Genomic DNA, 115,343 nt, shown 5'->3' with positions numbered 1-115,343 from the left:
TCGCAAATCACCGGTTTCCACTTGCCAGGCGAAGTGGTTGGCCTCGACGGCCTGGGAGAGATGCAGCACGCCTCGGATGCCACCGCCCTCGAAGACACGGAGGTATGCGTCGTTCGCCTGGCCGATCTCCAGTCGCTGTCCATCGACCTGCCATCGTTGCAGCAGCAGTTCCTGCGCCTGATGGGCAAGGAAATCTCGCATGACCAGCTCATGCTCGTCACGCTTGGCTCCATGCGCGCCGAGGAGCGGCTTGCCGCGTTCCTCATCAACCTGTCCGAGCGCTTGTCCGCCCGCGGGTATTCGTCGACCGAGTTCGTCATGCGCATGAGCCGGGAAGAAATCGGCAGCTACCTGGGTCTGAAGCTCGAAACGGTCAGCCGTCTGTTCTCACGATTTGCCGAGGCCGGCTTGATCCAGATCCGTCAACGTCACGTCAAGCTAGTCGACATGGCGGGCATCAAGCAAGTCTACAGCCGCTCCTGCTGAGGCCATCTGACCGCCTCGCGTGGCAAGGCGGTCAATTCCTGCCGCTTCTTACTCCAGCTCGTCCGTTTCGCTGAGCTTTGTCGGCATGGTGTACAGCGTCAGTCCGCTGGACAATGCGCAGAATATCCAGGCCAGCAGGAAACCGATCGTATAGACCGCCTCGCGCGAGGCCTCGATCGGCTGACCGAAGAAATTCAGGTCGCCAGGGTCCACCACGGAAAACACAGTTGCCGTGGCAACCCCGGCCATCAGGAACGCCGGCCACAGTACCCACATCAGCCAGCGCAGCCTCATGGCTGCCTCGCTTGCGGTGCCTTGGCACTGCCCGAGGCACCTGCCACCTTCTCGACAACCAGGCCATGCCGGGCCACACCATCGACCACTGGCCGGTCAGGATGAGTGGAAGCCAGCCAGATAGTCACGCCGCAAGCCACCATGGCCAGCAACGGACCACTCATCAGCAGCCACGGCCACGGCTCTTTCCACCACGGATTGCTTTCTTGCATCGCCTTGCCCCCTTCGTCAACGCCTCATCGAGGCGCTCGCGGTTTGGTACGGCACAGCGCCGACGCGCCGTGCCGCCCTTAGCATCACAAATTGCGTGGCACGATGAAACTGGTAGATTGCCTGATTTGCGCACTACCTTGCCCCGCACCTTCGCTGGTCACTGTCACGCTGATCTTGTGCGTACCTTGCGCGGCATCGTCGATCGGCACGCGAATCCGGATCGGCACCAGCCTGTTCGATGTCGGCGCCAGAGCCTGCGCGTCCGGATCGTACTCGACGGTCATGTTCTTCAGTTCGTCGCTCTCGGCCTTCACGCTGATGCGCATGGGCGCCTCGGTGGTATTGATGAGTTGCAGTCGATAGACGTTTTCGATCCAGCGCCCGTCCACCTCACGCCCAAGCGCCCCGCGGTCACGGATGATGTCCACTTTCAATGGCGTGCGCAGCGCAAGCGAAGCCACGAAACCTGCAACCATCACCAGCCAGATAATCGAGTAGATGATGGTCCGCGGCCGCACCAGCCGCTTGCGCGCCGCAGCGGCCGACAGCGCCTTGCGCATGGCATTCTCGGACGTATAGCGGATCAGCCCGCGCGGGTAGTCCATCTTGTCCATGACCTGGTTGCATGCATCGATGCAGGCACCGCAACCGATGCACTCGTATTGCAACCCGTCACGGATATCGATGCCGGTCGGGCACACCTGCACGCAGATGCTGCAGTTGACGCAGTCACCTAGCCCGGCCTGGTGATGATCCACCTTGCGCGACCGGCTGCCGCGCGGCTCGCCGCGCCCGACGTCGTAGGTGACCACATAGGTGTCGGGGTCGACCATCACGCTCTGGAACCGCGCATACGGACACATGTACTTGCAGACCTGCTCGCGCATGAAGCCTGCATTCCCCCACGTGGCGAAGGCGTAAAAAAGCATCCAGAACGCCTGCCACGGACCCAGCGAGAAGCTCAGTACCTGGCCGCCAAGCTCACGGATCGGCGCAAAGTAGCCAATGAACGTGAAGCCCGTCCACAGCGCGACCAGTATCCACAGGGAGTGCTTGGTAGCCTTCAGGCGGAACTTGCGCGCGCTCCAGGGATCACCGTCCAGGCGGATCCGCGCGAAGCGGTCGCCTTCGACATGTCGCTCGATCCACATGAATATTTCGGTGTAGACCGTTTGTGGACACGCGTAGCCGCAGAAAAGCCGGCCGGCAATCGCCGTGAACAGGAACAGCGCCAGCGCGGAAATCACCAGCAGGACGGCAAGATAGATGACATCCTGTGGCCAGAGCACCAGTCCGAAGATATAGAACTTGCGCGCGCCAAGGTCGAACAGCACGGCCTGTCTGCCATTCCATTGCAGCCAGGGCGTGCCGTAGTAGATAAGCTGGGTCAGGAGTACCATCCAGACCCGCCAGTTGGAGAACGCGCCCGTCACCGAGCGCGGGTATATCTTGCGTCGAACCTCGTAGAGCGTTTCGTCGGAGGTTTCGACAGGCGACGACGCCGGCCCTTGCGGGCCGGCCGCGCGGGCCAGTGGTTCTGTCCCGGGTGCATTCATGGATGCGCTCCTTCAGCCGCGATCGCGCATCCCGGACCTGAGTCGGTGGTCATTGTCCTGAGCCTCCGGTATTGGAAAGACCCCAGACGTAGGCCGTCAGCATGCGGATGCGCTCGGGAGTCAGGATCTCCTCGTGCGCCGGCATGCGGTTGTTGTGGCCCTTCAGGATGGCTTCGACAATGCTGCCTTCCGAACTGCCGTACAGCCAAACATTGTCGGACAGGTTCGGCGCGCCGAGTGCCTGGTTGCCCTTGCCGGTTGCGCCATGGCATGCCGCGCACGTGGACTTGAACGTGCTCTCGCCGCGCGATGCACGGATCGGGTCAAACGACAGGCCAGACAACGACCTCACATACTGCGCCACATCCGCTGCAAGCTTGCCATCAACAGTCGAGGCAAACGGCGGCATCACACCATTGCGGCCCTTGGTGATGGTCTGCTGGATCGTCTCGGGTTCTCCGCCATAGAGCCAGTCATGGTCCGTCAGGTTGGGAAAGCCGCGGCTGCCGCGCGCGTCCGAGCCGTGGCATTGCGCGCAGTAGTTCAGGAACAGGCGCTGGCCGATCTCGCGCGCCTGCGGGTCTGCCGCGACCTGTTTGATGTCCATGTTCAGGTACTTGGCGTAGACATCGTGCTGCAGCTTCTCCTGCGCCTGCTGATGCGCGGCCAGTTCCCCTTGCGTGGAGAACTTCAGCACACCGGCATAGGAGCCCAGTCCCGGATAGAGGACCAGGTAGGCCAGGCCAAAGATGCAAGCCAGCAGGAACATCCACATCCACCAGCGTGGCAGCGGATTGTTCAGCTCGCGCAGATCGCCGTCCCAGACATGGCCGGTGTCATCGCTGGGGTTGACAACCTTCGTGACCTTGCGTTGCGAAAAAAGCAGCCACACGCACCAGACGATGCCGACGAGCGCGATGGCGGCGATGTAGTAGCTCCAGAAATCGGAAAAGAAATCGCTCATGACTAGGTATTCCGGCTCGATGTTGTGTGGGTCTCGTCAGGCAGTGCGAACGGCAGCATGGCGGACTCCTGGTTGGCGGCTTGCCGGCCATTCGACCAGGCCCACCAGCAGATGCCCAGGAATACGACCATCGACACGACCGTGGCAAAAGCAGTCAGCATTGCCATGACTTACTCCTTCGCGGGCGCGGCTGCGGCCGCGTCCACACGCACATTGCGACGGTTGGTGCCGAGTCCCTGCAAATAGGCGACCAGCGCATCCTCTTCGCTCTTGTTCTTCAGTTCTTCGGGCGCCTTGGCGATTTCCGCCTCGGTGTACGGCACCCCCAGTCGCACCAGCGCGCGCATGCGGGCCTGGATGTCGTTGGTCGGCAGTTGCGCCTTTTCAAGCCATGGATAAGACGGCATCACCGACTCCGGCACGACATCGCGCGGATTGCGCAGGTGAATGCGTTGCCAGTCATCGGAGTAGCGTCCGCCGACGCGCGCGAGGTCGGGCCCGGTACGCTTGGACCCCCACAGGAACGGATGGTCGTAGACCGACTCGCCCGCCGTAGAGAAATGGCCATAGCGCTCCGTCTCGGCCTGCAGCGTGCGAACCTGCTGCGAATGGCAGCCGACACAGCCTTCACGGATGTAGATATCGCGGCCCATCAGCCGAAGCGGCGAATACGGCGTGATGCCCACATCGGGCTTGGTCGTGGAATGCTGGAAGAACAGCGGCACAATCTGCACGAGGCCGGCAATGCTGACCACCAGGATCGTGCAGATGATCAGCCAGCCGATGTTCTTCTCCAGCGTTTCGTGGGAAAAGAAGCTTTGTTTTTCGGACATCGTTTCTATCCTGATGGATCAGTGGGCAGAGGCAGGAATGCTGGCCGGAATCGGCGCATCCACCGCGCGCTTGCCGATGATGGTTTTCGCGACGTTGTAGGCCATCAGCAGCATGCCGGACAGGAAGCAGATTCCGCCAAGCAGACGGATCAGGTAGAACGGATATTTCGCCTTGACCGCCTCAACGAATGCGTAGGTCAGCGTGCCGTCCGGCTGCGTGGCGCGCCACATCAGGCCTTCCATCACACCGGCGATCCACATCGAGGCGATATAGAGCACCACGCCGATGGTGGCGATCCAGAAGTGCCACTCGATCAGTCGCACGCTGTACATTTGTTTCTCGCCGAACAGGCGCGGAATCAGGTAATAGAGCGAGCCGATGGAAATCATCGCCACCCAGCCCAGCGCGCCCGAGTGCACGTGTCCGATGGTCCAGTCCGTGTAGTGCGAGAGCGCGTTGACGGTCTTGATCGACATCATCGAGCCTTCAAACGTCGCCATGCCGTAGAACGACAGCGCCACGACCAGGAACTTCAGGATCGGATCGGTGCGCAGCTTGTGCCAGGCACCCGACAGCGTCATGATGCCGTTGATCATGCCACCCCAGGACGGCGCCAGCAGGATCAGCGAGAACACCATGCCCAGCGATTGCGCCCAGTCAGGCAGTGCGGTGTACTGCAGGTGGTGCGGGCCGGCCCACATGTAGGTGAAGTTCAGCGCCCAGAAGTGGACGATGGACAGGCGATACGAGTAGATGGGCCGTTCCGCCTGCTTCGGGATGAAGTAGTACATCATGCCCAGGAAGCTGGTTGTCAGGAAGAAGCCGACGGCGTTATGGCCGTACCACCACTGAATCATGGCATCCTGCACGCCAGCGTAGGCGGAATAGGACTTCCACATCGACACCGGCATCTCGATGTTGTTGACGATATGCAGGATGGCGATGGTCAGGATGTACGCGCCGAAGAACCAGTTGGCGACGTAGATATGCCGGGTCTTGCGCTTGACGATGGTGCCGAAGAAGACGATGGCATAGGCCACCCATACGGCGGTGATCAGCAAGTCGATCGGCCATTCCAGTTCGGCATATTCCTTCGAGCTGGTGATGCCAAGCGGCAGCGTGATGGCAGCCGCGACGATCACCAACTGCCAGCCCCAGAACGTGAAGGCCGCAAGCGGACCGCAGAACAGGCGGGCCTGGCAGGTACGCTGCACCACATAGTACGAGGTCGCAAACAGCGCGCTGCCGCCGAAGGCAAAGATCACCGCATTGGTATGCAGCGGTCGCAGCCGGCCGAATGACAGCCATGGCGTATTGAAGTTGAGATCCGGCCAGATCAGCTGTGCTGCCAGTAGCACACCGACGGCCATGCCGACGATCCCCCAGACTACCGTCATGACAGCGAACTGCCTTACGACGCCGTAATTGAAGGTGTCGACGCGTGAAGACGCGGCTGAGACATCCATTCAGACCCCCACATAAGAAAGATAAACCGATTGACGTTGTGACTGTATGTAACCAGCGCTCTTGCCGCGTTGATCTTTATCAAGTTGCACAGGTGCCCCCTTGAACCTATCTCGGCACGGCAAGTCGGCGGCGCCCTTTCAGGGCTTGTCGTTGTCCAGCAGAATGGCTTCCCCGGGCCTGTCGAGATCGTCGTACTGGCCGGCGTGCAGGGCCCACCAGAGGGCACCGGCGATGACAACGACAAGAACCAGGCTCATGGGCACCAGCAGGTACAGTGTTTCCATTCCTAGACTCCTTTTCTGCCCGCGCGCAGCAGGCGCCAGGCATTGGCCACCACCAGCAGCGACGATACCGACATGCCAATTCCGGCCATCCATGCCGTGACAAAACCCGAGGCCGCCAGCGGGATGGCAAGCACGTTGTAGAAGAAGGCCCAGCCAAGGTTCTGCCGCACTACGCGGCGGGTCTGCCGTGCCAGCTCGATCGCCCGGGCGATTTCGGCCACATTTCCGTGCGTCAGGACGGCGTCAGCCCCTGCCTGCGCGAGCGGCGCGCCACTGCCGATGGCGATGGACACTTGCGCTTGTGCCAGCACGGGCGCGTCGTTAATGCCGTCGCCCACAGCCAGCACCACGGCGCCCTCGCGCTGGAGCCGCGCGACATACTCACGCTTGCCTTCGGGGGATACCGCGCCGCGGGCGCACTCCATGCCGAAGTGCGAAGCCCACCACTGCACCGTCGCGACGCTGTCGCCGCTGACCAGATGGCAACGCGCGCCATATCGGCGCAGCGCTTCAAGCAGTTGCGGAGTCGATTCTCGTGCCCGGTCGGACAGATCGAACATGGCCAGCATGCCGTCTTCCGCGCCAAGCCATACTTGCGTCGCGCCAGGAATCCGTGCGGCGTCCGCTTCCCGCATCGCCGCCGTGACGTTTGACCTGCCGATCTCAGCCACAAAGGCGGCACGCCCCAGGCGGTAACGCTTGCCGTCAATTTCCGCCTGAACGCCCTGTCCCGGCACATTGGCCACGGCGGCCACGGACAGCAGACCGCCATCGATGCCTGCCTCTGCAGCCGCGCCGACAAAGGCCCGTCCAATCGGATGCTCGCTGTCCGCTTCCAGGGCCGCCGCCAGTGCCAGGCAATAGTCGGCAGGCGCCACCCCGAGCATTTGCTGCCCTGTTAGGACAAAACACCCCTCTGTGAGGGTGCCGGTCTTGTCCAGTACGACATCTGTCACGCGCGCGAGCGTCTCCAACGCGTGCGACCGGGTTAGCAGCAGGCCGCGCCGGGACAACGCCGCGCCAGCCGCTGCCAACGCCGCCGGCGTGGCCAGCGAAAGCGCGCACGGACAGCTGACGACAAGCACCGCGACAGTGACCAGCAAGGCTCGCGAAGGATCGATCCAGAGCGCCCATACGATGCCGGTCAATGCCGCCAGCGCCAGCAGCGTCGCGACGAACCAGCCGGCAACACGATCGGCCAGGGCCGCAAGCCGCGGCTTTTCCGCCAGTGCGCGGTCCAGCACGGCCACGATTTCGGCCAGGCGAGTGCCCGCGCCGACGCGGTCAACCGAGATTTCCAGCGGGCTGGCCGTGTTGTAGCAGCCGGCCAGCGCAGCGTCGCCCACGGTGCGGTGCACGGGCCGGCTCTCGCCGGTCAGCATGGATTCGTCAAGTTCACTGGCACCCGAAACGATGGTGCCATCGGCCGGGATAATCTCGCCTGCCCTGACACGGATACGGTCGCCCTGCCGCAAGCGCGCAACCGGTACGCGCTCCGCGGCCGAGCCGTCCGCGCCAAGCCGCTCACACGTGGCCGGCAACTGTCGCGCCAGCATTTCTGCGCCGCTGCGCGACGCCTGCCGCACACGCAACTCGAGATAGCGGGCTGCCAGCAGGAAGGCGACAAACATCGTCACCGAATCGAAGTAAACCTCCCCCACTCCCCGTACCGTCGCCACCGCACTGGCGGCAAACCCGGCAGCAACACCAAGCGCGACGGGCACATCCATGCCCATGTGCCGCTGGCGCAGGCTACGCCAGGCACCGGAGAAAATTGGCGAAGCGGAATAGAAAACGACTGGCAGCGTCAGCGCCAGGCTGGCCCAGCGCATCAACTGAAGCTGGCCGGGGTCGATGGTGGCCTCATGGGAGTAGATGGGCCATGCGTACATCATCACCTGCATCATGCCGAGCATGGCCACGGCCATGCGCATCAGCAAGCTTCGCCGGGCGCGGCGGTCGGCCTGGTCGCTGCGGGAAACTTCGAATGGCCAGGCTACGTAACCGATATCGGCAAGCGCGGCGAGCAAGCCGGAAACTGCCTGATCCGCCTCGCGCCAGCGCACGACAACGCGGCGTGTCGCCACATTCGCAATCGTGGATTCGACACCGGGCAGGCGTCCCAGATGCTGCTCGATCAGCCACGCACACGCCGCACAGCGGATATTCTCAGGGGCCAGCGTGATCTCGGCGCGACCGCCATCGAGCGGCCGCACGAACTGGCTGCGCAACTCCGGCGTGTCGTAGGCGGCCCATACGGGCTCCGATTCCCGCCTTGCGGCATCGTCGATGGGCCGGGCAAAGCGCGCTTCGTCGCCATAGAGATGGGCAAAGCCGGCGGAGTGCAGCGTGCGTGCCAACGACTGACAACCGCCACAGCAGAACACGCGCCGCTGGCCGTCCAAGTCCTCGGACATTTCCTGGCCTGCAATCACGGGTTGGCCGCAATGGAAACATGCCGGCTGCGCGGCATGCTGCGCCATCACAGGCGCAGAGCGACTGGCGGGGGCTTGCTGGAATGCGGACGACGGGGCGTCGGCAAGAAGACTGGCGTTCGGGGCGGACATGGAGATCTTTTTTTACCCGTTGGAGGGTATATGCCGATCTCCATATCGGCCTTGATTTAAGTCAAGAGCGGCCGGGCTGGCTGACCAGACCCGGCGCGCAACGCTCAGGTCAGCGAGGTGTCCATGGTCCGGCGCTCGGCTTCCAGATACTCCCGTGACTGCATCTCGATAATGCGCGACACCGTTCGATGAAATTCATTGGCCATCTGGCCCTCGACGTAAAGCTCATCCGCCGGGACTTCGGCCGACATCAGCAGCTTGACCTTGTGGTCGTAGAACACATCGATCAGCCACGTGAAACGACGTGCTTCCGAAGACATCCTCGGCGTCATACGTGGAACATCCGACAAAATCACCGTATGGAACTGGGAGGCCAGCTCCAGGTAGTCATTCTGCGAGCGCGGGCCGCCGCACAGCGTGGCAAAGTCGAACCAGACCACGCCATTGGCCTTGCGCAGCGCGCGCAACTCGCGATGCTCGATATGCAGCAGCGGCGACTCGTCCGCCACGCCAGCGATGGCGGTAAAGGCATCGCGGAGCGCCGAATTCGCCTTGGCATCGAGCGGCGTGTGATAGGCCTCCACCTGTTCCAAAGCGCGCTTGCGATAGTCGATCCCGGCATCGACATTGAGCACGTCGAGCTTCTGCTGGAGCAACGCGATGGCCGGCAGCACACGGTCGCGGTGCAACCCGTCCGGGTAAAGCAGGTCGGGCCGGTAATTGGACGTCATGACGAACTGCACGCCGTTCTCGAACAACTGTTGCAGCAGCCGGTGCAGCATCATCGCATCGGCGACGTCATTGACATGGAATTCATCGAAGCAGATCAGGCGGTAGCGCCTCGCAATCCGCTTGGCCAGTTCGTCCAGCGGGTCGGGCCGGCCGCGCAGCTCTTCCAGTTGGCGATGCACTTCGCGCATGAATTCGTGGAAATGCAGGCGCGTCTTTCGCACTACCGGGACGCAGGTATAGAAGCTGTCCATCAGGAAGGACTTCCCGCGCCCCACCCCGCCCCACATATACACGCCCTTGGGCACTTCCGGGCGCACCAGCAGCTTGCGGATGGCACTGCTGCGGCGGCTCTTGTAGGCCACCCATTCGTCATAGCACTGCTGCAGGCGGGCCACGGCGCGCAGTTGCGCCTCGTCGGAATGGTAGCCGCGTTCCTTCAGTTCCTTCTCGTAGTACTCGCTGACGTTCATGCTGGCTGTTTCGTTCTGGACTGCGCGCGGAAAGTGCGGCCGCACCCTCCTCGGCCATGCCCGGTCGTCTCGATCCGGCATGGTTCGCAAGTGAAAACGGCGCGCCGCTGTTGCGGCGCGCCGGTGCTCAGGCAAATGCGGGCAGTTGCCTTACATATTGAGCTGTCGCTTGTCGACGGCCAGCGCGGCTTCGCGCATGACTTCCGACATCGACGGGTGCGGATGGCAGACGCGGCCGATGTCTTCGCTCGCGGCCTTGAATTCCATCGCCACAACGGCTTCGGCAATCAGGTCCGACGCGTTGGCTGCAACGATGTGCACGCCCAGGATCTCGTCGGTCTTGGCGTCGGCCAGCATCTTGACGAAGCCGTCCGAGTGGCCCATGCCCAGTGCACGGCCGTTGGCAATGAACGGGAACTGGCCCGCCTTGTACTCGCGGCCTTCGGCCTTGAGCTGGGCTTCGGTCTTGCCGACCCATGCGATTTCCGGGAAGGTGTAGATTACCCACGGCACGCAGTTGTAGTCGATGTGCGGCTTCTGGCCGACGATGCGCTCGGCCACGGCCACGCCTTCGTCCTCAGCCTTGTGCGCCAGCATCGGGCCGCGCACCACGTCGCCGATGGCCCACAGCCCCGGCACCTTGGTGGCACAGTGCTCGTCCACTTCGATGAAACCGCGCTGATCGACCGCCAGGCCGACAGCGTCCAGGCCCAGGTTGTCGGTGTTGGGCACGCGGCCGACCGACACGATCAGGCGATCGACTTCCAGCGTCTGCGCGGCGCCATCCTTGTCGGTGTACTTGACGGTGACGCCATTCTTGCCGGTCGTCACTTCGTTCACGTTCACGCCGAGGCTGAACTTCAGGCCCTGCTTGGTCAGTTGCTTCTGGGCTTCCTTGGCCACGCCTTCGTCGGCGGCGCCCAGGAAGGCGGGCAGCGCTTCCAGCACGGTCACGTCCGAACCCAGGCGGCGCCACACCGAACCCAGCTCCAGGCCGATCACGCCGGCGCCGATCACACCCAGCTTCTTCGGCACTGCGGGGAACTTGAGCGCGCCCTCGTTATCGCTGACCAGGTCGTTGTCGACCTTGATGCCCGGCAGGTGGCGAGCCTTGGAACCGGTGGCGATGATGACCTGCTTGGCAGTCACGACTTCACCGGCGATCTCGACCTGGAAGCCCTCAGCGGTCTTGCCGACGAACTTGCCGTAGCCCTTGAGCAGCGTCACCTTGTTCTTGCGGAACAGGAACTCGATGCCCTTGGTCATCTTGCCGACGATGTCGTCCTTGCGCTTGAGCATCTTGGACACGTCGACCTTGACGTCGCCCACGGTGATGCCGTGGTCGGCCAGGTGATGCTGGGCGTTCTCGAATTCTTCCGAGGAAGCCAGCAGCGCCTTCGAGGGAATGCAACCCACGTTCAGGCAGGTGCCGCCCAGGCGCGGTTCGTTCTTGGGATCGTCGTAGGCGTTGCCTTCGCAGCAGGCCACGTTCAGGCCAAGCTGACCGGCTCGGATCGCGGCGATATAGCCGCCGGGGCCGGCACCGATCACCAGCACGTCGAATTGTTTGCTCATGGAAATTCCTTTGTGGGCGCCATCGGCAGCATGTGCCGTGCGCACCGTCAACACTGGGGAGCGCACCCCGCGCGGCAGGCGCGCGGGGGGACCGTTTCTTACAGGTCCAGCAGCAGGCGCGACGGGTCTTCCAGCGCGTCCTTCATCGCGACCAGGCCCAGCACGGCTTCGCGGCCGTCGATGATGCGGTGGTCGTAGGACATGGCCAGGTAGTTCATCGGGCGGATCACGATCTGGCCGTCTTCCACCACCGGGCGGTCCTTGGTCGCGTGCACGCCCAGGATGGCCGATTGCGGCGGGTTGATGATCGGGGTCGACAGCATCGAGCCGAACACGCCGCCGTTGGAGATCGAGAAGGTACCGCCGGTCAGCTCTTCCAGCGACAGCTTGCCGTCACGTGCCTTGACGCCGAACTCGGCGATCTTCTTCTCGATGTCGGCCAGGCTCATCTGGTCGGCATTGCGCAGGATCGGCACGACCAGGCCACGCGGCGAACCGACGGCGATACCGATGTCGAAGTAGCCGTGGTAGACGATGTCGTTACCGTCGATCGAGGCGTTGATCAGCGGGAACTTCTTCAGCGCATGGACTGCTGCCTTGACGAAGAACGACATGAAGCCCAGCTTCACGCCGTGTTCCTTCTCGAAGCGGTCCTTGTACTTGTTGCGCAGGTCCATCACCGGCTTCATGTTCACTTCATTGAAGGTGGTGAGGATGGCGTTGGTGGCTTGCGACTGCAGCAGGCGCTCGGCGATACGGGCGCGCAGGCGGCTCATCGGCACGCGCTCTTCCGGGCGGTCGCCAAGGGCGGCAAAGTCCACGTTGGCAGCGACTTGCTGCAGGGCCGGCTTGGCAGCGGCAGGAGCCGGAGCAGCCTTGGCGGCGGGAGCCGAGGCGCCGAGCACGTCGCCCTTGGTGATACGGCCATCCTTGCCGGTGCCGGCAACCTGGCCAGCCGACAGGCCGGCTTCAGCCATCAGCTTGGCAGCCGAAGGCATGGCAACGGCGCCGGCGGCAGGAGCAGCGGCCGCGGCGGCAGGTGCCGGGGCAGCAGCGGCCGGTGCCGGTGCGGCGGCTGCGGGGGCAGCGGCGCCAGCGGTGGCTTCGGTATCGATCTTGGCGATGATCTCATCGGCCACGACGGTGTCGCCATCGTTCTTGACGATCTGCGACAGCACGCCGGCGGACGGGGCCGGCACTTCCAGCACGACCTTGTCGGTCTCGATCTCGATCAGGATCTCGTCCTGGGCGACAGCTTCGCCAGGCTTCTTCTTCCAGTTCAGCATGGTCGCTTCGGCGACCGATTCGGACAGTTGCGGAACCTTGACGTCAACAATAGCCATGGTTGTGAATTCCTCGATGTATGCGTTTTGTTCTTCAGGCAGAAAAGAACACGGCGGTCACCTGCGAGCGCCGCCGTGCTGCCACAATTACTTGGTTAGGACAAAGCCCTTGAGCTTGGCGAAAGCTGCGTCCAGCAGCGCCTTCTGTTGCTCGTTGTGCTTTGCGTAGTAGCCCACCGCCGGCGAAGCGGATGCGGGGCGACCGGCATAACCGAGCTTCTGGCCTTCCGTCATGTTTTCCATGATGTAGTGCTGCACGAAGAACCAGGCACCCTGGTTCTGCGGCTCGTCCTGGCACCACACGATTTCGGTGGCGTTCGGGTACTTCTTGAGCTCTGCAGCCACTGCCTTGTGCGGGAACGGATACAGCTGTTCCAGACGGATGATGGCAGCGTCATTCGCCTCACGTTCCTTGCGCGTGTTGACCAGGTCGTAGTAGACCTTGCCCGAGCACATGATCACGCGCTTGACCTTGCTGGCGTTCAGTTCTTCCTGGTCCGCGATCACGGTCTCGAAGTGGCCCTTGGCCAGATCCGACAGCGGCGAGACGGCGTCCTTGTTACGCAGCAGCGACTTCGGCGTCATGATCACCAGCGGCTTGCGGAACAGACGGATCATCTGGCGGCGCAGCAAGTGGAAGATCTGGGCCGGCGTGGTCGGCTGGCAGACCTGCATGTTGTGGTCCGCGCAAAGCTGCAGGAAACGCTCGATACGCGCCGAGCTGTGCTCCGGACCCTGGCCTTCGTAGCCGTGCGGCAGCATCAGGGTCAGACCCGAGGCGCGGCCCCACTTCACTTCACCCGACGAGATGAACTGGTCGATCACCACCTGGGCGCCGTTGACGAAGTCGCCGAACTGGGCTTCCCAGATCACCATCGCGTTCGGCTCGGCGGCCGAGTAGCCATATTCGAAGCCGAGCACGGCTTCTTCCGACAGCACCGAGTCGATCACCGTGAACGGTGCCTGGTTTTCCGACACGTTCTGCAGCGGCACATACGAGCCGGCATCCCAGCGCTCACGGGCCTGGTCATGCAGCACGGCGTGACGATGGGTGAAGGTGCCGCGGCCGGCATCCTGGCCGGTGATACGCACCGGATAGCCCGACGACACCAGCGAAGCGAAGGCCAGGTGCTCACCCATGCCCCAGTCCAGCGGCTGCTCGCCGCGACCCATGTTGGCGCGGTCCTTGACGACCTTCTCCACCAGCGGGTGCAGCTTCAGCGTCTCGGGCGTGGTGGTGATGCGTTCGGCCAGGCGCTTCAGTTCGGTCACCGGCACGGCGGTGTCGGCGGCGTCGGTCCACTTGCGGTTCAGGAACGGCATCCAGTCCACGGCGAACTTGTTCTTGAAGTTCGACAGGACCGGGTCGGCAGTGTGCTTGCCGGCGTCCATTGCGGCGCGGTATTCCTTGACCTTCTCGTCACCGAACTCGGCCGGGACCAGGTTCTGCGCAACCAGCTTGTCGGCGTACAGCTTGCGCGTGCCCGGGTGCTGGCTGATCTTCTTGTACATCAGCGGCTGCGTGACGGCCGGGGTGTCCTGCTCGTTGTGACCCAGCTTGCGGAAGCAGATGATGTCGACCACGACATCCTTGTTGAACTCCATGCGGAAGTCCACGGCCAGCTGCATGGCGTACACCACGGCCTCGGGATCGTCGCCGTTTACGTGCAGCACCGGAGCCTCGATCATCTTGACCACGTCCGTGCAGTACAGCGTCGAACGGGCGTCGCGCGGATCGGAAGTGGTGAAGCCGATCTGGTTGTTGATGACGATGTGCATCGTGCCGCCCGTGCCGTAGCCGCGGGTCTGCGCGAGGTTCAGCGTCTCCATCACCACGCCCTGGCCGGCAAAGGCGGCGTCGCCGTGCACCTGCACCGGCAGCACTTCCTTGTGGCCGACGTCGCCACGGCGTTCCTGGCGGGCCTTGGCCGAGCCTTCGACCACCGGGTTGACGATTTCCAGGTGCGACGGGTTGAACGCGAGCGACAGGTGAACCGGGCCGCCCGGGGTCGAGACATCGCTCGAGAAGCCCTTGTGGTACTTGACGTCGCCGGCCGGCAGGTCATCGACGTGCTTGCCTTCGAATTCGGCGAACAGGTCGGCCGGCATCTTGCCCAGCGTATTGACCAGCACGTTCAGGCGGCCGCGGTGGGCCATGCCGATCACGATTTCCTGCACACCCTTGCTGCCCGATTCCTGGATCAGCTCGTCCATCGCGGCGATGAAGCTCTCGCCACCTTCCAGCGAGAAGCGCTTCTGGCCAACGTACTTGGTGTGGAGGAAGCGCTCCAGGCCTTCGGCCGCCGTCAGGCGGTCCAGGATGTGCTTCTTCTTTTCGAGCGTGAAGACCGGCTTGGAACGCGTGGATTCCAGGCGTTCCTGCCACCAGCGCTTCTGCGCCTGGTCGCTCACGTACATGAATTCGGCGCCGATGGTGCCGCAGTAGGTTTCGCGCAGGTTGTTCAGCAACTCGCGCAGGCTCATCGACTCCTTGCCAAAGTAGGTGTTGCTGGCATTGAAGACGATATCGAGGTCAGCTTCGGAGAAGCCATAGAAAGCCGGGTCCAGATCCGGCAGGGGCGGACGCTCCTGGCGCTTGAGCGGGTCCAGGTCGGCCCAGTGCGAACCGATGTTGCGGTAGGCGGCGATCAGCTGGGTGGCAGCGACGCGCTTGCGGCCCATATCGGAATCGGCCGAGGCAACGATGGTCCTGATGGGGCCAGCTTTGGCGCGCTCGGCGAACGAGGCGACGATGGGAGCGTGCGGGACGTCACGCGAATTGGAACCGTCGACAGCGGGGACGTTCTGCATCGCGTCGAAATACGCGCGCCAGTTGTCGGGAACCGAAGTCGGGTTCTGGAGATAGGCTTCGTACAGCTCTTCAACGTACGGGGCGTTGCCGCCGAAGAGATACGAATTGCTCTGATACTGCTGCATCATGGGACGCTCACTTTTCTCCGGGAATGCCGGAGTTCAGCGGGTTATTCAACCTTCCGCGACACGGCTTGACCGGTTAGCGGATTGCAAACAACTCTTGGGAGCCCAACGGACGGCCCTTGGACAAACGGCACCACGAGGGCGCCGAAGTGAAAGTGCCGTCACAAGGCCCGAAAGGGCAAGTTGTGCGGGGAAGGACCTAAGTCTTCACGGCGGTAAGAATAGCACGTTTGCTTATGCGCAATGTGGACTTTTCGCGATGCGAAATTGATTTCCACATCAATTCGCTTTACTCATGACATTTCCACAACAGTCAGACAGCTGGCGGGATGAGATCGACCGCGTCGGTGATCAGGCCATCCAGGCCCCAGGCAAGCAGCTGGGCTGCCCGGTCGGGATCGTTGACGGTGTAGCTCAGCACCCCGAAGCCGGCAGCATGGGCATCGGCGATGATGCTTTCGCTGAGCACGCGATGGTTGGCGTCCAGCGCGGCACAGCCGAGGTCGTGCAAGCGGCCGAGCCAGTCCGCGGGCAGCTTGTCGAACAGCAGCGCCCTCGGCAGTTCCGGGGCAACGCGGCGCGCGGCAGCGAGGGCCTCCTCGGAGAATGAGGACAGCAACGGCGGCACCGCTGCACCACGCCACAATGTCAGCGCATCGAGGGCAATCGCTGCACCCGTCAGCACTTCCCGGCCAGGCATGGGCTTGATCTCGATATTGATGTGATAGCCATTGGCCCGGGTATAGCGCGCAATGGCGGCCAGCGTGGGCACCGGCTCCCCAGCGTAAGCCGGGCTGTGCCAGCCGCCGGCATCAAGCTGCGCAACCTCGCCCAGGGTAAGGCTGTCGAGGCGGCCACTGCTGGAGGTGGTGCGGTCCAGGGTAGCGTCATGCATCAGCACCGGCTTGCCATCGGCGGTCAGCTTGACGTCGAACTCGAACATTCGATAGCCGAAAGAGGCGCCGAGCCGAAATGCCGCCAGGGTGTTTTCCGGTGCCAGCTTGCCCGCGCCCCGATGCGCAATATGACGCGGATACGGCCAATTATCGGCACTGACTGGACTGACCGGCCCGTTCGTTTGCTTTTCCATGCTCAGGCCTCGATGCGCTTGCCCGTCTGGGCATCGAAAAAGTGCAGATGGTCCCCCGACGACGTCACCGGCAGCTTGTCGCCGGCGCGCACCCGGGCATGGCTGTCCAGCCGCACGACGATAGGCTGCCCGCCCAGCGATCCATAGGCAAAGGAGTCAGCGCCCAGGGCCTCGACCACGCGCACGTCCACCTCGGCAATTGCGTCATGCGCGGCACAAGGCTCGATGTGCTCCGGCCGCAGGCCCAGCAGCGCCTCCGCTGGCAGATGCAGCCCCATGGGCAGGTGACCCAGCGTTGCGCCGCCATTGGCATCCCCCTCCTTGCCGACGACTCGCATCTGCGCCCCGCCCGCCTCGCCGTTGCGCACAACCGGCACAAGGTTCATCGGCGGCGACCCGATGAAGCCGGCCACGAAGGTGCTCGCCGGGCGGGTATAGACTTCCAGCGGCGTGCCGATCTGCTCGACGCGCCCGCCATTGAGCACCATCATGCGGTCGGCCAGCGTCATGGCCTCCACCTGGTCATGCGTCACGTACAAGCTGGTGGTTCCCAGGCGCCGGTGCAGCTCCTTGAGTTCCAGTCGCATCTGCACGCGCAGCTTGGCATCGAGGTTCGACAACGGTTCATCGAACAGGAACACCGATGGTTCGCGCACGATGGCACGCCCCATCGCCACGCGCTGGCGCTGCCCGCCGGACAACTGCCGGGGCTTGCGGTCCAGCAGCGACGCCAGTTCCAGGATACCCGCCGCGTGCCTGACGCGCTGCCCGATCTCGACCTTGGCCATGCCGCGTATCTTGAGCCCGTACGCCATGTTGTCGTACACGGTCATATGCGGGTAGAGCGCGTAGTTCTGGAACACCATGGCGATATCCCGCTCCGCCGGTTCCAGCTGGTTGACGATCCTGTCGCCAATATGGACGTCGCCGGCGGTGATGGTCTCCAGCCCTGCCACCATGCGCAGCAGCGTCGACTTGCCACACCCGGACGGCCCCACGATCACGATGAACTCGCCATCGGCGATCTCCATGTCGATACCGTGCACGACCTTGACGTTGCCGGCATAGGTCTTCTGAACATTGCGAAGCGACAGTTTTGCCATTGTCCTGTTCCTGTACAGCCTGCGTGAATCGGATCACGCGCTCACTTCTCGGTTTCGACCAACCCTTTGACGAACCACTTCTGCATCAGCAGGACGACGACCGCCGGCGGGACCATCGCGAGCATGACGGTGGCCATCACGAGGTTCCAGTCCGTGGCCGCATCGCCCGAGCGAGAGATCATCTGCGTGACGCCCACTACCACCGGCGTCATCGATTTCTGCGTGGTGATCAGCAGCGGCCACAGGTACTGGTTCCATCCATAAATGAACTGGATCACGAACAGTGCCGCGATGCTCGTGCGAGACAGCGGCAGCACCACGTCCCAGAAGAAGCGCAAGGGCCCCGCTCCGTCGATGCGTGCCGCTTCGGCCAGCTCATCGGGTATGGTCAGGAAGAACTGCCGGAACAGGAACGTGGCGGTCGCTGACGCGATGATGGGAATCGTCAGCCCAAAGTAGCTGTCCAGCATGCCAAGGTCCGATACCACCTTGTAGGTCGGCAGGATGCGAACCTCCACCGGCAGCATCAGCGTGATGAAGATCAGCCAGAAAAAAGTCTTGCGCAACGGAAAGCGGAAATAGACGATGGCAAAGGCCGAGATGATGGAGATCGCGATCTTGCCCAGCGCGATGCCGAGCGCCATGATGAGGCTGTTCTTCATCATGGTGGCCACGGGCGATGCGGCATTGCCAACACCGGCTACCAGGACCGTCCTGTAGTTCTCCAGCAAGTGGCCACCCGGCAGCAAGGTCATGGGCGCCTGCAACACCTCATCCGCCGTCAGCGTCGAGGCGACAAAGGTCACATAAACCGGAAAGGCCACGATGCCCACGCCGAGCAGCAGCACCAAGTGGGAAAGCACATCGAGCAAAGGTCTTCGTTCCACCATCTTGCAGCCCGCCCTCTCAGTATTGCACCTTGCGTTCCACGTACTGGAACTGCACGACCGTCAACGCGATCACGATCCCCATCAGCACCACCGACTGCGCTGCCGAGCCGCCGATATCGAGCCCGCGGAAGCCGTCGTGGTAGACCTTGTACACCAGCGTATTGGTCGCGTTGACCGGCCCCCCATGCGTCACCGCATCGATAATCGCAAAGGTGTCGAAGAACGCGTACACCACATTCACCACCATCAGGAAGAACGTGGTCGGCGACAGCAGCGGAAACACGATCGACCAGAAGCGCCTCCAGGGTCCGGCGCCATCGATCGCCGCCGCCTCGATCAGCGATCTGGGAATGCTCTGCAAGCCGGCCAGGAAGAACAGGAAGTTGTAGCTGATCTGCTTCCACGCGGCGATGATCACCACCAGCACCATGGCCTGGTCGGCGTTGAGCAGGAAATTCCAGTTCATGCCGACGGCGTGCAAAGCGTAGGACACAACGCCCAACGTGGGATTGAAGAGAAACATCCACAGCACGCCTGCCACAGCCGGTGCCACCGCATAGGGCCAGATCAGCAGCGTCTTGTACCCCGTTGCGCCGCGCACCACGCGGTCGGCAAAGTACGCCAGCAGCAAGGAAACGGAGAGCCCCAGCAGCGTCACGCCCACCGCGAACACGGCCGTGACCTGCATGGAGTGCAGGTATTCACCGTCATTCACCAGCGCGCGGAAATTATCCAGCCCGACAAACTGGAGATCGATGCCGAATGCATCCTGCTGCAGCACCGACTGGTACAGCGCCTGCCCGGCAGGAAGAAAGAAGAAGATCAGCGTGACCGCCATCTGCGGCAACACCAGCAGATAAGGCAGCCACGATGAGCGGAAGACAACCCGTTTTTCCATAAGACATCTCGTGCCGCGGCGGCCACTATGCCGCCTCGCATGAACAACGGGCAAAGGCCGGTCAGTCGCAATGTCGGCTGCCGCAGCCCTCGCCCCGCTACACGAACTGGCGAGTTATTCGCGTACGGTCTTCTGGAAGCGCTCCAGCAGTTCGTTGCCACGCGCCACGGCGGCGTCGAGCGCCTCCTTGGGTTGCTTCTTGCCCGACCAGACCGCCTCGAGTTCTTCGTCGATCACGCTGCGGATCTGCGGGAAGTTGCCCAGGCGGATGCCGCGCGACTTGTCCGTGGTCTTGACGATCATCTGCTTGACCGCGACGTCCGCGCCCGGGTTCTTTTCGTAATAGCCGGACTTCTTGGTGAGCTCATAGGCCGCCACCGTCACCGGCAGGTAGCCCGTCGACTGGTGCCAGTCGGCCTGGACATCGGGGCGCGACAGGTATGAGAAGAACCTGGCCACGCCCTTGTACTCCTCGGGCTTGCGGCCACCCATCACCCACAACGATGCACCGCCGATGATCGTATTCTGCGGTGCGCCCGGCACGCCCTGCTCGTATGGCAACGGCGCTACCGTGAAGTCGAACTTGGCGTTCTTGCGGATATTGGCAAGCGCCGCCGACGAACCCGTCAGCATCGCGCATTGCCCGGCGATGAACTTGGCCTTCGGCTCGTCCTTGCGGCCACCGTAGACAAAGTAGCCCTTCTGCGCCATGTCGAGCAGATTGGCGATGTGCTTCACATGCAACGGCGAGTTGAACACCAGGCGCGCACCCGGCCCCCCGAAGCCATTGTTTTCCGTGGCGAACAGTACGTTGTGCCAGGCCGAGAAACTCTCAAGCTGTACCCACGACTGCCAGTCAGTGGTGTAGCCGCACGAAGCGCCCGCAGCCTTCAGCTTGGCCGAGTCGGTCGCCACTTCCTGCCACGTCGCAGGTGGCTTGTTGGGATCAAGGCCGGCCTTCTTGAAGGCGTCCTTGTTGTAGTACATGACCGTGGTCGAACTGTTGAACGGGAACGACATCATCTCGCCCTTGTTCGACGTGTAGTACCCAGCCACAGCCGGAATATAGGCCTTGGGATCGAACTTCTCGCCCGCCTCCCTCATGACCGTAGCCACCGGCTTGATCGCGCCTTTGGCATTCATCATGGTGGCAGTGCCCACTTCAAACACCTGCAGGATGGCTGGCGCGTTGCCCGAGCGGAACGCCGCAATGCCGGCCGCCAGCGATTCGTCGTACTGGCCCTTGTAGACGGGCACGATCTTGTAGTCGGACTGGCTGGCGTTGAACTGGCTGGCAATGGCATTCACCTTGTCGTTCAAGGCGCCTTCCATGGAATGCCACCACTGGATCTCGACCGCTGCCTGGGCACTGCCAGCCCCGGCCAGGGCGGCCAGTACGGCGATCTTCAGCACACTACGGGAAAAGGACATGGGTGGTCTCTCCTGAGTCGGTTTTGTCCGCTGCGTCGGGAATCGAGCGAATCTATGTGCTTTTTGTGACAGAGGCATGTTACGCCTGTCGCACCTAGAGGATCAATTCAGCAAAACCACGAGTTCGCAACATGCTGCACCGCAACCTCAGCGGACCGGCGCCGCGCCGCCAGTACAATGCGAAGCCATGCAACCGTTGCGAAACCTCCCCGCCTCTGCCCTGCGCCGCGTACGCGGCATCCTGACCGACATCGACGGCACCCTTACCACGGGCGGCAGGCTGCCGGCGTGCGCCGGACTGGCGCTGGAACAGCTGTCGCAGGCCGGCATGCATGTCATCCCGGTCACCGGGCGCTGTATCGCGTGGGCCGAGATCCTGGTCCGGCTCTGGCCGGTGGATGCCATCATCGGCGAGAACGGCGCGTTCTATTCCCACCTGCGCAATGGCCGGCTGCTGACGCGCTTCCTCGACGACGCCCCAATCCGCGCCCGCAACCTGGAGCGCATCCGCGCACTGGGCGAGCACATTTTGCGCGAGGTGCCCGGCAGCGCGCTCGCATCCGACCAGGCCTGGCACGCGGCGGACCTGGCCATCGACCATGCGGAAGACGTCGCGCCGCTGCCCGCGGACGCCGTGACCCATATCGTCCGGCTCATGCACGATGCCGGCATGACCGCCACGGTCAGCTCCATCCACGTCAACGGCTGGTTCGGCCGACATGACAAGCTGAGCATGAGCCGGCTGTGCGCCGCCGAACTGCTTGGCGAAGACCTTGACACCGGGCGTGACGAATGGCTGTTCATCGGTGATTCGGCCAATGATGCAAGCATGTTCGCCCATTTCCCGCTTTCGGTCGGCGTGGCCAATGTGCGCGAGATCCTGGCGCAGTTGCCAGTCGCGCCGGGCTACGTGACGGAGGCCAGCGGCGGCGAGGGCTTCGCCGAGATGGCGGCGCTACTGCTTGCCACGCGCAACCAATCGGCATAGGAGGCAGCCATCCGGGCTGCGCCCCTGCCACACCACCCGGCATGCGGGTCCGCACCGGGCGGTTCGAGAGGTTGAGGTTAAGCAAGGCGAGGCATCCCCAGTAGGTCGAAGAAGGCGATATTCAGCACGCGGTTTAGCTCGCCATCGCTGTTGCGCCACCAGCAGCGGCTGTTGGCCGCCACCCGCTGGGCTGTCGCATGCGCAGCCCCCAGCGCCCGCAATTCCCGGTAGATCGTAGTGCCGTAGCGCCAATGCTTGAGTTGGATCGCGCGCAACCGATGACGCATCCATTCGTCCAGCTTTCGCCAGACATGAGGTGTTTGCGCCAGCCGGAAGTAGGCCTTCCAACCCCGTACATATGGCTGCAGCCGCTCCACGACCGCACGTAGACTCCGGCCGCCTGAGCGACCGGTCAGTTCGCGGATGCGTTGTTTGAACGTCAGCAGCGGCTTAACGGCCACCTTGCGCTTGACCACTCCTGCGGCTACCCAGAAGCTGTAGCCGAGGAATTTGCGGCCAAACGCGCTCGCCACCGCGCTCTTTGCCTCGTTGACCTTCAGGCGCAACTTGCCGTACAGCCGCCGCAACAGCGCCATCACCCGCTCGCCCGCCCTCCGACTGCGAACGTACACGTTCGCATCGTCGGCGTAGCGCACGAAGCAATGGCCTCGGCACTCCAACTCCTTGTCCACCTCATCGAGCAGCACGTTGGCCAGCAACGGCGACAGGGGACCGCCCTGCGGCGTGCCCTCGTACCGTTGCAGCACCACCCCGCCATCCATCAGCCCGCTGTTCAGATACGCCCGGACCAGCCGGATGACTCCGGGGTCCTCGATGCGCTTCTGTAGGCGATCAATCAGGATGTCGTGGTTGACTCGGTCAAAAAATTTTTCCAAGTCCACGTCCACCACTATTCGCCGACCCGATTGCACGTACGACTGTGCGGCTAGCACCGCGTCGTGCGCACGCCTGCCGGGACGGAAGCCATAGCTATGCTCGCTGAAGGTAGGGTCCAGAATCGGCTGCAATACCTGCAACAGCGCCTGCTGGATCAACCGATCCGTCACCGTCGCGATACCAAGCTCACGCTCGCCTCCGTCCGGCTTCGGAATCGTTACCCGCCGTACCGGACTGGGCCGGTACGTCCCCTTGAGCAGTTGCTGGCGAATCTCCGGCCACGCCGACACCAGATGGCGAGCGGTCTGATCAATATCCAGACCGTCTACGCCAGCGGCACCCTTGTTGCGTCGGACCCGCCTGAACGCCTGCTTCAGGTTCTCTCGCGTCAGCGCCGCTGCCAGCAGCGCCGACCCTGTGTCCTCCGGTTCGCGTCGCGGGCCGCCGGCTTCGTCACGAGCGAGTTCCCGGCCGGCTTCACCGTCCGTTTCCCTCGCTCGCCCCGCTCGCGCGGGCTTCTGACGCAATGCCTGTTGCATCGACACGGCTTCGAACACTCCCTCTCGTTCGGTCCTTCGTCGGTGGACTCGAGCCTTCCCGGCGCTACCCCCAACTAATATGACCTCTGCTGAGACCCCGCTCCGGCTCGACGCCGTCGCCCTTTCAGGCGCAAGGCGGGGCGTCCCCAGGTAAGAACGCACTCCTTCGCTGCACAACCGCCGGATTTACGCCGCCTCCCCTTGATCACAAGAACTTCGCGGAATTGCGCCCGCTCGTCCTGGTCGGCACCGCCTTCTATCCGGTTCGTGTCCCTCGGCTCGCAGCTTCGCTCCACGCTTCCTCCCCACGCTCGGTCACCCTCACGCAGTTGCGCTTCGCTTCGTTCGCTGTGATCAACTTACGGTGGGACTTGCACCCACAAGAGTGCGCCCATGCTGGGCGCACGCAATGAAGAAGGCCGGGCGAGCCCGGCCTTCTTCACGACTCACTCGACGCCTTCCGCCTTAATCGAAGCCCAGCTCCTGCAGCTTGCGCGTAATGGTGTTGCGCCCGATGCCCAGGCGCGTGGCGGCTTCCACGCGGCGGCCACGCGTGACCCCCAGCGCGGCTTCGAGCACGGCCTTTTCAAACCGGCGGGTCAGCGCATCCATCACCTCGGGCTGCCCGGATTCCAGCATCGCGCGCGCCTCGCCGGCCAGCAGGTTTTCCCATCCGGCAGTCAAGGAAGCCGGCGCGGAGACTGCGGGTGCCGTGACGGGCCGCACCGCCGTCAGGGTTTCCGATTCGGCAACCGGCGTGGCCAGGCCGCCGTAGTCCGACAGGTCATGGCCAGCAGCGAACTCGGCTGACGGCGAGCGCGCCTCGGCGGCACGATGCACGGCCGGCGCGCCTTCGGCACTGCCCGTCCCGATCATTTCGCGCGGCAGGTCCTTGACCTCGATGGTCTGGGCCGGAGCCATCACGGTCAGCCAGTTGCAGAGGTTCTCGAGCTGGCGCACATTGCCCGGGAACGGCAACGTGCTGACATAGGCCAGCGCCTCGTCGGACATGCGCTTGGGCTCCACGCCCAGCTCCTTCGCGCTCTTCTGCAGGAAATGCCGGGCCAGCAGCGTGATGTCTTCCGGCCGCTCGCGCAGCGGCGGCAGCCGCAGCCGGATCACGTTCAGGCGATGGAACAAGTCCTCGCGGAACAGGCCTTCCTTGACGCGCAACTCCAGGTTCTGGTGCGTAGCGGCAATGACCCGCACATTGGCACGCAATGGATTGTGTCCGCCCACGCGATAAAAGTTTCCATCCGACAGCACGCGCAGCAACCGGGTCTGCAGATCGAACGGCATGTCGCCGATTTCGTCGAGGAACAGCGTGCCGCCCTCGGCCTGCTCGAAGCGACCACGGCGCATGGTTTGCGCGCCCGTGAACGCGCCGCGTTCGTGCCCGAACAGCTCCGATTCAAGCAGGTCCTTCGGAATAGCGGCCGTGTTCAGCGCAATGAACGGTCCATTCGCGCGCGGGCTGTGCTTGTGCAGGGCGCGCGCGACCAGTTCCTTGCCGGTACCGGATTCGCCGGTGATCATCACCGTCACGTTCGACTGCGACAAGCGCCCGATGGCGCGGAACACATCCTGCATCGCGGGCGCCTGGCCGAGGATTTCAGGCGCATCGACGAGCCGGTCATCCAGCTCCCCCTCGCGCAGGCTCTCCTCCAGCGCGCGGCGGATCAGCTCGACGGCCTTGTCGACATCGAAAGGCTTGGCCAGGTATTCGAAGGCCCCGCCCTGGAACGCCGCGACGGCACTATCTAGGTCCGAATAGGCCGTCATGATGATGACGGGCAGGCCCGGGTGCTTGGCCTTGATGGCCTGCAGCAGGTCCAGGCCGGATCCGCCCGGCATGCGGATATCCGATATCAGGACCTGCGGGACATCGTCTTCCAGCGCCGCAAGCACGTCACGGACATTGGTAAAGCTGCGGGAGAGCAGGCTTTCACGGGCCAGGGCCTTTTCAAGTACCCAGCGGATTGATTGATCGTCGTCGACTATCCAGATCGGCTTCATGTGCGTCGCTTGTCTGCTCGGTGTCATTTGGTCTTCCGCATGCCCGGCCTGGCGGCAAGTGCATCAATCGATCGCGGATGCCGGCGGGACAGCTAGTGCAGCGGCAGCAGGATGCGGAAGTCGGTACAACCCGGCCTGCTCTCGCATTCGATCAAGCCCTCGTGCTGCTGCACGAAGGTTTGAGCGAGTGTGAGACCGAGACCGCTACCGCCATCCCTGCCCGATACCAGCGGATAGAAGATGCGTTCGCGGATGTCATCGGGAATTCCCGGGCCGTTGTCGATCACATGCAAGTCCAATGCCAGCTTGAACAGACGCTTGGCGATCGTGACCTGGCGCGCGACGCGGGTTCGCAGGACGATCTGCGCATCGCCGCGAGCAATGCGCTCGGCCAACGCCTGCGCGGCGTTGTGAACGATGTTCAGCACGGCCTGGATCAGTTGCTCCATGTCGCCGCGCAACTCGGGCAGGCTGGCGTCGTAGTCGCGCACGATGTCCAGGCCGTTGGGAAATTCGGCCAGCACGACCGAGCGCACGCGCTCCAGCACTTCATGGATATTCAGTCTCGACACGATATGCGGGTGGCGATGCGGCTCCAAGAGCCGGTCCACCAGCGTCTGCAGACGGTCCGACTCCTTGATGATGACCTGCGTGTACTCGCGTAGCGCCCGCTCGGGCAGCTCGAATTCCAGCAACTGCGCCGCGCCGCGGATGCCCCCCAGCGGATTCTTGATCTCGTGCGCCAGATTCCGGATCAGTTCCTTGTTGGCGGAAGTCAGGTCGAGGATGCGCTCTTCCCGATCGCTGCGGACCTTCTGCTCGTTGAGCAGGATCTCCACCAGCACGGTATCGCCGAACGCCTCGAGCGCGCCGATCACCACATGCGCATGGATCGGCTCTTGCAGGGGCGGACGCAGCACCAGGTCCTGGCGCCGCACGTCGAACTGGCGCGTGATCACCGTATCGATCATGCCCTGCAATTCTTCGGACTGTCCGAACAGGTCCGGCAGCGCCAGCTCCGCCATGGCCTTGCGCGACACCGCGAAGGTCGATTCGGCGGCCGGATTGGCATAGGCCACGCGCAGGCCCGGCTGCCTGACCAGCAAAACGGGATTGGCCACGACATCGAGGCCTGAATGCAGGGCTACGGTCCCAAGCGGCGACACCTGACCGCTGTCCGGGCCATTGACCGGTTGAGCCTGGCCGGCGATGTCGCTATGGGCGGCGTCAGCGCCGCCGCCCCTGCGCGACACACTGCGAATCAGGCGACGCATAAGACTAGTCCTTCAGGTTGGAAAGCTCACGGCGCAGGGACGCGGCGTTGGCCTCGCTGCGGGCGATGTCATCGCGCAGTCCCGCCGTACGATCCAGGTAGCGCTGATAGTTCCGTTCATTGCCTTGGCGCTCGGGCTGGCCGTTGTTGTACTCGGCGCGCAGCGCCGCCAGCTTGGCGTCCTCAGCCTGCAGTTCTTGCTCCAGCACAGTGCGCCGTTCGCTGTCGCGGCTCTTCTGCGTGGCACTGTCCACGCGCGGAAAGCCGTTGGTCGCCGCTGCGCCGCCGGCGGCTCCACCCGATGTCGCGGCGGCCTTCGCCGGCGCCGAGGTACGTCCGCCCGGCACTGTGACCACATCCGGCAGGTTCAGTCGCTTGCACCCTTTGCCCGCGCTGCCGTTGCGATATTCCGGCACACCATTGGGGCCGACGCAGACGTAGACATCGGAGGACTGCGCCTGCACCAACTGGCTCCACGCAGCGGCTGCCAGCAGCGCGGCAGACACCAGGATGGGGAGTCGTACACTGGATCGGTGCAACGGCTTGATCAGCCTGGCCATGTGTGGGAACACGTTCATGAACATCAGCGATAGGGTTGAACGGAAAGTCCCATTCTAGCCATCAAAAGAAAAAGGGACAGCCAAAGCCGCCCCTTGCTGGTGCAACTGTTGCCCGACCACAACCTGTCGTCATCGCCGGGCAACAACTCGCTTACAGCGAGTAATACATTTCGAATTCGACCGGGTGGGTGGTCATGCGGAAGCGGGTGACTTCCTCCATCTTCAGCTCGATGTAGGCATCGAGCATGGAGTTGGAGAACACGCCGCCTCGGGTCAGGAACTCACGGTCGTTGTCGAGGTATTCCAGCGACTGGTCGAGGCTGTTGCAGACGGTCGGGATCTTTGCATCCTCTTCCGGCGGCAGGTCGTACAGGTTCTTGTCGGCAGCTTCGCCCGGGTGGATCTTGTTCATCACGCCGTCCAGACCAGCCATCAGCAGTGCCGAGAAGCCCAGGTACGGGTTCATCAGCGGATCCGGGAAGCGGGTCTCGATGCGGCGGCCCTTCGGGTTCGCCACGTACGGAATGCGGATCGAAGCCGAACGGTTGCGGGCCGAGTAGGCCAGCTTGACCGGCGCTTCGAAGCCCGGCACCAGGCGCTTGTACGAGTTCGTGCCCGGGTTGGTGATGGCGTTCAGCGCGCGAGCGTGCTTGATGATGCCGCCGATGTAGTACAGCGCGAATTCCGACAGGCCGGCATAGCCGTTGCCCGCAAACAGGTTCTGGCCGTCCTTCCAGACCGACTGGTGCACGTGCATGCCCGAGCCGTTGTCGCCGACGATGGGCTTCGGCATGAACGTGGCGGTCTTGCCGTAGGTGTGGGCGACGTTCTGGATCACGTACTTCTGCAGCTGGGTCCAGTCGGCGCGCTGCACCAGCGTGCTGAACTTGGTGCCGATTTCGTTCTGGCCCTGGCCAGCCACTTCGTGGTGGTGAACTTCAACGGGGATGCCCAGCGACTCCAGGATCAGGCACATTTCCGAGCGCATGTCCTGGAACGTGTCGATCGGGGCAACCGGGAAGTAGCCGCCCTTCTTGCCAGGACGGTGGCCCGAGTTGCCGTGCTCGAATTCCTTGCCCGACGACCACGGGGCTTCTTCGGAATGGACCTTCACGAAGCAGCCTTGCATGTCGACGTTCCAGGTCACGCCGTCGAAGATGAAGAACTCGGGTTCCGGACCGAAGAAGGCGGTGTCGCCCAGGCCGGTGCTCTTCAGGTAGGCTTCAGCGCGCTTGGCGATCGAACGCGGGTCGCGGTCATAGCCCTTGCCGTCCGACGGCTCGACCACGTCGCAGGTCAGGACAAGCGTCGGCTCTTCGTAGAACGGGTCGATGAAGGCGGTGTTCGAGTCCGGCATCAGCAGCATGTCCGAAGCCTCGATACCCTTCCAGCCAGCGATGGACGAGCCGTCGAAGGCGTGGCCGCTTTCGAACTTGTCCTCGTCGAAGTGCGACGTCGGAACCGAAACGTGTTGCTCCTTGCCTTTGGTATCCGTGAAGCGGAAATCGACGAACTTGACGTCGTTTTCCTTCACAAGCTTCATCACATCTGCAACGCTTTGGGCCATGCCAATCTCCTGGATATTCGGCTGAAGTCTAGAAAGCCATTCGTGGGCCGGTCATCGCGCCGGTGCGAAGTGCGGTGGTTCCCAGCCACTGCGCCCGCGCGATTCCTTGCCCTGAAAAGGACGAGGAATGTTAGCAGAAAGCATGCCAAGTAAACCCCGCCCCCCATTCCCACTGCTCCGAAAAAAGTACCCGGCCAAAGCCGGCGCACCATCCCGGGGTCCGTCTGCCCGGCGGCTTGGCAAGACGCCATCAACACGTGATGCCAACATAACAAGGCGGCCGCCAAACGCCCCACCCATAAAACACCATGGCGGTGCATGCATCAAGTCTAAGCACCGTATTGGTGCTTATGCACCAAATATGATCGCACCGCACCGCAATCGGCCAAATCTTTTCATGATTGACCGGAATAATGGTCCTTGCCAGGGCGCACTATAGAATAGCGGTCTGGCATCCGCCATACCATCTATCAATCTTGTCACCCAGATGACTACCCGAGACGAACTCCTCAAGGCTGCGCAACATCGCCAGCAACAGAACCAGCTTCCCTATTTCGGCGCCCTGTCGCCCGTGGAAGCCTTCGCGCTGCTGCAGGGCGATCCGTCCGCCGTGCTGGTGGACGTGCGCACGCAGGCCGAGCTCGACTGGGTGGGCGGCGTCGATCTGCCCGATGCCCAGTTCGCCCATGTCGAATGGATGTCCTATCCCGGCGGCGCGCAGAACGCACGTTTTATCGAGGAACTGAAGGCCCGCGTGCCGGCCGACGTGCCGGTGCTGTTCCTGTGCCGCAGCGCGGCGCGCTCCAAGCATGCCGCCCGCGTTGCCACGGAAGCCGGCTACCAGTTCGCCATGGACGTGCTGGAAGGGTTCGAAGGCAACCGCGACGATAACCACCACCGCAAGACCGTGGAAGGCTGGTGTGTGCGCGGCCTGCCTTGGCACGGCGCCTGATCACGGGAAATAGGAGCCTGATCAGTCCCCGTTTTGTTGGTTCTACGGCGGATTGTGGGAATGGGGAAGGGGTGGTGATTGTCGGGCTTGGCAGGCGCCGATCACAGCCCCCTTCCCCATCCCCACAATCCCGCGAAAAACCACTTTTTTACCCCACCTCAGCCGTCTGTGCCCGCGTCCCCCTGCTCCACCGTTTCGAAACCCATGCCACGCACGCCTTCGAGCAGCATGGCATAGGCTGGCCCGACCTGCTCCGCCGAGCCCTTCACGCCCAGGTCGATATGGCGCCGCGCGAGCTGGTCGCCGCGCTGCGCGTCCCCCACGGATGGCAGGCTGAAGACCCGAATGCCCGGGTAGGCCGCCTCGACACGCTCCATCAACGGCGTCAGCGTCGATTCCGGCGCCTCGAACACGTAGAACGCACGCTCTTGCTGACCGCCCCGGTGGAACAGGTGGGCATAGCCGTGATCCAGCACCCATTCCATCATCGGCCACGCCATGACCGGAAACCCGGGCATGAAATGGTGGTCTGCCACCGAGAACCCGGGAATCCGGTTGTAGCTGTTCGGGATGATGCGCGCGCCTTGCGGAAACTCCCCCATCTTGAAGCGATGCTGGTTCTCGGGCAGGTTGAGGTCGCCCTTGACCGGATCCCCTTGCGCAGTCTCGGCAATCCGCAGCGCGATCAGCTCGCGCGCCTCGGGATGCAGCACCAGCGGCACACCAAGCGCGGCGGCCGCGCACTGGCGCGTATGGTCATCCGGCGTCGCGCCGATGCCGCCCGTGCAGAACACGATGTCCGGCCCCGCCAGCGTGCGGCGCAGCGTTGCCGTGATGCTGTCGCGGTCATCGCCGACGTACTGGGCCCAGTCCAGCTTCAGCCCGCGTGCGCCCAGCAGCTCGATGGCGCGGCGCAGGTGCTTGTCTTCTCGCCGCCCGGATAGTATTTCATCGCCAATGACGATCAGGCCGAAACCCATGATGCCCCCGCTTCAGGAATGTTCAATGCGGCGCACGTCCGACGGCGCCAGATCAATTACGTCGCCGGCTGGCGCCGATGGTGGCGGCGCGGCCGCCGCGGCCCGCTCGGCGCGCAGTTGCGCCAGCGCGCGCAGGCAGAAGTGACCGAACCATAGTGCCGAGAAAATGAAGATCAGCACATAGAGCCACAGCGTGCCCGCCAGCACGAACGGGAACAGGAAAATGACCGCAGCCGACGACACCCACAAGAGCGTCGGCGCCGAACCGAGCAGCCCCACGACGACACCCATCGTCAGCAGCGGGACACGATGACGCCGCATCAGGGTCTTGCGCTCCTCCGCGGACGCATGGTCCGCCAGCGCGTCATAGGTCATCACGCGATAGGTCAGCCAGCCCCACAGGACCGGCGGAATCAGCGCAAAGAACAGCGGCATCAGCCACAGCGGCAGCGTCAACAGCACCAGCACCAGGAACACCACCGTACTGCCAAGCGACTGGAATACGCTGCCCACGATGCTGCCGCCGCGCTCCTTGGCCAGGCCCGGGTAGCTGCGCTCGAGATGGCGCATGACTGCGGGCACCGAAAACAGGCTGATGAACAGCAGCATCGACGCAATGACCAGCGGCACCGCCAGCGCCGCCACGAACAGGGGCGCAACTACGGCGCGCAACGACTGCAGGCCGAACCAGTCCAGCGCACTGTAGATCCAGCTGGTCAGGACCGAAGCCTCGAGGAAAGACCGCATCGCGCCCATGATCGGGTCCCAGCCCCACCAGAACAGGCCGCCCCACAGTGCCGTGGCAAGGACGAAGGGAAGGACCGTCAGCATCAGCATGCGCGGATGCAACTGGCTCACGAGCGCGCGGCCAAACGAGCGAAAAATGTCGTTCATGCGGGATGTCAGATTGGAACAGTGCAATGCGCCGGCAAATGCACGCGCACCGGAACACTAGCATACGCCGCCGGTATCGCGGCGTTTCGCTTCAGCCGAGGCGCAGCAGGCGCTTGATGCCGTACCACTGCTGGGCCAGCAGCCCGGCGCCATAGTCGCGGCCCTTGCCCGCGGGCGGCGGCATCTGGTCGCGGATGCCGGTCGGATGGTAGGCCGGAGTAAAGACCGCCGTGCCGAACAACATGTCCCACCAGGGGAAGATCACGCCATAGTTGCAGCCACCGAGACGAGCCGGCACGCCGGCCGCCTCATGCCCAAGCCCCACGGCGTGGTGGGTGCGGTGGAATCGCGGCGAGATCAGCAGGCGCTCGCCGATCACGCCAAAGTTCAGCCGCAAGTTGGCGTGCTGCAGGCTTTGCAGCAACTGCGACAGCGCCACCAGCAGCACGTACTGGGACGGCTCCACGCCGACGGCAATGGCGACCACGGCAAATACGAGGTCGCGCAGCATGTCGTCGAGCAGGTGATTGCGGTTGTCGCTCCACAGCGTCATCTGGCGCTGGCTGTGGTGCACCGCATGCAGGCTCCACCACCAGCGGTAGGTGTGCGACAGGCGGTGGTACCAGTAGTCAAGCAGGTCGAACAGCAGCAGGTAAAGGAAGAAACTGACCAGCGGGATCGACGTCACGCCCGGCCACCAGTCCTCGACATTCAGGCGTTGCCAGCCGAACAGCCGCAGGTGTCCTTCCAGCAAGTCGGTCAGCGGCGCCAGCACGAAGAACATCGCCAGCCGGAACAGTCCCAGCCGGTGGATCAGGGTATAGAAGATGTCCGTGCGGATGCCAGCGCGATCCGTGACCGGCTCGACCGGGCGCAGCTTTTCCAGCGGCCCCAGGATCAGCACCATGACGGCGATCTGCACCAGGCCCACCAGCAGCCACTCGGTGCCGGTGAACGCGTCTTCCGCATAGCCGCCGAAGCCAAGGTTGTAGACGGCCGGCAGGACGACGTCCTGGAACAGCGTGCCTTCCAGCTGCGCAATCCATCCATTGAGGGTGTCCAGCATCAGCGCTTGCCCTCCTTGCGCTGTCCGGCCGCGGCGATCCAGTCCCGGTACGCGGGATGCTCGCGCAGCGTGGCAAAGCAGAAGCCCTTGCGCTCCAGCCCGGAAATGAGCGGCTCCAGCACGGCGGGTGCCCACGGGTCCTTGCGCGACCAGATGCCGAGATGGGCCATGGTGATGTCGCCATCGCGCAGGTCGCGCAGCGCACGCGCCAGCAGCGCCTGGTTCGGGTAGCGCTCGGACGACAGCTCGTCGCCAAGGAACCCGGCCGGCGCCCAGCCGACATGCCGGAAGCCGCACTGTTCTGCCCACTGCAGCGTCTGCGGCGCGGTGCGACCGCCCGGCGCACGCCACAGCGGCACCATGTCGACGCCGGCCATGCCGCGCAGCGCCTGCGCACTGCGCTGCAGCTCACGGCAAAATCCATCGGCGTCCATGCTCACATCCTTGCCGGCCTGCGCCCCGAACTGCGGGCGCATGGTCACCTTGCCATCACGTACGCTGCGCAGGTAGACATGGTCATAGGTATGCGTGCCAAAGGCATGGCCGTCCGCTGCCAGCGCTTTCCAGTATGGCGCCCAGCCGGGCTCCAGTGAAGCGTCCTGGTTGACGGTCGGCTCGTTGGCCAGGAAGAACGTGGCCTTGATGTGGTGGCGGCGCAGCGTGTCGGCGATCAGATGGGCCTGGCTCATGCTGCCGGTATCGAATGTGAGATACAGCGTTCCCGCCGGGCAGGCCTTTCCGGCCGGCGCGCCTGCATCGGCCGCATGCAGGCCGGTCAGCGGCACGACTGTGGCCGCCAGGGCAGCCAGCAGCCATTTCAAGCGAGGCGCGACGGACATGCGCATGATCCTTCCCTGCCCTGCCGGCGTCAGTAGAGCGGTGCCCGGGTACGGAAATAGATCCCGTGAGGCGAACGGCCCACGCGGATGGTCTTGACCAGCTTGCGATTGGCCACATCGATCAGGCCGACCGCTCGCGCCCAGCGGAACGTCACCCACAGCGTCTTGCCATCGGCGGTCAGCTCCATATCGTCCGGACCCGGCGGCAGGCCGGTAATGTCGCCCACCTTGGTCAGGGTCTGCTGGTCGATGATGCTGATGCTGCCGGTCACGCGGTTGCTCAGGAACAGGTGGCGCTTGTCGCCCACCGCCCGGAAGTTATGCGCGCCCTTGCCGGTCTGGATCTGCTTCACGATGGTACGGGTGCGCCAGTCGATCACGGCCACATAATCCGCGCCCGTCATGCCGACCAGCAGGTAGCGCTGGTCAGGCGTCACCCAGATGCCCGCGGGCGCCGAGCCCGCATCCATGCGCCACATCACGTTCTGCGTGGCCAGGTCGATCGCGACCACCTCATTGGAATCCTGCAGCGTGATGAATGCGATGCGGCTGTCGGCGGTGAAGGCGATATGGCTGGGCGTCTTGGCCAGCGGAAACTGCTTGGCCATCTTCAGCGCCTTGCCGTCCCAGCGGTAGAGGTCTACGCGGTCCAGCCGGTTGCCCGTGGCGATGAACCACTTCTGGTCCGGAGAAAAACCGATCTGGTAGGGATCGTCGATACCGGGCACACGCTGCTGGACCTTGCCGGACACCGGGTCCAGGAAGACCAGGTCATTGCCCACGGCATTTGCGACGATCAGGGACTTTTCGTCCGGCGTGGCGATCAGGTGATGGGGCTCCTTGCCGACCGGGTAGGTCTCGAGCACCTTCTGCGTGTCCTTGTCGATCAGCGTGACGGTTGCGTCACCCGAGTTGAGCACCACCACGACTTCCGCCAAGGCCGGCGACGCCATCAACCCCAAGGCCAGGGAACCGGTCGCCAACATACCAGCAACAACACGACGCAACACGAGCATAAGTCCAGTCAATTCAAGGGCGGAATCGGACATTCTAACGTTTCGGAGGGGCGCCAAGATGACCGCCTGACTGATCACGGACAAGACTTTCACATTTCGTTACACATCTTTGTGCTGCCCCTGTCTCAAGACCCGCCCTGCGCGCGGTGGCTTATCGCTGCATGGCCTCCCAGACCTTCTGCAGGCGCTTGACCGACATCGGCACCGGCGTGCGCAGTTCCTGGGCAAACAGTGCAATACGCAGCTCCTCGAGCATCCATCGGAACTCATCAAGCCTGGCGTCCGCGGCCCCCTTGCCCTGCGTGCGCAGCTGCTTTTCCGCGCGCTGCCACTGCTGCAGCAACGGCGCCATCTCCTGCACGCGCTGTGTGTCGCGGGCGGGATCGCCTTTCAACTTGTCCACGCGCATGGCGATGCCCTTCAGGTAGCGCGGGAAATGCACGAGCTGCGTGTAGGGCGTATCGATGATGAACTGCTTGCCCATCAGGCGCCCAAGCTGCGCCTCCATGTCGGCATAGGCCGTGCCGAACGGCTTGGCCTGCAGCAGCTTGCGCGGCAGCCCCGCATATTCGGCCAGGATGGTGCCCGCCAGCCGCGCGATCTCCTGGGCCAGCAGCGACAGCCTGGCCCGCCCCTCGTCCTTGCGGGCGCTGAACTCCGCTTCATTGCGCGGCAGCGGGGCCTGCAGGCAGGCACGCTCGAGCGCCAGCAACACGATCTGCTCGCGCAGCATCTCCTGCGTGCCGAGGGCCATGTACTGCATGGCCATCTGTTGCAGGCCGGGGATGTTCTTTTCGATGAACTTCACCGGTTCCCGCAACTGCAGCGCGAACAGGCGGCGCAGGCCCGCATGGTGGATGCGCTCGGCCTCTTGCGGATCGTCGAAGACTTCGACGTCGCAATGCGTGCCCTTGTCGACCAGTGCCGGGTAGCCGAACAGCGTCTGGCTGCCCTTGCGGATTTCCAGCAGTTCGGGCAGCTCGCCGAAGGACCAGGACGTCAAACCCTCATACTGGCCCGCCTCGGCTGCCGGCACGTCGCGCGCGGCAATGCTCTGGAACGACTGCTGCGCCTGGCCGCCCAGTTCCGCGCGCAACTGCGCCAGGTTGCGCCCCATGTCGAGCTGCCGGCCGTGCTCGTCCACCACCTTGAAGTTCATGAAGTGGTGCGCGGACAGGGTTTCCGGCTTGAAGTCGGCGCGCCGCACGACCGTGCCGGTCTGCTCGCGGATGTCCGCGATCACCACGTCGGTCAGTTCGCCTTCACCGAACGGATGCCGTGCGACAAAGGCGGCGGCATAGTCCGGCAGCGGCACGCAATGGCGGCGCAGCTTCTGGGGCAGCGACTTCAGCAGCAGGTGGACCTTTTCCTTGATCATGCCCGGCACGAGCCATTCCGTGCGCTCCGGCCGTACCTGGTTGAGCGCATAGAGCGGCACGGCCAGCGTGACGCCGTCACGATGGCTACCGGGTTCGAAGTGATAGGTCAGGCTCATGTCGACGCCGGCCACGGACAGGGTCTTGGGGAACAGGTCCGTGGTGATGCCGGCCGCCTCGTGCCGCATCAGTTCCTCGCGGTTGAGGTAGAGCAGCTTGCGGTCCTTGGCGCTTTCGGCCTGGTACCACCGCTCGAACGTCACCTGCTGGCAGATGTCGGCCGGAATCGCGCGGTCATAGAACGCATAGATCAGCTCGTCATCGACCAGTACATCCTGGCGGCGTGACTTGTGTTCGAGGTTCTCGATCTCGCGCACGAGCCGCTGGTTGTGCGCGTAGAACGGCAGCCGCGTGTCGAACTCGCCCTCGACCAGGCCGCGGCGAATGAAAATCTCGCGCGCTTCGGCCGGGTTCATCGGACCGTAGTGCACGCGGCGGTGCTGGTACACCACCAGCCCGTACAGCGTGGCGCGTTCCAGCGCCAGCACCTGCCCGGCCTTCTTTTCCCAGTGCGGGTCGCTCCAGCTCACCTTGAGCAAGTGGCGCCCGACCTGTTCCAGCCACTCCGGCTCGATGCGGGCGAGCGTGCGCGCGAACAGCCGGCTGGTCTCGACCAGTTCCGCCGCCATGACCCAGCGGCCCACCTTGCGCGCGATCAGCGAGCCCGGCCACAGGTGGAACTTGATGCCGCGCGCGCCAAGGTACTCGCGCCCCTTGCCATCGCTTTCCTCGATCCGGCAGCCGACGTTGCCAAGCAGGCCGGTCAGCAACGCCTTGTGCAGTTGCTCGTAGGTTGGCTCGCTGTCGTTCAGGCGCCAGCCCTGCTCGGTCACGGTGGTCAGCAACTGCGAATGCACGTCGCGCCACTCACGCAGCCGCATATGCGACAGGAAGCTCGCACGGCACTGGTCCTGCAACTGCCGGTTGGATTTCTTGTGTGCGACGGCCTCCTCGAACCACGTCCAGAGCTTGACCCACCCCAGGAACTCGGACTTCTCGTCCATGAACTTGCGGTGCGCCTGGTCGGCGGCCTCCTGCGCTTCCTGGGGACGTTCGCGCGGATCCTGCACCGACAGTGCGCTGGCAATGACCAGCACCTCGCGCAGGCAGTGCTGCTCGCGCGCGGCCAGGATCATGCGCGCCACGCGCGGATCCAGCGGCAGCCTGGCAAGCTGCCGCCCGGTTGCGGTCAGCTGGTTGGCATCGTCCACCGCGCCAAGTTCCTGCAGCAGCTGGTAGCCGTCGGCAACAGCCCGGCCCAGCGGCGGCTCGATGAACGGGAAAGCTTCGATATCCGTCAGCCGCAGTGCCTTCATGCGCAGGATCACCGCGGCCAGCGAGGAACGCAGGATCTCCGGATCCGTGAAGCGCACGCGACCGAGGAAATCCGACTCTTCATAGAGCCGGATGCAAACCCCGTCGGCCACGCGGCCGCAGCGGCCGGCGCGCTGGTTGGCGGCAGCCTGCGAAATCGACTCGATCTGAAGCTGCTCGACCTTGTTGCGATAGGAATAGCGCTTGACACGCGCCAGGCCCGTATCCACCACGTAGCGGATGCCCGGCACCGTCAGAGACGTCTCGGCGACGTTGGTCGCCAGCACGATGCGGCGCGCATTGGACGGCTTGAACACGCGCTCCTGCTCCTGCACCGACAGGCGCGCGAACAACGGCAGGATTTCCGTGTGCGGCGGATGATGCTTGCGCAGCGCCTCGGCGGCCTCGCGGATCTCGCGCTCGCCCGGCAGGAACACCAGCACGTCGCCAGGGCCCAGGCGAGACAGCTCATCCACTGCATCGACGATGCCGTCGTACAGGTCACGCTCGCGGGCCTGCGCGCTTTTCGGCGGGCTGTCGGCGGGCGCGCCCTGCTGAATCGGATGGTAGCGGATTTCCACCGGGTACAGCCGCCCGCTCACCTCGATGACCGGCGCCGGCTTGCCATCGACCGAGAAATGCGTGGCAAAGCGCTGCGCATCGATGGTGGCCGACGTGATGATGACCTTGAGGTCGGGTCGCTTCGGCAGGATCTGCCTCAGGTAGCCGATCAGGAAATCGATGTTCAGGCTACGTTCGTGCGCCTCATCGATGATGATGGTGTCGTACGCGCGCAGCAGCGGATCATTCTGCGTCTCGGCCAGCAAGATGCCGTCGGTCATGAGCTTGACCGAGGCGCCAGGCGACAGGGCGTCATTGAAGCGCACCTGGTATCCCACGTGCTCGCCTACCGGCGAACCCAGTTCCTGCGCAATGCGCTTGGCGGTCGAGGTCGCGGCAATGCGCCGCGGCTGGGTATGGCCGATCAGCCCGCCGCCTTCGCGCCCGGGCCCGCGCCCGATCGACAGGCAGATCTTGGGCAGCTGCGTGGTCTTGCCCGAACCGGTCTCGCCGGACACGATGACCACCTGGTTGGCCTGCAGCGCGGCGGCGATCTCGTCGCGGCGGGCCGAGACCGGCAGCGCCTCGGGAAACGTGATCGGGGGCAGCGGATTGGCCTGGTGCGGCGGACGCGGTGCGCGCCGGCGCCCGGCCTGCGCCTCGGCAGCGGGCGCGGTCTCGGGCCGCGGACCGGGCCGGGATGGCGGGCGCTGCGCGGGGCGGCCGTCGGGTCGGGGGGCTGGCCGTGCGCCAGCGGCTGGCTGGCGTGGCGAAGAAGGCTTGGCGGGACGTTGTTCTGACATTGGCGGGGATTATAATCCGCGGCATGAATGCCAGAACCGACACGCCACCGCAGGCACCGGCTCCCTCCCAGCCGGCCGAGCCCCAGCCTGCCACCGAATCGCAGCCCGCCACGGGCGCGCCCCAGACCGAGGCCGTCGAGCGCGGCGCGCCGGACCACCAGCAGTTCGTCGACTGGCTGCGCACCGTCGCGCCCTACATCCACGCCTTCCGCGGCAAGACCTTCGTGATCGCCTTCGGCGGTGAACTGGTCAAGGCTGGCGTGCTCAACGCCCTGGTCAACGATGTGGCGCTGCTGCATGCCATGGGCATGCAGATCGTGCTGGTGCACGGCTCGCGCCCGCAGGTGGAAGAGCAACTGGCGCTGCGCCATGTCGAGTCGCAGTTCGCCGACGGCGTGCGCATCACCGACAACGCCGCGCTCGAATGCGCCAAGGAGGCCTCCGGGGAGCTGCGCCTCGACATCGAGGCGGCCTTCAGCCAGGGGCTGCCGAACACGCCGATGGCCGGCGCCCAGCTGTCGGTGATTTCGGGCAACTTCGTCACGGCGCGGCCGGTAGGCATCGTCAACGGCGTGGACTACCAGCACACCGGGCTGGTGCGCAAGATTGACGGCGAATCGGTACGCATGTCGCTGTCGCACGGCAAGATCGTACTGTTCTCGCCGCTGGGTTTCTCGCCGACGGGGCAGGCTTTCAACCTGTCCATGGAAGACGTGGCCAGCGCCACGGCCACCGCGCTGAAGGCCGACAAGCTCATCTTTATCACCGAGGTGCCAGGCGTGCTGGACCCGGTCGGCAAGCTGATGAAGGAAATGTCGCTGCGCACCGCGGTGGAGCGCCTGCAGAACAACCACCTGACGCCCGATATCGGCTACTACCTGCAGCACCTGGTCAAGGCGCTCAAGGGCGGCGTGCCGCGCGCGCACCTGATTCCCTATTCGCTGGACGGCTCGGTGCTGCTGGAGCTGTTCCTGCACGACGGCGTCGGCACCATGATCTCCGACACCGACCTGGAGAGCCTGCGCGAAGCCACGCTCGACGACGTCGGCGGCATCCTGCAACTGATCGCACCGCTCGAGCAGGACGGCACGCTGGTCCCGCGCGGCCGGCACCTGATCGAACGCGACATCGCCAACTTCTCGGTGATCGAGCACGACGGCGTGCTGTTCGGTTGCGCCGCGCTGTACGACTACCCGCGCGAGAATATGGGCGAGATGGCGTGCCTGACGGTATCGTCCGAAGCGCAGGGCACCGGCGACGGCGAGCGCCTGCTCAAGCGCATCGAACGACGCGCGCGCTCGCTGGGCCTGGACCGGCTGTTCGTGCTCACCACGCGTACCGAGCACTGGTTCCTCAAGCGCGGCTTCGTCCACGCCACCGTGGACGACCTGCCGGAAGACAAGCGCAAGCTCTACAACTGGCAGCGCAAGTCGATGGTGCTCATGAAAAAGCTGTAGGAGCCGTAAGGGGCAATGCCGCTAGGCGGCGGCGCCCCGCCTGGCTTGGCTACAATAGCGCACCAGTCGTCCACTGAAACACAGAAACGGGAGCGCATGAAGCGTGGCATGAAGCATGATTTTGCTGCCCCGCTCCCGCCAATACACACAAGGAGTCCTCATGGCCCGCATGGTCCACTGCATCAAGTTGAACAAGGAAGCCGAAGGGCTCGATTTCCCGCCGCTGCCCGGCGAACTCGGCAAGAAGATCTGGCAAAGCGTGTCGAAGGAAGCCTGGGCCGGCTGGCTCAAGCACCAGACCATGCTGATCAACGAGAACCGCCTGAACATGGCTGACGCGCGGGCGCGTCAGTACCTGATCAAGCAGACTGAAAAGTACTTCTTTGGCGAAGGGGCGGACCAGGCTCAGGGCTACGTCCCACCGCAGGCCTGAAATTCCTGCGCGGAGAACATAAAAAGGGTGCCTCCGGCACCCTTTTTTTGGCTCTTCGCCGGGTTACGGGGTTGCGGGGGATGGGGATGATGGAGCCAATCCGGACCAGAGAACCCCCGCCGGCCACGCCGGCGAAGAAGCTTTTTTATCGGCACATCACGCGCCGGGCGACTTAGAAATCAGTGCGCCGAACGCCCTCACCAGTGCCAAGCAGCAGCACATTCGCACCGCGCAGCGCAAACAGGCCTACCGTCACGACACCAGGGATCTGGTTGATGACCTGCTCCAGCCCACGTGGATCGGTGATCTTCAGCCCGGCCACGTCCAGGATCACATTGCCGTTGTCGGTCTGATAGATGCCGCCGTCCTTGTTCATGCGCAGACGCGGCTGTCCACCGAGCGCGGCCAGCTGTCGCGCCACTGCGGCGCGTGCCATCGGAATCACTTCGATCGGCAGCGGAAAGGCGCCCATGGTCTCCACCAGCTTGCTGCCATCTGCAATGCACACGAACCGGCCCGCGACCGATGCCACGATCTTCTCGCGCGTCAGCGCGCCGCCGCCTCCCTTGATCATGGCGCCGCTGGCGTCAACCTCATCGGCGCCGTCGACATAAACGGGGATGTCGTCGACTTCGTTCAGGTCCAGCACTTTGAAACCATGCTGCTGCAGTCGGCGAGTGGAGGCCTCTGAGCTGGATACCGCACCCGCGAAGCGTTCCTTGAACGCTGCCACGGCGTCAATGAAAAGATTGGCAGTGGAACCGGTACCGACGCCGAGCACCGCGCCCTCCGGGACTTCCTGCTTCACGTAGTCGGCCGCGGCTTGCGCCACCAGTGCCTTGAGTTCATCCTGAGTCATGACAACAGCCAGATGGCTTGGGGAAGAAAACGCGTAGTGTAGCGGATTGCGGCGGCGCGACTTGTGCACGACGGTACAATGAGCCAAAAGGCGCGCACGGTCCCGCAACACGGCCGCCCTTCCCGTCCCAACATGACGACTGCAACGACATACCGATCATGAACCAGCTCGAACAACTCAAGCAGTTCACCACGGTCGTGGCCGATACCGGCGACTTCCAGCTGATGAAGCAGTACACCCCCCAGGACGCCACCACCAATCCGTCGCTGATCCTCAAGGCAGTGCAGAAGCCCGAATACCGCGGGCTGCTGGAACAGGCGGTGCGCGACTACCACGACGAAGGCGGGGTCGATGCCGTGATGGACGGCGTGCTGATCGCGTTCGGCTGCGAGATCCTCGCCATCGTGCCGGGACGCGTATCGACGGAAGTCGATGCCCGCTTGTCGTTCGACACCGAGGCAACGGTCGAGAAGGCCCGGCACCTGATCCGCCTGTACGAGCAGCGCGGCGTGGCGCGTGAGCGCGTACTTATCAAGATTGCATCGACGTGGGAAGGCATTCGCGCAGCGGAGATCCTGCAGCGCGAAGGTATCCGCTGCAACATGACGCTGCTGTTCTCGCTGGTGCAGGCCGTCGCCTGCGCCGAGGCCGGCGCGCAGCTGATCTCGCCGTTTGTCGGCCGCATTCTCGACTGGTACAAGAAGCAGGCCGGCGACCAGTGGGACGCGGCGGCCAATACCGGCGACAACGATCCAGGCGTGCGTTCGGTGCGCCAGATCTACGATTACTACAAGAAGTTCGGCTATGCCACCGAAGTGATGGGCGCGAGCTTCCGCAGCCCCGCGCAGATCATTGCCCTGGCCGGCAGCGACCTGCTCACCATCAGCCCCGACCTGCTCGAGCAGCTGGCCCGCACCGAAGGCACGGTGGAACGCAAGTTGTCGGTCGACCTGGCCCAGGCCGGCAACATCGCGCGCATCCCGGCCGACGAACGCGCGTTCCGCTGGCAGCTGAACGAAGATGCCATGGCCACCGAAAAGCTGGCCGAAGGCATCCGCCTGTTCGCCGCGGACGCGGTCAAGCTGGAAAAGCTGGTCGCGCAAATCGCCGGCTGAAAGGCGTCGCTTAATCCGGCTCCGCCTCGGCGCCGGATGACGACCACAGCAGCGGCAGGCACGCGCCTGCCGCTGCCGGCAGTACCACGTCCGCGGTCTGGTCCAGCGCAGAAGGCTGGGGATTCACCACCACGACCCGCGCACCGTGATCCCTCGCCAGGCCAGGGAGCCCGGCGGCCGGATACACCAGCCCCGACGTTCCCACGACCAGGCACAGGTCGGCTGTCTCGGCGGCATGCTCGGCGCGGAAGCGCGCCACGCGCGGCAGGTCTTCCCCGAACCAAACCACGCCGGGCCGCATCAGCGCGCCGCACAGGCTGCAACGCGGCGGATCGCCGGGAATGGCGGTGGCCTCGTCGCAGCGCCCGCACCCGTTAAGCCATTTGTTGGCAAACAGGTTTCCGTGCAGTTCGATCACATGCACGCTGCCGGCGCGCTGGTGCAGTCCGTCCACGTTTTGCGTGACCAGTGTCACCGGCTTCTGCGCCGCCAGAGCAACCAGCGCATAGTGCGCCGGATTGGGCCGTGCAGCCGCGACCAGTTCGCGCCGGTGCTGGTACCACTCCCATACGAGCGCCGGCTGGCGGCGGTAGGCATCCTCGCTCGCCAGCTCCTCGGGGTCGAATCGCGCCCAGAGCCCGGTCAATGCATCGCGGAACGTGGGCACCCCGGATTCGGCGGAAATGCCGGCGCCAGTCAGCACAAAAACGCTGCGCGCCTGCGCAATGAGGTCCCTGGCTTTTTCAAGGCCGGGCCAGGGAGACGACGTAGGGGTCAGGGGATCCCTGCTCATGCCGTCAACGCTGCGCGCCGCTTGACCAACGGTTCCGCCCACCACACGGCTGGGCTTGCGGGGCAACTGCAGGGCACTGGCATGGCAATCTCGATCAAGAATTCAAACATGGGGGGCAACACGGCGGCGGCCCCGCGCATGGGAGCGCCTGGCGCGGCGAGAAGCCACGCTGCCGCAATTTTAGCCCGCTACCGCGCGCGCGGATCATCTCTCCTAGACTGGACTGCAAGCCAAGCGACGAGTCCGGCCGCCACAAACGCGTGCCCACCAAAGGAGACCAGGACACAGTCCTGCTGCCGGATGCCGATTACTACATCTGCGGGCCGATTCCGTTCATGCGCATCCAACATGACGCACTGAAGGATCTCGGCGTCCGCGAGGCGCGTATCCACTATGAGGTGTTTGGCCCGGACTTGTTTGCAGAATAGCGGCAGGCGGCCGAATCGACGCCGCCTGACAAATGGCGCGCGCCGCGTTATCGCGGCGCGCTGGTTTTTGCAGAAGCTTACTTCACGCGCCGCTGTCGGACGGCCTCGTACAGACAGACACCGCTGGCCACCGACACATTGAGGCTCTCGACGCCGCCAAGCATCGGGATGCCGACCAGTTCGTCGCAGGTCTCGCGCGTGAGGCGGCGCATGCCCTCGCCTTCGGCACCCATCACGATGGCCATCGGCCCTTTCAGGTCGACGTCGTAGAGCGTCTTGTCGGTGCCGTCGGCGGTGCCGACCACCCAGATGCCGCGCTCCTGCAGCTCGCGCAGGGTGCGGGCAAGGTTGGTCACGGTGATATAGGGCACGGTCTCGGCCGCGCCGCTGGCCACCTTGGCCACCGTGGTGTTCAATCCGACGCTGCGGTCCTTGGGCGCAATGACGGCATGCGCACCGGCGCCGTCCGCCACGCGCAGGCAGGCGCCCAGGTTATGAGGATCGGTGACGCCGTCGAGCACCAGCAGCAACGGTGTGCCTTCAATGCCATCGAGCAGTTCGTCGAGGTTCAGTGCCAGCGCCACGTCTTCGGCGCGCGCCACCACGCCCTGGTGACGATCGGTGCCGGCCATGCCGCGCAGGCGCTCGGCGTCCACGGGGTGCAAGCGCACGCCCAGGCCTTCCGCCAGGCGGATGAAGTCTTGCATGCGGCGGTCGCGGCGCGAAGCCTCGACATAGACATCGGTGACGCCCTTGGCGTCCTGGCGCAAGCGCGCGGTCACGGCGTGAAAGCCGATCAGAAGTTTTTGTTTAGCCATGGCGCGATTGTACTCGCCCTGCCCGGCCCGCCATCACGCTTCACGCGCGCCGTCCGGGGACGCCGATGTCACGGCGCCCCGGAAGACCCGGCCTAGCGCTTGCGCGGAGGGCGCGATGTCTTGCCCGCGGTCTTGGCCGCGCGCGTCTTCGACGCCGTCTTGCGTGGCTTGTCCAGATGGCTCGGCTTGGGCTTGGCAGCGCGCTTGGCCGGCTTGCCGCCAGTCTTGACGTGCGGCCGCAGCGGCGTGATCACCGCCTCGAACACCGGTTGCTCTTCGATCACGCGATCCAGCGTCTCGTCGAACGACTCCTCGGGCTTCGAGGTACCGCCCAGCAGCGCCGCCAGTTGCCGCCCCTTCTTGCGCGCCGGCACCGCATGCGCGGCCGGCACGCGCGGCGGCTCGGCTATACCTGCGCGGGCGCGCAGGGTCTTGGCCGACGGCTCCTGCACCAGGCGGAAGTCGATCTTGCGTGCATCGAGATCCACGCGCGACACCTGCACGCGCACGCGGTCGGTCAGGCGGTAGCGGATGCCGGTACGTTCGCCACGCAGTTCGTTGCGGGCTTCGTCGTACTGGAAGTAATCGCTGCCGAGTTCGGTGACGTGCACCAGGCCTTCCACGTACAGCTCGTCGAGCTGCACGAAGATGCCGAACGACGTCACGGCGCTGACGGTGCCGGCGAAGTCGCTGCCCAGCTTGTCGCGCATGAAGTAGCACTTGAGCCAGGCCTCGACGTCTCGCGAGGCCTCGTCGGCACGGCGCTCGTTGGCTGAGCAGTGCAGGCCCAGCTCGTCCCAGATGGCTTCATTGCGCCGTGCGCGTGCCGCGGTCAGTTCCGCCTTCTGCTCGGCATCCTTGGCCTGCAGGCGCCGCGCCTTGGGCGAAATCGCGGTGTTAAGCTCAGTGCCGTGCGCGAAGGCCGGCTGGTACTTCGTATGCGCCAGCACGGCCTTGATCGCGCGGTGCACGAGCAAGTCCGGATAGCGGCGGATCGGGCTGGTGAAGTGCGCGTAGGCCTCATAGGCCAGGCCGAAGTGGCCGATGTTGTCCGGGCTGTAGACCGCCTGCTGCATCGAGCGCAGCAACATGGTCTGCAGCATCGGCGCGTCGGGCCGCGACTTGATCTTGTCCATCACCTCGGCGTAGTCCGACGCCTGCGGCTTGTCGCCACCGCCCAGCGACAGCCCCGAGGTCTTCAGGAATTCGCGCAGGCTCTTCAGCTTTTCTTCGCTCGGACCCGCATGGATGCGGTACAGCGCCGGGTGCTTGAAGCGTTCGAGGAAATCGGCCGCGCAGACGTTGGCCGTCAGCATGCATTCCTCGATCAGGCGGTGCGCGTCGTTGCGCGTGCGCGGCAGGATCTGCTCGATCTTGCCCTGCGCGTTGCAGACGATATACGTCTCGGTGGTATCGAAGTCGATCGCACCGCGCGCGCGCCGTGCCTTGAGCAGGACCTGGAACAGCTCATACAGGTTCTGCAGGTACGGTACGAGTTCAGCGCGCTTGTGTGCCTCCGGACCCTTGGTGTTCGACAGGACCGACCAGACCTCGTTGTAGGTCAGCCGCGCCGCCGAGTGCATGACGGCCGGATAGAACTGGTAGCCCTTCAGCTCGCCCTTGGCGGTAATCACCGCATCGCACACCATGCACAGGCGGTCCACCTGCGGGTTGAGCGAGCACAGGCCATTGGAGAGCTTCTCCGGCAGCATCGGGATCACCCGGCGCGGGAAATACACGGAGGTGGCACGGTCGAGCGCATCGGCATCCAGCGGCATGCCTGGCCGCACGTAGTGCGATACATCGGCAATGGCCACGACCAGGCGCCAGCCCTTGGTGCGGCCGATCTTCACGGGCTCGCAGTAGACGGCATCGTCAAAGTCGCGCGCGTCTTCGCCATCGATCGTGACGAGCGGCACATCGCGCAGATCGATGCGGTGGTCCAGATCGGCCTGCCGCACTTCATCGGGCAGCGCCGAGGCTTCCTTGGCAGCCGCCTCCGAAAACGCATGGGGCACGCCGTACTTGCGTACGGCGATCTCGATTTCCATGCCGGGATCGTCGATATCGCCCAGCACTTCCACCACGCGCCCGACCGGCTGCACATAGCGGTCCGGATATTCGATCAGCTCGACGCTGACCACCTGCCCCACGCGCGCCTTGCCCTGCGCCTTCGGCGGGATCAGGATGTCCTGGCTGATGCGCTTGTCCTCGGGCGCCACGACCAGCACGCCGCCCTCGCTGAGCAGGCGGCCGATCACGTAGCGGTTGGCCCGCTCGATGATCTCGACGATCTGCCCTTCCGGGCGGCCGCGCCGGTCGTAGCCGACCACGCGCACCTGCGCGCGGTCATTGTGCATGGCCTTCTGCAGCTCGCGTTCCGGCAGGAAGATATCATCCTCGCCGTCGTCGCGAATCAGGAAGCCAAAGCCGTCGCGATGCCCCTGCACCCGGCCGGTAACGAAATTCGGTTGATGGGCCAGTTCATAGCGGCCCTTGCGGTTCAGTTCGATCTGCCCGTCGCGTTCCATCGCGGCCAGGCGTTTCTGGAATCCGTCATGCTCCTTGCGCGTGACGGACAGGGCCTTGGCAATATCGCCGGCCGACTGGGGCGACCCCGATGTTCTCAGTACGCCGAGGATTTCTTCCCGGCTGGGGATCGGATAGTTGTTTTGATTCAATTTTTTCTGAAAACTATTTGACAAAATTTCCGCGCTCTCTATAATGAGCGCTTCGGTTGTTTCGACACCTGCCCAGGTGGCGGAATTGGTAGACGCACTAGGTTCAGGTCCTAGCGGTGGCAACACTGTGGAGGTTCGAGTCCTCTCCTGGGCACCAGATCAGCGAGAAACCCGCAGCGCTTTCAAAGCCTGCGGGTTTTTTGTTTTCCGCCCTCGCCTCGCACATCTGATCCGGCAACTTGCACTCCTCGATTCGCAGTCAGATTCGACTGCATCCCATTTATTGATCTGTGGCAGCCAAACGGGCCGCACTGCCGACGAGTGTATCAGTTTCAGTGGCGATTCCGGCATTCTCCCGCCACCTTTACGACACAAATCGCGACTAGTCACCATGTCGTCGCGTCCTAGCACTGCGATACCCCAGGCGGATTGACAAGCCGCACGATCTGTAACTATCATGGTTTCACATTAGAGTTTCGCCATGAGCACAAGCAGCCGGTTCGCCGTCGCCGTTCATATTCTCACCTTGCTGGCCAGCGCCAGCGAACCGCTGCCGTCCTCGCTGATCGCTGGCAGCGTCGGAACCAACCCGGCGCTGATCCGGCGGCTGATCGGGCAACTGGCCGAAGCCGGCCTGGTCACCAGCACCATGGGCAGCACCGGCGGCTCCGCGCTGGCGCGTCCCGCTGAACGCATCACCTTGCTGGACGTATTCCGCGCCGTCGAAACCACGGCATTGATCGCCCTGCATCAGAGTGCGCCCAACCCGGCCTGCATGGTGGGCAGGGAGATCACCGGCGCCCTGCGGCAGGTGGCCGACCGGGCCCAGTCGGCAATGGACAATGCCCTGGCGGAGATCACCATTGCCGGCATGCTCGCCGATGTCGAACATGCCGCCCAGCGCCGCAAGCGCTGATTTTTTCACCCCGATGTGTAACCGGGTTGGTTTCACATCAAGATCCGCCACGCTGGGCGTGGCATTCACCCTCCACCCTGACAAACAGGAGCAAGCATGAACATTGCCATCCTCGGCGCCACCGGCCGCGTGGGAACCCGCCTGATCGACGAAGCACTGCGCCGCGGCCATCGCGTCACCGCACTGGCCCGCACGGCCAGCAAACTGCCCGCCCGTGAAAGCCTGACCAGGCGCGACGTTGACGCGACCGACAGCCAGGCGCTGGCGACCGCACTGGCAGGCCACGATGTAGTCATCAGCACGGCGCGGTTCGAGCAATTGAACGCATCGCAGGTCGTGGGGCCAGTCAAGACAGCCGGCGTGCCGCGACTGCTAGTGGTCGGCGGCGCAGGCAGCCTGTTCGTGGCACCCGGCACGCAACTCGTGGATACGCCTGAATTTCCGGCGGCCTACAAGGGCGAAGCGCTGGCTGGCCGCGACTTTCTCAATGCCTTGCGCGGGGAGCCCGATTTGGACTGGACCTTCCTGTCGCCGTCGGCACTGTTCGAGCCCGGCGAGCGCACCGGCAAGTACCGTGTGGGCCAGGATGCCTTGCTGGCGGATGCTGCCGGCAAAAGCCGGATCTCGATGGAAGACTACGCGATCGCCATGCTCGACGAGATCGAGAAGCCGGCGCATCCGCGCCAGCGCTTCACCATCGGTTATTGAAGTCGGATATGCGCGCCCCCGGACGGGGCCGCGCATTGCGCGACAGCGCTTCAGCCTTGCGCGCCATCTTCCTGCGCGCGTTTGCCGCGCTTGAGCCAGGCCGACAGGTTGTGCGGGCGCAGCGTGTCGTACTCCTCGAACGGCTGGTGGATCCAGGGGTTCGACGGCAGGAAGGTCACATGATAGTCCGGCTTGACCTTGGAGCATGCCTTGTACCAAAGCACCGCGGAGCGGACTTCCGTCACGGCGGGATAGCGCTCTTTCAGATGCCGTCCCACGCGCTCCAGGGTCACGCCCGAGTCGACCAGATCGTCCACCAGCAGGATCTTGCCGGTGAGCTCGCCGCGCGTCATGGTGATGTACTGCGCGATATCGAGGTCGCCCTGCTGCGTGCCCGCGGCTTCGCGATAGCTGCTGGTAGCCAGGATAGCCAGCGGCACGTCGAAGATGCGCGACATCTGGTCGCCCACGCGCAGGCCACCGCGCGCCAGGCACAGGATCTTGTCGAACTTCCAGCCCGACTCATGCACGTTCAGCGACAGACGCGCGATCAGGCGATGGTACTCATCCCAGGACACCCACAGGTTCTCATCGTCGTTCGTTGGCTGATTCATGATTTACTCGTTTCTTCTTCGGGTCTGTTGACCGATATGGCTCGGCCCGCTTGCGCGGGCCGATTTGTTCTTGCGGGGCCGCCGCGCTTGTGGCGCGCGGCCTTTGCAGTCTGGGTACGCTGGGTCAGGCCAGGTACGGGTGACGGAGCAGGATCGTTTCGTCGCGATCCGGGCCGGTCGAGATCATGTCGATCGGAATGCCGACCACTTCCTCCACGCGCGTGAGGTAGGTGCGCGCGGCTTCCGGCAGCGCATCCCACGACTTCACGCCGAAAGTCGACTCATTCCAGCCGGGGAATTCTTCGTACACCGGTTCGCAGCGCGCTACGGCATCCGAGCCTCGCGGCAGGATATCCACGGTCTTGCCGTCCAGCGTGTAGCCGACACACAGCTTGATGCTTTCCAGGCCGTCGAGCACGTCGAGCTTGGTCAGGCACAGGCCCGACACACCGTTGATCTGCACCGAGCGCTTGAGCGCGGCGGCATCGAGCCAGCCCGTGCGGCGCGGACGGCCGGTCACCGAGCCGAATTCCTTGCCAACATTGGCCAGGCGCACGCCGACGGGATCCTGGCGAGCGGGATTGTCGTTGTCGTACAGTTCGCTCGGGAACGGACCGGCACCAACGCGCGTGCAGTAGGCCTTGGTGATGCCCAGGATGTAGTTCAGGCGGCCCGGACCCACGCCGGCACCCGCAGCGGCCGCACCGGCCACGCAGTTGCTCGAGGTGACGAACGGATACGTGCCGTGGTCCACGTCGAGCAGCGTGCCTTGCGCGCCTTCGAACATCAGGTTGCCACCGGCAGCGTTGACCGCGTAGAGCTCGGCCGACACGTCCGCGACCATCGGTGCCAGGCGCGGCGCAAAGGCCAGCGCCTCATCCAGGGTCTGCTGGTAGTCCACGGCTTCGGCGCCGAGGTACTGCGTCAGCATGAAGTTGTGGAAGTCAAGGTTCTCGCGCAGGCGCTCGGCGAACTGCTTCGGATCGAACAGGTCCTGCACGCGCAGCGCGCGGCGGGCGACCTTGTCTTCGTACGCGGGCCCGATGCCGCGACCGGTCGTGCCAATCTTGGCCGCGCCGCGGCGCGCTTCGCGCGCCTTGTCGATAGCCACGTGGTACGGCAGGATCAGGGTTGCGGCCTCGGAAATGCGCAGGCGCTTCTGCACTTCGAGGCCAGCCGATTCGAGTTCTTCGATTTCACGGAACAGGGCTTCAGGCGACAGCACCACACCGTTGCCGATGTAGCAGACCGTGCCTTCGCGCATGATTCCCGACGGGATCAGCCGCAGGATGGTCTTCTTGCCGCCGATGATCAGGGTGTGGCCAGCGTTGTGGCCGCCCTGGAACCGCACCACGCCCTTTGCATGGTCGGTAAGCCAATCGACGATTTTTCCCTTGCCTTCGTCACCCCACTGGGTTCCGATCACGACGACATTGCGTCCCTGGCCTACTGCGGATGCGGACATATTGCTTTGGTCAATAGGTTAAAAACGTATTCTACTCTCGTTGCCGGTCGATTCCTGCTTTTTGGGCAAATGACCGGCATCATGATTCAGCGCGGCACAACAACCCAGCCGGCTTCCTGGCGCACGAGCTGGCGGTCGCAGCTGAATTCATCGAGTTCATTGGTATGCCCGGGCAGCGACTGGATCACGATTTCGCCCGCTGCCCGCAGCGCCACGATGGCAGCACGAAGGGCAGGATCCGCGTCCCAGGGCGCGAAAACGGCCTGGGCGCGCACTTCTATCGGTGACAGTGCGGCCACTTCGCGCAGATCCAGCGAGAATCCGGTAGCCGGGCGTGCGCGACCAAAGGCCTCGCCAACCTTGTCATACCGGCCCCCGCGCGCCACATAGTTCGGCAGCCCCGCAACATACGCTGCAAACATCACACCGCTGTGATAGTGGTAGCCGCGCAAGTCGGACAGGTCGATGTTGACACTCGCGCCGCGTACCTGCGTCGCCAATGCCGCCAGTTCGTCCAGGGCGCGCCCGATTGCCAAGCTGTCGGGCAGCGTGGCGCGGGCACGATCCAGGACCTCCACCCCGCCATACAGCGTCGGCAGTGCCAGCAGTGCGTCCCGCTCGGTCTGAGGCAGGCCTTGCGTGATCTCGCGCAGTCCCGAGACGTCCTTGGTTTCCAGCGCTGCGAACAGCGCATCTTCGATCCGGCGGATCGATGGCAGGCCGTCCAGCAGCGCCTCGAGGATACCGGCATGGCACAGGTCGATGCGGATATCCGACAGGCCCGCAGCCTGCAACGCGGCAAGCATCAGTTCCTGGATCTCGACATCAGCCTCCAGGCCGGCATGGCCGTAAATCTCGGCACCCACCTGGATCGGCTCGCGCGTGGCATGGAACCCGGCCGGACGCGCGTGCAGGACGTTCCCCGCATAGCACAGGCGGGTCACGCCAGGGCGGTTCAGCAGGTGCGCATCGATGCGCGCCACCTGCGGCGTGATATCGGCGCGCAGACCCATCGTGCGGCCAGACAGCTGATCCACCAGCTTGAGCGTGCGCAGATCCAGGTCGTGCCCGGTTCCCGTCAGCAGCGACTCAAGGTATTCCAGCATCGGCGGCATGACCAGCTCATAGCCGTAGGTACGGAACAGGTCCAGCATGCGGCGGCGCAATTCCTCGATCTTGCGGGCCTCCGACGGCAAGACGTCGGCGATGTTTTCTGGCAGCAGCCAATGGTTGGACATGATGAATCTCTTCTCTGTATGACACGTTTGCACGCAGGTCCCAACCTGCACACCTGGCGAATCCAATGCGGCCCTGCGCGTCCGCGCCGTCACTTCGGGCGCCGAGCCCCAGCCGGACAAAACCCCGGCAAGCCGGGGTTTTGTCACCTCGCCACAAACTCAGCACTTTCGCTAGCGTCGTCCTCCGGACGCACTACTCGCCGCAGGGGTCGCAGCACCACCGCTGGAGCGCATGTAGCGGAAGAAGTCCGAATTCGGCTCCAGCACCATGATGTCGCGCTTGTCGCGGAAGGTATTGCGATAAGCCTCCATGCTGCGCCAGAACTGCGCGAACTGCGGATCCTTGCCAAAGGCGTCAGCATAGGTCTGCGACGACTTGGCATCGCCTTCACCCTTGATCACCTGCGCATCGCGGTAGGCCTCGGCCAGTACCACCTCGCGCTGGCGATCGGCATCCGCGCGGATCTTCTCGCCTTCAGCGGCGCCGGTCGAGCGCAGCTCGTTGGCCACGCGCTTGCGCTCGGCTTCCATGCGGCGGTACACCGACTCACTGATGGCCGGCAGCAGGTCCACACGCTTGAGGCGCACATCGAGGATCTCGACGCCGACCGACTGCGCGTACTCCGACATGCCGGCGCGGATATTCTGCATGACCTTCTCACGCTCGCCGGCAACCACGTCAGCCACGGTGCGCTTGCCGAACTCCTCGCGCGCCACCGCGTCGATACGCTGGGTCATGCGATCCTGGGCACTGCGCACATTGCCGCCGAAGGCAACGTAGAACTTGCGGGGATCCGTGATCCGCCATTTGACGAACCAGTCCACCACCATGCTCTTCTTTTCCGCAGTCAGGAAACGTTCGCTGGCGGCGACGTCAATGGTCTGCAGGCGGCGGTCCATGAACACCACGTTCTGCAGCGGCGGCGGCAGCTTGAAGTGCAGGCCGGGCTCGCGCACGATCTGCTTGATCTCGCCAAAGGCGAACACCACGGCGTACTGGCGCTGGTCTACGACGAACATCATCGAAGACGCCACGGCCAGCAGGATGAAAGCGCCAATCGCAAAGGAAATCAGTCGGTTCATGACGGTCTCCTCAGCGCGAATCGCGGTCACGGTTGCGCAGGGATTCGCGCGACCGGATATCGGCCGATGAATCCGGCGCCGGCGCCGGCGCTTGCGCGCCGGCGCCGCTGGCCGGCTGCGAAGGCGTCTGCGCACCACTACGGCCATCACCCTGGGCCTGTGCCATCAGCTTGTCGAGCGGGAGATACAGAAGGTTGCTGCCCTGGCGCGCATCCACGAGCACCTTGGTCGAATTGGCGTAGATCTGCTGCATGGTCTCGATATAGATGCGGTCGCGCGTCACCTGGGGTGCCTTGGCGTATTCGCCCTGCACCGAACGGAACCGCGAAGCATCGCCTTCAGCCTGGGCCACAACGCGCGCGCGGTAGGCCTCCGCCTCTTCCTTCAGCCGCGCCGCCGTACCCTTGGCGCGCGGAATCACGTCATTGGCATAGGCCTGGCCTTCACTGATCGCGCGCTCGCGATCCTGGCTGGCCTTGTTCACGTCGTCGAACGCGGCCTGCACCTGCTCGGGCGGCTGCACGCTCTGCACGTTGACCGAGATCACGCGGATACCGGTCTTGTATGCGGTCAGGATCGACTGGATCGACTTGGCCAGCCCCTGCGCGATCTGCTCGCGGTTCTCGTACAGCACCGCGTCCATCTTGTTGCGGCCGACGATTTCACGCACCGATGTTTCGGCAGCCTGCGTCACGAGTTCTTCATCGCCACCGCGATCGGTCTTGTTGAAGAACAGGAATTCGCTGGCATCCTGGATGTCGTACTGGACCGTGAAGCGGACGTCGATGATGTTCTCGTCCTGCGTCAGCATCGACGAGTCCTTCAGGTTGCTGTCCTTGATGGAAGTGGAGCGCCCCACTTCCACCGATCGCACGGCCGACAGGTTGACCACCTCGGCCGACTGGATCGGCCAGGGCAGGCGCCAGTTGATGCCGGGGCCCGTCGAGTACTTGAACTTGCCAAATTGCAGGATCACCGCGGTCTGGCCTTCCTGCACCATGAAGAAACCGCTGGCCAGCCAGATGCCGACCACGGCGGCCACCACCACGCCGACCCCTACGCCTGAGCCCTTGCCGGGCATGCGCGGGCCGCCGAAGCCCTGACCGCCGTTACCGTTCTCCTTGCGCCCGAGCAATCCGTTCAGACGCCGGTTGAAGTCGCGCCAGAGTTCGTCGAGATCCGGCGGTCCGTCCTGCGGGCGCTGGTTCTGCTGACGGTTCCCGTCCCGGTCGCTCGCACGGCCGTCCTTGTCATCCTCATCCTGGCCGTCGCGCCCCCAGCGGGGATCGTTCAGCGAGAAGATTGCGCGCAGGCGCTGCCATCCCGCACGCAGCGGAAATCGGCCGCCCGGGGTCAGGCTCGATTCAGGATTCCGGGAGAACTGGGGCATGAAGTGCACGGGTCCGGGAAGTTTGTAACAGGGGGATTCTAGCAGTCATCTGCGCCACTTTTGGCCAAATCGCGCAATCCGGCCGCGAAGCTCGCCGAAAAGGATCAGGACGAGACGCGATCCTCCGGATCGTGCCCCTCATCCCAGTCGAATCCGTCGCCGTCCGCGCGCGGGCCCTGCTCCGACAAGCGCGGATCGAACGGCGCAGCTTCAGGTGGCAGGTTTGCCAACCACTGCGCGACTTCAACGATCGACTGCCGCAGCGCGTCCAGGCCTACGCCCTCGCGGGCGCTGAGGAACACCCGCGTCGGCACGCCGTTTTCATCGCGCTCGACACGAGCGCCCTGCTCCTGCAACTCCGGCGCGGCATCGATCTTGTTCATCACGACGATCTGCGGAATGCCGGAGGCTTCGATTTCGGCCAGCACCCGGTTGACCTGCTCGATCTGCTCGTGACGCACCGGACTCGATGCGTCGACGACATGCAGCAGCAGGTCGGCATGCACGGTTTCGTCGAGCGTCGCACGGAACGCCTCGACCAGCTGGGTAGGCAGGTCGCGGATGAAACCGACCGTATCCGACAACACGACATTGCCGAGCCCGTCCAGGAACATCCGCCGGGACGTGGTATCCAGCGTCGCGAAAAGCTGGTCGGCCGCATAGGCCCCGGCCTTGGTCAACGCATTGAACAGCGTCGACTTGCCCGCGTTGGTGTAGCCGACCAGCGAAATGCTTAAGGTTTCATTGCGCGCGCGGGCACGCCGCTGCGTGCTGTGCTGCCGCTGCAGCCGGGCAAGATCGGACTTCAGCCGCTTGGCCCGGGTATCGAGCATACGACGGTCCAGTTCCAGCTGGCGCTCGCCCGGGCCGCCCCGCATGCCGATCCCGCCCTTCTGCCGCTCCAGGTGGCTCCACGCACGGACCAGCCGCGACGCTTGGTACTGGACCTGCGCCAGCTCCACCTGCACCTTGCCGACATGGCTCTGCGCGCGCTGGGCGAAGATATCCAGGATCAGGCCGGTACGGTCGATCACATGGCGCAGGAGAAAGCGCTCCAGGTTACGTTGCTGTGCCGGGCTCAAGGCATGGTTGAACACCACGATATCGGCATCCAGCGCATCGGCTGCCTCCTTCAACTCCTCGGCCTTGCCCGAACCGATGAACAGCGCCGGATCCGGCCGCGAGCGCTTGCCGGTCAGCGTATGCACCGGCAAGGAGCCTGCCGTGGTAGTCAACAGGGCAAGCTCGCTCAGGCTTTCCTGAAAGTCATGCTTGCCGAAATCCACGCCGACGAGAATGGCACGCGACGGTTCGGTGTTGGAGGTAGCTCTGGGATCCAAGCGGGGGGCGCTACGCGCGAAGTAAAACGGTTTTGGGGAGACGACCGGAACTGGCCGGATTCAGGGACGGGAGCGGGCCAGAGGCACGCGCTCCCTTGCGCGATTGAGGCAGCGGCGTGGCTGGCAGCCAGTCCGGTTCACCGCAATCCGGCCGCAGGCGCGAACCGGAAGCTGGCACCGCGGCAATGCCGGGAGGCGTGTGCCCGAGGCCAGCAAGCAAGGGCCGCAAGCAGTTGCGGCCTCGGGAAGATCAGGCCTCGGTGGAATCATCCACGCGGAAATTGACCGCGCGAGCCGGGACGACGGTGGAAATTGCATGCTTGTAGACCATCTGCGTCACGGTGTTACGCAGCAGCACGACATACTGGTCAAACGATTCGATGTTGCCTTGCAGCTTGATGCCATTGACGAGATAGATGGAAACCGGCACGTGCTCTTTGCGCAGCGCGTTCAGGAACGGGTCTTGTAGCAGTTGCCCTTTGTTACTCATGGCACACTCCAAATTTATAGGTTTAGTGGTGAATAATGGGGACGAAAGTCCCCGGTTCAAGTCAATCGGCGCAAGCTCGCGCCAGAAAAAAGATCAAAACCGGTACCAAAGCGGCGTCAGCGCGCAGAGAACCCCCTGCTAACGCAAATTTAGCCGCAGTTCCAAACGAACGCAAACGAAAACTTGCCTCGCCATGCACCCGCCGGGAACTCAGTCTTTCGAGTCCGCATACGGGTTTTTGTTCGTGCGAAATTCAATGCGAAGAGGGGTGCCCTTCAACTTGAATGCCGCCCGGTAGCGGTTCTCCAGGTAGCGCCGATAGGTCTCGGAAACACTCGACAAGGCGTTGCCGTGGATCACGATGATCGGCGGGTTGGAACCACCCTGGTGCGCGTAGCGCAGCTTCGGCCGCGATACGCCGGCGCGCTTCGGCTGCTGGAACTCCACCGCTTCCTGCAGCACCCGCGTGAGCTGCGGCGTGGGCAGTTTCACCATGGCCGCGGCAAACGCGTCGTCGACCGAACGCATCAGCGCGCCAATGCCTGTGCGTTCCCGCGCAGACACGAAGTGGAAATTGGCGAAGCTCAGGAATTGCAGCTTGCGCTCGAGGTCGTGCTTGATCCGGTCGCGGGTATGGCCGTCCAGGCCATCCCACTTGTTGACGCCGACCACGAGAGCCCGGCCCGACTCGACGATAAAGCCCGCAATATGGGCATCCTGGTCGGAGATATCCTGCTGCGCGTCGAGCAGCAGAATCACGACATTGGCGTCGGCGATCGATTGCAGCGTCTTGACCACCGAGAACTTCTCGATCGCTTCGAACACCTTGCCCCGACGCCGCAGACCCGCCGTGTCGATCAGCGTGTAGGGCTTGCCGCCGCGCTCGAACTCCACGTAGATGGCGTCGCGCGTGGTGCCGGGCATGTCGAACGCGATCACGCGCTCCTCGCCGATCAGCGTATTGACCAGCGTCGACTTGCCCACGTTCGGACGGCCGACAATGGCGATCTTCACGCCCTTGCCGCTGTCGCCTTCTTCCTCGGCCAGCTCCGGACGCTCCTGCACGGCCAGTTCCAGCGCTTCGTCCACGAGCTCGCGAACGCCATCGCCGTGCGCAGCCGAAATCGCGTACGGATCGCCCATGCCGAGCTCGTAGAAATCGGCAGCGACCGAGGTGTACTTCATGCCCTCGGCCTTGTTGACGGCCAGCATCACGCGCCGGCCGGTCTTGCGCAGATAGTCCGCAATGGCGCGGTCCTGCGGCGCCAGGCCCAGCCTGCCGTCGACGATGAAGATGACCACGTCCGCCTCGACCACGGCCTGCTTGGTCTGCTTGGCCATCTCGGCGACGATGCCCTCCTTGACCACCGGCTCGAAGCCGCCGGTATCGATGGCAATGAACGGACGATCACCGATACGCCCTTCGCCGTAGTGGCGGTCGCGCGTGAGGCCTGGCAGGTCGGCGACAAGCGCGTCGCGCGACCGGGTCATGCGGTTGAATAGTGTCGACTTCCCGACGTTCGGGCGGCCGACCAGTGCAATAACTGGTTTCATGCAATAAACGGAAACGGGGGCCGGCACTTGCCGTCCCCTGGAACTCCGGAGTCAGTTGATCCGACGGCGCTTCATGCAAAAAATGCATGGCCAGCCGCTTCTCCTGTCGGGCGGAGCGTGGCATCAGGCCCTGCTCCGCATTTCGCCGCACGACCAAGGATCATGCTACCGGAATTGGCGCCGCCCGTGCCGACAGGTGCACGGACCGCGCTGTCACCACCGGCTCAGCCCGGCACGTAGCCGTAGACGTCGCCGTCGCGGGTCTGGATGACCAGGGTCTGCCCGGCCACCACCGGCGCGGCGCTGATGGCACTGCCATCGGTCTTCATGCGCGCCAGCACGGTGCCATCGTCACGCGAGAGGAAATGTACATAGCCTTCAAAGTCGCCCATCACCACCGAGCGGCCCAGGACCAGCGGGGCGCCAAGGCGGCGATAGCGCAGTTCGTTGTTCTTCCAGCGCTCGTTGCCATTCTGGCGGTCGAACGCGAAGACCACGGACTGTTCGTCGCTGGCATAGATGGCATTGTCATCCTGGGTCAGGCCGGAAGGCGACGAGAAATCCTTGCCCCACTGCGGCTGGCCACTGGCCAGCTCCAGGCAGGCGATCCGGCCCTGGAAGGTCGTGGCGCAAACCTGGCGGCCACTGACCATGGGCTGGCCGGTGACGTCGTTCAGGCGCTCGATCTCCGAAACACCCTTGGGATACGAAACCGCGCTCTCCCAGCGAAGCACGCCGTTGCCTGGCGTCAGGACCCCCAGCTTGCCACCGGGAAAGCCCATCACGATGCCGTCACCGGCGAACACCATGCCCATCGCGGCGCGCAGGTTCAGCGGCGTCTGCGAACGCTGGTAGATCCAGCGCCGCTCACCGGTCTGGGCGTCCAGCGCGAGTACCCGGGTATCGGTGGTGCGCACGACCACCAGGCCGTTGCCGACCAGCGGGGCCGACAGGACTTCGCCGTTGACCTGCTTCTTCCAGATCTGCTTGCCGCTGGCATCGAATGCGTAGACCGCGCCCTTCTCCCCCGCCACGGCAGTCACCGAGCCGTCACTGCCCGGGCCAGTCGTGATATCGACGTCGGTCTTGGCCTTCCACAGCGTACGACCGGTGGCTCCATCCAGTGCCATGATCGTGCCATTGTTGGCCGATACGTACACGTTGTTGCCCGCTGCGGCCGGCTGCAGCGCGTATGGCCCGCTCTTGCCGACATCCGCCTTCCAGGCCTGACGCACGGACAGCGTCGCCGACACCGGCTTCAGCTCGGCCGGCGGATGCTTGTTCTCCTTGCTGAACAGCGAGCAACCGCCCAACGCCACAAGGCAGGCGCCGGCGACGAGCGCACGGGCAATCTTGCGGCGGGACTTGCCTTGTTGTTCGGCACCGGAAAGCATTGACGTCATAAGGTTCGGATCCTGAATTGGGTTGTGGCAGATGCCCTTCTCGTACAGCGGCGCAAGATCAGGCGGTGCCCAGCGCGTCAAGCTTGAACTGGATGATCTGGCGCATCGACTGATCGTCGGCGCTCAGCTTGTCCAGCGCCTTGCGGTAGGCAGCGCGTGCGTCGGCGCGCTTGTCCTGCGCGGCCAGCAGATCGCCCTTGCGGTCGGCATACAGCGCGACGAACGGCGCCGGCGGCTCGTCCTTGAGCAGCGCCAGGCCCTGGTCGTAGGCCTTCTCGTCGAGCAGCACGCCCGCAAGACGCACACGGGCAATCAGCGAGTACTCGCCGTCGCCATGATCGATTGCCCACTGCAACTGTGCCTTGGCGGCCGCCAGATCGCCCGCATCGTACAGCACCTTGGCTGCGACCAGCGCGCTCATCGGACCATAGGCCGTCTTGCCGAACTTGTCTTCAAGGTCGCCAGCGGCGCGCTTGACGCGCTCGGCATCGCGGCCTTCCGCAGCCTTGATCACCTGGTCGTACAGCACGGCGGCCTCGGAAGCCTGCTTGCGTTCCCAGTACTTCCAGCCATTCCAGGCGGCGAACGCCAGCAAAGCGGCAATCAGGATCCACGTCAGGGCATTGCCGTACTGACGCCACCAGGCCTTCAGGTTTTCAAGCTGTTCCTGCTCTTCCAGATCGTATGCCATGTCGAGGCACTCTCTTGCGTTTGGGTTGGGGTCAAAGGCCGCCTGGGCGGCCTCCGTTTCCTGCTTGGCAGACCTCGCGGGTCGCGGCAGGCAGCGCTACTGTTATTCGCTGGCGCCGACCATCGCGTCGATCAGGTAGTCGACCAGGCCCTCGGCAGGCACTTGCGCCTGCTGGCCGCCGCCTTCGGCCTGCGCGCCCTGGCGAAGTTCCTTCACCTGCATTACGCCGGCAGCGACTTCGTCCTCGCCGATGATCACGGCGTACGCCGCGCCGCTCGCGTCGGCGCGCTTCATCTGCGACTTGAAGCTGCCGCTCTTGCCGTCGGTCGTGGCATGCAGCACTACGTCCAGTCCGGCATCGCGCAGGCGCTCGGCAGCGACCATGGCTTGCTGGGCCGCGGCTTCACCCTGGTGCACGAGGTAGATATCACAGCCCACCGCGTCCGGTACCACGCCTTCCTCGCGGATCAGCTCGATGATGCGCTCGATACCCATGGCCCAGCCGCAGGCCGGCGCCGGCTTGCCGCCCATCTGCGCGATCAGCGGATCATAGCGACCGCCGCCGGCAATGGTGCCCTGCGCGCCAAGCTTGTCCGTGATCCACTCGAACACCGTCAGGTTGTAATAGTCCAGTCCGCGCACCAGGCGCGGATTGATCTTGTACGGAATGTTGTTGGCCTTCAACAGGCGCTGCACGCCCTCGAAGTGGGCCAGCGATTCCTCGCCCAGGAAATCGATCAGCTTGGGCGCGTTGGCCGCCATTTCCTGCAGTGCGGGATTTTTCGTGTCGAGCACGCGCAGCGGATTGGTGTAAAGGCGGCGCTTGCCATCCTCGTCCAGGATCTCCTGGAACCGTTCCAGGTACTTGATCAACTCTTCGCGGTGCGCGGCGCGCTCATGCGCCTGGCCCAGCGAATTGATTTCCAGCCGCACGCCGGTCAGGCCCAGATCATCCCACAGGCGCTGGCACATCAGGATGATCTCGGCATCCACGTCCGGGCCGGCAAAGCCGAGCGCCTCGGCGCCGAGCTGATGGAACTGGCGATAGCGGCCGCGCTGCGGACGCTCGTGGCGGAACATCGGGCCGGTGTACCACAGACGCTTCGGGCCGTCGTACAGCAGGTTGTGCTCGATGGTGGCGCGCACGGCCGCCGCGGTGCCTTCCGGGCGCAGCGTGAGTTGCTCGCCATTGAGCGAATCGGTGAAGGAATACATTTCCTTCTCGACAATATCCGTCACCTCGCCGATGCCACGCACGAACAGCTGGGTATGCTCGACGATCGGCGTGCGGATCTGCTGGTAGCCATAGGCCCGCAGCATGGCGCGCGCGGCGTTCTCGAAATGCTCCCACAGCGGGGCATCCGCGGGCAGCATGTCGTTCATGCCCTTCACGCCCTGCAATGCCTTGGCGGGGCGTGCCTTGTCTTCTGCCTTGGCGCCGCTTTGCGCGGACGGATTCTCGTTTTGCGTCATTCTGTCGTTATCTTGCTGGGGTGGACCGGCCAATGCCGGCTCAGGCCACCGCTTCCTTCTCTGCCCGTGCTGCGCCCGGACCGTAATGCGTGCGAACGTACTCGTCGACGATCGCCTGGAATTCTTCGGCGATGCGCTCGCCGCGCAGCGTCTTCACCTTGACGCCATCCACGAACACCGGCGCCGCCGGCGATTCGCCCGAGCCCGGCAGCGAGATGCCGATATTGGCGTGCTTGCTCTCGCCCGGACCGTTGACGATGCAGCCCATCACGGCCACATCCATCTCCTCGACGCCGGGGTAGGCGGTCTTCCACTGCGGCATCTGTTCGCGCAGATACGCCTGGATGCTGGCCGCCAGCTCCTGGAACACGGTGCTGGTGGTGCGGCCGCAACCCGGGCACGCGATCACCATCGGCGTGAAGTTGCGCATGCCCATGGTCTGCAGGATTTCCTGGCCGACATAGACTTCCTTCTCGCGCGGCGCGCCCGGCTCGGGCGTCAGCGAAATGCGGATGGTATCGCCGATGCCTTCCTGCAGCAGCACCGACAGCGCCGCCGTCGAGGCCACGATGCCCTTGCTGCCCATGCCCGCCTCGGTCAGCCCGAGATGCAGTGCATAGTCGCAGCGGCGCGCCAGTTCGCGGTACACCGCGATCAGTTCCTGCACCTGCGAAACCTTGCACGACAGGATGATCTGGCTGCCCGGCAGGCCGATTTCCTCGGCCTTCTTCGCCGAATCGATCGCCGAGGTGATCAGCGCCTCGATCATCACGCTCTGCGCGGGCCAGGGTTCGGCACGGCCGGCGTTCTCGTCCATGATGCGCGCGAGCAGATCCTGGTCCAGGCTGCCCCAGTTGACGCCGATGCGCACCGGCTTGCTGTACCGGCAGGCCATCTCGATCATCTGCGCGAACTGCGTGTCGCGCTTGGCGCCCTGCCCGACATTGCCGGGGTTGATGCGGTACTTCGACAACGCCTCGGCGCAGGCTGGATGGTCCTGCAGCAGCTTGTGGCCGTTGTAGTGGAAGTCTCCCACCAGCGGCACGTTGACGCCCATGCGGTCGAGCTGCTCGCGGATGTGCGGCACGGCCGCAGCCGCCTCGGGCGTGTTGACGGTGATGCGGACAATCTCGGACCCCGCGCGCGCCAGTTCCTTGACCTGGATCGCCGTGCCAATGGCATCGACGGTATCCGTATTGGTCATCGACTGCACCCGCACCGGCGCCCCGCCACCGATGGTGACGATGTTATCGCCCCAGGCGATGCGCGCCTGGCGCGTCGAGCGGCGCGGCAGCGGGCCCGGCAGGACGGGAAGACAAAGCTGTTCGTTCATAGCGTTACCACCTCGCAATGATGCACCGTGCCGGGCCCGCGTCAGGGCAGCGTCAGGCGCGCGACGTTGTTGCGGTTTGCCGCCTTCAAGTCGACCGGCGTGCCGTTGCGGCTCATCGACTCCACACCCTTCACGTTGCCGATGGTCACCTTGTAGGGCGCCGTGCCGCCACCCGCGACTTCCTGGCCGGCCTTGGCGGTGCCGCCCAGGACGACCTTGCCGCTGCGGTCGCGGATCTCGTACCAGGTGTCGGCCGAGAACTTGATCTGCAGTTCACCCTGCGCAGCGGCCGTGGCCGGCGCGGGTGCCGATGCCGGTTCCGCTTTGGCAGTGAGCGCCGCCGGGGCTGCCGCCGCAGCCGGCACGGGCACGGCCACGTCGCTGGCAGCAACCGCCGGCGCGCTGGCAGGCAATGCCTCGGACGGCGCCGGGGAGTCAGCACCGGCCATGACCGGCGGAAGCGCCGCCGTCACGGTGCCGGAGTCGGATGTCTGAGCCGGCTGCTCCCGCACTTCGGCGTGCGTGGCCTCAGCGGCGCTATTGCGCGCTTCCAGCCACTGCTTCATATGGTCGAGCCCGAACCAGCCGCCCGCGGCCACGCCGGCCACCACCAGTGCCAGCCAGACCCAGCGCCCGCCGGCACCCGTGCCCCGGCGGGACCCAAAGCGCCTGCGGTCGTCGAACGTCTCGTTGAGGCCGCTTTCGCGCTGGCGCGCCATCTCCGTGACCTGGACCGGCCGCGGGTGGAACCGCGCGAGCAAGACGTCCACGTCGACGTGCAGCATGCGCGCGTAAGCACGCATCACGCCCTTGGCAAAGGTGATATCGGGAAGCGCATCGACTTGGCCGCCTTCAATTGCAGTCAGCTTCGACGTGGCAACTTTCAGGCGAGCACTCACGTCTTCGATGGACATCCGTTGCGATTCTCGCGCCTGTGCCAGCAGCACGCCGATCTCGCGCGCCACGGCTTCACGCTCAGATTCTGTCGCGCCCCCGCCGACGTGTCCCGTCGATGCGGCCTGGCCTGCGGCGCGCTCTTGCTCACTCATCCCATGCTCCTTGTTCGTAGGCGCTCAGTTCGCGCGAATCGGGGAAACGCTGGCGCAGCTGTGCCACAAGGGCGCCCTGCGTCGCCGCGTCGCCCTGACGGCGCGCAATGCGCGCACCCAGCCAGAGGGATTGCGCGCTTGCAAATTTGCTGTTGTTGACTCGCTCCGCAAATTGCCGAGCCTGCGCGAGGTCGCCACGCCGGTAGTAAACCAGCGCCAGGTTGGTATTGGCGACCGGATTGTTCCGATCGTAGCCAAGCGCCGCCTTCAGGTTCTTCTCGGCTTCGGCACCAGCGCCATTGCGGATCTGGCATGCGCCAAGGCTGATCAGCGGCTTGGCGGGCCCGCCGGCCGAGGGAGCGGACACCGCGCGCTCGAGCATCGGAACCGCCTCGCCATACCGGCCTTCCTGGCACAAGAACCAGCCATAGTTGTTGAGCAGGTCGCCATCATTGCCGCGCATGGAAACCGCGGTGCGGAAGCTGTCGTCGGCCAGCGCCTTCTCGTTCATGGCCATGTAGATCAGCGCGCGCACATGGTACGCGTCGCCCATGCTGGGGTCGGCGGCAATTGCCTGCTTGACCTCGTCGAGCGCAACACTGTTCTGGCCGGCCTCAAGGTAATTGGTGGCCAACTGCAGCCGGATGCCGGCGCGGCGCCGGGCATCGGTCTGGTCGGAAGTGGTCTGGAGGTCCTGCGAGGGCGCTTGCGGCAACTGGCAAGCTGACAACATCAGCAGCCCCAGCAGGGCTGCAGCGATCAGACGGATCATGCAGGGCGAGCCTCCCCAGCTTGGCCAGTCGCGGCAACCGGCACCAAAGGCGTGATCTTGCCGAACTTGCCGCGCTCGGCAAGCCGGGTGCGATCCTTGACTTCCCCGGCCAGCTGGCCGCACGCCGCGTCTATATCATCGCCGCGCGTCTTGCGGATCGTGGTCACGATGCCAGCGTCCATCAACACCTGCGCAAAGCGCCGGATCTGCTCGTTGTTGGAACGCTTGAGACCCGATTCGGGGAAGGGGTTGAACGGGATCAGGTTGAACTTGCAAGGCACGTCGGCCACCAGCTTCAACAGCTCCCGCGCATGCTGGACGCCGTCATTGACGCCATCCAGCATGCAGTATTCGAAGGTAATGAAGTCGCGCGGCGCGAATTCCAGGTAACGGCGGCATGCCGCCATCAGATCGGCCAGCGGGTACTTCTTGTTCAGCGGCACGAGCACGTCGCGCAGGGCGTCATTGGACGCGTGCAGCGACACCGCAAGCGCCACCGGCAGGTCTTTCGACAGCCGGTCCATCATCGGCACCACGCCGGAAGTGGACAGCGTCACGCGCCGGCGCGACAGGCCATACGCATTGTCGTCCAGCATCAGCCGCATGGCCGGGACGACCTGGTCGTAATTGAGCAGCGGCTCGCCCATGCCCATCATCACCACATTGGAGATGACGCGGTCATCCTTGGGGCCACGGCCCAGTTGCTCGCGCATGGCGAACTCCGCCATCCACAGCTGGCCGATGATCTCGCCCGTGGTCAGGTTGCGCGAGAAACCCTGCTTGCCGGTCGAACAGAACCGGCAGTTGACGGCGCACCCGGCCTGCGAGGAGACGCACAGCGTGCCGCGCGTTTCCTCGGGGATGTACACCGTCTCCACCGCGTTGCCATTGCCGACATCGAGCAGCCACTTGCGCGTGCCGTCGGCCGACAGGTGGTCGGTGATGACGGCCGGCGAGCGGATCTCGGCCCGCGTGGCGAGCTTTTCGCGCAGCGACTTGGCGAGATCCGACATGGCGTCGAAACGGCTGGCACCGAAATGGTGGATCCAGCGTTGCAGCTGCCGCGCACGAAACGGCTTCTCGCCGAGCTCCCCGCAATAGGCGGTGAGCGCGTCCGCATCCAGGTCGAGCAGGTTGACGAGATTGTTCATGACGGCAAACTCAACTTCCGTTTCAGTCTAGTCTTGTGAAAAAGACCAGACAATCAGCGGCTGTAAACGTTCATGCCCGGGAAGAAGAAGGCAACTTCCACAGCGGCGGTTTCAGCAGCGTCCGAGCCGTGCACGGCGTTGGCGTCGATGCTGTCGGCGAAGTCGGCGCGGATGGTGCCCTTGTCGGCCTTCTTCGGGTCGGTGGCGCCCATCAGCTCACGGTTCTTGGCGATGGCGTTCTCGCCTTCCAGAGCCTGGATCATGACCGGGCCCGAGACCATGAAGTCGACCAGGTCCTTGAAGAACGGGCGCTCCTTGTGGACAGCGTAGAACTGCTCGGCTTCGCCGCGCGACAGGTGCACCATCTTGGCAGCAATGATCTTCAGGCCGGCGGCCTCGAAACGGGCGTAGATCTGGCCGATAACGTTCTTGGCCACGGCATCCGGCTTGATAATCGACAGGGTGCGTTCGATCGCCATGAAAAACTCCGAAAAATGAAGGGGTTACAAATGGATTAAACGTGCGATTCTAGCACGAGACGATGACGGTTTCGAGCGCAGCCCCCCTTGGCCACCAACGCAGCTGCCGAATGCGGCGCCGCGGCATGCCGCATGGCACAGCCTGCACATTTCGACACCACCCATTGCACGGAACGCAATACATGTAAAGACGTCAAACACGAGCAACAAATTCGACCGTAATCGCATTGAAGTGATTCATGCAATACTTTGATCCACTTGCAATTCCGCAAAGGCGATGCCACATTGGCGATGCGTCGGCACCGGGTCGACCCGGCGCCTCACCGTTAAAGAACAGGAGTCACCATGGATAACAAGCTGAACACCTACGGTTTCGGCAATGCGTCGACGGTCAGCGATGTCGTCGTGCGCAACCGGGTCTTGCGCAACACTTACTGGCTGCTGGCCATCTCGATGATTCCCACCGTGATCGGTGCATGGATCGGCGTGGCGACCGGCTTCAGCTTCATGGCAGGCAGCCCCGGCCTGTCGCTGATCCTCTTCCTCGGCATTGCGTTCGCCTTCTTCTACGGCATCGAGAAGACCAAGAACAGCAGCATGGGCGTGGTCCTGCTGCTGGCCTTCACGTTCTTCATGGGACTGATGCTGTCGCGCCTGATCGGCGCGGTGCTGCAGTTCTCGAACGGACCGGCACTGATCATGTATGCCTTTGGCGGCACTGCGGCGGTATTCGGCGCGATGGCCACCATCGCCACGGTCAGCAAGCGTGATTTTTCGGGCCTGAGCAAGTTCCTGTTCGTTGGCCTGATCCTGCTGATCCTGGCAAGCGTCGCCAATATCTGGCTGCAACTGCCGTCGCTGATGATCACGGTGTCGGTCATCGCCATCGGCATTTTCTCGGCCTACATCCTGTTCGATGTGCAGCGCGTGGTGAATGGCGGCGAGACCAATTACATCACCGCAACGCTGGCGATCTACCTCGACGTCTACAACGTGTTCACGAACCTGCTGGCCCTGCTGGGCATTTTTGGCGGCAGCCGGGACTGACGCAGCCACAGGCAAGATGAAAAACGCCGGCCAGATGGCCGGCGTTTTTTTCATTGGGCAGCAATTTCCGCCCACCCCAACCTACCCGCGCTCGAACACGGCAATCGACTCGACGTGCGAGGTATGCGGGAACATGTTCACAACGCCTGCGCCCACCAGCCGGTAGCCGGCCTCGTGCACCAGCAAGCCAGCATCGCGGGCCAGGGTCGAGGGGCTGCACGATACGTAGACGATCCGGCTCGGGAGCACGTCGCTGCCTTGCTGCGCCAGCTCGCCCAGCGCCTTGCACACGGCCAGCGCGCCCTCGCGCGGGGGGTCGACCAGCCAGCGGTCGAAGCGGCCCAGCGCGGCGATGTCCTCGGCCGTGACTTCAAACAGATTGCGGCAAGCGAATTCCGTCTTGTGCGCCAGCCCGTTGTAACCGGCATTGGCCAGCGCCCGGGTCGTCAGGGCTTCGCTGCCTTCGATACCCATGACCGAGCGCCCCTGCGTGGCCAGTGGCAGCGTGAAGTTGCCGATGCCGCAGAACAGGTCGAGCAGCCGGTCTTGCGGCTGGGCGTCCAGCAGACGCAACGCACGGCCGATCAGCACACGGTTGATCTGGTGATTGACCTGCGTGAAGTCCGTCGGCTTGAACGGCATGCGAATGCCGAACTCGGGCAGCGTGTAGGCCAGTTCCCGGTCAAGCGGATAGAACGGCGCAACGGTATCCGGGCCCTTGGGCTGGAGCCAGAACTGGACCTTGTACTGATCCGCAAAGGCGCGCAGCAGGTCCTTGTCCGCATCGGTCAGCGGTTCCAGGATACGCAGCACCAGTGCCGTGACCTCGTGGCCGACCGCAAGTTCGATCTGCGGCATGCGGTCGCGGATCGAAAGACCGCCCACAAGCTCGCGCAAGGGCACCAGCATTGCGGAAATTTGTGGCGGAAGAATCTCACAGCTCGTCATGTCGGCGACATAGCTGCTCTTGCGCTCGTGGAAGCCGACCAGCACCCCGCCTTTCTTGGCCACGTACCGCACCGTCAGGCGCGCACGATAGCGGTAACCCCAATCCGGTCCGGCAATGGGCCTGAACATCACTTCGGGACGAACCTTCGACAAATGCCAGAGGTTGTCTTCGAGCACCCGCTGCTTGATGGCGAGTTGCGCGCGCGAATCCAGGTGTTGCATGGAGCAGCCGCCGCAGACACCGAAGTGCTTGCAGCCTGGCTTGACACGCATCACCGATTCTTGCCTGATTTCCAGCAGGTGGGCCTGCTCATAACTCGGCTTGCGGCGAAAGCTCTTGTAGCTCACGGTTTCGCCGGGCAGCGCGCCCTCGACGAAGATCACCTTGCCGGGCGTGCCGTCTTCATTGACCAGGCGGCCGACACCACGGGCCTCCATGTCAAGGCTGTCGATGACAACGACGGGATCTGCGCCCGACGCGACGGCGGCCGGGGCGTTCGGAGCGGCAGATGCCGCACTCGGCGTTGCGGGCGTTTCTAGTGGGGAGGACACGACTTGGGACACCAGACGAAACCTGACATATTGTTTTGCGAAAGCGCGATTGTAGTCCAGAGACGCCGTGCGACGCCTGTGCAACGTCGACGCGACACACAAGGAGCGATGCCATGGAACTGATTTCGTGGAATATCCAGTGGGGGCGCGGCGCCGATGGCCGCGTCGACCTGTCGCGCAGCGTGACCACCATGCGCGCGATGGCGGACCCCGACGTCATCTGCCTGCAGGAAGTCACACGCGGTTTCGGTGACCTGCGCGGGGCACCCGGCGCCGACCAGGTGGCGGAGTTGACGGCATTGCTGCCCGGCTATCGCGTGATGTTTGCCCCAGGCGTCGACCGTTTCGGCAGCGACGGCGGTCCGCGCCAGTTCGGCAACCTGATCGCCACGCGACTACCGGTGCATGAGGTATTTCGCCATGCCCTGCCCTGGCCAGCGGATCCCGACGTCGCGTCGATGCCTCGCGTGGCGCTGGAAGCCACGGTGCAAGCGGACAGCAGGCGGCTGCGCGTCATCTGCACGCACCTGGAATACTATTCGGCGAACCAGCGTGCCGCGCAGGCCAACGCCTTGCGCGACTGGCACGCCGAAGCTTGCGGCCATGCCCGCCGGGCCGGCCGCAGCGAATCGACCCCGGGACCGTTCACGCCGGAGCCCCGGCCAGCCGAAGCCGTCCTGTGCGGCGACTTCAACAGCAAACCGTCGGACATTGCCTATCGACGCATGCTGGAGCCCTTCGACGACGGCACCACGCCATGGCGCGACGCATGGCTGCTCAGGCATCCGGGCCAGCCGCACGCGCCCACTTGTGCCATGTACGACAAGGAACAATGGCCCGAGCCGCCCTTCGCGTGCGATTTCGTCTTTGTCACGGAGAATGTCGCCGGCCAGGTCTGCCGTTGCGAAGTGAATGCGGCGACGAAGGACTCGGATCACCAGCCCATCGTGCTGTCACTGGATATCTGAGGAAGGCCCGCACCGGCGGCGGGCCAGCCGCCGGCTCAGTCGAGCTCTTCGTCTTCCGGCGTCAGCCGCTTCACGCGGAAGGCCTGGAGGTATTCCATCCACTGGGCACCCGGCAGCTCGGCCAGCGATTCCTGCACGAGCTCCACTTCCTGGTCGAACTCGCGCGGCGTCACGCCGCCCCGCATCAGCTGGAAGCGGCAGTACATCAGGTAGGTGTTGACGACGTCCGTCTCGCAATACGCGCGGATCGCCTCAAGCTCGCCGTCCTGGAACGCGCGCCATACCTTGCTGCCGTCCATGCCCATCTTGCCCGGGAAGCCGCACAGCTTGGCCAGATCATCCAGCGGCGCGCTCGCGCGCGGCTGGTACATGGCAAGCAGGTCCATCAGATCCAGGTGCCGCATATGGTAGCGGCTGATGTAGTTGTTCCACTTGAAGTCGCGGCTGTCGTCGTCGCGGCCCTCGCCCATTTCCCAGTAGCGCGGCGCGGTCACGCCGTGGACCAGGCCACGGTAGTGCAGCACGGGCAGGTCGAAACCACCACCGTTCCACGACACGAGCTGCGGGCTGTAGCGCGCGATCAGTTCGTAGAACTTCTGGATCAGCGTCGCCTCGCCATCCTCCAGGGTTCCCAGCGAGCCGACATGGAAAACGGCCGACCCGTCGCGCTGCGTACGGCGCAACACGCAGGAAATCGCTGCCACGCGCTGCAGATAGTGCGGCAGGAAATCGCTTCCGGTCTTTTCACGGCGGGCTGAGAACGCATGCTCGGCGACTTCTTCGTCGCTCATCGATGCGGGATGGTCATGCAAACGGCGCAGGCCGTCGACATCGGGAATGGTCTCGATGTCGAATACCAGCACAGGAGTCATAGAACAGCGTCCTTCCTGACACCTTGCGAAGCGAAATGCCGCTTGAGCTTGACCAGGGCTTCCTGCTGGATCTGGCGCACGCGCTCGCGCGTCAGGCCCATTTCCTCGGCCAGCTCTTCAAGCGTGGCCGGTTCGATGTGGTTGAGCCCGAAGCGGCGCTCCACCACATAGCGGTGCTTTTCCGACAGGCGGGCCAGCCACAGCTTCATCAGGCCTTCGAGCTCGCGGTGCGCAACCTCCTGGTCCGGCGCGGCATTGTGCTCGTCGGAAAGAAAGTCCAGCAGGCTGGACCCCGGGTCCAGGTCAAACGGCGTATCGAGCGAGGTGGTATGTTCGTTAAGCGCCAGCACGTCCTGCACCTCGTCAGGCGTCTTGCCCAGCAGGTGGGCAATGTCTTCGAGGCTGGCGTCGCGGCCGTCGGTGCCGCCTTTTTCGAGGTGCCGCTTGGCGCGCAGCACCTGGTTGAGTTCCCGGATCACATGGACCGGCAAGCGCACCGTGCGCGCCTGGTTCATGATGGCACGCTCGATGCTCTGGCGGATCCACCAGGTCGCGTAGGTGGAAAAACGGAAACCGCGCGACGGATCGAATTTCTCGATCGCGTGCATCAGCCCAAGATTGCCTTCCTCGATCAGGTCCAGCAGCGGTACGCCACGGTTGAGATAACCCTTGGCGATACTCACGACCAGGCGCAGGTTACGCTCAATCATGACCTGCCGCGCGGAGAAATCGCCATCCTTGGCGAGCGTCGAGAAATGCAGTTCCTCGGGTGCGGAAAGCAGCGGCTTGATGCTGATGCGGTTCAGGTAGTGCTGCACCGTATCGGCGGCCAGCTCCGTATGCAGGACGGTCCGGAAGTCATCATGCTCCGCCGCGCCTGACTCGGTGCCGTTCTCGCCATCGTTGTCCTCGTCCTCTTCCGCCTCATCCTCGTCGTCATCGCTCAGTTGCCGATCGTTGTCGTCGCCGAGCAAGTCGGCTTCGCGCAGGCCAACCGTGGCGGTGGTCGCGATCGGCTCGTCGGTGACGGGGAGCAGGTCAGCACCGACGTCCTTGTCGAATGCATCCACATCGACGCGATCATCGGACTGGGCCACACCAGCCTTCACTTCCGGCTGCTTGGCACGGCGAGCCCTGCTGACGGTTCCGGAGGAGACAGTTTTCTGGCGTGGCATGAACCCTCACTGTGGCGGCAGATACCGCATCGGATCAACCGGTTTTCCGTTCTTGCGAACCTCGAAGTGAAGCTTTACCTTGTCGGTATCACTGTTGCCCATCTCCGCAATCTTCTGCCCCTTTCGGACCGTTGATTGCTCTGCCACGAGCACCTTTTCGTTGTGGCCGTAGGCAGTAAGAAATGTCTCATTGTGTTTGATGATGACAAGATTCCCGTAGCCGCGCAAGGGGCCAACGTGAATCACCCGACCGTCGTCGGCAGCAAGCACGGCATCGCCCTTCTTGCCCGCAATATCGATCCCTTTATTGCCCTTGTCATCAAATTTGGCGACCAATTGGCCAGTAGCCGGCCACGCCAGTTTCATGGCGCCGTCCGCAACCGGAGCGGAGCTGCCGGCGGACGCTGCGGCACCTGCCGCGGGCGCAGCGGCAGTTGCCGGCGGCGGCACCGGCGTACCTGCCGGACGTGCCTGGTCGAGCGGCTGCCCCTGGATCGAACCCGGCGCCACCGGCGTGGCGGTCACGCCCTGGCCGGCATTGACATCGGCACCCGGCGGGACAATACGCAACAACTGGCCCACCTCGATCTGGTTCACATTGCTGATATTGTTCCAGCCCGCGACATCACGATACGACTGGCCGTTCTCGAGCGCGATACGGTAAAGGGTATCGCCTCGCTTGACCCGATAGTATCCGGGAGGTGCCGGCTCCAGCGGCGCGGCGGAAGTGCTCGCGGTGGAGGTGCGGTCCACCACGGGTGCCGGCATCGGCGAGTTGGCGCAGGCGGCCAGCAGCGCCGCCAGCGCGGAAGCCGCCACAAGCTGGCCAGCGCGTGCGAATTGATGCGAGTTCACGATCTTGTGCATAGTTCGACTCAGATGGTGCCCGATTTTAAGGGCACAAAGAAAACGGCTTCAAGCGCGGTCCGGTGAAAGCGATGCCGATTGAGCCGCTCGATCAGCAGCAGCTGCTGCGTGACCGTCTGGCCCGTGGCGCCCGGCGGCGGCATCAGCGCCACGGGCGCAATCAAGCGGCCGCCGATGGCAAGCTGCTCGAGCAGGGCCTGTGGGACGTCCATGCCGGCCGCGGCAAGGATGATGGCCGAAAACGGCGCCGCCTGCGGCAGGCCGAGCATGCCATCGCCATAGTGCAGGCGCAGGTTTGGCACGCGCAGCGGCCGCAGGTTCGCCTTCGCCTGCTCATGCAGCGGACGGATGCGCTCGATGGAAAAGACTTCGCGTGCCACCAGGCTCAGCACCGCGGCCTGGTAGCCGCAGCCGGTGCCGATCTCGAGCACGCGTTCCAGGGGGGTGTCCGTCGCCAGGCCTTCACGCAAGAGTTCGATCATGCGCGCGACCACGGACGGTTTTGAGATCGTCTGCTGATGCCCGATGGGCAGCGCAGCGTCCTCATAGGCTTGCGATGCCAGCCCCGGTTCGACGAACAGGTGGCGCGGCACGGTGCCAATGGCGGCCAGTACGCGTTCGTCGCGGATGCCCGCGGCGCGCAGCCGCGCCGCCAGCGCCCCCCGCGCCCGGTCCGACGCCATCCCGCCCCCACCCGCCGTCGCAGCCGAGGCGCGTGCCTCCACGGCACTCGCGGCCGGGGTGGGCGCGGACGGCTGCTTGTCGCGGACCTTGGCCGGCGCCTTCGCCGGGCGCGGCGCGCCGACCGCCGGCATGCCGGCAGTACGCGCCGGCTCCGGCTTGCGCTGCACGACCGCGTCCAGCGGCAGGGGGAACTTGCTGCGAGGGGGCGTTGGGCTCATCGGGGGTGAGGCACTGCAGCGGGAATGGCTAGTTCAGCCACTGGGCAAGCGCATCGAGCTGGCCGCGATGTGTCAGGTCGAGCTGCAACGGCGTCAGCGAAACATAGCCCTCGGCGGTCGCGTGGAAATCCGTGCCCTCGCTCGCGTCGCGCGCGTCGCCGGCCGGGCCGATCCAGTAGTTGAGATCGCCGCGCGGATTGACCTGAGCAATCACGGGCTGCGACGGATGCCGCTTGCCGAGCCGCGTGGCGCGGTAGCCCTTGATATGTTCGAACGGCAGGTTCGGAATATTGACGTTGAGCAGGAACGGCTCGGCGGGCGGCGTGGCAATGGCGCGCTCGACCACGGCGCGCGCCACGCGCGCGGCAGCGTCGAGATGCTCCCAGCCCTTGTGCACCTGCGAGAACGCAATGGAAGGAATCCCCAGCAGGTAGCCTTCGATGGCGGCCGCGACCGTGCCGGAATACAGCACGTCCTCGCCCATGTTCTGCCCCTGGTTGATGCCGGAGACCACCAGGTCAGGTTTCTCGTCAAGCAGGCCGGTCAGCGCGATATGCACGCAATCGGTCGGCGTGCCATTGACGAAGCGAAATCCCTTCTGCACGCCCTCCCGCGCCTCGTAGATCGAAAGGGGCCGCTGCAGGGTCAGCGAGTTCGAAGCCCCGCTGTGGTTTTGCTCGGGCGCAATCACCGTAATGCGAGCCAGCGGAGCGAGCGCGGCATGCAAGACGGCCAGTCCCGGCGCGAGATAACCGTCGTCGTTGGCTAGAAGGATGTGCATCCCGCGATTGTACCTGACGAAGCCTGCACAAGCGGCCTCTCCAGGCACCGCGAAAGCTCGGTCCCGCGTCGCCCGGCGCCACGCAAACGGGTGAAAGCGGCGGAACAGAACGATCGTGCTATTTGCGATACACTTTGCGATACACTTGGCCTTGCCGTCTGGCCGCGCGCGGCGGGCAGGCGCCAGGATTTATCGCCCATATATATCACCGGAGACAAGATGAAAGCCGTTCTGTGCAAGGCCTGGGGGCCGCCTGATTCCCTGACCGTCGAAACCCTGCCGGATCCGGTGCCGGATCAGGGCGAAGTGGTCATCGAGGTCAAGGCCGCCGGCGTGAACTTTCCGGATGTGCTCATCATCCAGAACAAATACCAGGCCAAGCCGGAACTGCCGTTCACGCCGGGCTCGGAACTGGCAGGCATCGTCACCGCGGTCGGCGCGGGTGTCACCCACGTCAAGCCTGGCGACCACGTGATTGCCTATCTCGGCAACGGTGCCTTCGCCTCGCACGTGAAAGCGCCCGCCAACAAGGTAATGCCGATGCCGCCGGGCATCGATTTCGACACCGCGGCAGCGTTCACCCTCACCTACGGCACCTCGCACCATGCCGTGGTGGACCGCGGCGAACTCAAGGCCGGCCAGACCATGCTGGTATTGGGCGCGGCCGGCGGCGTCGGCCTCGCCGCGATCGAAATCGGCAAGGCTATCGGCGCACGCGTCATCGCAGCGGCGTCCACCGACGAAAAGCTCGCGGTCTGCAAGGAACACGGCGCCGACGCGCTGATCAACTACAGCACCGAAGACCTGCGCGAGCGCGTCAAGGCGCTGACCGACGGCAACGGCCCGGACGTCATCTACGATCCCGTTGGCGGCATTTATGCCGAGCCGGCCTTCCGCTCGATCGGGTGGCGCGGCCGCTATCTGGTGGTCGGCTTCGCCAACGGCGAGATCCCGAAGATCCCGCTCAACCTGGCGCTGCTCAAGGGCGCCTCGCTGGTGGGTGTATTCTGGGGAGATTTCGTGCGGCGCGAACCGCGTGCCAACCAGGCCAATATGGCGCAAATGCTGGGCTGGATGAAGGAAGGCAAGCTGCGCCCGCATATTTCGGCGCGCTACTCGCTGGATCAGGCTCCTCAGGCGCTCAAGGACATGGAAGCGCGCAAGGTGACCGGCAAGGTGGTGATCGTTCCCTGACGCGGGAAAGAAGCAAAAAAATCAGGGCGCAGAGCGTGCGGCAACGCGCTGCGCCCCCTGTTGGGGCAATTCGCCCCAAGCTGTCTTCCACCTGAATGCACACCCCTACTGGCAGCGGAAGACAGTTCTCAAATCAGCAATCCGGCGATTGCTGCATCGACATGACCCGATGCGTCAGAAGCGGTGCTGCAGGCCGGCCATCACGCCGGTCTGGCTATTGGCAAAACCGACGAAGTCGCGCGACAGGCTGACATTCTGGCCGTTGCGGGCCTTGGCATAGCCGGCCGACAGATAGGCGAGCGTGCGCTTCGAGAACGAGTACTGGGCACGCAGCGAGAACAGGATCGGGTCGGCGTCATTGCCGCCCTTGATGTTCTGCTTGTAGACCGCGCCATAGAGCGTGAATGCCGGCGTGAAGTCGTAGCTGGCGCCGCCCCAGTACATGTCGCTGCGCTCCGACGCCGCGCCCGTGGTCAGCGTGCGCTTGTAATTGCGGTAGCCGGCGAACAGCGACAGGCTGCCGAAGTCATAGCTGGCACCGGCGTGAATGCCCTGGATGTAGTCGGTGGCATCGGCCGGCGTGGTGCTGCTGCCGGCGCCGTTCTGGCGGTCCCAGGTCGCGGCGGCGGCGAACTTCCCGGCGTTGTAGCCGACGCCAAGGGCATACTTGGACGAAGTCTTGAAGTCCCCCGCCACTTCCCCCATCGCGGCAGTCGCGCCCAGCTTGAGGCCGCCGAACACGCCGTCATAGCGGATGGCATTCGACGCACGCGAGAACAGCCCGTCCTTGCGGCCGCCGGTAGCGGTCGAAGACGTCGCCCACGAGTAATTCGGCGCGTAGCCCATCGGATCGAAAGGCAGCATGAAGTCATAGGTCGTGGTGAAAGTACGGCCCAGCACCACCTGGCCATAGCTGCTGCTCAGACCGACCGTCGCGCGGCGATCGAACAGCGTGCCGCTGGTATCGAGATTGCCGGTGTCGATGGCGATGCCGCTTTCCAGGTTGAAGAGCGCCTTCAGACCACCGCCCAGATCCTCGGTACCGCGCAGGCCCCAGCGCGATGTATTGCGGCCGCCCGAGGTCAGCTTGACCACGGAGCCATTCGGCCCGGCATGGTTGACGTACTCGACGCCCGCATCCATCAGACCGTAAATGGTCACGCTCGACTGTGCGAAGGCCGAACCGGTACCCGTCAGACCGATGCAGGCCAGTGCCAGTGCCGTACGTTTCATTCTTTCTCTCCTTGCGTTGCTTGTTGTAGTAATGCCAGTCGCATGCGCCGGAGGATCCTGTCCGCCGGGCAAGCCGGCGGCTAATCGAGATGGAGTCGTGGCCGCCCCGTGCCGGCCCCGGTGCCGGCAACCGCCTGCCGGCACATCCATCACAACTGTCCCCTGGTCGTTATGGCGTTCCATCCGGCAAGCGGTGGAACGCTGGAATGGCCGCATCGTATGGGAGCGGCACTTTCAGTTCGCTTTCGGGCAAAAGCGCTTTGGCGCGTGTTGCGCCAACTCGGGGTTGGGAGTTTCCCTAGCTTCAAAGATTGCGCACTTCGCTGTATCAGTCTGGGCCATTCGATTGACTGAATTGCCCCAAGGCTGTGCGCCGTGACGGGTTACGGACGCACACCCTGGCCGTGCTGCGAGCGCCGCCCGTGCCACCGCGCTGCCTGCCTTGCCGCCTTGAATTGCCCTGATGCGTATCCTGCTTGCCGAAGACAACGTGATGCTGGCCAACTCCCTGACAAAGGCCATGACCCAGGCCGGCTTCACGGTCGACTGCATGCACGATGGCCGCAGCGCCGACCACCTGCTGGCCACCCAGGACTATGCGCTGCTCATCCTTGACCTTGGCCTGCCGCGGCTGGATGGCCTTGAAGTGCTGCGCCGGCTGCGCCAGCGCCGCAACCGGATGCCCGTGCTGATCCTGACCGCCCATGGCACGGTCGAAGACCGCGTGCGCGGCCTGGACCTGGGCGCGGACGACTACCTGGCCAAGCCCTTCGACCTCTCCGAACTGGAAGCACGCGCGCGCGCCCTGATCCGCCGCAGCCACGGACACGAATCCACGCAGCTTGATTGCGGCCCGCTGCACTACGACACGGTCAGCCACGCGTTCACGATCGGCGGCGAACTGCTGCAGCTCACGCGGCGCGAGCGCTCGGTGCTGGAGGTGCTGATGCTGCGCGACGGCAAGGCCGTGAACAAGTCGGCCCTGTCCGAGATGATTTTCGGCATCGACGAGTCGGTCAACCCGGATGCCATCGAGATCTACATCCACCGCCTGCGCAAGAAGCTGGACGGCAGCGGCGTGGCCATCGTCACCCTGCGGGGCCTCGGCTACCTGCTCGAAGCGCGGCCAGATCCAGCGCCATGAGCACCCTGGGCAGGACGCCGAGCCTGCGCCTGCAACTGTCGCTGTGGCTACTGCTGCCGCTGCTGGGACTGCTGGCGCTGGATGCCTTCCTTACGTATGAACGCGCCATGTCGGCGGCGCACACGGCCTTCGACCGCACGCTCGAAGCGTCGCTGCGCGCCATGCGCGAGGGCATCGACCTGCGCGACGGCCGCCTGGAGATCGACGTGCCGAACCTGGCGCTGGAACTGTTCGACGACAAGGCCGGCCCGCACGTCTTTTACCAGGTGCGCGACGAGCACGGGCAAACGGTAACCGGCTACGAAGATCTTCCAGGGCCGCCAGGCGCCCGCCCAGCGCTCTACCGGACCGTGTTCTACGACACGGTGTTCCACGAGCAGCCGCTGCGCATGGCGGCGCAGGCCCTGCCGATCCACGACGTGGGCTCGGCCCGCAGCCAGCTGGTATGGGTCGTGATCGGTGAAACCATCGAGCCGCGCCAGGCGCTGGCGCGGGAAATCCTGACCGGCTCGCTGCTGCAGGAACTTGTGCTCGTGGCGCTGGCGCTGGGCATTGTCTGGCTTGGCGTGCGCCGCGGGCTGCGGCCCTTGCACCGCTTGTCCGACACGGTGGCCGCGCGCAGCGCCAGCCAGCTCGATCCGATCGAAGACCGCGACCTGCCGTCCGAAATGAAGCCGCTGGTGCGCGCGATCAATCTGTACGTCGATCGCCTGCACCGCATGCTGCAGGCCCGCAAACGCTTCTTTGCCGATGCCGCGCACCAGCTCAAGACACCGCTGGCCGTGATCCAGGCCGAATCCGAACTGGCACTGCGCGAGCCCGATGGCGAGCGGGTGCGCGAACACATGCGCCTGCTGCACGGCACCGTGCGCCATGCCTCCAAGGGCGTGCAGCAGCTGCTGTCGCTGTCACGGCTCGACCCCGAGAGCGGTTACTCGCCCACCCTGCGAGATATCGCACTGGATGCCGCGGCGCGCTCAGTCGCGCTGGAATGGGCACCGGTCGCGCGCCGTCAAGGGGTCGATCTTGGCTTCGAGGGAGATGGCCCGCTGACCGTGCGCGGTCAAATGGAACTGCTGCAGGAACTGACCGCCAACCTCATCGACAATGCCATCCGCTATGCGGGCGATGGCGCCACTGTCACGGTCAAGGTCGCGCAGGAAGCGGACGGCGCCGCCCTGCTGCAGGTGATCGACAATGGCCCGGGTATTGCCCCGGCCGAGCGCGAAGACGTATTCAGGCGCTTCTATCGCGGCGAAAGCGGCCAGGGCGTGGAAGGCACCGGGCTTGGCCTGCCGATCGTCAGGGAGATCGCCAGGCTGCACCAGGCTGTCGCCGGCCTGGACGAGACCCCCGGCGGCGGGCTGACCGTCACGGTTCGCTTTCCGGCACCGGGCGGCCAGCCGCTGATCCAGCCTCAGAGCTTCTCGGTCTCGCCCGTCTTCGGCTGCCACTTCATCAGCCGCTTTTCGCCGGTTCCGACCATCCAGTCCAGCACCAGCGCGAACGCCGTCAGGACCACAATGCCCGCGAACACGGTGTTGATGTCGAATGTGCCCTCGGCCTGCAGGATCAGGTAGCCCACCCCACGCGCGGAGCCGAGGTATTCACCCACCACCGCGCCGACGAAGGCCAGGCCCACCGACGTGTGCAACGACGAAAACACCCAGCTCGTGGCGCTCGGCAGGTACACATGGCGCAGCAGCTGCTGGCGGTTGGCACCCAGCATGCGCGCATTGGCCAGCACCACCGGGCTGACTTCCTTCACGCCCTGGTAGACGTTGAAGAACACGATGAAGAACACCAGCGTCACGGCCAGCGCCACCTTGGACCAGATGCCCAGGCCGAACCAGACCGCGAAGATCGGCGCCAGGATCACGCGCGGCATCGAGTTCATCGCCTTCACATACGGGTCGAGGATCGCCGAGGTCAGCGGGCTCAGCGCGAGCCACAGGCCCACGCCCAGGCCGGCCACGGTGCCGATGCCGAAGGCCAGCACCGTTTCGAGCAGCGTCACGCCTAGGTGCAGGTAGATATCGCGCTCGACGATAAACCAGTTCCAGATGCGCTGCGCCACCATCAGCGGCTCGCCAAAGAAGAAGGCGATCTCTTGGGAGCGCGTGGCGAAGTGCCACACGCCGAGGATCACCACCAGGACCAGCAGCTGCCAGACGCGCAGCATGCCCTTGGAGTCAGGACGGAATGCCATGGGAATTCGGATTCGGTGTCAGGTTGGCCGTGAGGTTCAAGCGGCGTTGCGCTGCTGCGCATAGCCCTTGAGGACCTCCTCGCGCAGCACGTCCCAGATCGCGGCGTGCAATTCGACGAAGCGCGGATGGTCGCGAATCTCGGCCACGTCGCGCGGGCGCGGCAGGTCGATCGCGAACTCGCCGATCGGATGCGTGCCCGGCCCCGCCGACAGCACCACCACGCGGTCGCTCATGGCGATCGCCTCGTCGAGGTCGTGCGTGATGAACAGCACCGCCTTGCGCTTGGCCGCCCACAGGTCCAGCACCTCGTTCTCCATCAGCTGGCGCGTCTGGATATCGAGCGCGGAGAACGGCTCGTCCATCAGGATGATGTCCGGGTCCAGCACCAGCGTCTGCGCCAGGCTGACGCGCTTGCGCATGCCGCCCGAGAGCTGGTGCGGATAGCGGTCGCCAAAGCCGCCCAGGCCCACGCGGCGCAGCCACTCCTCGCCCTGCTTCACCGCCTCGGCACGCGGCACGCCGCGGAACTCGAGGCCCGCGACCACGTTGTCGAGCGCGCTGCGCCACGGCATCAGCGCCTCGGCCTGGAACATGTAGCCGGCGCGCTGGTTGATGCCGCGCAGCGGCTCGCCGAAGACGCGGACCTCGCCGCTGGACGGCTCCAGCAGGCCGGCGCCGACATTGAGCAGCGTGGATTTGCCGCAGCCGGTCGGGCCGACCACCGAAACGAACTCGCCCGGCCGGATCGCCAGGGTAACGTCCTTGACCGCCGTATAGCGCTGGCTGCGGTCTTCTCGCGAGACGAAGGTGCAGGTGACCTTGTCCAAGGAAAGTGCGGGAGTGCTCATGGGAAACCGTCTCGTTCGCCTCGCCGGCACCTGCCGGCCCGGATCGAGTGAGTGAATGGCCACCGCCGCCCAAAGCAAAGGCCCGCTGCGCGCAGCGGGCCGGCTGCGAAGGTGGCGCGGGATTACTTGTACTTGGCGTTGGCCTTCTGCACGAACGCGTTGGTGTACGTCTCTTCCAGCTTGATGGCCTTGCCCTTCAGTTCGGGATCGAACTGCTGCAGCATGTTCTGCGCGGTGCGCGGACCATCAGCCGGCATCACGCCGTCCGGGGAGATCGCTTCCTTGACCTTGTCCCAGGCCGCCAGGTACAGCGCGCGGTCGCCGAGCAGGTAGCTCTCCGGCACGGTCTTGACGATGTCCGACGGACCGGCCTTCTGCAACCACTTCAGCGCGCGCACCATGGCATTGGTCAGTGCCTGCGTGGTGTTCGGGTTCTGCTGGATGAACGCCGCCGACGCGTACAGGCAGCCCGACGGCATATTGCCGCCGAACACCGATTGCGTGTCCTTGAGCGTGCGGGTATCCGAAGCGATGCGGACTTCGTTCTTCTGCGTCAGCATCGAGATCACCGGGTCCAGGTTGGCCATGGCGTCGATCTGTCCCGAACGCATCGCGGCCACCGCGCCGGCGCTGGCGCCCACGCCGATGAACGACACGTCCGACGGCTTGAGCCCGGCCTTGGCCAGCACGAAGTTCGCCATCATATTGGTCGACGAGCCCGGCGCGGTCACGCCGATCTTCTTGCCCTTCAGGTCGGCGATCGACTTGAAGCCCGGCATGGTCTTGTTCGACACCACCAGCACGATCTGCGGCGCGCGGCCTTGCAGCACGAACTCCTGGTAGCGCTGCCCCTTGGCCTGCAGGCCGATGGTGTGCTCGAACGCACCGGATACCACGTCAGCGCTGCCGCCGACCACGGCCTGCAGCGCCTTGGCGCCGCCGGCAAAGTCGACGATCTCGACGTCCAGCCCTTCTTCCTTGAAGTAGCCGAGCCGCTCCGCGATGGTCAGCGGCAGGTAATAGAACAGGTTCTTGCCGCCGACGGCGATCGTCACCTTGGTCTTTTCCGGCTTGCCCTGTGCCTGCGCCGGGCCGAAGGTGAACCACCCTGCCAGGAACAACGCCAGCGCGATCAGCAACTGTTTCCAGAATTTCTTGTTATACATTTGATTCTCCTGCCCGTTGGGGTCTGCAAACGGCGTGCCGCGCGGCGGCTCAGTGCGATGCTATCGGACAAGTTTCCGAACCGCATCGGGGCGAACACCTAAGGCCGGCCAAACGGCAGCCGGCCCCAGCTTACGCTGCCTTGCTTTCGATCGGCTTGCCAGCCGCGCTTATTCGGCGTGGATATCGGCGGACTTGATCACCTTGGCCCAGCGCGCCAGTTCCGCGCGCTGGTACTGCGCCAGTTGCTGCGGCCCCATGAAGGCAGCTTCCGCGCCGAGTTCCTCGGCCTTCTTGCGGAAGGCTTCAGTACGCATGATCTTTTCGATCTCGCCGGCGAGCTTGTCGATCACGGGCTTGGGCGTGCCAGCCGGCGCGTACATGGCAAACCACGACGACACGTCCAGGTCGGGGTAGCCCGCCTCAGGCGCCGACGGCACGTCCTTCAGGCTGGGCAGGCGGGTCTTGCTGGTCACCACGAGCGGGCGCAGCTTGCCCGCGGCGATATGGCCCATCAGCGGCGGCGGCGTGGTCATGGTCATGTCCACGTTGCCGCCGAGCAGGTCGGTCATCGCCGGGCCGGTGCCTTTGTATGGCACATGGGTGATGTGGATCCCCGCCATCTGGTTCAGCAGTTCGGTCGAGACGTGCTGCAGCGAGCCGTTGCCCGACGACGCATAGTTGAGCTTGTCCGGATGGCTCTTGGCATAGGCCACCAGTTCCTTGAGCGACTTGACCGGCAATCCCTGGCGCACCACCAGCACCTGCGGCGCCGACAGCAGGTTGGCCACCGGCGCGAAATCCTTGACCGGGTCCCACGGCAGGTTCTTCACCAGCAGCGGCGTGATGACGTGGAAGCCCGAGTACTGCACCAGCAGCGTATAGCCGTCAGGCTTGGCGCGCGCCACAACCTGCGCGGCGATGCTGCCGTTGCCGCCAGGGCGGTTGTCCACCACCACGGCCTGGCCCAGGGCCTTCGCCAGCGGCTCGGAAATCATGCGGGCCGCGAGGTCGGTAGTGCCGCCGGCTGCGGCCGATACCACCAGCGTGACCGGGCGGCTCGGGTAGCTGCCGTCCTGGGCAAAGGCGCGCGGCGCGGTTGCGGCGATGGCACCGCCAAGGACGAGCATGGCTGCCGCCATCAGCTTGCGGCGCGCAGGCAAGAGGGAAAAGGCTTGCTTCATGGAATGTCTCCGATATCGGTATTGACTGATTTTTTTATCGTGGCGCCACGGCTTCCAGCCGGCGCTTGCCGCAGGCATCTAGTCCTGGCCGGCGAAGTGTTCCGCCAGCCAGGCCGGCGGCTGATGCGTGCGCAGGCGCGGGCCGGCGCGCAGCAGCTGGCTGCCGCTTTCGCGGTCCACCAGCGCAGGGATGCCGGCCACGACGTCAAGCAGCGCCGGCAGGTCCACGCCGGTCTGCACGCCCATGCAGGCGAACATGTGCACGAGTTCCTCGGTGCTGACGTTGCCGCTGGCACCCGGCGCATAGGGGCAACCGCCCAGGCCGCCGGCAGCGGCATCGAAACGCGTCACGCCGGTTTCCCATGCGGCCACGGCATTTGCCAGCCCCATGCCGCGCGTGTTGTGCAGGTGGATGGTCAGCCCGGTGTCCGGCAGACGCTGCTGGAACTGCTCGCACGTCTGCGCCACCTGGTTCGGATAAGCCATGCCGGTGGTGTCGCACAGCGTGATGCCTTGCGCGCCGGCTTGCGCAAAGGTCTCGGCCAGCGCCATCACCGCATTGCTGTCCACCTCGCCCTCGAACGGGCAGCCGAACACCGTCGACAACGAGACGTTGACCGGCACGCCGGCGGCGCGCGCCTCGGCGGTCATCGCCAGTAACTGGGCTTGCGACTGCGCGCGCGTCATGCGCAGGTTGGCCCGGTTATGGGTTTCGCTGACCGACATCACCAGGTTGACCTCGTCGGGCCGGCACGAGAGCGCTCGCTCCAGGCCACGCAGGTTGGGCACCAGCGCGGTGTAGCGCACGCCGGGCTGGCGGTGCATGCGGTGCATCAGCGCTTCGGCATCGGCTAGCGCCGGGATGGCTTTGGCGGACGTGAAAGACGTCGCTTCGATACGCGCGAAGCCGCAAGCGGACAGCGCGTCGAGGAAGGCCACCTTGGCCTCGGTCGGCACCACCACCGGCTCGATCTGCAGGCCGTCGCGCGGCGCCACCTCATTGATCTCGATGCGGGCCGGGCCGCGCAGGGCCGCTGCGGACATGACGGCGGCGCTCATGCGATCACCTTGCGGGCGCGCAGGTCGGCAATGGCCGCGGCGTCAAACCCGGCCTGGGCCAGCACGGCATCGGTATGCTCGCCAAGCGTCGGCGCGCGGTCATGGATTTCGCCGGGGCTGCCCGACAGCTTGGGCACGATGCCAGGCACTTCCACGGTCAGGCCGCCGGCCGACGTGACCGACTCGATCACGCCCCGCGCACGGTAGTGCGGGTCTTCGGCGATGTCCTTCACCGTGTAGATGCGCCCCGACGGCACCTCGGCCTCGCGCAGCACGGCCAGCGCGGCATCGACGCTCTGCGTCCGGGTCCAGGCGGCAATGGCGGCATCGATTTCATCGACGCGCTTCACGCGGCCGTCGTTATGTGCGAGCGCCGGGTCCTCCGCGAGGTCGGCGCGGCCGATCGCATGCATCAGGCGCTTGAAGATGGCATCGCCATTGGCCGCCACCAGCACGTATTCGCCGCTTCCGCACGGATAGGCGTTCGATGGCGCAATCCCTGGCAGCGCGCCGCCCGCGGGCTGGCGCACCGCGCCGAATGCCGAGTACTCCGGCAGCAGGCTTTCGCTCAGGTTGAACAGCGACTCGTACAGCGCCACGTCGATGACCTGCCCTTCGCCGCCACGCGCGTCGCGCTGGTAAAGCGCCAGCAACACGCCCATCGCGCCGTGCAGCCCGGCGATGGTATCGCCGAGCGACAGGCCCGCGCGCACCGGCGCACGGCCCGGCTCGCCGGTCAGGTGGCGCAGGCCGGCCATGGCCTCGGCCACGGCGGCAAACCCGGGTTCGTCCTTCTTCGGACCGGTCTGGCCATAGCCCGACACGCGCAGCATGATCAGGCGCGGATTGTCGGCGTGCAGCACGTCCCAGCCCAGGCCCCACTTCTCCATGGTGCCGGGGCGGAAATTCTCGATCAGCACGTCGGCTTCGGCGGCCAGCTTGCGCACCAGCGCCTGCCCTTCCGGCTGGCGCAGGTCGATGCAGACCGACTCCTTGTTGCGCGATTGCGCTTCCCACCAGACCGAGGTGCCCTCATGCAGCATGCGCCATTTGCGCAGCGGGTCGCCCTGCCCGGGCGGTTCCACCTTGACCACGTGGGCGCCGAAGTCGGCCAGGGTCTTGGCGGCGAAAGGACCGGCAATCAGTTGCCCGAGTTCGAGGACGCGGATGCCCTCGAGAATCTGTTGCGCCATGCTTGTCTCCGTACCGTGCGGCCTGCCGGCGATTGCGTCGGCCGCGATTGCGTTTGGACGGAGTGTGCCTCAGCGGCCGGCTGGCCGGAATCGGCAATCGGTGAAGCGGGTTTTCTCGGAATGCGAAAGGCCGGGACGTTCCCGGGGTGATCAGAACGGCGCGCGCTCGCCGCAAAGGTGCGTGATCAGCAACCGGGCCGAGACCGTCAGGCCGGCCGGGTCGCGCATGCCGATCAGCAGCGAGCGCTTGGCCCAGGCGTCCTGCAGCGTCACCAGAGACAGCCCCATCGACTTCACATGCGGCTCGGCGGCGATGCGCGGCAGCACGCCCACGCCCAGCCCGGCCATCACCATGCGGCACATGGCGTCGAAGCTGCGCACCTGGATGCGCAGCCGGAACGGGCGGTCGAGCCGGCTGCTTTCCTCGAGCAGGCGCGCGGCCAGCGAAGTCACCTGCGGCAGGCTGACGAAGTCGTATTCAAGGGTATCGGCGTAGCGCACGGGCCCGCGCTCCGAAAGCGGGTGGCCCGGCGGCGTGACCATGACCAGCTCGTCCTGGCGGTACTCCACGGTCACCAGGCCTGCGCACGGCGTGCGGTCGGCAAAGATGCCGACGTCGGCGCGGTTCTCGACCAGCGCCGCGACGATGTCGCTGCTGTTCTGCTCTTCGAGTTCGATGCGGATGGTCGGATGCAGCCGCATGAAAGCCGCCAGGTCATCGGGCAGGAACTGCGTGATGGCCGAGGTATTGGCGCAGACGCGCACCTGGCCGCGCACGCCGCTGGCGTAGTCCGACATCACGCCGGCCATGCGCTCGACGTCCTGCAGGATGGTCAGCGCATGGTGGAAACAAGCCTGCCCGGCCTCGGTCAGCTGCACGCCCGCGGCATGGCGGAAGAACAGCGGCGCGCCCACGGCCGCTTCCAGGTCGGAGATCCGCTTGCTGGCAGCGGCCACGGCCAGGTGCGACTGCCTGGCCCCCGCCGAAATGCTGCCCTGCCGGACCACGGCCACGAACAAGCCGAGCGTGACTAGATCGAAGCGGGCCAGGTTCATTGCGGGCGTTGCCGGGGTGGCTTGGCGGAGGAAAGTCCAGATCGGGCCATGGTGCTGGGGAGCGCCAGGCTCAGAGATTGCGCCGGTCCATCACCGCGCGGGCAATGGTGCCGGCATCGACGTACTCGAGTTCGCCGCCCACCGGCACGCCGCGCGCGAGGCGCGACACCTTGAGCCCGCGCGCCTTGAGCATTTCGCCGATGTAGTGCGCGGTGGCCTCGCCCTCGCTGGTGAAGTTGGTGGCGACGATGACTTCGTCCACCGGGCCGCCCATCTCCGGATCGGTGGCACGCGCCAGCAGCCGATCCAGGTGGATTTCCTTCGGGCCGATGCCATCGAGCGGCGACAGCCGGCCCATCAGCACGAAATACTTGCCGCGATAGGTCAGGGTCTGCTCGATCATGCCCTGGTCGGCGGGTGTTTCCACCACGCACAGGACCGAGCCGTCGCGCCGGTCGTCCAGGCAGGTCTCGCAGATCTCCTGCTCGGTGAAGGTATTGCAGCGCGCGCAATGGCGGATGTGGTCCGCCGCGCCGCGCAGGGCGTCGCCAAGCTTGCGCGCGCCTTCGCGGTCGTGCTGCAGCAGGTGGTAAGCCATGCGCTGGGCGGACTTCGGCCCCACGCCGGGCAGCACCCGCAGCGCCTCGATCAGCGCCTGCAGCGAGGTCGGCGGCGAGGCCTTCACGGCCGCCCTCCTGTCGTTGGCGTTGGCATTGCGCGCATCATGATCGTGCCGGTGGCGTGGCTCAGAACGGCAGCTTGAAGCCCGGCGGCAGCGGCAGGCCCGAGGTCATCGAACCCATCTTCTCCTGCGTGGTCGCCTCGGCCTTGCGCACGGCATCGTTGAACGCTGCGGCGACCAGGTCTTCCAGCAGGTCCTTGTCGTCGGCCAGCAGGCTCGGATCGATGGTGACGCGCTTGACGTCGTTCTTGCAGGTCATGACCACCTTCACGAGGCCGGCGCCGGACTGGCCCTCGACTTCGATCTGGGCCAGCTGCTCCTGCATCTTCTTCATGTTTTCCTGCATTTGCTGGGCTTGCTTCATCAGCCCGGCCAGTTGACCTTTCATCATGATGGAATGCTCCTGGATTCGATAGTGAACGGATGGAAGGCCGCGCCCCGCGCGACCCGGAAAATCAGACTACGCGAGGCTGGATCGAGCCCGGCACGATCTGCCCGCCGAAATCGCGCAGCAGGCCTTGCACGAACGGATCGGCCTCGATATTGGCCTCGGCCTCGCGCTGGCGCTCGGCGCGGGCCTGAGCATCGGCCGCGGCGGCCGTCTCGGAGACCGCGCCGATTTCGCACAGGACCCGCACTTCCGCGCCGAAATGATCGGACAGCACCTGCTGCAGGCGCTCCGAGACGCCGTTCTCGCCGATTGCCGCGACCGGGATTCGCAGGTGGAAGGTACGCCCCACCACCTGGGTCAGTTCGCTCTGGTACGCCAGCTGTTGCGCCAGGCCCTTGAGCGGCAAGCTGGCGGCCAGTGCAGGCCACTGGCCGGTGAACACCGGCGGCGTGCCGTCTTCCGCCGCAGCGGGCGGCCGCGGCGCGACTGCTGCGGCGACGGGCCGTGCACGGGGTGCCTCGGGCGCAGGGGCCTCGGGCTTCGACGCGCGCGCGGGCGCCGCCATCTTCGGCGGCAGGCTCGCGGGTTCGCTATCGTACGGACCGAAAGCCGGCAAGTCGGGGGGCAGGTCTTCCCATGGCGGGATGTCGCTGCCACCGGACGCTTCCCACGGCGGCACGCTCTCCGGTTCCGGCGCGGGCTTGCGGGCCGGCGCCGCGGCCGGCTGCACGGCCCTGGCGGCGGGCGCCGGAGCGGGACGTGACACCGCTGTGGGCGTCGGCGCGCGCAGCGGCTGTGCTGACTGGCGTGCAGCGCCACCAGTTGGCGTCGGCATCGGCGCCGCGGCTGGCGCACGGCCGGCACCGCCACGCGCAGCGGACGCCTGGCGGGCTGCCGCCAGGGCGGCCCGGGCTGGCGACATCGGCGCGTCGCCGCCGGCTTCCGGCCTGGCCGGCGCCGCAATTGCCGGAGGCTGCGCCACTGGCGCGGCCGGCGCGGCGGTCACCACAGGCCGGGCCACCGGTTCGGCGGTGGCAATGGGAGCCGCAACCGGCGCGGCAGCCGCAGTACGCACGCGCGGCGTGGCACCGCCACCCTGCCCCGGCGCCGTGGCCGGCAAGGGCTCCGGGCTGGACGACGGGCGGAATGCCAGCATGCGCAGCAGCGTCATGGTGAAGCCCGCGTACTCGTCGGGCGCCAGCGCCAGTTCACTGCGGCCAAGGTTGGCAATCTGGTAGAACAGCTGGACTTCCTGGGCGTCAAACACGCCGGCCAGCCGGCGCACATCGCCGGCTTCCGGCCATTCTTCCTGCACCGATGCCGGCACGGCCTGCGCCAGTGCGATCTTGTGCAGCAGTGAACCGAGATCCTGCAGGGCACCCGCGAACGACAGGCTGCGGTCGGCCATGGCATCGGCGATACCGATCAGCGCGGCGCCATCCTCGGCCGCCAGCGCATCGAGAAGCTGCACCAGGTAACCCTGGTCGATCGCGCCCAGCATGCCGCGCACGGCTTCCTCGGAAACCTGGCCGGCGCTGTAGGCAATGGCCTGGTCGGTCAGCGACAGCGCGTCGCGCATCGAGCCGTGGGCCGCCTGGGCCAGCAGCCGCAGCGCATTGCCGTCGTGGCCGATGCCTTCCTGCGCCAGGATATGGTCCAGGTGGGACACGATCTGTCCCGGCGGCATCTGCTTGAGGTTGAACTGCAGGCAGCGCGACAGCACCGTGACCGGGATCTTCTGCGGGTCGGTAGTGGCCAGGATGAACTTGACGTGCCCGGGCGGCTCCTCCAGCGTCTTCAGCATGGCGTTGAAGGCGTGGTTGGTCAGCATGTGCACTTCGTCGATCATGTAGACCTTGAAGCGCCCCGCCGTCGGTGCGTACACCGCCTTGTCCAGCAGCTGCGCCATCTCGTCGACGCCGCGGTTGGAAGCCGCGTCCATCTCGATGTAGTCGACGAAGCGGCCGCTGTCGATTTCCAGGCAGGCCTTGCACTGGCCGCACGGCTGCGCGGTGATGCCGCCGTTGCCGTCAGCGCCGGTACAGTTGAGGGCCTTGGCCAGGATCCGGGACAGCGTGGTCTTGCCGACGCCGCGCGTGCCGGTGAACAGGTAGGCGTGGTGCAGCCGTTGCTGTTCCAGCGCGTGCGTGAGCGCGCGGACCACGTGCTCCTGGCCGACCAGCGTGGTGAAATCCCTGGGGCGCCATTTGCGCGCTAGAACTTGATAACTCATGGCGGCGATTGTAGCAAAAGGCGGCGCCGCGACGGCGCCCGCCGCGGCAACCCGCTCGCCCGCCAGGCTCGGCGCTGCCTGGGCTCGCGCCGGACCCCGTCAGCCGCACTCGCCCATATATCCGCAGTTGGCGCACTTGGCGCAGCCGTCCACTTTATGCAAGGCGTGCGCGCCGCATTCCGGGCAAGGTTTTCCGATGCCAAGGGCTGGGTTGACCGGGGCAGCGGCAGCGGTGCCCTGGCCGTCCTCTACCGCAGCGACTCCACCCTCGCGCCGGGCCAGGCGCGCCGCCAGCCCGGCCACCGGCACCTGGCCGCCTTCGGCGTCCAGGAAGCCGCGCTTGATCAGGATGCGCTGCAGCGCATAGCCAATGGCTGCCACCTCGGAATCATGGAAGCGCGGCACCTCGGTGCCGTCCTGCCGCACCAGCGTGCCGTAGCGGACCGTGCCCTTGTCCCACACGACATTGCGCATATCGGCGAGCGCCTTGGCCACCGAGCCGCCCGAGCGCGCCACCATCGACAGCAGGCGCATGGTCGATGTGATCCACTGCTGCCCCTCGCTGCGCTGGCCGGCCGGCATGAAGAACTCGATCGGCCGCTCGATCTCGACTGGCTTGCCATCCAGCACGCCGCTGACCCGCATGAAGTTCACGGTCAGGTAGACGGTCTTGTGGCCCTCGTAGGTCATGTAGTCGAGCTTGGAGGTCACACCTTCCAGGTCGCCGACCGGGCGGCTGCCGAACGGGCGAACCAGCGGATCGTCCACCGCGGGCGCCGCGACGGGAACTGCCGGCGTGCTGACCGACAGCACGGCACCGAGCACGCTGTTCGGCCGGTATGTCGCGAGTCCCTTCAATCCCGCCTTCCAGGCCTCGAAATACAGGTTGCGGAACGCCTCGTACGGATAGTCCTCCGGCACGTTGACGGTCTTGCTGATACTGGTATCGATATAGGGCTGCACGGCCTCCAGCATGCGCATATGGTCCAGCGCCGACATCTGCAGCGCCGTCACGAAGGCGTCCGGCAGTTGGTCCATGTCCGCACCCGTGTGACGGTAGAGCCGCCAGGCGTGGTCGGCCACTTCATAGGCGCGGTAGGTGTTGTCCGGCATGCGCTTGCGGCGGTTGTAAGTCCACGAGAACGCCGGCTCGATGCCGTTCGAGGCGTTGTCGGCAAACGCCAGCGTAATGGTGCCGGTCGGCGCGATCGACAGCAGGTGCGAGTTGCGCAGCCCGCTGCGCCCGATCGCCTCGCGTACGGGCTCGGGCAGCCGGCTGGCGAAGCCGCTCTGCAGGTAAGCCTCGGCATCGAACAACGGGAACGCCCCCTTCTCCGCGGCCAGTCCGGTCGATGCCAGATAGGCCTCGTCGCGCATGCGCTCCGAGATGCGGGCGGCAAGTTCGCGTGCGGGCTCGCTGTCGTAGCGCAGGCCCAGCATCACCAGCGCGCTGCCCAGGCCGAGGAAGCCCAGACCCACGCGGCGTTTGGCCCGCGCCTCGGCCCGCTGCTCGGGCAAGGGCCAGAACGTCGCGTCGAGCACGTTGTCCAGCATGCGCGTGGCTACGCGGACCACCTCGGCGAAGGCATCGAAGTCGAACTCGCTGCCGGGCGTGAACGGCCTGCGCACGAAGCCCGTCAGGTTGATTGAACCGAGGCAGCAGCAGCCATACGACGGCAGCGGCTGTTCGGCGCAAGGGTTGGTCGCCTCGATGGTCTCGCAGTAATAGAGGTTGTTGTCGGCATTGATGCGCGACAGGAACAGGATGCCGGGCTCGGCGTGGTCGTAGGTCGCGTGCATGACCTGGTCCCACAGCAGGCGCGCGGGCATGCGGCGATAGACCCACTGGCCGTCATCGCGACGGTAGGCGCCGCTGGCGATCAGGTCGGCGCCGGGCTCGGCCTCGTGCACCAGTTCCACCTCCTCGTCGGCCTCGACCGCGCGCATGAAGGCGTCGGTGACCCCGATCGAGATATTGAAGTTGCTGAGTTCTCCCTTGTCCTTGGCGTGTATAAAGCTCTCGATATCCGGGTGGTCGCAGCGCAGCACGCCCATCTGCGCGCCGCGCCGCGCACCGGCCGACTCGACCGTCGCGCACGACGCGTCGAACACCTTCATGAAGGACACCGGCCCCGATGCGCGCGAATGCGTGGCGCGCACCAGCGCGCCGGCCGGGCGGATGGCCGAGAAGTCATAGCCGACGCCGCCGCCGCGCCGCATGGTTTCCGCTGCCTGCGCGACCGCGGTGTAGATGCTGGGCCGGCCATCGCGCGGCTCCGACACCGAATCCCCCACGGGCTGCACAAAGCAGTTGATCAGCGTGGCCTGGATGCCGGTGCCCGCGGCGGAATTGATCCGCCCGGCCGGCACGAAGCCGTTCTCCTGCGCCCACAGGAAACGCGCGGCCCAGGCTTCGCGCTGGTCTTCGGCTTCCACCTGCGCCAGTGCGCGCGCCACGCGCGCGCGCACGTCCGTGACGCTCTGCTCCTCGCCCTTGGCGTATTTCTCCAGCAGGACTTCGGTCGAGATTTCCTGCGACGCCAGCGCGCCGCGGAGGATCTGGTCGTTTGCGTTCATGTCTTGGCTCACCATTCATGCCCGGATTGGGCAGCCGGTATGCTCCGGCCATGGCAGGCAAGATCGCCTGCGCAAGATCAATCCGATGCAATTTCGACGCAGTGCGCCCACTCTGGGTTACAATGTCGATCGGACGGGCCTCCTCGCATGGTGGCGCGGTCAACCTGGTCAGGTCGGGAACGAAGCAGCCATAGCCGTTTTCCACCAGTGCCGAGGGCCAGGCTCGTCCACCTCATTCCCTCCCACTATTCCGCACGTCCTGCGCCCGTCTTCCGTTATCCGTTCCGCTATCCGTTTGGAACTTACGGGCTGTCCTGCAGAAATCCCCTACGCATCCCCAGGCTTTTCCGGCACCTCGTTGCGCCGGGCCACGCCGCGCATTCCGTCACTTTAGTACAGCAAGACTCCGGATGCCGCCTCCTGCATTCTGCGCCGATTCGGGCGAGACAGCAGGACGCGGCCGCTCAGGTTTCAGAACAATGAGCCCTGCACCGGCTCCACGGCCGGCGCGGACAGCGCCTCGACCGGAATCCACTTGCCGTCCGACGTAGCCACGCCGGCCTCCACTCGCTTGCCGGGGAACATCGGCGCCACGGCAGCCACATAGCGCATGAGCTGGGCACGATAGCCAGCATGTTCCTGGGGAAGCAAACGCAGCTTGTAGTCGATGATGACCACCCTGTCGTCGAATTCGACCAGCCGGTCGATGCGCAGCAGTCTGCCGCGCGCATCGTAGAGTTCGACCTCATTGCGCGCGGACGCCGCGTCAAAAGCCTGCAGGAGCGGCGACAGCGCCGGCGCCGAAAGCATCGTCTGCACTGCGCCGACGGCCTCGTCCACCTGGGCCTGCCAGGCCTGCCGCGCGCCTGGCGAGCCGGCCCCGGCCAGCGGAAACCAACGCAGCACGGTCGGCACGTCCGGCACGGAATCGAACGCATCGGGATAGCGCGTGATGCGCTCCAGCAACGCATGGATCAGCTCGCCGTGGCGCGCCGCGGCGGCATTGAAGACGATGCCTTCGGATTCATCGCCCGACGCCTCAAGCAGCGGCTCGCCGACGTCGTCGCGATCGTCGGCAAACGCCACCACCTCCGCCGCGCCGCGAAAGCGCAGCCGGAAATCCGTGAAGCGCACAGGCTCGCTCAGGCGCGATGCCGCGGGCAGGTGGTCCGCCAGCGTGGGCGGACGCTCGGCCACGGCCTCGCCCACGCCGGCCGCCTGCAGGCGCACATACCAGCTACCCGCGATTTCGCTGCCCGCTTCGGCATCGGCGTTGCGGCTCGCGCGGCCCCTGACGCCGCTGACCAGCAAGCCCTGTTGCGCTCGCGTCATCGCCACGTACAGCAGATTCCAGTTCTCGCGCTCGCCCAGCGCTGCCTCAGCGTCGAACAGCGGCGCGCGGGCCAGCCCGCGTTCGCTGCGCTTGCCGTACGCGGAAAAATGCCGCGGCACGCGCGACTCCGGCGACCAGTCGATCAGGATCCCGCCACGGTCCGGCGCCGGGTCGCTGTGGTTCGCATCCAGCAGCACGACGAACGGCGCCTCCAGCCCCTTGGCCGCGTGGACGGTCAGGATATGCACGGCGTCCAGCCCGGCCTGCGCGGGGTCCTCGTCAGCGGGTTCGGTGTCCTCCGCCATGCCGCCCTCGTCAGGGCTTTCCTGTTCGTCGCCACGCCGGATTTCCTGCAGCTCGTCGATGAACTTCGGCAGGCTGGGATAGCGGCCGCCGTCGAGGTCCAGCGACAGCTTCAGGAACGCGTCGAGATTGGCCAGCACCTGTTCGCGGATATCCGGCGGTGCGGCCTCGGCATAGCGCCGCCGCACTTCGCCGCCGTGGAAGATCTGGTCGATCAGGTCATGCACGGGCTGGTGCGGTGCCAGCCGCAGCCAGTGCCGCAGCCGCGCCACGCCATCGCGGACGGCATCGGAACAGACTTGCGGCACGCCGCCTGCCTCGATGCGCGCCCACCAGCCGCCCTCGCCCTCCAGTTGCGACAGCGCCATGAGGTCGTCATCCGTGGCCCCAACCAGCGGGCTCTTGAGCACGTGGGCCAGTTCCAGGTCGGATTCCGGCGTCATCAGGAACGCCAGCAGGGCCGACAGGTCCAGCGCCTCGAGCGTGGCCAGCAGGCCGCCACGGCGCGGGCTCAGGCACGGGATGCCGGCCTCGCGCAAGGCGCGCTCGTAGTCGGCCAGATGGGTCTTGCGCCGCACCAGCAGGTGCATGTCGCTCCAGCGCGCTGGCCGTTGTTCGCCGCCCTCATGAACCGGGACAGTGTCGTGGATATGGCGCAGCCATGCCGCGACGCGCCGCCCCTCTTCCAGGCGCAGCGAGTCGCCCTCCTGACGCCGCGGCTGCAACAGCGTGTCGCGATGGCCAGTTTCCGTTGCCGCGTCCGCGGGCGTGTCCGCCTCTTCGGCCGGCGCTTCGGCCGATCCGCTGTCTCCGGGCTCCACCAGCGGCAGCAGCCAGACCGGCCCGCCGCCTTCCGGCAACGCGGTGGTCTGTGTTTCGTAGAGCGGATATCGGCCTTCGCCTCGCGCGGCATCGAACACCGCGTTGACCCATGCCAGCACTTCCGTGCGGTTGCGGCGAGTGCGGTTGGTGCGCAGCACCGTGGCACCGAACTCCGCCTGCAGCATGGCGCTCGCGGCGCCGAACAGGCGCGCGTCGGCGCGGCGGAACCGGTAGATCGACTGCTTGGGATCGCCGACCAGGAACACCGTCGGACGTTCGCCAAAGCCCGCATAGCCGGCCAGCCAGCCTTGCAGGATGCGCCACTGCAGCGGGTTGGTGTCCTGGAATTCGTCCAGCAGCAGGTGGCGGTAGCGCGCGTCAAGGCGCACCTGTAGATAAGTGGCGGTTTCCTCCTCGGCCATCAGGCAGGCGGCCTGCCACTCCAGGTCGGCGAAGTCCATCGCGCGCTGCTCGCTCTTGTATTGCTGGTAGCGTTCCAGCAGCGCATCGCCGAGGCGGTACAGCGCAAGGTTGACCGCGAGCACCGCGGCCTCGCAGCGGCGCGCACTGATCTCGTCGAGCATCGCGCACAGTTCGCCGTGCTGCGCCACCAGCGCATCGGCCTGCGATTCCCCCCCAGCCGACTTGACCAGCGCGCTGGTCCGGCGCAGCGAGCGCGGGCTGCCCGCCGCGGTGAAGAATGCCGTGCGCAGCAGCGTGAACGCTTGCTCGGCCGGCTGGCCCGGCGCCGCCCCGGCTTCGCGCCACGCGCCGATGGCAATGAGCGCGTCCTGGATGCGGCCCGCATGCGCCTGTTCGGTCTTGCCGCCGCCACCGAGCCGCGACGCCAGCGACTGGCACATTTCGAGCCATGCTTCGTCGCTCAGCACCGGCACCAGCACGTCGCCCTGCGCATCTTCGCCAAGGCAATCGGCCAGCGCCTGGGCCGGGTCGCCGCCTTCGCGCATGGCCCACCACTCGCTGCGCGCATGGAACATGGCGTCGAGCAGGCCACGCGCCTGGAACTCGCCGACCGCATCGACGAGCGTTTCGTACGCCTGCCGCAACTCGGCATATCGCGGCGCCGCCAGCGAGCGCCAGACCGGCGCCCACGCTTCGCGCTTCATGCGCAGCGCGTCCTCGCGCAAGGACGCGCCCGGCACGACCCCGGACGCGAGCGGTGCGCCGCGCAGCAGCGTGCCGAACCAGCCGTGGAACGTGTCAATGGCCATGCGTCCGGGTGCGGCCAGCACCTGCGCGTGCAGGCGACGAGCGCGCGGCAGCGCGTCGCGCGCAGCCTGCGGCGTCATGCCGCGCATGACCAGCGCCTCGACCACCGCGTCATCGCTGTCGCGCGCCATCTGCGCGAGCACTTCCAGCAGGCGCTCGCGCATTTCCTCGGCGGCCTTGCGCGTGAAGGTGATGGCCAGGATCTCGTGCGGGGCGGCGCCAGCCAGCAGCAGGCGCACCAGCCGCGCCACCAGCAGCCAGGTCTTGCCGCTGCCGGCACAGGCTTCGACCACCACCGAACTGGCGGGATCGCACGCGGCGCGCGTGAAATCGGCCTCGCTCACGGGCTGGCCGTCGCGCAGGTAGGCGTGAACTGTCATGATGTCAGCACCGGCACGGCGGTGGATTCCCAGAAACCCTTGCGGCACAGGCCGCGGGCACTGCAATACGTACAGGCCGAGGCGTCGCCGAACGCCGGCAGCCGCGCACCTTGGCGCAGGCGCATGACGTCGTCGCGCATCTGCCGCTCCAGCCAGGCCACGGCGGCGTCGAAGTCCGGCAGGTCGACTTCGCGCTGCGGCGCCGCGGCGCCTTCGCGCGCGCCCTCCAGCGCCACCCAGCTTCCGCCGACCGCATCGGCACGCAGCAGGCCGTAGAACGGCAGCTGGCAATCCTCCTCGACCTCGCTGGTCTTGCGCTTGAGGCGCATCGCACTCTGCGTCTTGTAGTCGAGCACGGCATGCGCGCCATCCGGTCCCTGGTCGAGCCGGTCGATGCGGCCGTTCAGCCGGATCGGCTTGCCGTCGGGCATGGGCAAGTCCACGCCGGCGTCGATCTCGCCGCCGCGCCAGAACCATCCTTGCGCTTCGCGCCCGGTCTGCCACGACACATAGGTCGGCAGCACTTCGCACCAGCGCCGGTAGTAGCCGATCGCGTTGCCGTCCTCGGCCATCAGCGCGCCAAAGACGTCGTCCGAGATTTCGCGCAGCCGGTCGAGCCGCGCCGCCTCCGGCACCACGTCGCCGCGCTCGCGCCGCGCCTGCAGTTCGCGGTGGTAGCGCAACAGCACGCGGTGCAGCAGCTCGCCGATGTCGCGCTTCTCCAGGTCTTCGCTCACGGCATCGAGCCCCGCCAGCCCCAGCATGCGGCCGGCAAAGAACTGGTAGGGACAGCGTCGCAGCATGTTGTAGGCCTGCGCGCTCCAACGGGCCGGCACCAGCTCCGGCGCCGACGGCGCCGGCATGCCGCGCGTGTCGGCGAACGTCTGGTGGACGAGCGGCGCCATGCTCGCTTCAAGCGTCACACCGGCGCGCGCGCAGCACGCGGACAGGCGCTCGATCCAGCCGGACACATGCCTGGGCTCGCCGCGTCCGCCCAGGCGCTGCCAGGTCAGCACCACCTCGTCGTTGTTGAGCAGCACTTCCGCCAGGTCGCGGGCCTGCTGCGCAAAGCGTGCTTCGCGGTCTTCCAGTTCCAGTTCGCGGCGCATCTGGTTGGAGAAGAACATCAGCTCCGCAGCGCTCGACGGCAGTTGCGCGTCGTCGCATCCCACCACCACGACGCCGTCGAACCGACGCATGCGAGCACCGTTCAGCGGCAGGATGGTGATCCGGGCCGCGCTGCTGGCCGAAGGCTCCTTGTACGCCACCGACTCCAGCAACGCGGACAGCATCGAGCGGAATTCCGCTTGCGACAGCGTGGCGTGCGAACTGGTCTCGTCCGATGGCAGGTCCTGCAGCCGCGCCAGCGCGTCAAGCAACTGGCGGCCGGCCTCATCCGCGGCGAGCGCGGCGCGCATGCCGAGCGCGTCGAGGGTACCGTCCAGGCAGCCCAGCCAGACCGACAAAGGGTGCTGCGCGACGCCGCGCGGCCAGCGGCCGGCCTCATCGGCGAGCACGACAAGTAGTTGACCCGCGCTGCGGCGCACCGCTTCCGCGCGCTCGATTTCCGCGTCTTCAGCTTCTGCCGGCGCCGCAGGCAGTGCACCGGACAGGTGGCGTAGCCGGTCCCATCCGCCGCTGATATTGTCGCGGCGGACGCGGCGCTCGATCAGTGCGATGGCGACGCCGCGGTCCGGGAATTCGGGCAGGCAGAACGGGCTCTTCAGCAAGTCGAGCAGCGCAGCGGTGTCGCCATCGCGCACCAGCAAGTCGAACCAGCGCATCAGCGCGGCGGCCGCGCGCGTGGTGGACAGCTTCCAGCCGGTCTCATCGCGCACCGGCGCGCCGGCACGGGCGAGCAGCGCCCGCACTCGCCTTGCCACGACGCGATCGTGCGCGACCAGTGCAATATTGCGGCGCCCCGCGTTGAGCCATTGCACAAGCTGATCGGCCGCGGCCGCCGCTTCATCCTCGAAACGGGCGGCGCCGATGACGCGGATCGATGGCCGCGCTTGCGGCAGCACTGGCAGGGCCTGCGCGAATGGCGGCGCATCATCGTCATGCGCGATACGCGCTTCGGGCCACAGGGCGACCAGCGTGTCATACCAGCCGGCAGCTTCGGCGTCGCCGTCACCCGACCAGTCGTAGCCGATCTCCAGCACGGGCACGAGCTCGGCGGCATCGCGCAAAAAGGCAGTCTCGATCGGCGTAGGCGGTGTCGGACCGACCCAGACCACCGGCCCCGAGAGTTGCTGCGCGAGCTGGCGCAATGCGCGCCGGCGCGAAGGCAGAGGATCGTCCGGACCTGACAGCGCCTGCCAGAACGCCAGCACGATGCGCGCCTCTTCGCCAAGCAGCCGCTCGGACAGGTGCGCATAGGTGCGTTCCAGCGCGCCCTGCAGCAGCGACGCCCGGTCCATGCCGTCCAAGGCTTCGCCGTCGCTCACGGCGGCGTCCTCGAGCCAGCGCGTATTGAGCTCGTCGCAGATCGACAGCAGGGTCTGCGCCAGGCCCCACGCCGCGGATTCCGTTTGCGCGCCGAACGATCGCCTCAGCCAGTCCTGCGCGCGCACCGCCTGCTGCACGGCCAGCAGGCGCGCGGGATGGCTTCGCACCGGCGTGCCATCGGGCGGCAGGTCGAGCAGCCAGTGGCCGAGCGTCAGGACGCGGGGCAGCAGCCGCGGCCGCCCGGCCGCGCGCGCCACGGCATCGAGTGCCATGCGCACGCCGGGAATCTGCGCCGCGGTCGGAACGACGACGTGTGCGGCGGCTTGCGGCACGCCGCAGTGGTCCAGGAAATGCCAGGCGGCCGCAGCGGCCTGGTCAAGGAAGTCCGGACCGGGACGAAAGCGCAGCGGCGTCATGGGCGCGGGCGCCGCGGCTTACGCGGACTGCGGAAGGGAACGGGTGGAAACAAGGGACGCAAGCAACGGCAATGGCGAAAGCAACGAAGCCCCGCTTCCCGCACAACGCACGGTTCGGGGCGCGATTTGAAGTCCGAGCGGGTGGCCCCGCGCCGGATCAGTCCGAACGACGCTCCAGCCGCGCCCGGATCTCGCGCGCCGTTTCGAGCAGGCCTTCGTAGCCCGAGCGCGCGTGTTCAGGCAGGTCCGGGTCGCCGACCAGCGTGCCCAGTGTCTCGATGATGCTGTACACCAGCCCCTTGGCCGCGCCGCTGGCGATGCTGTCCGTCTCGACCGCGCTGCTGATGTGATCCAGCGCGTCGCTCAGGTGTTCCACATCCGGAGACGCCGGCTCGGCGTCGGGCTGCGTGGGCTTGCGGGAATCGGGAGTCATGTCGATGGCCTTGTCAATGGCGCATGGCGCGCAGGAATTGCTGCCCTTCTATTCTACGCGTCCGGCGGGCGCATCAGGCACACGTCGGTCAAATCCGGGCAGAGCGCCAGCGCACTCGAAAGTGCCGCTTGTCCCACATGATCGATTGCCGGAATCTCTTGGCCCCATTGAAACAACCATTCATGCGAACCGGAAATCCAAGGCAGAATATAAGCACCGCCTGAGATTATCCGGGCCGCTAACGGGGCCTTTGGGGAGCCGTCTTGAAAATCCGCAAACTGGTAACATATCGACGAAACCGGGGCGCGACAGCGGCCGCCGCGGCGAATCTCCGCCAGGCGCCGTCAGGCGAATCCGGAGATTCTCATGTAAGGTAGCAGTTCGGCCATTCCCAACCATTGACATAAACTGAGCGAAACCAGAGGTTTTCCGCCATGAGTGAACAAATCAAGTATGTGAGCGACGCCTCGTTCGACGCCGACGTCCTCCAGTCCGACAAGCCGGTCCTGCTCGACTTCTGGGCGGAATGGTGCGGCCCCTGCAAGATGATCGCCCCGATCCTGGACGAAGTGGCCAAGGATTACGGCGACAAGCTGCAGATCGCCAAGATCAACGTCGATGAGAACCAGCAAGTGCCCGCCAAGTTCGGCATCCGCGGCATCCCGACACTGATCCTGTTCAAGAATGGTGCAGTCGCGGCCCAGAAGGTCGGCGCACTGTCCAAGTCGCAGCTCACGGCGTTCCTCGACGGCAACCTGTAAGCGCTTGCCTGCCGGAGCCCTGGCATGGGCTCCGGGTTTCCCACGATCCGATGTGCGTGCGCCACCCTCTGGCGCCCCGGTCGGATTGTGCTAAGATGCCACCAACAACTTCCCCGAGCGTTCGCTCATTTCTTTCCCCCTTCCCTCTAGGTCTCGCCCGTCCGGGCCTTCTGTACCCCTTGTCTATGCACCTGACAGAACTCAAATCGCTTCACGTGTCTGCGCTTCTCGAAATGGCGGCAACGCTCGAGATCGACAACGCACAGCGGATGCGCAAACAGGAACTGATGTTTGCGATCCTGAAGAAGCGCGCCAAGATGGGCGAAACCATCTACGGAGACGGCACGCTGGAAGTTCTGCCAGACGGTTTCGGTTTCCTGCGCTCGCCGGAAACCTCGTACCTGGCCAGCACGGATGACATCTACATCAGCCCGTCGCAGATCCGCCGCTTCAACCTGCATACCGGTGATTCGATCGAAGGCGAAGTGCGCACGCCCAAGGACGGCGAGCGTTACTTTGCACTGGTCAAGGTCGACAAGGTCAACGGGCAGCCGCCCGAAGCGGTGAAGAACCGCATCATGTTCGAGAACCTGACGCCGCTGCACCCGAACCGGCCGCTCCAGCTCGAACGCGACATCAGGGCCGAAGAGAACATCACCGGCCGCATCATCGACATGATCGCGCCGATCGGCCGCGGCCAGCGCGCGCTACTGGTGGCCTCGCCCAAGTCCGGCAAGACCGTGATGCTGCAGCACATCGCACACGCGATCGCCAACAATCATCCGGAAGCGGACCTGTTCGTGCTGCTGATCGACGAGCGCCCGGAAGAAGTGACCGAAATGCAGCGCTCGGTGCGCGGCGAAGTCGTGGCCTCGACCTTCGACGAACCCGCCATCCGCCACGTGCAGGTCGCCGAAATGGTGATCGAAAAGGCCAAGCGCCTGGTCGAACTGAAGCGCGACGTGGTCATCCTGCTGGACTCGATCACCCGCCTGGCACGTGCCTACAACACCGTGGTGCCCGCATCGGGCAAGGTGCTGACCGGCGGTGTCGACGCCAACGCGCTGCAGCGCCCGAAGCGCTTCTTCGGCGCCGCGCGCAACCTGGAAGAAGGCGGTTCGCTGACCATCATCGCCACCGCGCTGATCGAGACCGGCAGCCGCATGGACGACGTGATCTACGAAGAGTTCAAGGGCACCGGCAATATGGAAGTGCACCTGGAGCGTCGCCTTGCTGAAAAGCGCGTCTATCCGTCGATCAACCTGAACAAGTCCAGCACGCGCCGCGAGGAGCTGCTGATCAAGCCGGACATCCTCCAGAAGATCTGGATCCTGCGCAAGTTCATCTCCGACATGGACGAAGTCCAGGCCATGGAATTCATCCTGGACAAGATGAAGGCAACGAAGAACAACGCAGAGTTTTTCGATATGATGCGCAGAGGCGGCTAAGCCTCCGGCATCTTCGCCCAGCGAACAAAAGGCGTGCCGCGGCACGCCTTTTTGTTTTGTCGCTTTTTTTGTCGCATTGCCAGGGCCGGCCCCGGCTTCCGGCCCTCACCGCACCATGCTTGGCAAACTGACCCAATTCCTGCGCACCCGCTCGAAAGCCCGCAAGCTCGAGCACTACGCCATCCCCGATGCGCTGTGGGAGCGCACCGTGTCGGCACTGCCGTTCGTGCAGCGCTACGCCGAGGACGACCTGCGAGCGCTGCGCGAACTGGCCACGCTCTTCATCGCAGAGAAGGAATACTCCACCGCGCACGAACTGCCGCTGACCGACGACATGGTGGTCAGCGTCGCGGTACAGGCTTGCGTGCCCATCCTGCGTCTGGGCATCGAGTGGTATCGTGGCTGGCACGGCATCGTGTTGTACCCGGGCGAATTCATCATCCGGCGTACGGTGCAGGACGAAATCGGGCTGGTTCACGGCATCGTCGAGGAAGCCAGTGGCGAAGCCTGGGAACATGGGCCGGTCATCTTGTCCTGGCCCGATGTCGACACCCCCGGCGGCGGTGCCGATACCGGGCACGATGTGCCCGCCGACACGTACAACGTCGTGGTCCATGAATTTGCCCACAAACTGGACATGCTCGACGGCGAGCCCGACGGCATTCCGCCGTTTTCGCGGATATTGCACCCGGGCGTCGACGCCGAAGCCTGGGCCGAGACTTTCCTGACCGAGTACGACCGGTTCGCCGAAACCTGGGATCGGCACCCTGCTGAAGCCTGGGAGCATCCCGAACGGCTGCCTCCTGCGCTCCGCCTGATCGACCCGTATGGCTGCGAAGCCCCTAGCGAGTTCTTTGCAGTGACGGCCGAAGCATTTTTCGTCGAACCAGCAGGCCTGAAACGTCACTGGCCCGTGATCTACCAATGCCTGGCCACGTTCTTCCGGCAGGATCCCGCCGGCGCATCGGTGTAAGCTGCCGATTCCGGCGCTGGCCGGTTCGACGCGAATTGCGGCCGCGCTTCCCCAAGCCATTGCTTTTCTGCCATAATCCCGGTTTGCCCGTAATCGGCAAGTGGTTCGTCTCGCACCTCGGCAGTGTGCCGGCAGCGCGCAACGGACTGGCTACCCAACCAGAAAGGAATCACCATGAAAGAAGGCATCCACCCGAATTACCGCGAAGTCGTGTTCCAGGACATGTCGAGCGACTTCAGCTTCATCACGCGTTCGACCATCCAGACCAAGGACACGATCGTGAAGGACGGCAAGGAATACCCGCTGGCCAAGATCGAAGTCTCGTCGGAATCGCACCCGTTCTACACCGGCACCCAGAAGATCATGGACACCGCCGGCCGCGTCGAAAAGTTCCGCCAGAAGTTCGGCAGCAAGCTGGGCAAGGCTGCGAAGTAATCGCTCCTGCGAACACCCGTTTGCGTGGCGCCAGCGGACAGATGTTCCGGTGCCATGCAGACCCGCAAAGAGGCAGCAGCGGCTGCCTCTTTGCATTTGTGCCTTCCCACCGTTCCGGCCCTGGCGCCGTCACTCGCTTGCCGCTGCCGGGCCCGTCCCGCGCTGCCGAACCGATCCGCCGATGCGTGAAGCCAAGACTTCTCCCGTTCAGTTGACCGCCGCCGCAACGGGCGCGTTGCCGCGCGCCCTGCTGCTGGCGATCTGCATCATCTACGGGCTGACCGGCCTGTTCCACCGCGACCCGTGGAAGAACGAGGATGCGGCCGGTTTCGGCGTGATGTGGCAACTGGCGACGGGCGGCGCGCATGACTGGCTGATGCCCAACATCGCCGGGCGCCCGTTCACCGACGATGGTCCGCTGGTCTTCTGGATCGGCGCGGCCATGATTCGCCTGTTCGGCAATTGGCTTGGCGCTCCCGATGCGTCGCGCCTGGCTACGGCGCTGTGCTTCTTCGGTACCTGCGCTTTTATCTGGTACACCACCTACCTGCTCGGGCGCCGAGACGAGGTCCAGCCGTTCGCCTATGCCTTTGGCGGCCAGCCCAGCGCGCGCGACTATGGCCGCACGCTGGCTGACGGCGCCCTGCTGGTGTTCCTGGCCTGCGTGGGGCTGGCGGTCCGCGGCCATGAGACGACCGCGCAGGTCGGCCAGGTCGCGCTGATTGCCATGATCCTTTACGGACTGGTGCGTAGCCTCGACAAGCCCATACATGGCAGCCTGGTGTTCGGGCTCGGCCTGGGCGCGCTGACCCTGGCGAGCGGGCCGATCCTGCCCCTTGCCTTGCTGGTTGCCGCGGTGATCTGCGCAGCCGTCTGCGCCCCGCTGCCCTGGCGGCGTCTGGCGGCTATCGGCGTGCCGCTGGCCCTGCTGATTGTCGCGGCATGGCTCGCCGCCGCGTATTTCGGCACCCCGGACCGGAGCGAGGCCGTGACGTTCATCCGCGAGTGGGCCCGCTATGACCGTCGCAGCTACGGCGCGCCGAACATGCAGACGTTCGGCTTCAATATGCGCAACCTGTTCCTGTACGCATGGCCGGTCTGGCCAATCGCGGCCTGGGCCTGGGTAGCGTGGGCCGGCATGCGCCGCGCCCCGCATGTCGCGCTGCCGCTGGCGCTGCTGCTGCCGACACTGGTGCTGCTGTTCCTGCAGACCAATGCCAGCGATGCGCAGTTCATCCTGCTGCTGCCGCCGATGGCGATGCTCGGCGCGTTCGCACTGCCTACGCTCGCGCGCGGCGTGATCAACGCAATCGACTGGTTCGCGCTGCTCTTCTTCACCATTTTCGGCGGCACGGTGTGGTTCCTGTGGGTCGCCAAGACCACGGGATGGCCGCCGCGCATCGCGAGCAACGTCTTCCGGCAATTGCCCGGCTTCCAGCACCACTTCAAGCTTTCCTCGGTCATCTTCGCCTTGCTGGTCACAGTGGCCTGGGTGCTGGTCGTACGCTGGCGGCTGTCGCGGGCGCCCAAGCAGATCTGGCGCCCGGTAGTGATCTCCGCCGCCGGCACCACGCTGATGTGGGTCATAGCCATGACGCTGTGGCTGCCGTCGATCAACTACGGCAAGACCTACCGCGACGTCGTCGAGGCCGCCGCCATGGCGCTGCCGCCCACGTACCAGTGCGTGCAACCGATTCGCATGGGCAATGCCCAGCTTGCATCATTCGCCTACTTTGGCCATTTCCGCTTCGGCGGCCCGGAAGACGATTGCGACATCCTGCTGCGGCACGACAGCGCCGACTACGGCGAACCCAGCAAGATCTCGCACTTCGAATGGCGTCTGATCTGGGAAGGCCGCCGGCCCGCCGACCGTGACGAGCGCTTCCGCATGTATCGCCTGGTCGATACCTCGCGCGCCACGCACGCACGGCCCGAACTGCCTCGGCACCGCCTGCCCCAGTAACCCTCAATCCTCCCGCCGGCGGCATGGCTGGCGGCCGCGCCGCCGCTGCCGGCTGACTCTCAGGCGCATCGAAGCGCCTGCGCGAAAAACGGCATGAACCTGCTTCACGATCTGCGGCGTATCGCCCATCTTGCCGCGCCGGTCCTGGTCGGCCAGCTCGCCGTCATCACGTTTGGCGTCATGGACACGATCATGGCCGGGCGCGCCTCCGCGAGCGACCTTGCCGCGGTCGGGCTCGGCGGTTCGATCTATGTGACGATCTACATCAGCCTGATGGGCGTGCTGCAGGCCCTTGCGCCGATCGCGGGGCAACTCTACGGCGCAGGCCGCAGCGAACAGATCGGCAGCGAGGTCAGGCAAGCCGCCTGGCTCGGACTGGCGTTGTCCGTTCCCGGCGTGCTCCTTCTCATGTTTCCGGAACCGCTGCTCGCCTTTGCCAAGGCGCCGCCGGAACTGGTCGACAAGGCCAGCCAGTATTTGCATATCGGCGCATTCGGCCTGCCCGCGGCGCTTGGCTTTCGCATCTATTCCGCGCTCAATAACGCGCTATCGCGCCCGGTCATGGTGACGGTGCTGCAGATCGTCGGCCTGGCACTGAAGGTGCCGCTCAACGCCTGGTTCATCAACGGAGGCCTTGGCATGCCCGCCATGGGCGGACCGGGATGCGCGCTGGCGTCGACGCTGATCAGCTGGGGCTGGTGCATTGCCGGCCTGCTGATCCTTCGCCATAGCGCGATCTATCAACCCCTGAAGATTTTTTCCGCCTGGAGCTGGCCTGTACCGGCACAGTTGCGCGCAATGCTCCGGCTAGGCGTGCCGATGGGGCTCACCTACCTGATCGAGATCACGTCCTTCACACTGATGTCGATCTTCATCACGCGCATGGGCACGGTCACCCTTGCCGGGCACCAGATCATTGCCAACCTCGGTGCCGTGGCCTATATGCTGCCGCTATCGCTGGCCATTGCCACGTCGACACTCGTGGCACAGTCGATCGGCGCGCGCGACATGGATGGCGCCAGCCGGCTCGCATGGCGCGGTATCTGCCTGGCAGCCTCCCTTGCCATGCTGACCGACTGCCTGCTATGGCTGCTGCGGGAGCCCGTGCTGCACGCTTACACCAACGATGCCAACGTCGTGGCCGCCGCGTTGCCGCTGGTACTGTTCGTCGCCTTCTACCAGGCCTTTGATGCCATCCAGGTAATGACCGCGTTTATCCTGCGCGCCTACAAGATCGCGTTGATCCCGACGCTGATCTACGCCGGTTCACTGTGGGGGATTGGCATTGGCGGCGGCTATGTGCTGGGCTTTGGCCTGATCGGGGGGCTGCCCGCATTCACGCGCGGCGCCGCCGGTTTCTGGATCGCCAATAGCGCGAGCCTGGCCGTCGCCGGATTCCTGCTGGTGCGCTATTTCACCCGTATCAGCGCTGCGCGTGGGCATTGACGACTAATCTCAAGCGCAAAAGAAAAAACCCACATGGGATTAACCATGCGGGTTTAGTTTTGGCGGAGTGGACGGGACTCGAACCCGCGACCCCCGGCGTGACAGGCCGGTATTCTAACCGACTGAACTACCACTCCTTAGTCGGCTGCCACCTCGAACTTCGCTCGACGCAGCAATTCAGGCATTTGATTACGCCCGATGTTATGGCGTCCCCTAGGGGATTCGAACCCCTGTACTCACCGTGAAAGGGTGATGTCCTAGGCCTCTAGACGAAGGGGACAGAAACTTGTCTTTCAACACGTTCCGTCTCGCGTTGAGAAGTCCAGCATTCTAACAGACTTTTCTTCGCTTTGGAAGCATCTTTTAACTACGATGCATCCTGAATTCTGGTGGAGCTAAGCGGGATCGAACCGCTGACCTCTTGCATGCCATGCAAGCGCTCTCCCAGCTGAGCTATAGCCCCGTATTACGGCATTTACAACAATACTGCTATTCTCCGCATCAGCATTACTGCACTGCCTCAGCGAATAAAAGGATTATATACAGCCTTGATATAAACCGCAACATTTATTTTCTGCCGCGGCGATTATCAGATAATCCTCTCACTTATAAGAAAAAACCCACATGGCATTAACCATGTGGGTTTAGTTTTGGCGGAGTGGACGGGACTCGAACCCGCGACCCCCGGCGTGACAGGCCGGTATTCTAACCGACTGAACTACCACTCCTTAGTCGGCTGCCACCCCGAACTTCGTTCGACGCAGCAATTCAGGCATTTGATTACGCCCGATGTTATGGCGTCCCCTAGGGGATTCGAACCCCTGTACTCACCGTGAAAGGGTGATGTCCTAGGCCTCTAGACGAAGGGGACAGAAACTTGTCTTTCAACACGTTCCGTCTGGAACCATCCCGAACCGCGGATAATTCCGGTATTTTGGTGGAGCTAAGCGGGATCGAACCGCTGACCTCTTGCATGCCATGCAAGCGCTCTCCCAGCTGAGCTATAGCCCCTTGGCGCTACCATTTACTACTGCCTGCTTATTCGCAGCTCCGGTTAATTCACCGTTTCAAGCGAAGCCGAGATTATATATCAACCTCGATTTTTTGCAAGCCCCCAATCTGTTTTTCGTCTTGCCCTGCTTTCGCAGATTTTTGCCTGGCGGCCACAAGATTCTTTTCAGATTGCCCGCTTGTCTTGCTTGCTGACCGCGCTGCAGGGAGAACGAGATTATGGCGAAGTCCTGGCAGGAGCGCAAGTCCCCGCCAGGAATTTTCGCAACTTTTTTTACGCGCTCAGGCCAGCGGCAAGCCGGCGCAGCACGGTCTCGCGGCCAAACAGCTCCAGCACAGCGTCAATGCTGGGCGTCTGGAGCTGGCCGGCAACCAGCAGGCGCACCGGCATGGCGAGCTTGGGCATCTTCAGACCGAACTCCGCCAGCACCGCCTTGAATGTGGCGCTGATGGCTTCCCGCTTCCATTCGGGCAGTGCACCCAACTGGGCCACCAGTGCCTTCAGCGCCGGCTGGATTTCAGGCGTCAGGTGCTCGGCCTTCAGTGCGGCATCCGCTTGCGGCTCGCCACGATAGAAAAGCAGCGCCGTCTGCGCGACTTCCTTGAGCGTGTTGGCCCGGTCCTTGACCAGGGCAATCACCCCGGCCAGGTCCGCGCCCTCGACCTTGCCGCCGAGCGCCTCGATAAACGGGCGGGTCAGTTCAGCCAGGCGCGCGTTGTCGCCGACCTTGATGTAGTGATTGTTCAGCCAGGCGAGCTTTTCCGGGTTGTACTGCGCCGGCGACTTGCCCAGGTGCTCGAGGTCAAACCACTCGACGAACTGCTCGCGGCTGAAGATCTCCGCGTCGCCATGTGCCCAGCCCAGACGGGCTAGATAGTTCACCACCGCCTCGGGCAGATAGCCTTCGTCGCGATAGCCGGTGACGCTCATGGCGCCGTGGCGCTTGCTCATCTTCTCGCCGTTCTCGTTGAGCACCGTCGGCAGGTGGGCGTAGACCGGCTGCGTGCCGCCGAGCGCGCGGATGATATTGATCTGCCGCGGCGTATTGTTGACATGATCGTCGCCACGGATCACGTGCGTGATCTTCATGTCGAGGTCGTCCACCACCACGCAGAAGTTGTAGGTCGGCGTGCCGTCCGGGCGCGCAATGACGAGATCGTCCAGCTCTTCGTTGGAGATCTCGATGCGGCCCTTCACCGCGTCGTCCCACACGACGCTGCCATCGAGCGGATTGCGAAAACGCAGCACAGGCTTCACGCCCGCCGGCGGTGGCGGCAGGACCTTGCCCGGTTCCGGGCGCCAGAAGCCGTTGTAGCGCGGCTTCTCGCCACGCTCGCGCTGGGCCTCACGCAAGGCGTCCAGTTCTTCCGTGCTCATGTAGCACGGGTAGGCCAGCCCGGAGTCGACCATCTGGGCCAGGACCTCGCGGTAGCGGTCCATGCGCTGCATCTGGTAGAACGGGCCTTCGTCGATATCCAGGCCGAGCCACGCCATGCCTTCGAGGATTACGTCGACGGCTTCCTGCGAAGAGCGCTCGACATCGGTATCTTCGATGCGCAGCACGAAATCGCCCTTCATGCGGCGGGCAAACGCCCACGGATAAAGCGCGGATCGGATATTGCCGAGGTGGATGAAGCCGGTCGGGCTCGGCGCAAAGCGGGTGCGGACGCGTTGGGTCATGGCGGTCGGGAACAAACAAAAAAGCCCGCGCGGACGCGCGCAGGCTGGAATATGTCGGTGCTGCATTATAGCAAGCACGGCCGGCCGCCCTGCCCGCCGGCCGTCCCCTCCGGCCCGGCATTTGCCGACCCGCCCGAACGGAATCATTTATGCTTCGCCGGGTCACAGGAACGGTCGGCACGGGAAAAGTACCGTTGTCGCGCCGCCCAAGTCACATTCCGGCCTCCGCCTGCCTCTGCAACCTGATTCATGCAACGACGTCATTTCCTCGGCGCCTCGGCAGCCGCCCTGCTTTCGGCCTGCTCGTTTGGCCCGCGCCCATCCACACCACCGACTCCGGCAAACCCGGTGGCCACGCAGCCGGCAACGCGCCCGATCAGGATCGGCCTGGCGCTCGGCGGCGGCGCCGCGCGCGGCTTCGCCCACATCGGCGTGATCAAGGCGCTCGAAGCCCAGGGCATCCACCCTGACCTAGTTACCGGCACCAGCGCCGGCGCGGTGGTCGCCGCTCTCTATGCCACCGGCATGAGTGGCTTCGAACTCAACAAGCTCGCGCTGAGCATGGACGAGGCAGCCATCGCCGACTGGGCCCTGCCCTTCGGCACCCGGTTTGGCGGCTGGCTCAAGGGCGAGGCGCTGCAGAACTATGTGAACCGCCTGGTATCGAACCGCCCGATCGAGGCCATGAAACTGCCGCTTGGCATCGTCGCTACCGACCTCAAGACCGGCGAGCGCGTCCTGTTCCGGCGCGGCAATACCGGACAGGCAGTGCGTGCGTCCAGCAGCGTGCCGGGCGTGTTCCAGCCGGTCTCCATCCAGGGGCGGGACTATGTGGACGGCGGACTGGTCGAGCCAGTACCCGTGGATTCGGCGCGCAGCATGGGCGCGGACTTCGTCATCGCCGTCAATATCTCTGCGGACCCGTCCAGCCAGAAAAATAGCGGCCAGAGCGGCGTGCTCCTCCAGACGACTACGATCATGGGCCAGTCGATCAACAAGATGGCCCTGGCACGCGCGGACGTGGTGATCCGCCCCGAACTGCCCGACATGGGCAGCAGCGACTTCAATGCACGCAACCGCGCGGTGCTGGCCGGCGAACAGGCCGCTGTCGCGATGATGGCCACGTTGCGCCAGCGGCTGGAGCAAGCCCGATTGCGGCCGGCAGGCACCGTGGCCGCTCAATAGCCGGCAAACCCCGACAAGCAAAAAAGGACTGCCGAGGCAGTCCTTTTCTTATTGCCCGGCAGGCATGTTTCAGCCGCCGTACAGCGTGCGCGTGCTGGCGTTCGGGTCGAATCGCTTGAGCGTCTCGACCATGTTCCCAAGGCTGTCGCCGCGATTCGAAGACTGGCCGTCCTCGATACGGCGGGCGCCGTTGTAGCGCGTCACCCAGTACGCGGCGCGCATGTCGTCGACGCGGATCTTGCTGCCCGTGGACGGCGCGTGGACGAACTTGTTGTCGCCGATATAGATGCCCACGTGCGAGAAGGTCTGACGCATGGTGTTGAAGAACACCAGATCACCCGGGCGCAGGTCATTGACGGCCACATTGGTGCCGACCTGGCTGATCTCGACAGAACGGCGCGGCAGCATGAAGCCGAAAGTGTCATGGAACACGTAGCGGACAAAGCCGCTGCAGTCCAGGCCGGATTCCGGGCTGTTGCCGCCGAAGCGGTAACGCACGCCAATCAGGCCAAGCGCGTTCATGACCAGGTCGCCAGCCTTGCTGGCGACGTTGCTGGTGGAATTCACGACCGACGACAGCAAGCCGCGCTTGCCTTCCACATGCGTCTCCGCGCCCAGTTGGGCCGAAGCATCGATGCGGGCATCGGGGTCCTTGAAAACCGTATCCGCCAGCACTCCATTCGACACAGTCGCACCGCAGGCAATGGCAATCCCGGCGGCAACGCGTGCCAGGGAATGAAGTACCGATCGCTGCATTGGTTCTCCTGATGAATCGTTCGAATCATCGCCATCACGCCGGACGAATAACGCCCGGGTGGATGGTGATGCCTGAATCATTGCGGGGATGACCGAGTGCAAGAACCGCGCCAGTCAAAAAGGCACACAAACCGTGCATTGCCCGTCCCAAAGCGGACGAGCGGCCACCCGAAAAATAGTCCTCGCGGGATGGTATAGGCTTGCCACCCTTCTGTCAAAGTTCGTTACAAATTTGACGGAAAGTGCTTTCCAATCAAAGACCTACCTCAGTTATCGCATCTGGATTGTCGTTTTCCGCATGACAGCGGCATGACAGAGGCATGACACCGCCCGAAGGCGGTGTGATTGCTGCATGGCAATGATCTCAAGCCGCACCAATCTGGGCAGCAGCCATCAGCTTGCGCGTATACGGATGTTGCGGTGCGCCGAGAACCGCCTCGGTTTCGCCAGCCTCCACCACCTCTCCCGCCTTCATGACGATGACCCGGTGCGCCATGGCACGAATCACCGCGAGGTCGTGGCTGATAAACAGGTAGCTAAGGTTGTACTTGTGCTGCAGCTGGGAGAGGAGCCCCAGCACCTGCTGCTGGATCGAGACATCGAGCGCCGAAGTGGGCTCGTCAAGTACCAGCACCTGCGGCTTGAGGATCAGTACCCGGGCGATGGCGATGCGCTGGCGCTGTCCGCCCGAGAATTCATGCGGGTAGCGGCCCAGCGCGGTCCGGTCGAGCCCGACTTCGCGCAGCGCATCGATGACCTGCTGGCGCGTGGCGTCGCGGGACAGGCCCGGCTGGTGCAGCCCCAGCCCCTCGCCGACGATCTGCTCGATCGTCATGCGCGGCGACAGCGAGCCGAACGGGTCCTGGAATACCACCTGCATGCGCGACCGCATCTCGCAGCGGTCCTTGCGCGTAGCGCCGTCAAAGCTGCGTCCGAGAAAATGGATCGTGCCCGCGCTCTTGCCCTGCAGCGCCAGCACGGCATGGGCCAGCGTGGTCTTGCCCGACCCCGACTCCCCGACGATGCCGATGGTCTCGCCCTCGCGCAGCTGGAAATCGACGTCCTTGACCGCCGCGAACTGGTCCTTGCCGAACCAGCCCGCCATGCCCTTGCGCTTGCGCGAGTAGTTGACGCAAAGCCCGCGCGCCTCCAGCAGCGTCGGCGCCAGCGGCACCAGCGGCAGCACCTCGCGGCGCGGGCGGCTGTCGATCAGCTTGCGGGTGTACGGATGCTGGGGCGAGGCGAACACCTGCGCGGTCTCGCCCGTCTCGACCATCACCCCCTTCTCCATCACCCCGACCCGCTGGGCAAACGAGCGCACCAGGTTCAGGTCATGGGTGATCAGCATCACCGCCATGCCGAATTCGGTCTGCAGGTCGCGCAGCAGGTCCATGATCTGCGCCCGGATGGTGACATCCAGCGCCGTGGTCGGCTCGTCGGCCAGCAGCAGCTTCGGGCGGCAGGCCAGTGCCATGGCGATCATGGCCCGCTGGCGTTGCCCGCCGGAAAGCTGGTGCGGGAAACTGTCGAAGCGATGCGCGGCGTCGCTGATACCGGTGCGCTCCAGCAGGGCAATGGCGCGTTCGCGCGCCGCGCGCCGGTCGAGCCCCTCATGCAGCGCCAGCGTCTCGACGATCTGGTTGCCGATCGTGTAGAGCGGATTGAGCGCGGTCATGGGCTCCTGGAAGATCATGGCGATCTCCGCGCCACGGATGGCCCGCATCTCCCGGTCCGACACGTCGAGCAGGTTGCGGCCCTCGAAGCGGATCGCGCCATGGTAGTGGGCATCCTCCACCAGGCGCAGCATGGCCAGCGCGGTAACGGTCTTGCCAGACCCCGACTCGCCCACCAGCGCATAGCGCTCTCCGGCACGCAGGTCGAAGCTGACCTCGCGCACGGCCCGCGTGGCCTCGTCGCCATGGCCGAACGTGACCGAGAGCTTGTCCACGCAGATCAGCGTGCCGCCCGGCGACGGGGATGGCGACGGACTGGCCGGCATGGCCTCCGCTTCGCGGAGCTTGGGCACCACGTTCATGGCGTTGCCCCCGCAGGCGCACCGGCCGGCACCTTGGGCGCCACGCGGCCACGCAGCGCGGCCAGGCCCAGCCGCGTGTCGAACGCATCGCGCAGCGCGTCGCCCATGAAGGTCAGCAGCAGCAAGGTCACCACCAGCACGGCGAAGGTCGACAGCGAGATCCACCACGCGTCCAGGTTGCCCTTGCCCTGCGCCAGCAGTTCGCCAAGGCTCGGCGTGGTGGGCGGCACGCCCAGGCCGAGGAAGTCCAGGCTGGTCAGCGCCAGGATCGACGCGCTCATGCGGAACGGCAGGAAGGTGATCACCGGCGTCAGGCTGTTGGGCAGGATATGGCGCCACATGATCTGCACGTTGGACAGCCCCAGCGCCCGCGCCGCCTTGACGTAGTCAAGCGAGCGGTTGCGGTAGAACTCCGCGCGCACGTAGTCCGACAACCCCATCCAGCCGAACAGCGACAGCAGGATGATCAGCAGCGCCAGGCTGGGCTCGAAGATCGACGCGAAGATGATCAGCAGGTACAGCTCCGGCATGGAACTCCAGATTTCGATGGCCCGCTGCGAGAACAGGTCGAAGCGCCCGCCGAAGAATCCCATCAGCGCACCGGTCAGGGTGCCGATCAGCACGCCGATCAGCGTCAGCGCCAGCCCGAACAGCACCGACACGCGGAAGCCATAGAGCAGGCGCGCCAGGATGTCGCGCCCACGGTCATCGGTACCCAGCCAGTTGTCGGCGGACGGCGGCGCTGGGTTGGGCTCCTTGGCGAAGTAGTTGAGCGAGTCGTACGAATAGCGGTTCAGCGGGAACACCGCCAGATTGCCATTCGACGTGATGCGGTCGCGGATATAGGGATCCAGGTAGTCCGCCGGCGTGGCGAAATCGCCGTCGAACGTAGTTTCAGGATAGACCTTGACGATCGGGAAATACCACTCGCCCTTGTAGCGCACCACCAGCGGGCGGTTGCTCGACAGGACTTCCGCGCACAGGCTCAGCACAAAGATCGCGACGAACAGGATCAGGCTCCAGTAGCCCAGGCGATTGCGCCGGAAACGCTGCCAGGCCCGCTGGCGCGGAGACGGCGAATGCGGCAAGCCGTTCGGCACCGCTTGCGAGTGTGATTTCATCGGTGCAGGGCCTCGAAATGGATGCGGGGGTCGACCAGCACGTAGCAGACGTCGGAAATCAGCCGGGTGACCAGGCCGATCAGGGTGAACAGGTAGAGCGTCCCCAGCACCACCGGATAGTCGCGCCGCAGCACGGCCTCATAGGACAGCAGGCCGAGCCCGTCGAGCGAGAACAGCGTTTCGATCAGCAGCGAGCCGGTGAAGAATGCGCCGATGAACGCGGCCGGGAACCCGGTGACCAGCGGGATCAGCGCATTGCGGAACACGTGCTTCCAGAGCACGCGGCGCTCGGCCAGACCCTTGGCCCGGGCGGTC

94 protein-coding genes, 7 tRNA genes, 1 other RNA gene and 2 pseudogenes (2 of these 104 only partly in view) are annotated in these 115,343 nt (G+C 65.1%); 23 read left to right on the top strand and 81 right to left on the bottom strand.

Going from position 1 to position 115,343, the window contains the following annotated elements:
* Positions 1-486, top strand: partial view of a fumarate/nitrate reduction transcriptional regulator Fnr gene (fnr, locus tag CupriaWKF_RS06400; RefSeq protein ID WP_276100145.1) — the 3' portion only. The gene continues 240 nt to the left of window position 1, outside the view; only the last 486 of its 726 coding nucleotides appear in the window; the start codon falls outside the window, past its left edge; it ends in the stop codon at positions 484-486.
* 48 nt (positions 487-534) lie between these two features.
* Here fnr and CupriaWKF_RS06395 read toward each other — a convergent pair whose 3' ends face one another.
* The 18 genes from CupriaWKF_RS06395 to ugpB all read right to left on the bottom strand — a co-directional run bounded on the left by CupriaWKF_RS06395 (position 535) and on the right by ugpB (position 21,134).
* Positions 535-780, bottom strand: a complete 246-nt coding sequence (locus CupriaWKF_RS06395) for a hypothetical protein (RefSeq protein WP_276100144.1) — start codon at positions 778-780, stop codon at positions 535-537.
* Positions 777-992 carry a FixH family protein gene (locus CupriaWKF_RS06390; RefSeq protein WP_276100143.1) on the bottom strand — a complete coding sequence of 72 codons (216 nt, stop codon included), beginning with the start codon at positions 990-992 and terminating at the stop codon, positions 777-779. Before CupriaWKF_RS06390 ends, CupriaWKF_RS06395 begins: the two co-directional genes overlap by 4 nt.
* 84 nt (positions 993-1,076) lie before the next feature.
* The gene (gene ccoG / locus CupriaWKF_RS06385) at positions 1,077-2,549 is read right to left on the bottom strand and encodes a cytochrome c oxidase accessory protein CcoG (protein ID WP_276100142.1); all 1,473 of its coding nucleotides are present in this window, start codon (positions 2,547-2,549) and stop codon (positions 1,077-1,079) included.
* A gap of 49 nt (positions 2,550-2,598) precedes the next feature.
* Positions 2,599-3,513 (bottom strand): cytochrome-c oxidase, cbb3-type subunit III, encoded by a 915-nt coding sequence (gene ccoP / locus CupriaWKF_RS06380; RefSeq protein WP_276100141.1) that lies wholly within the window; start codon positions 3,511-3,513, stop codon positions 2,599-2,601.
* A gap of 2 nt (positions 3,514-3,515) precedes the next feature.
* Complete coding sequence (locus tag CupriaWKF_RS06375; protein WP_211945182.1) at positions 3,516-3,680, bottom strand: CcoQ/FixQ family Cbb3-type cytochrome c oxidase assembly chaperone; 165 nt, start codon at positions 3,678-3,680, stop codon at positions 3,516-3,518.
* 3 nt (positions 3,681-3,683) lie between these two features.
* Positions 3,684-4,346, bottom strand: a complete 663-nt coding sequence (ccoO, locus tag CupriaWKF_RS06370) for a cytochrome-c oxidase, cbb3-type subunit II (RefSeq protein WP_276100140.1) — start codon at positions 4,344-4,346, stop codon at positions 3,684-3,686.
* 18 nt (positions 4,347-4,364) lie between these two features.
* A complete protein-coding gene (gene ccoN / locus CupriaWKF_RS06365) occupies positions 4,365-5,813 on the bottom strand; it encodes a cytochrome-c oxidase, cbb3-type subunit I (protein ID WP_276100139.1) in 1,449 nt (482 codons plus the stop codon).
* 138 nt (positions 5,814-5,951) lie between these two features.
* Positions 5,952-6,098 (bottom strand): cbb3-type cytochrome oxidase assembly protein CcoS, encoded by a 147-nt coding sequence (gene ccoS / locus CupriaWKF_RS06360; RefSeq protein ID WP_011298204.1) that lies wholly within the window; start codon positions 6,096-6,098, stop codon positions 5,952-5,954.
* A gap of 2 nt (positions 6,099-6,100) precedes the next feature.
* Entirely contained in the window at positions 6,101-8,515 is a 2,415-nt protein-coding gene (locus tag CupriaWKF_RS06355; RefSeq protein ID WP_276100138.1) for a heavy metal translocating P-type ATPase, read from the bottom strand.
* Positions 8,516-8,769: 254 nt separating this feature from the next.
* The gene (zapE, locus tag CupriaWKF_RS06350; RefSeq protein WP_276100137.1) at positions 8,770-9,867 is read right to left on the bottom strand and encodes a cell division protein ZapE; all 1,098 of its coding nucleotides are present in this window, start codon (positions 9,865-9,867) and stop codon (positions 8,770-8,772) included.
* A gap of 150 nt (positions 9,868-10,017) precedes the next feature.
* Positions 10,018-11,442 carry a dihydrolipoyl dehydrogenase gene (gene lpdA, locus CupriaWKF_RS06345; protein WP_276100136.1) on the bottom strand — a complete coding sequence of 475 codons (1,425 nt, stop codon included), beginning with the start codon at positions 11,440-11,442 and terminating at the stop codon, positions 10,018-10,020.
* Between the two features lie 98 nt (positions 11,443-11,540).
* Positions 11,541-12,785: a 2-oxoglutarate dehydrogenase complex dihydrolipoyllysine-residue succinyltransferase gene (odhB, locus tag CupriaWKF_RS06340; protein WP_276100135.1), complete on the bottom strand. Its 1,245-nt coding sequence runs from the start codon at positions 12,783-12,785 to the stop codon at positions 11,541-11,543.
* An 87-nt stretch (positions 12,786-12,872) separates the two neighbouring features.
* A complete protein-coding gene (locus CupriaWKF_RS06335) occupies positions 12,873-15,725 on the bottom strand; it encodes a 2-oxoglutarate dehydrogenase E1 component (RefSeq protein WP_276100134.1) in 2,853 nt (950 codons plus the stop codon).
* Between the two features lie 310 nt (positions 15,726-16,035).
* On the bottom strand, positions 16,036-16,812 hold the full coding sequence (ugpQ, locus tag CupriaWKF_RS06330) for a glycerophosphodiester phosphodiesterase (protein ID WP_276100133.1): 777 nt from the start codon (positions 16,810-16,812) through the stop codon (positions 16,036-16,038).
* A 2-nt stretch (positions 16,813-16,814) separates the two neighbouring features.
* The gene (locus CupriaWKF_RS06325; protein WP_276100132.1) at positions 16,815-17,915 is read right to left on the bottom strand and encodes a sn-glycerol-3-phosphate import ATP-binding protein UgpC; all 1,101 of its coding nucleotides are present in this window, start codon (positions 17,913-17,915) and stop codon (positions 16,815-16,817) included.
* Between the two features lie 41 nt (positions 17,916-17,956).
* On the bottom strand, positions 17,957-18,805 hold the full coding sequence (gene ugpE, locus CupriaWKF_RS06320; RefSeq protein ID WP_276100131.1) for a sn-glycerol-3-phosphate ABC transporter permease UgpE: 849 nt from the start codon (positions 18,803-18,805) through the stop codon (positions 17,957-17,959).
* A gap of 16 nt (positions 18,806-18,821) precedes the next feature.
* Positions 18,822-19,703 (bottom strand): sn-glycerol-3-phosphate ABC transporter permease UgpA, encoded by an 882-nt coding sequence (gene ugpA, locus CupriaWKF_RS06315; RefSeq protein WP_276100130.1) that lies wholly within the window; start codon positions 19,701-19,703, stop codon positions 18,822-18,824.
* A 114-nt stretch (positions 19,704-19,817) separates the two neighbouring features.
* Positions 19,818-21,134, bottom strand: a complete 1,317-nt coding sequence (gene ugpB / locus CupriaWKF_RS06310) for a sn-glycerol-3-phosphate ABC transporter substrate-binding protein UgpB (RefSeq protein WP_276100129.1) — start codon at positions 21,132-21,134, stop codon at positions 19,818-19,820.
* A 187-nt stretch (positions 21,135-21,321) separates the two neighbouring features.
* Between ugpB and CupriaWKF_RS06305 the strand changes: the two genes are divergently transcribed.
* On the top strand, positions 21,322-22,122 hold the full coding sequence (locus CupriaWKF_RS06305; protein ID WP_276100128.1) for an HAD-IIB family hydrolase: 801 nt from the start codon (positions 21,322-21,324) through the stop codon (positions 22,120-22,122).
* A gap of 77 nt (positions 22,123-22,199) precedes the next feature.
* Here the strand turns inward: CupriaWKF_RS06305 and ltrA are convergent, their stop codons facing one another.
* The 5 genes from ltrA to CupriaWKF_RS06280 all read right to left on the bottom strand — a co-directional run bounded on the left by ltrA (position 22,200) and on the right by CupriaWKF_RS06280 (position 28,974).
* Positions 22,200-23,564 carry a group II intron reverse transcriptase/maturase gene (gene ltrA / locus CupriaWKF_RS06300; protein WP_276100660.1) on the bottom strand — a complete coding sequence of 455 codons (1,365 nt, stop codon included), beginning with the start codon at positions 23,562-23,564 and terminating at the stop codon, positions 22,200-22,202.
* A gap of 459 nt (positions 23,565-24,023) precedes the next feature.
* Complete coding sequence (gene ntrC / locus CupriaWKF_RS06295; RefSeq protein WP_276100127.1) at positions 24,024-25,574, bottom strand: nitrogen regulation protein NR(I); 1,551 nt, start codon at positions 25,572-25,574, stop codon at positions 24,024-24,026.
* A 92-nt stretch (positions 25,575-25,666) separates the two neighbouring features.
* Positions 25,667-26,848, bottom strand: a complete 1,182-nt coding sequence (gene glnL / locus CupriaWKF_RS06290; RefSeq protein WP_276100126.1) for a nitrogen regulation protein NR(II) — start codon at positions 26,846-26,848, stop codon at positions 25,667-25,669.
* 4 nt (positions 26,849-26,852) lie between these two features.
* Positions 26,853-27,407, bottom strand: coding sequence for a DUF4124 domain-containing protein (locus CupriaWKF_RS06285; RefSeq protein ID WP_276100690.1), 555 nt, complete (start codon positions 27,405-27,407; stop codon positions 26,853-26,855).
* Between the two features lie 151 nt (positions 27,408-27,558).
* Positions 27,559-28,974 carry a 3-hydroxylaminophenol mutase gene (locus tag CupriaWKF_RS06280; RefSeq protein WP_276100125.1) on the bottom strand — a complete coding sequence of 472 codons (1,416 nt, stop codon included), beginning with the start codon at positions 28,972-28,974 and terminating at the stop codon, positions 27,559-27,561.
* Between the two features lie 487 nt (positions 28,975-29,461).
* On the opposite strand from CupriaWKF_RS06280, the gene CupriaWKF_RS06275 reads away from it, so the two are divergent.
* Positions 29,462-29,926 (top strand): rhodanese-like domain-containing protein, encoded by a 465-nt coding sequence (locus CupriaWKF_RS06275; protein ID WP_276100124.1) that lies wholly within the window; start codon positions 29,462-29,464, stop codon positions 29,924-29,926.
* A 158-nt stretch (positions 29,927-30,084) separates the two neighbouring features.
* On the opposite strand, the gene CupriaWKF_RS06270 is transcribed toward CupriaWKF_RS06275, so the two are convergent.
* The 6 genes from CupriaWKF_RS06270 to hrpA form a co-directional block, all read right to left on the bottom strand.
* Complete coding sequence (locus CupriaWKF_RS06270; RefSeq protein ID WP_276100123.1) at positions 30,085-30,906, bottom strand: molybdopterin-binding protein; 822 nt, start codon at positions 30,904-30,906, stop codon at positions 30,085-30,087.
* Between the two features lie 12 nt (positions 30,907-30,918).
* The gene (locus CupriaWKF_RS06265) at positions 30,919-31,800 is read right to left on the bottom strand and encodes an EI24 domain-containing protein (RefSeq protein WP_276100122.1); all 882 of its coding nucleotides are present in this window, start codon (positions 31,798-31,800) and stop codon (positions 30,919-30,921) included.
* Positions 31,801-31,891: 91 nt separating this feature from the next.
* The gene (locus tag CupriaWKF_RS06260) at positions 31,892-32,866 is read right to left on the bottom strand and encodes a sterol desaturase family protein (protein ID WP_276100121.1); all 975 of its coding nucleotides are present in this window, start codon (positions 32,864-32,866) and stop codon (positions 31,892-31,894) included.
* Positions 32,866-33,711, bottom strand: a complete 846-nt coding sequence (locus CupriaWKF_RS06255) for a polysaccharide deacetylase family protein (RefSeq protein WP_276100120.1) — start codon at positions 33,709-33,711, stop codon at positions 32,866-32,868. Before CupriaWKF_RS06255 ends, CupriaWKF_RS06260 begins: the two co-directional genes overlap by 1 nt.
* Positions 33,712-33,734: 23 nt before the next feature.
* A complete protein-coding gene (locus CupriaWKF_RS06250; RefSeq protein WP_276100119.1) occupies positions 33,735-34,691 on the bottom strand; it encodes a cytochrome D1 domain-containing protein in 957 nt (318 codons plus the stop codon).
* A 181-nt stretch (positions 34,692-34,872) separates the two neighbouring features.
* On the bottom strand, positions 34,873-38,835 hold the full coding sequence (hrpA, locus tag CupriaWKF_RS06245) for an ATP-dependent RNA helicase HrpA (RefSeq protein ID WP_276100118.1): 3,963 nt from the start codon (positions 38,833-38,835) through the stop codon (positions 34,873-34,875).
* A 23-nt stretch (positions 38,836-38,858) separates the two neighbouring features.
* Between hrpA and argA the strand changes: the two genes are divergently transcribed.
* A complete protein-coding gene (argA, locus tag CupriaWKF_RS06240) occupies positions 38,859-40,292 on the top strand; it encodes an amino-acid N-acetyltransferase (RefSeq protein WP_276100117.1) in 1,434 nt (477 codons plus the stop codon).
* A gap of 160 nt (positions 40,293-40,452) precedes the next feature.
* A complete protein-coding gene (locus CupriaWKF_RS06235; protein WP_276100116.1) occupies positions 40,453-40,725 on the top strand; it encodes an oxidative damage protection protein in 273 nt (90 codons plus the stop codon).
* Between the two features lie 172 nt (positions 40,726-40,897).
* Here the strand turns inward: CupriaWKF_RS06235 and rpiA are convergent, their stop codons facing one another.
* The gene (rpiA, locus tag CupriaWKF_RS06230) at positions 40,898-41,584 is read right to left on the bottom strand and encodes a ribose-5-phosphate isomerase RpiA (RefSeq protein WP_276100115.1); all 687 of its coding nucleotides are present in this window, start codon (positions 41,582-41,584) and stop codon (positions 40,898-40,900) included.
* A gap of 158 nt (positions 41,585-41,742) precedes the next feature.
* Between rpiA and tal the strand changes: the two genes are divergently transcribed.
* Positions 41,743-42,699 (top strand): transaldolase, encoded by a 957-nt coding sequence (gene tal, locus CupriaWKF_RS06225; RefSeq protein WP_276100114.1) that lies wholly within the window; start codon positions 41,743-41,745, stop codon positions 42,697-42,699.
* 10 nt (positions 42,700-42,709) lie between these two features.
* On the opposite strand, the gene CupriaWKF_RS06220 is transcribed toward tal, so the two are convergent.
* Entirely contained in the window at positions 42,710-43,492 is a 783-nt protein-coding gene (locus CupriaWKF_RS06220; RefSeq protein ID WP_276100113.1) for an NAD-dependent deacylase, read from the bottom strand.
* A 278-nt stretch (positions 43,493-43,770) separates the two neighbouring features.
* On the opposite strand from CupriaWKF_RS06220, the pseudogene CupriaWKF_RS06215 reads away from it, so the two are divergent.
* Positions 43,771-43,920, top strand: a pseudogene (locus CupriaWKF_RS06215) (nitric oxide dioxygenase); the annotation flags it as partial.
* Between the two features lie 77 nt (positions 43,921-43,997).
* Here the strand turns inward: CupriaWKF_RS06215 and rlmB are convergent.
* Positions 43,998-44,738 (bottom strand): 23S rRNA (guanosine(2251)-2'-O)-methyltransferase RlmB, encoded by a 741-nt coding sequence (gene rlmB / locus CupriaWKF_RS06210; RefSeq protein WP_276100112.1) that lies wholly within the window; start codon positions 44,736-44,738, stop codon positions 43,998-44,000.
* A 92-nt stretch (positions 44,739-44,830) separates the two neighbouring features.
* Positions 44,831-47,419, bottom strand: coding sequence for a ribonuclease R (rnr, locus tag CupriaWKF_RS06205; RefSeq protein ID WP_276100111.1), 2,589 nt, complete (start codon positions 47,417-47,419; stop codon positions 44,831-44,833).
* A gap of 70 nt (positions 47,420-47,489) precedes the next feature.
* On the opposite strand from rnr, the gene CupriaWKF_RS06200 reads away from it, so the two are divergent.
* From CupriaWKF_RS06200 to CupriaWKF_RS06190, 3 genes are all read left to right on the top strand, one after another.
* A tRNA-Leu gene (locus CupriaWKF_RS06200) sits at positions 47,490-47,576 on the top strand.
* Between the two features lie 324 nt (positions 47,577-47,900).
* Positions 47,901-48,335: an Rrf2 family transcriptional regulator gene (locus CupriaWKF_RS06195; protein ID WP_276100110.1), complete on the top strand. Its 435-nt coding sequence runs from the start codon at positions 47,901-47,903 to the stop codon at positions 48,333-48,335.
* Positions 48,336-48,431: 96 nt separating this feature from the next.
* Entirely contained in the window at positions 48,432-49,043 is a 612-nt protein-coding gene (locus tag CupriaWKF_RS06190; RefSeq protein WP_276100109.1) for an NAD(P)-dependent oxidoreductase, read from the top strand.
* A 50-nt stretch (positions 49,044-49,093) separates the two neighbouring features.
* Here CupriaWKF_RS06190 and CupriaWKF_RS06185 read toward each other — a convergent pair whose 3' ends face one another.
* The 16 genes from CupriaWKF_RS06185 to ndk form a co-directional block, all read right to left on the bottom strand.
* Positions 49,094-49,657: a phosphoribosyltransferase gene (locus tag CupriaWKF_RS06185; RefSeq protein WP_276100108.1), complete on the bottom strand. Its 564-nt coding sequence runs from the start codon at positions 49,655-49,657 to the stop codon at positions 49,094-49,096.
* Positions 49,658-49,781: 124 nt separating this feature from the next.
* Positions 49,782-51,122, bottom strand: a complete 1,341-nt coding sequence (locus CupriaWKF_RS06180) for an adenylosuccinate synthase (RefSeq protein WP_276100107.1) — start codon at positions 51,120-51,122, stop codon at positions 49,782-49,784.
* Positions 51,123-51,208: 86 nt separating this feature from the next.
* A complete protein-coding gene (locus tag CupriaWKF_RS06175) occupies positions 51,209-52,360 on the bottom strand; it encodes an ATP phosphoribosyltransferase regulatory subunit (RefSeq protein ID WP_276100106.1) in 1,152 nt (383 codons plus the stop codon).
* Between the two features lie 171 nt (positions 52,361-52,531).
* Positions 52,532-53,443, bottom strand: coding sequence for a protease modulator HflC (hflC, locus tag CupriaWKF_RS06170; RefSeq protein WP_276100105.1), 912 nt, complete (start codon positions 53,441-53,443; stop codon positions 52,532-52,534).
* Between the two features lie 10 nt (positions 53,444-53,453).
* On the bottom strand, positions 53,454-54,833 hold the full coding sequence (gene hflK / locus CupriaWKF_RS06165) for an FtsH protease activity modulator HflK (RefSeq protein WP_276100104.1): 1,380 nt from the start codon (positions 54,831-54,833) through the stop codon (positions 53,454-53,456).
* Between the two features lie 104 nt (positions 54,834-54,937).
* A complete protein-coding gene (gene hflX / locus CupriaWKF_RS06160) occupies positions 54,938-56,173 on the bottom strand; it encodes a GTPase HflX (RefSeq protein WP_276100103.1) in 1,236 nt (411 codons plus the stop codon).
* A 250-nt stretch (positions 56,174-56,423) separates the two neighbouring features.
* Positions 56,424-56,663 carry an RNA chaperone Hfq gene (gene hfq, locus CupriaWKF_RS06155; RefSeq protein WP_061959142.1) on the bottom strand — a complete coding sequence of 80 codons (240 nt, stop codon included), beginning with the start codon at positions 56,661-56,663 and terminating at the stop codon, positions 56,424-56,426.
* 210 nt (positions 56,664-56,873) lie between these two features.
* The gene (gene der, locus CupriaWKF_RS06150; protein ID WP_276100101.1) at positions 56,874-58,217 is read right to left on the bottom strand and encodes a ribosome biogenesis GTPase Der; all 1,344 of its coding nucleotides are present in this window, start codon (positions 58,215-58,217) and stop codon (positions 56,874-56,876) included.
* A gap of 224 nt (positions 58,218-58,441) precedes the next feature.
* Positions 58,442-59,611, bottom strand: coding sequence for an outer membrane protein assembly factor BamB (gene bamB / locus CupriaWKF_RS06145; RefSeq protein WP_276100689.1), 1,170 nt, complete (start codon positions 59,609-59,611; stop codon positions 58,442-58,444).
* Between the two features lie 67 nt (positions 59,612-59,678).
* The gene (locus CupriaWKF_RS06140; RefSeq protein WP_276100100.1) at positions 59,679-60,311 is read right to left on the bottom strand and encodes a tetratricopeptide repeat protein; all 633 of its coding nucleotides are present in this window, start codon (positions 60,309-60,311) and stop codon (positions 59,679-59,681) included.
* Positions 60,312-60,413: 102 nt separating this feature from the next.
* On the bottom strand, positions 60,414-61,784 hold the full coding sequence (hisS, locus tag CupriaWKF_RS06135; RefSeq protein ID WP_276100099.1) for a histidine--tRNA ligase: 1,371 nt from the start codon (positions 61,782-61,784) through the stop codon (positions 60,414-60,416).
* A gap of 40 nt (positions 61,785-61,824) precedes the next feature.
* A complete protein-coding gene (ispG, locus tag CupriaWKF_RS06130) occupies positions 61,825-63,117 on the bottom strand; it encodes a flavodoxin-dependent (E)-4-hydroxy-3-methylbut-2-enyl-diphosphate synthase (protein WP_276100098.1) in 1,293 nt (430 codons plus the stop codon).
* 41 nt (positions 63,118-63,158) lie between these two features.
* Entirely contained in the window at positions 63,159-64,166 is a 1,008-nt protein-coding gene (locus tag CupriaWKF_RS06125) for a RodZ domain-containing protein (protein WP_276100097.1), read from the bottom strand.
* A complete protein-coding gene (gene pilW, locus CupriaWKF_RS06120; RefSeq protein ID WP_276100096.1) occupies positions 64,159-64,938 on the bottom strand; it encodes a type IV pilus biogenesis/stability protein PilW in 780 nt (259 codons plus the stop codon). The genes CupriaWKF_RS06125 and pilW overlap by 8 nt, the downstream gene beginning before the upstream one ends.
* On the bottom strand, positions 64,935-66,089 hold the full coding sequence (gene rlmN / locus CupriaWKF_RS06115; protein WP_276100095.1) for a 23S rRNA (adenine(2503)-C(2))-methyltransferase RlmN: 1,155 nt from the start codon (positions 66,087-66,089) through the stop codon (positions 64,935-64,937). The genes pilW and rlmN overlap by 4 nt, the downstream gene beginning before the upstream one ends.
* A 53-nt stretch (positions 66,090-66,142) precedes the next feature.
* Entirely contained in the window at positions 66,143-66,568 is a 426-nt protein-coding gene (gene ndk / locus CupriaWKF_RS06110; protein WP_276100094.1) for a nucleoside-diphosphate kinase, read from the bottom strand.
* Between the two features lie 345 nt (positions 66,569-66,913).
* Between ndk and CupriaWKF_RS06105 the strand changes: the two genes are divergently transcribed.
* Complete coding sequence (locus CupriaWKF_RS06105; RefSeq protein WP_276100093.1) at positions 66,914-67,615, top strand: Bax inhibitor-1/YccA family protein; 702 nt, start codon at positions 66,914-66,916, stop codon at positions 67,613-67,615.
* Between the two features lie 81 nt (positions 67,616-67,696).
* Here the strand turns inward: CupriaWKF_RS06105 and rlmD are convergent, their stop codons facing one another.
* Positions 67,697-69,127: a 23S rRNA (uracil(1939)-C(5))-methyltransferase RlmD gene (gene rlmD / locus CupriaWKF_RS06100; protein WP_276100092.1), complete on the bottom strand. Its 1,431-nt coding sequence runs from the start codon at positions 69,125-69,127 to the stop codon at positions 67,697-67,699.
* 101 nt (positions 69,128-69,228) lie between these two features.
* Between rlmD and CupriaWKF_RS06095 the strand changes: the two genes are divergently transcribed.
* Entirely contained in the window at positions 69,229-70,083 is an 855-nt protein-coding gene (locus CupriaWKF_RS06095; RefSeq protein ID WP_276100091.1) for an endonuclease/exonuclease/phosphatase family protein, read from the top strand.
* 35 nt (positions 70,084-70,118) lie between these two features.
* Here CupriaWKF_RS06095 and CupriaWKF_RS06090 read toward each other — a convergent pair whose 3' ends face one another.
* Genes CupriaWKF_RS06090 through surE form a run of 5 tightly spaced genes read right to left on the bottom strand, consistent with a single transcriptional unit; the run spans position 70,119 to position 74,680 of the window.
* Entirely contained in the window at positions 70,119-70,955 is an 837-nt protein-coding gene (locus tag CupriaWKF_RS06090) for a 3'-5' exonuclease (RefSeq protein ID WP_276100090.1), read from the bottom strand.
* On the bottom strand, positions 70,952-72,130 hold the full coding sequence (gene rpoS, locus CupriaWKF_RS06085) for an RNA polymerase sigma factor RpoS (protein ID WP_276100089.1): 1,179 nt from the start codon (positions 72,128-72,130) through the stop codon (positions 70,952-70,954). Before rpoS ends, CupriaWKF_RS06090 begins: the two co-directional genes overlap by 4 nt.
* A 6-nt stretch (positions 72,131-72,136) precedes the next feature.
* The gene (locus CupriaWKF_RS06080) at positions 72,137-72,997 is read right to left on the bottom strand and encodes a peptidoglycan DD-metalloendopeptidase family protein (RefSeq protein ID WP_276100088.1); all 861 of its coding nucleotides are present in this window, start codon (positions 72,995-72,997) and stop codon (positions 72,137-72,139) included.
* Between the two features lie 8 nt (positions 72,998-73,005).
* Positions 73,006-73,899, bottom strand: a complete 894-nt coding sequence (locus CupriaWKF_RS06075) for a protein-L-isoaspartate(D-aspartate) O-methyltransferase (RefSeq protein ID WP_276100087.1) — start codon at positions 73,897-73,899, stop codon at positions 73,006-73,008.
* Positions 73,900-73,927: 28 nt separating this feature from the next.
* On the bottom strand, positions 73,928-74,680 hold the full coding sequence (surE, locus tag CupriaWKF_RS06070; RefSeq protein WP_276100086.1) for a 5'/3'-nucleotidase SurE: 753 nt from the start codon (positions 74,678-74,680) through the stop codon (positions 73,928-73,930).
* Between the two features lie 219 nt (positions 74,681-74,899).
* Between surE and CupriaWKF_RS06065 the strand changes: the two genes are divergently transcribed.
* Positions 74,900-75,874: an NADPH:quinone oxidoreductase family protein gene (locus CupriaWKF_RS06065; RefSeq protein WP_276100085.1), complete on the top strand. Its 975-nt coding sequence runs from the start codon at positions 74,900-74,902 to the stop codon at positions 75,872-75,874.
* A 174-nt stretch (positions 75,875-76,048) separates the two neighbouring features.
* Here CupriaWKF_RS06065 and CupriaWKF_RS06060 read toward each other — a convergent pair whose 3' ends face one another.
* Entirely contained in the window at positions 76,049-77,107 is a 1,059-nt protein-coding gene (locus tag CupriaWKF_RS06060; protein WP_276100084.1) for a porin, read from the bottom strand.
* 463 nt (positions 77,108-77,570) lie between these two features.
* On the opposite strand from CupriaWKF_RS06060, the gene CupriaWKF_RS06055 reads away from it, so the two are divergent.
* The gene (locus CupriaWKF_RS06055) at positions 77,571-78,251 is read left to right on the top strand and encodes a response regulator (RefSeq protein WP_276100083.1); all 681 of its coding nucleotides are present in this window, start codon (positions 77,571-77,573) and stop codon (positions 78,249-78,251) included.
* Positions 78,248-79,645 (top strand): annotated as a pseudogene (locus tag CupriaWKF_RS06050) (sensor histidine kinase N-terminal domain-containing protein); the annotation flags it as partial. The gene CupriaWKF_RS06055 and the pseudogene CupriaWKF_RS06050, both read left to right, overlap by 4 nt.
* A 23-nt stretch (positions 79,646-79,668) precedes the next feature.
* On the opposite strand, the gene CupriaWKF_RS06045 reads toward CupriaWKF_RS06050, so the two are convergent.
* The 11 genes from CupriaWKF_RS06045 to CupriaWKF_RS05995 all read right to left on the bottom strand — a co-directional run bounded on the left by CupriaWKF_RS06045 (position 79,669) and on the right by CupriaWKF_RS05995 (position 92,848).
* Positions 79,669-80,460, bottom strand: coding sequence for an ABC transporter permease (locus CupriaWKF_RS06045; RefSeq protein WP_211945123.1), 792 nt, complete (start codon positions 80,458-80,460; stop codon positions 79,669-79,671).
* 36 nt (positions 80,461-80,496) lie between these two features.
* Positions 80,497-81,309 carry an ABC transporter ATP-binding protein gene (locus CupriaWKF_RS06040; protein ID WP_276100082.1) on the bottom strand — a complete coding sequence of 271 codons (813 nt, stop codon included), beginning with the start codon at positions 81,307-81,309 and terminating at the stop codon, positions 80,497-80,499.
* A 122-nt stretch (positions 81,310-81,431) separates the two neighbouring features.
* Complete coding sequence (locus CupriaWKF_RS06035; protein ID WP_276100081.1) at positions 81,432-82,475, bottom strand: ABC transporter substrate-binding protein; 1,044 nt, start codon at positions 82,473-82,475, stop codon at positions 81,432-81,434.
* 168 nt (positions 82,476-82,643) lie between these two features.
* Positions 82,644-83,657 (bottom strand): tripartite tricarboxylate transporter substrate binding protein, encoded by a 1,014-nt coding sequence (locus CupriaWKF_RS06030; protein WP_276100080.1) that lies wholly within the window; start codon positions 83,655-83,657, stop codon positions 82,644-82,646.
* Between the two features lie 78 nt (positions 83,658-83,735).
* Positions 83,736-84,701 carry a hydroxymethylglutaryl-CoA lyase gene (locus tag CupriaWKF_RS06025; protein ID WP_276100688.1) on the bottom strand — a complete coding sequence of 322 codons (966 nt, stop codon included), beginning with the start codon at positions 84,699-84,701 and terminating at the stop codon, positions 83,736-83,738.
* A gap of 11 nt (positions 84,702-84,712) precedes the next feature.
* Positions 84,713-85,909, bottom strand: a complete 1,197-nt coding sequence (locus tag CupriaWKF_RS06020; RefSeq protein WP_276100079.1) for a CaiB/BaiF CoA-transferase family protein — start codon at positions 85,907-85,909, stop codon at positions 84,713-84,715.
* 150 nt (positions 85,910-86,059) lie between these two features.
* Entirely contained in the window at positions 86,060-86,965 is a 906-nt protein-coding gene (locus CupriaWKF_RS06015; RefSeq protein WP_276100078.1) for a LysR family transcriptional regulator, read from the bottom strand.
* Between the two features lie 70 nt (positions 86,966-87,035).
* Positions 87,036-87,650: a recombination mediator RecR gene (recR, locus tag CupriaWKF_RS06010; RefSeq protein WP_276100077.1), complete on the bottom strand. Its 615-nt coding sequence runs from the start codon at positions 87,648-87,650 to the stop codon at positions 87,036-87,038.
* A gap of 61 nt (positions 87,651-87,711) precedes the next feature.
* The gene (locus CupriaWKF_RS06005; RefSeq protein ID WP_008647477.1) at positions 87,712-88,038 is read right to left on the bottom strand and encodes a YbaB/EbfC family nucleoid-associated protein; all 327 of its coding nucleotides are present in this window, start codon (positions 88,036-88,038) and stop codon (positions 87,712-87,714) included.
* A gap of 64 nt (positions 88,039-88,102) precedes the next feature.
* Complete coding sequence (locus CupriaWKF_RS06000; protein ID WP_276100076.1) at positions 88,103-90,271, bottom strand: DNA polymerase III subunit gamma/tau; 2,169 nt, start codon at positions 90,269-90,271, stop codon at positions 88,103-88,105.
* 99 nt (positions 90,272-90,370) lie between these two features.
* Positions 90,371-92,848 (bottom strand): adenosylcobalamin-dependent ribonucleoside-diphosphate reductase, encoded by a 2,478-nt coding sequence (locus CupriaWKF_RS05995; protein ID WP_276100075.1) that lies wholly within the window; start codon positions 92,846-92,848, stop codon positions 90,371-90,373.
* Positions 92,849-92,980: 132 nt separating this feature from the next.
* Between CupriaWKF_RS05995 and ffs the strand changes: the two genes are divergently transcribed.
* An RNA gene (gene ffs / locus CupriaWKF_RS05990) (signal recognition particle sRNA small type) lies at positions 92,981-93,079 on the top strand.
* 240 nt (positions 93,080-93,319) lie between these two features.
* Here ffs and CupriaWKF_RS05985 read toward each other — a convergent pair.
* The 3 genes from CupriaWKF_RS05985 to CupriaWKF_RS05975 all read right to left on the bottom strand — a co-directional run bounded on the left by CupriaWKF_RS05985 (position 93,320) and on the right by CupriaWKF_RS05975 (position 100,213).
* Positions 93,320-96,916, bottom strand: coding sequence for an exodeoxyribonuclease V subunit beta (locus CupriaWKF_RS05985; protein WP_276100074.1), 3,597 nt, complete (start codon positions 96,914-96,916; stop codon positions 93,320-93,322).
* Entirely contained in the window at positions 96,913-99,780 is a 2,868-nt protein-coding gene (locus CupriaWKF_RS05980) for a PD-(D/E)XK nuclease family protein (RefSeq protein WP_276100073.1), read from the bottom strand. The genes CupriaWKF_RS05985 and CupriaWKF_RS05980 overlap by 4 nt, the downstream gene beginning before the upstream one ends.
* Before the next feature lie 157 nt (positions 99,781-99,937).
* Positions 99,938-100,213 carry a hypothetical protein gene (locus CupriaWKF_RS05975; RefSeq protein ID WP_276100072.1) on the bottom strand — a complete coding sequence of 92 codons (276 nt, stop codon included), beginning with the start codon at positions 100,211-100,213 and terminating at the stop codon, positions 99,938-99,940.
* A 434-nt stretch (positions 100,214-100,647) separates the two neighbouring features.
* On the opposite strand from CupriaWKF_RS05975, the gene trxA reads away from it, so the two are divergent.
* The 6 genes from trxA to CupriaWKF_RS05945 all read left to right on the top strand — a co-directional run bounded on the left by trxA (position 100,648) and on the right by CupriaWKF_RS05945 (position 107,239).
* Positions 100,648-100,974: a thioredoxin TrxA gene (gene trxA, locus CupriaWKF_RS05970; RefSeq protein ID WP_010814265.1), complete on the top strand. Its 327-nt coding sequence runs from the start codon at positions 100,648-100,650 to the stop codon at positions 100,972-100,974.
* A 185-nt stretch (positions 100,975-101,159) separates the two neighbouring features.
* The gene (rho, locus tag CupriaWKF_RS05965) at positions 101,160-102,422 is read left to right on the top strand and encodes a transcription termination factor Rho (protein WP_276100071.1); all 1,263 of its coding nucleotides are present in this window, start codon (positions 101,160-101,162) and stop codon (positions 102,420-102,422) included.
* A gap of 115 nt (positions 102,423-102,537) precedes the next feature.
* Positions 102,538-103,395: a M90 family metallopeptidase gene (locus CupriaWKF_RS05960; RefSeq protein WP_276100070.1), complete on the top strand. Its 858-nt coding sequence runs from the start codon at positions 102,538-102,540 to the stop codon at positions 103,393-103,395.
* Positions 103,396-103,569: 174 nt separating this feature from the next.
* Positions 103,570-103,830, top strand: coding sequence for a type B 50S ribosomal protein L31 (locus CupriaWKF_RS05955; protein ID WP_276100069.1), 261 nt, complete (start codon positions 103,570-103,572; stop codon positions 103,828-103,830).
* A 181-nt stretch (positions 103,831-104,011) separates the two neighbouring features.
* Positions 104,012-105,793, top strand: coding sequence for a glycosyltransferase family 39 protein (locus tag CupriaWKF_RS05950; RefSeq protein WP_276100068.1), 1,782 nt, complete (start codon positions 104,012-104,014; stop codon positions 105,791-105,793).
* A gap of 93 nt (positions 105,794-105,886) precedes the next feature.
* Positions 105,887-107,239 (top strand): MATE family efflux transporter, encoded by a 1,353-nt coding sequence (locus CupriaWKF_RS05945; RefSeq protein ID WP_276100067.1) that lies wholly within the window; start codon positions 105,887-105,889, stop codon positions 107,237-107,239.
* 60 nt (positions 107,240-107,299) lie between these two features.
* Here the strand turns inward: CupriaWKF_RS05945 and CupriaWKF_RS05940 are convergent.
* The 7 genes from CupriaWKF_RS05940 to gltX form a co-directional block, all read right to left on the bottom strand.
* Positions 107,300-107,376 (bottom strand) — tRNA-Asp (locus tag CupriaWKF_RS05940).
* A 67-nt stretch (positions 107,377-107,443) separates the two neighbouring features.
* Positions 107,444-107,519, bottom strand: a tRNA-Glu gene (locus tag CupriaWKF_RS05935).
* Between the two features lie 107 nt (positions 107,520-107,626).
* Positions 107,627-107,702, bottom strand: a tRNA-Ala gene (locus tag CupriaWKF_RS05930).
* A 188-nt stretch (positions 107,703-107,890) separates the two neighbouring features.
* Positions 107,891-107,967: transfer RNA gene (locus CupriaWKF_RS05925), tRNA-Asp, on the bottom strand.
* Positions 107,968-108,034: 67 nt separating this feature from the next.
* Positions 108,035-108,110, bottom strand: a tRNA-Glu gene (locus CupriaWKF_RS05920).
* 64 nt (positions 108,111-108,174) lie between these two features.
* Positions 108,175-108,250: transfer RNA gene (locus CupriaWKF_RS05915), tRNA-Ala, on the bottom strand.
* Positions 108,251-108,524: 274 nt separating this feature from the next.
* Positions 108,525-109,931, bottom strand: coding sequence for a glutamate--tRNA ligase (gene gltX / locus CupriaWKF_RS05910; protein ID WP_276100066.1), 1,407 nt, complete (start codon positions 109,929-109,931; stop codon positions 108,525-108,527).
* 249 nt (positions 109,932-110,180) lie between these two features.
* Here gltX and CupriaWKF_RS05905 point away from each other — a divergent pair, with 249 nt between their 5' ends.
* Positions 110,181-111,116, top strand: a complete 936-nt coding sequence (locus tag CupriaWKF_RS05905) for a patatin-like phospholipase family protein (protein WP_276100065.1) — start codon at positions 110,181-110,183, stop codon at positions 111,114-111,116.
* 69 nt (positions 111,117-111,185) lie between these two features.
* On the opposite strand, the gene CupriaWKF_RS05900 is transcribed toward CupriaWKF_RS05905, so the two are convergent.
* From CupriaWKF_RS05900 to yejB, 4 genes are all read right to left on the bottom strand, one after another.
* Positions 111,186-111,872: a C40 family peptidase gene (locus tag CupriaWKF_RS05900; protein ID WP_276100064.1), complete on the bottom strand. Its 687-nt coding sequence runs from the start codon at positions 111,870-111,872 to the stop codon at positions 111,186-111,188.
* 364 nt (positions 111,873-112,236) lie between these two features.
* Positions 112,237-113,871 (bottom strand): ABC transporter ATP-binding protein, encoded by a 1,635-nt coding sequence (locus CupriaWKF_RS05895; protein ID WP_276100686.1) that lies wholly within the window; start codon positions 113,869-113,871, stop codon positions 112,237-112,239.
* A gap of 32 nt (positions 113,872-113,903) precedes the next feature.
* Entirely contained in the window at positions 113,904-115,028 is a 1,125-nt protein-coding gene (locus CupriaWKF_RS05890) for an ABC transporter permease (RefSeq protein WP_276100063.1), read from the bottom strand.
* Positions 115,025-115,343, bottom strand: the 3' portion of a protein-coding gene (yejB, locus tag CupriaWKF_RS05885) for a microcin C ABC transporter permease YejB (protein ID WP_276100062.1). It continues 734 nt past the right edge of the window; only the last 319 of its 1,053 coding nucleotides appear in the window; its start codon lies off the right edge, out of view; its stop codon occupies positions 115,025-115,027. Before yejB ends, CupriaWKF_RS05890 begins: the two co-directional genes overlap by 4 nt.

It is taken from the genome of Cupriavidus sp. WKF15 (assembly GCF_029278605.1).
Lineage (GTDB): Bacteria > Pseudomonadota > Gammaproteobacteria > Burkholderiales > Burkholderiaceae > Cupriavidus.
The sequence above is the reverse complement of the archived record's forward strand: the minus strand, read 5'-3'. Positions and strand labels throughout refer to the sequence as shown.

Coding starts and splice junctions, on each gene's coding strand:
- CupriaWKF_RS06395 (WP_276100144.1), bottom strand. CDS start 780: ATGAGGCTGCGCTGGCTGATGTGGGTACTGTGGCCGGCGTTCCTGATG.
- CupriaWKF_RS06390 (WP_276100143.1), bottom strand. CDS start 992: ATGCAAGAAAGCAATCCGTGGTGGAAAGAGCCGTGGCCGTGGCTGCTG.
- ccoG (WP_276100142.1), bottom strand. CDS start 2,549: ATGAATGCACCCGGGACAGAACCACTGGCCCGCGCGGCCGGCCCGCAA.
- ccoP (WP_276100141.1), bottom strand. CDS start 3,513: ATGAGCGATTTCTTTTCCGATTTCTGGAGCTACTACATCGCCGCCATC.
- CupriaWKF_RS06375 (WP_211945182.1), bottom strand. CDS start 3,680: ATGGCAATGCTGACTGCTTTTGCCACGGTCGTGTCGATGGTCGTATTC.
- ccoO (WP_276100140.1), bottom strand. CDS start 4,346: ATGTCCGAAAAACAAAGCTTCTTTTCCCACGAAACGCTGGAGAAGAAC.
- ccoN (WP_276100139.1), bottom strand. CDS start 5,813: ATGGATGTCTCAGCCGCGTCTTCACGCGTCGACACCTTCAATTACGGC.
- ccoS (WP_011298204.1), bottom strand. CDS start 6,098: ATGGAAACACTGTACCTGCTGGTGCCCATGAGCCTGGTTCTTGTCGTT.
- CupriaWKF_RS06355 (WP_276100138.1), bottom strand. CDS start 8,515: ATGTCCGAGGACTTGGACGGCCAGCGGCGCGTGTTCTGCTGTGGCGGT.
- zapE (WP_276100137.1), bottom strand. CDS start 9,867: ATGAACGTCAGCGAGTACTACGAGAAGGAACTGAAGGAACGCGGCTAC.
- lpdA (WP_276100136.1), bottom strand. CDS start 11,442: ATGAGCAAACAATTCGACGTGCTGGTGATCGGTGCCGGCCCCGGCGGC.
- odhB (WP_276100135.1), bottom strand. CDS start 12,785: ATGGCTATTGTTGACGTCAAGGTTCCGCAACTGTCCGAATCGGTCGCC.
- CupriaWKF_RS06335 (WP_276100134.1), bottom strand. CDS start 15,725: ATGATGCAGCAGTATCAGAGCAATTCGTATCTCTTCGGCGGCAACGCC.
- ugpQ (WP_276100133.1), bottom strand. CDS start 16,812: ATGGAAAAGCAAACGAACGGGCCGGTCAGTCCAGTCAGTGCCGATAAT.
- CupriaWKF_RS06325 (WP_276100132.1), bottom strand. CDS start 17,915: ATGGCAAAACTGTCGCTTCGCAATGTTCAGAAGACCTATGCCGGCAAC.
- ugpE (WP_276100131.1), bottom strand. CDS start 18,805: ATGGTGGAACGAAGACCTTTGCTCGATGTGCTTTCCCACTTGGTGCTG.
- ugpA (WP_276100130.1), bottom strand. CDS start 19,703: ATGGAAAAACGGGTTGTCTTCCGCTCATCGTGGCTGCCTTATCTGCTG.
- ugpB (WP_276100129.1), bottom strand. CDS start 21,134: ATGTCCTTTTCCCGTAGTGTGCTGAAGATCGCCGTACTGGCCGCCCTG.
- CupriaWKF_RS06305 (WP_276100128.1), top strand. CDS start 21,322: ATGCAACCGTTGCGAAACCTCCCCGCCTCTGCCCTGCGCCGCGTACGC.
- ntrC (WP_276100127.1), bottom strand. CDS start 25,574: ATGAAGCCGATCTGGATAGTCGACGACGATCAATCAATCCGCTGGGTA.
- glnL (WP_276100126.1), bottom strand. CDS start 26,848: ATGCGTCGCCTGATTCGCAGTGTGTCGCGCAGGGGCGGCGGCGCTGAC.
- CupriaWKF_RS06285 (WP_276100690.1), bottom strand. CDS start 27,407: ATGGCCAGGCTGATCAAGCCGTTGCACCGATCCAGTGTACGACTCCCC.
- CupriaWKF_RS06280 (WP_276100125.1), bottom strand. CDS start 28,974: ATGGCCCAAAGCGTTGCAGATGTGATGAAGCTTGTGAAGGAAAACGAC.
- CupriaWKF_RS06275 (WP_276100124.1), top strand. CDS start 29,462: ATGACTACCCGAGACGAACTCCTCAAGGCTGCGCAACATCGCCAGCAA.
- CupriaWKF_RS06270 (WP_276100123.1), bottom strand. CDS start 30,906: ATGGGTTTCGGCCTGATCGTCATTGGCGATGAAATACTATCCGGGCGG.
- CupriaWKF_RS06265 (WP_276100122.1), bottom strand. CDS start 31,800: ATGAACGACATTTTTCGCTCGTTTGGCCGCGCGCTCGTGAGCCAGTTG.
- CupriaWKF_RS06260 (WP_276100121.1), bottom strand. CDS start 32,866: ATGCTGGACACCCTCAATGGATGGATTGCGCAGCTGGAAGGCACGCTG.
- CupriaWKF_RS06255 (WP_276100120.1), bottom strand. CDS start 33,711: ATGCGCATGTCCGTCGCGCCTCGCTTGAAATGGCTGCTGGCTGCCCTG.
- CupriaWKF_RS06250 (WP_276100119.1), bottom strand. CDS start 34,691: ATGTTGGCGACCGGTTCCCTGGCCTTGGGGTTGATGGCGTCGCCGGCC.
- hrpA (WP_276100118.1), bottom strand. CDS start 38,835: ATGTCAGAACAACGTCCCGCCAAGCCTTCTTCGCCACGCCAGCCAGCC.
- argA (WP_276100117.1), top strand. CDS start 38,859: ATGAATGCCAGAACCGACACGCCACCGCAGGCACCGGCTCCCTCCCAG.
- CupriaWKF_RS06235 (WP_276100116.1), top strand. CDS start 40,453: ATGGCCCGCATGGTCCACTGCATCAAGTTGAACAAGGAAGCCGAAGGG.
- rpiA (WP_276100115.1), bottom strand. CDS start 41,584: ATGACTCAGGATGAACTCAAGGCACTGGTGGCGCAAGCCGCGGCCGAC.
- tal (WP_276100114.1), top strand. CDS start 41,743: ATGAACCAGCTCGAACAACTCAAGCAGTTCACCACGGTCGTGGCCGAT.
- CupriaWKF_RS06220 (WP_276100113.1), bottom strand. CDS start 43,492: ATGAGCAGGGATCCCCTGACCCCTACGTCGTCTCCCTGGCCCGGCCTT.
- rlmB (WP_276100112.1), bottom strand. CDS start 44,738: ATGGCTAAACAAAAACTTCTGATCGGCTTTCACGCCGTGACCGCGCGC.
- CupriaWKF_RS06195 (WP_276100110.1), top strand. CDS start 47,901: ATGAGCACAAGCAGCCGGTTCGCCGTCGCCGTTCATATTCTCACCTTG.
- CupriaWKF_RS06190 (WP_276100109.1), top strand. CDS start 48,432: ATGAACATTGCCATCCTCGGCGCCACCGGCCGCGTGGGAACCCGCCTG.
- CupriaWKF_RS06185 (WP_276100108.1), bottom strand. CDS start 49,657: ATGAATCAGCCAACGAACGACGATGAGAACCTGTGGGTGTCCTGGGAT.
- CupriaWKF_RS06180 (WP_276100107.1), bottom strand. CDS start 51,122: ATGTCCGCATCCGCAGTAGGCCAGGGACGCAATGTCGTCGTGATCGGA.
- CupriaWKF_RS06175 (WP_276100106.1), bottom strand. CDS start 52,360: ATGTCCAACCATTGGCTGCTGCCAGAAAACATCGCCGACGTCTTGCCG.
- hflC (WP_276100105.1), bottom strand. CDS start 53,443: ATGAACCGACTGATTTCCTTTGCGATTGGCGCTTTCATCCTGCTGGCC.
- hflK (WP_276100104.1), bottom strand. CDS start 54,833: ATGCCCCAGTTCTCCCGGAATCCTGAATCGAGCCTGACCCCGGGCGGC.
- hfq (WP_061959142.1), bottom strand. CDS start 56,663: ATGAGTAACAAAGGGCAACTGCTACAAGACCCGTTCCTGAACGCGCTG.
- der (WP_276100101.1), bottom strand. CDS start 58,217: ATGAAACCAGTTATTGCACTGGTCGGCCGCCCGAACGTCGGGAAGTCG.
- bamB (WP_276100689.1), bottom strand. CDS start 59,611: ATGCTTTCCGGTGCCGAACAACAAGGCAAGTCCCGCCGCAAGATTGCC.
- CupriaWKF_RS06140 (WP_276100100.1), bottom strand. CDS start 60,311: ATGGCATACGATCTGGAAGAGCAGGAACAGCTTGAAAACCTGAAGGCC.
- hisS (WP_276100099.1), bottom strand. CDS start 61,784: ATGACGCAAAACGAGAATCCGTCCGCGCAAAGCGGCGCCAAGGCAGAA.
- ispG (WP_276100098.1), bottom strand. CDS start 63,117: ATGAACGAACAGCTTTGTCTTCCCGTCCTGCCGGGCCCGCTGCCGCGC.
- CupriaWKF_RS06125 (WP_276100097.1), bottom strand. CDS start 64,166: ATGAGTGAGCAAGAGCGCGCCGCAGGCCAGGCCGCATCGACGGGACAC.
- pilW (WP_276100096.1), bottom strand. CDS start 64,938: ATGATCCGTCTGATCGCTGCAGCCCTGCTGGGGCTGCTGATGTTGTCA.
- rlmN (WP_276100095.1), bottom strand. CDS start 66,089: ATGAACAATCTCGTCAACCTGCTCGACCTGGATGCGGACGCGCTCACC.
- ndk (WP_276100094.1), bottom strand. CDS start 66,568: ATGGCGATCGAACGCACCCTGTCGATTATCAAGCCGGATGCCGTGGCC.
- CupriaWKF_RS06105 (WP_276100093.1), top strand. CDS start 66,914: ATGGATAACAAGCTGAACACCTACGGTTTCGGCAATGCGTCGACGGTC.
- CupriaWKF_RS06095 (WP_276100091.1), top strand. CDS start 69,229: ATGGAACTGATTTCGTGGAATATCCAGTGGGGGCGCGGCGCCGATGGC.
- CupriaWKF_RS06090 (WP_276100090.1), bottom strand. CDS start 70,955: ATGACTCCTGTGCTGGTATTCGACATCGAGACCATTCCCGATGTCGAC.
- rpoS (WP_276100089.1), bottom strand. CDS start 72,130: ATGCCACGCCAGAAAACTGTCTCCTCCGGAACCGTCAGCAGGGCTCGC.
- CupriaWKF_RS06080 (WP_276100088.1), bottom strand. CDS start 72,997: ATGCACAAGATCGTGAACTCGCATCAATTCGCACGCGCTGGCCAGCTT.
- CupriaWKF_RS06075 (WP_276100087.1), bottom strand. CDS start 73,899: ATGAGCCCAACGCCCCCTCGCAGCAAGTTCCCCCTGCCGCTGGACGCG.
- surE (WP_276100086.1), bottom strand. CDS start 74,680: ATGCACATCCTTCTAGCCAACGACGACGGTTATCTCGCGCCGGGACTG.
- CupriaWKF_RS06065 (WP_276100085.1), top strand. CDS start 74,900: ATGAAAGCCGTTCTGTGCAAGGCCTGGGGGCCGCCTGATTCCCTGACC.
- CupriaWKF_RS06060 (WP_276100084.1), bottom strand. CDS start 77,107: ATGAAACGTACGGCACTGGCACTGGCCTGCATCGGTCTGACGGGTACC.
- CupriaWKF_RS06055 (WP_276100083.1), top strand. CDS start 77,571: ATGCGTATCCTGCTTGCCGAAGACAACGTGATGCTGGCCAACTCCCTG.
- CupriaWKF_RS06045 (WP_211945123.1), bottom strand. CDS start 80,460: ATGGCATTCCGTCCTGACTCCAAGGGCATGCTGCGCGTCTGGCAGCTG.
- CupriaWKF_RS06040 (WP_276100082.1), bottom strand. CDS start 81,309: ATGAGCACTCCCGCACTTTCCTTGGACAAGGTCACCTGCACCTTCGTC.
- CupriaWKF_RS06035 (WP_276100081.1), bottom strand. CDS start 82,475: ATGTATAACAAGAAATTCTGGAAACAGTTGCTGATCGCGCTGGCGTTG.
- CupriaWKF_RS06030 (WP_276100080.1), bottom strand. CDS start 83,657: ATGAAGCAAGCCTTTTCCCTCTTGCCTGCGCGCCGCAAGCTGATGGCG.
- CupriaWKF_RS06025 (WP_276100688.1), bottom strand. CDS start 84,701: ATGTCCGCAGCGGCCCTGCGCGGCCCGGCCCGCATCGAGATCAATGAG.
- CupriaWKF_RS06020 (WP_276100079.1), bottom strand. CDS start 85,909: ATGGCGCAACAGATTCTCGAGGGCATCCGCGTCCTCGAACTCGGGCAA.
- CupriaWKF_RS06015 (WP_276100078.1), bottom strand. CDS start 86,965: ATGAACCTGGCCCGCTTCGATCTAGTCACGCTCGGCTTGTTCGTGGCC.
- CupriaWKF_RS06005 (WP_008647477.1), bottom strand. CDS start 88,038: ATGATGAAAGGTCAACTGGCCGGGCTGATGAAGCAAGCCCAGCAAATG.
- CupriaWKF_RS06000 (WP_276100076.1), bottom strand. CDS start 90,271: ATGAGTTATCAAGTTCTAGCGCGCAAATGGCGCCCCAGGGATTTCACC.
- CupriaWKF_RS05995 (WP_276100075.1), bottom strand. CDS start 92,848: ATGAACGCAAACGACCAGATCCTCCGCGGCGCGCTGGCGTCGCAGGAA.
- CupriaWKF_RS05985 (WP_276100074.1), bottom strand. CDS start 96,916: ATGACAGTTCACGCCTACCTGCGCGACGGCCAGCCCGTGAGCGAGGCC.
- CupriaWKF_RS05980 (WP_276100073.1), bottom strand. CDS start 99,780: ATGACGCCGCTGCGCTTTCGTCCCGGTCCGGACTTCCTTGACCAGGCC.
- CupriaWKF_RS05975 (WP_276100072.1), bottom strand. CDS start 100,213: ATGACTCCCGATTCCCGCAAGCCCACGCAGCCCGACGCCGAGCCGGCG.
- trxA (WP_010814265.1), top strand. CDS start 100,648: ATGAGTGAACAAATCAAGTATGTGAGCGACGCCTCGTTCGACGCCGAC.
- rho (WP_276100071.1), top strand. CDS start 101,160: ATGCACCTGACAGAACTCAAATCGCTTCACGTGTCTGCGCTTCTCGAA.
- CupriaWKF_RS05960 (WP_276100070.1), top strand. CDS start 102,538: ATGCTTGGCAAACTGACCCAATTCCTGCGCACCCGCTCGAAAGCCCGC.
- CupriaWKF_RS05955 (WP_276100069.1), top strand. CDS start 103,570: ATGAAAGAAGGCATCCACCCGAATTACCGCGAAGTCGTGTTCCAGGAC.
- CupriaWKF_RS05950 (WP_276100068.1), top strand. CDS start 104,012: ATGCGTGAAGCCAAGACTTCTCCCGTTCAGTTGACCGCCGCCGCAACG.
- CupriaWKF_RS05945 (WP_276100067.1), top strand. CDS start 105,887: ATGAACCTGCTTCACGATCTGCGGCGTATCGCCCATCTTGCCGCGCCG.
- gltX (WP_276100066.1), bottom strand. CDS start 109,931: ATGACCCAACGCGTCCGCACCCGCTTTGCGCCGAGCCCGACCGGCTTC.
- CupriaWKF_RS05905 (WP_276100065.1), top strand. CDS start 110,181: ATGCAACGACGTCATTTCCTCGGCGCCTCGGCAGCCGCCCTGCTTTCG.
- CupriaWKF_RS05900 (WP_276100064.1), bottom strand. CDS start 111,872: ATGCAGCGATCGGTACTTCATTCCCTGGCACGCGTTGCCGCCGGGATT.
- CupriaWKF_RS05895 (WP_276100686.1), bottom strand. CDS start 113,871: ATGCCGGCCAGTCCGTCGCCATCCCCGTCGCCGGGCGGCACGCTGATC.
- CupriaWKF_RS05890 (WP_276100063.1), bottom strand. CDS start 115,028: ATGAAATCACACTCGCAAGCGGTGCCGAACGGCTTGCCGCATTCGCCG.